This is a genomic window from Pseudomonas thivervalensis (assembly GCF_001269655.1).
Lineage (GTDB): Bacteria > Pseudomonadota > Gammaproteobacteria > Pseudomonadales > Pseudomonadaceae > Aquipseudomonas > Aquipseudomonas thivervalensis.
Genome location: NZ_LHVE01000019.1, coordinates 1 through 114057 on the forward strand (window position 1 = coordinate 1; position 114057 = coordinate 114057).

112 protein-coding genes, 4 tRNA genes and 1 rRNA gene are annotated in these 114057 nt (G+C 60.6%); 28 read left to right on the forward strand and 89 right to left on the reverse strand.

What is annotated here, in order from left to right:
* The coding region (locus tag AD659_RS24435; RefSeq protein WP_169788904.1) for a DUF6531 domain-containing protein at positions 1-2924 on the reverse strand (2924 nt) is incomplete at its 3' end.
* 576 nt (positions 2925-3500) lie between these two features.
* Between AD659_RS24435 and AD659_RS24440 the strand changes: the two genes are divergently transcribed.
* The 6 genes from AD659_RS24440 (at position 3501) to AD659_RS24465 (ending at position 9416) form a co-directional block, all read left to right on the forward strand.
* Positions 3501-4124 (forward strand): CDP-alcohol phosphatidyltransferase family protein, encoded by a 624-nt coding sequence (locus AD659_RS24440; RefSeq protein ID WP_053125751.1) that lies wholly within the window; start codon positions 3501-3503, stop codon positions 4122-4124.
* Positions 4125-4134: 10 nt separating this feature from the next.
* A complete protein-coding gene (locus tag AD659_RS24445; RefSeq protein ID WP_053125754.1) occupies positions 4135-5892 on the forward strand; it encodes a bifunctional alpha/beta hydrolase/class I SAM-dependent methyltransferase in 1758 nt (585 codons plus the stop codon).
* Complete coding sequence (locus AD659_RS24450) at positions 5892-7235, forward strand: phosphatase PAP2/dual specificity phosphatase family protein (protein WP_053125756.1); 1344 nt, start codon at positions 5892-5894, stop codon at positions 7233-7235. Before AD659_RS24445 ends, AD659_RS24450 begins: the two co-directional genes overlap by 1 nt.
* Positions 7225-7680, forward strand: a complete 456-nt coding sequence (locus AD659_RS24455) for a hypothetical protein (protein WP_053125758.1) — start codon at positions 7225-7227, stop codon at positions 7678-7680. The genes AD659_RS24450 and AD659_RS24455 overlap by 11 nt, the downstream gene beginning before the upstream one ends.
* Positions 7681-7861: 181 nt before the next feature.
* Positions 7862-8482, forward strand: a complete 621-nt coding sequence (locus AD659_RS24460; protein ID WP_053125760.1) for a lysophospholipid acyltransferase family protein — start codon at positions 7862-7864, stop codon at positions 8480-8482.
* 1 nt (position 8483) lies between these two features.
* Positions 8484-9416, forward strand: a complete 933-nt coding sequence (locus tag AD659_RS24465) for a phosphatidate cytidylyltransferase (protein ID WP_053125762.1) — start codon at positions 8484-8486, stop codon at positions 9414-9416.
* Positions 9417-9518: 102 nt separating this feature from the next.
* On the opposite strand, the gene AD659_RS24470 is transcribed toward AD659_RS24465, so the two are convergent.
* The 14 genes from AD659_RS24470 to AD659_RS24535 all read right to left on the reverse strand — a co-directional run bounded on the left by AD659_RS24470 (position 9519) and on the right by AD659_RS24535 (position 26870).
* Positions 9519-10394: an MBL fold metallo-hydrolase gene (locus AD659_RS24470; protein ID WP_053125763.1), complete on the reverse strand. Its 876-nt coding sequence runs from the start codon at positions 10392-10394 to the stop codon at positions 9519-9521.
* 282 nt (positions 10395-10676) lie between these two features.
* Positions 10677-11834, reverse strand: a complete 1158-nt coding sequence (locus AD659_RS24475) for a glutathionylspermidine synthase family protein (protein ID WP_053125765.1) — start codon at positions 11832-11834, stop codon at positions 10677-10679.
* A 12-nt stretch (positions 11835-11846) separates the two neighbouring features.
* Positions 11847-12548: a DUF1190 domain-containing protein gene (locus AD659_RS24480; protein WP_053125766.1), complete on the reverse strand. Its 702-nt coding sequence runs from the start codon at positions 12546-12548 to the stop codon at positions 11847-11849.
* A gap of 19 nt (positions 12549-12567) precedes the next feature.
* On the reverse strand, positions 12568-12996 hold the full coding sequence (locus tag AD659_RS24485; protein WP_014340424.1) for a DUF350 domain-containing protein: 429 nt from the start codon (positions 12994-12996) through the stop codon (positions 12568-12570).
* 15 nt (positions 12997-13011) lie between these two features.
* Positions 13012-13674 (reverse strand): DUF2491 family protein, encoded by a 663-nt coding sequence (locus tag AD659_RS24490; protein WP_053125768.1) that lies wholly within the window; start codon positions 13672-13674, stop codon positions 13012-13014.
* Entirely contained in the window at positions 13661-14695 is a 1035-nt protein-coding gene (locus AD659_RS24495) for an ion channel (protein ID WP_053125770.1), read from the reverse strand. The genes AD659_RS24490 and AD659_RS24495 overlap by 14 nt, the downstream gene beginning before the upstream one ends.
* Before the next feature lie 309 nt (positions 14696-15004).
* Positions 15005-15703 (reverse strand): PspA/IM30 family protein, encoded by a 699-nt coding sequence (locus AD659_RS24500; protein ID WP_053125773.1) that lies wholly within the window; start codon positions 15701-15703, stop codon positions 15005-15007.
* Between the two features lie 22 nt (positions 15704-15725).
* A complete protein-coding gene (locus tag AD659_RS24505; RefSeq protein WP_003205989.1) occupies positions 15726-16307 on the reverse strand; it encodes a YjfI family protein in 582 nt (193 codons plus the stop codon).
* A 362-nt stretch (positions 16308-16669) separates the two neighbouring features.
* Positions 16670-17503, reverse strand: coding sequence for a YfaP family protein (locus AD659_RS24510; RefSeq protein WP_053125777.1), 834 nt, complete (start codon positions 17501-17503; stop codon positions 16670-16672).
* A 3-nt stretch (positions 17504-17506) separates the two neighbouring features.
* Positions 17507-19126, reverse strand: coding sequence for a DUF2300 domain-containing protein (locus AD659_RS24515; protein ID WP_053125780.1), 1620 nt, complete (start codon positions 19124-19126; stop codon positions 17507-17509).
* A gap of 1 nt (position 19127) precedes the next feature.
* A complete protein-coding gene (locus tag AD659_RS24520; protein ID WP_082343610.1) occupies positions 19128-23696 on the reverse strand; it encodes an alpha-2-macroglobulin family protein in 4569 nt (1522 codons plus the stop codon).
* The gene (locus tag AD659_RS24525) at positions 23693-24352 is read right to left on the reverse strand and encodes a DUF1175 domain-containing protein (RefSeq protein ID WP_053125784.1); all 660 of its coding nucleotides are present in this window, start codon (positions 24350-24352) and stop codon (positions 23693-23695) included. Before AD659_RS24525 ends, AD659_RS24520 begins: the two co-directional genes overlap by 4 nt.
* Entirely contained in the window at positions 24337-26046 is a 1710-nt protein-coding gene (locus tag AD659_RS24530; RefSeq protein ID WP_053125786.1) for a DUF2138 domain-containing protein, read from the reverse strand. The genes AD659_RS24525 and AD659_RS24530 overlap by 16 nt, the downstream gene beginning before the upstream one ends.
* A gap of 35 nt (positions 26047-26081) precedes the next feature.
* Complete coding sequence (locus AD659_RS24535; RefSeq protein ID WP_053125788.1) at positions 26082-26870, reverse strand: YfaP family protein; 789 nt, start codon at positions 26868-26870, stop codon at positions 26082-26084.
* Between the two features lie 269 nt (positions 26871-27139).
* Here AD659_RS24535 and AD659_RS24540 point away from each other — a divergent pair, with 269 nt between their 5' ends.
* From AD659_RS24540 to AD659_RS24560, 5 genes are all read left to right on the forward strand, one after another.
* Positions 27140-28276 carry a Fic family protein gene (locus AD659_RS24540; protein ID WP_053125790.1) on the forward strand — a complete coding sequence of 379 codons (1137 nt, stop codon included), beginning with the start codon at positions 27140-27142 and terminating at the stop codon, positions 28274-28276.
* Between the two features lie 238 nt (positions 28277-28514).
* The gene (locus tag AD659_RS24545; RefSeq protein ID WP_003185917.1) at positions 28515-28757 is read left to right on the forward strand and encodes an exodeoxyribonuclease VII small subunit; all 243 of its coding nucleotides are present in this window, start codon (positions 28515-28517) and stop codon (positions 28755-28757) included.
* Positions 28754-29641 carry a (2E,6E)-farnesyl diphosphate synthase gene (gene ispA, locus AD659_RS24550; RefSeq protein ID WP_053125792.1) on the forward strand — a complete coding sequence of 296 codons (888 nt, stop codon included), beginning with the start codon at positions 28754-28756 and terminating at the stop codon, positions 29639-29641. The genes AD659_RS24545 and ispA overlap by 4 nt, the downstream gene beginning before the upstream one ends.
* Positions 29642-29754: 113 nt before the next feature.
* Positions 29755-31653 carry a 1-deoxy-D-xylulose-5-phosphate synthase gene (gene dxs, locus AD659_RS24555; RefSeq protein ID WP_053125794.1) on the forward strand — a complete coding sequence of 633 codons (1899 nt, stop codon included), beginning with the start codon at positions 29755-29757 and terminating at the stop codon, positions 31651-31653.
* Between the two features lie 149 nt (positions 31654-31802).
* Positions 31803-33683 carry a TonB-dependent receptor domain-containing protein gene (locus AD659_RS24560; RefSeq protein WP_053125796.1) on the forward strand — a complete coding sequence of 627 codons (1881 nt, stop codon included), beginning with the start codon at positions 31803-31805 and terminating at the stop codon, positions 33681-33683.
* Positions 33684-33819: 136 nt separating this feature from the next.
* Here the strand turns inward: AD659_RS24560 and AD659_RS24565 are convergent, their stop codons facing one another.
* The 12 genes from AD659_RS24565 to nrdR all read right to left on the reverse strand — a co-directional run bounded on the left by AD659_RS24565 (position 33820) and on the right by nrdR (position 42711).
* Positions 33820-34605 (reverse strand): cobalamin-binding protein, encoded by a 786-nt coding sequence (locus AD659_RS24565; protein WP_053125798.1) that lies wholly within the window; start codon positions 34603-34605, stop codon positions 33820-33822.
* Positions 34605-35024: a hypothetical protein gene (locus tag AD659_RS24570; RefSeq protein WP_053125801.1), complete on the reverse strand. Its 420-nt coding sequence runs from the start codon at positions 35022-35024 to the stop codon at positions 34605-34607. Before AD659_RS24570 ends, AD659_RS24565 begins: the two co-directional genes overlap by 1 nt.
* Complete coding sequence (ribA, locus tag AD659_RS24575) at positions 35021-35638, reverse strand: GTP cyclohydrolase II (protein ID WP_014340439.1); 618 nt, start codon at positions 35636-35638, stop codon at positions 35021-35023. The genes AD659_RS24570 and ribA overlap by 4 nt, the downstream gene beginning before the upstream one ends.
* A gap of 109 nt (positions 35639-35747) precedes the next feature.
* A complete protein-coding gene (locus tag AD659_RS24580; RefSeq protein ID WP_053125803.1) occupies positions 35748-36506 on the reverse strand; it encodes a substrate-binding periplasmic protein in 759 nt (252 codons plus the stop codon).
* A gap of 11 nt (positions 36507-36517) precedes the next feature.
* Entirely contained in the window at positions 36518-37021 is a 504-nt protein-coding gene (locus AD659_RS24585) for a phosphatidylglycerophosphatase A family protein (protein ID WP_053125805.1), read from the reverse strand.
* Entirely contained in the window at positions 37018-37983 is a 966-nt protein-coding gene (thiL, locus tag AD659_RS24590; RefSeq protein ID WP_053125807.1) for a thiamine-phosphate kinase, read from the reverse strand. Before thiL ends, AD659_RS24585 begins: the two co-directional genes overlap by 4 nt.
* 22 nt (positions 37984-38005) lie before the next feature.
* Positions 38006-38506, reverse strand: coding sequence for a transcription antitermination factor NusB (gene nusB, locus AD659_RS24595; RefSeq protein ID WP_053125809.1), 501 nt, complete (start codon positions 38504-38506; stop codon positions 38006-38008).
* Positions 38503-38979 carry a 6,7-dimethyl-8-ribityllumazine synthase gene (gene ribH, locus AD659_RS24600; RefSeq protein ID WP_003206025.1) on the reverse strand — a complete coding sequence of 159 codons (477 nt, stop codon included), beginning with the start codon at positions 38977-38979 and terminating at the stop codon, positions 38503-38505. The genes nusB and ribH overlap by 4 nt, the downstream gene beginning before the upstream one ends.
* Positions 38980-39299: 320 nt before the next feature.
* On the reverse strand, positions 39300-40391 hold the full coding sequence (ribBA, locus tag AD659_RS24605) for a bifunctional 3,4-dihydroxy-2-butanone-4-phosphate synthase/GTP cyclohydrolase II (protein ID WP_053125811.1): 1092 nt from the start codon (positions 40389-40391) through the stop codon (positions 39300-39302).
* 16 nt (positions 40392-40407) lie between these two features.
* Positions 40408-41070, reverse strand: a complete 663-nt coding sequence (locus tag AD659_RS24610; RefSeq protein ID WP_053125813.1) for a riboflavin synthase — start codon at positions 41068-41070, stop codon at positions 40408-40410.
* Between the two features lie 46 nt (positions 41071-41116).
* The gene (ribD, locus tag AD659_RS24615) at positions 41117-42250 is read right to left on the reverse strand and encodes a bifunctional diaminohydroxyphosphoribosylaminopyrimidine deaminase/5-amino-6-(5-phosphoribosylamino)uracil reductase RibD (RefSeq protein WP_053125815.1); all 1134 of its coding nucleotides are present in this window, start codon (positions 42248-42250) and stop codon (positions 41117-41119) included.
* A complete protein-coding gene (nrdR, locus tag AD659_RS24620) occupies positions 42247-42711 on the reverse strand; it encodes a transcriptional regulator NrdR (protein WP_025129365.1) in 465 nt (154 codons plus the stop codon). Before nrdR ends, ribD begins: the two co-directional genes overlap by 4 nt.
* 127 nt (positions 42712-42838) lie before the next feature.
* On the opposite strand from nrdR, the gene AD659_RS24625 reads away from it, so the two are divergent.
* The 3 genes from AD659_RS24625 (at position 42839) to trxA (ending at position 45017) form a co-directional block, all read left to right on the forward strand.
* The gene (locus AD659_RS24625) at positions 42839-43303 is read left to right on the forward strand and encodes a YbaY family lipoprotein (RefSeq protein WP_053125817.1); all 465 of its coding nucleotides are present in this window, start codon (positions 42839-42841) and stop codon (positions 43301-43303) included.
* On the forward strand, positions 43300-43956 hold the full coding sequence (locus AD659_RS24630) for a class I SAM-dependent methyltransferase (protein WP_053125819.1): 657 nt from the start codon (positions 43300-43302) through the stop codon (positions 43954-43956). The genes AD659_RS24625 and AD659_RS24630 overlap by 4 nt, the downstream gene beginning before the upstream one ends.
* A gap of 188 nt (positions 43957-44144) precedes the next feature.
* A complete protein-coding gene (trxA, locus tag AD659_RS24635) occupies positions 44145-45017 on the forward strand; it encodes a thioredoxin (protein ID WP_053125821.1) in 873 nt (290 codons plus the stop codon).
* Positions 45018-45125: 108 nt separating this feature from the next.
* On the opposite strand, the gene AD659_RS24640 is transcribed toward trxA, so the two are convergent.
* Positions 45126-45476, reverse strand: coding sequence for a hypothetical protein (locus tag AD659_RS24640; protein WP_053125823.1), 351 nt, complete (start codon positions 45474-45476; stop codon positions 45126-45128).
* A 120-nt stretch (positions 45477-45596) separates the two neighbouring features.
* Here AD659_RS24640 and AD659_RS24645 point away from each other — a divergent pair, with 120 nt between their 5' ends.
* The 5 genes from AD659_RS24645 (at position 45597) to AD659_RS24665 (ending at position 49775) form a co-directional block, all read left to right on the forward strand.
* A complete protein-coding gene (locus tag AD659_RS24645; RefSeq protein ID WP_053125824.1) occupies positions 45597-46187 on the forward strand; it encodes a DUF2796 domain-containing protein in 591 nt (196 codons plus the stop codon).
* A gap of 124 nt (positions 46188-46311) precedes the next feature.
* Positions 46312-47022, forward strand: a complete 711-nt coding sequence (locus AD659_RS24650) for an ABC transporter ATP-binding protein (protein WP_053125826.1) — start codon at positions 46312-46314, stop codon at positions 47020-47022.
* Position 47023: 1 nt separating this feature from the next.
* Positions 47024-48289, forward strand: coding sequence for an ABC transporter permease (locus tag AD659_RS24655; protein ID WP_053125828.1), 1266 nt, complete (start codon positions 47024-47026; stop codon positions 48287-48289).
* 11 nt (positions 48290-48300) lie between these two features.
* Positions 48301-48819: a DUF3299 domain-containing protein gene (locus tag AD659_RS24660; RefSeq protein WP_013694320.1), complete on the forward strand. Its 519-nt coding sequence runs from the start codon at positions 48301-48303 to the stop codon at positions 48817-48819.
* 257 nt (positions 48820-49076) lie between these two features.
* The gene (locus AD659_RS24665; protein WP_053125830.1) at positions 49077-49775 is read left to right on the forward strand and encodes an OmpW/AlkL family protein; all 699 of its coding nucleotides are present in this window, start codon (positions 49077-49079) and stop codon (positions 49773-49775) included.
* 139 nt (positions 49776-49914) lie between these two features.
* Here the strand turns inward: AD659_RS24665 and AD659_RS24670 are convergent, their stop codons facing one another.
* Both AD659_RS24670 and AD659_RS24675 read right to left on the reverse strand, forming a co-directional pair.
* Positions 49915-50844 carry an NAD-dependent epimerase/dehydratase family protein gene (locus AD659_RS24670; protein ID WP_053125833.1) on the reverse strand — a complete coding sequence of 310 codons (930 nt, stop codon included), beginning with the start codon at positions 50842-50844 and terminating at the stop codon, positions 49915-49917.
* Positions 50837-51721: a sugar nucleotide-binding protein gene (locus tag AD659_RS24675; protein ID WP_053125835.1), complete on the reverse strand. Its 885-nt coding sequence runs from the start codon at positions 51719-51721 to the stop codon at positions 50837-50839. Before AD659_RS24675 ends, AD659_RS24670 begins: the two co-directional genes overlap by 8 nt.
* 295 nt (positions 51722-52016) lie before the next feature.
* Between AD659_RS24675 and AD659_RS24680 the strand changes: the two genes are divergently transcribed.
* The gene (locus AD659_RS24680) at positions 52017-56330 is read left to right on the forward strand and encodes a DEAD/DEAH box helicase (protein ID WP_053125837.1); all 4314 of its coding nucleotides are present in this window, start codon (positions 52017-52019) and stop codon (positions 56328-56330) included.
* Between the two features lie 187 nt (positions 56331-56517).
* Here AD659_RS24680 and AD659_RS24685 read toward each other — a convergent pair whose 3' ends face one another.
* The gene (locus tag AD659_RS24685) at positions 56518-58629 is read right to left on the reverse strand and encodes a mechanosensitive ion channel family protein (RefSeq protein WP_082343611.1); all 2112 of its coding nucleotides are present in this window, start codon (positions 58627-58629) and stop codon (positions 56518-56520) included.
* A gap of 287 nt (positions 58630-58916) precedes the next feature.
* Here AD659_RS24685 and AD659_RS24690 point away from each other — a divergent pair, with 287 nt between their 5' ends.
* The 4 genes from AD659_RS24690 to AD659_RS24705 are packed head-to-tail and all read left to right on the forward strand — an operon-like array spanning position 58917 to position 62935.
* Positions 58917-59843, forward strand: a complete 927-nt coding sequence (locus AD659_RS24690) for a DUF72 domain-containing protein (protein WP_053125841.1) — start codon at positions 58917-58919, stop codon at positions 59841-59843.
* The gene (locus AD659_RS24695) at positions 59840-60652 is read left to right on the forward strand and encodes an endonuclease/exonuclease/phosphatase family protein (RefSeq protein WP_053125843.1); all 813 of its coding nucleotides are present in this window, start codon (positions 59840-59842) and stop codon (positions 60650-60652) included. The genes AD659_RS24690 and AD659_RS24695 overlap by 4 nt, the downstream gene beginning before the upstream one ends.
* Positions 60649-61947, forward strand: a complete 1299-nt coding sequence (clsB, locus tag AD659_RS24700) for a cardiolipin synthase ClsB (protein WP_053125845.1) — start codon at positions 60649-60651, stop codon at positions 61945-61947. The genes AD659_RS24695 and clsB overlap by 4 nt, the downstream gene beginning before the upstream one ends.
* On the forward strand, positions 61934-62935 hold the full coding sequence (locus tag AD659_RS24705; protein ID WP_053125847.1) for a lysylphosphatidylglycerol synthase domain-containing protein: 1002 nt from the start codon (positions 61934-61936) through the stop codon (positions 62933-62935). The genes clsB and AD659_RS24705 overlap by 14 nt, the downstream gene beginning before the upstream one ends.
* 138 nt (positions 62936-63073) lie before the next feature.
* On the opposite strand, the gene AD659_RS24710 is transcribed toward AD659_RS24705, so the two are convergent.
* From AD659_RS24710 to AD659_RS24720, 4 genes are all read right to left on the reverse strand, one after another.
* Positions 63074-63832 carry an alpha/beta hydrolase family protein gene (locus AD659_RS24710; RefSeq protein ID WP_053125849.1) on the reverse strand — a complete coding sequence of 253 codons (759 nt, stop codon included), beginning with the start codon at positions 63830-63832 and terminating at the stop codon, positions 63074-63076.
* Entirely contained in the window at positions 63822-64925 is a 1104-nt protein-coding gene (locus AD659_RS24715; RefSeq protein ID WP_053125850.1) for a DUF3182 family protein, read from the reverse strand. Before AD659_RS24715 ends, AD659_RS24710 begins: the two co-directional genes overlap by 11 nt.
* Positions 64922-65095 (reverse strand): hypothetical protein, encoded by a 174-nt coding sequence (locus tag AD659_RS29890; RefSeq protein ID WP_156330599.1) that lies wholly within the window; start codon positions 65093-65095, stop codon positions 64922-64924. Before AD659_RS29890 ends, AD659_RS24715 begins: the two co-directional genes overlap by 4 nt.
* 209 nt (positions 65096-65304) lie before the next feature.
* Positions 65305-66300 (reverse strand): GlxA family transcriptional regulator, encoded by a 996-nt coding sequence (locus AD659_RS24720; protein WP_053125851.1) that lies wholly within the window; start codon positions 66298-66300, stop codon positions 65305-65307.
* 98 nt (positions 66301-66398) lie between these two features.
* Here AD659_RS24720 and AD659_RS24725 point away from each other — a divergent pair, with 98 nt between their 5' ends.
* Positions 66399-66953, forward strand: coding sequence for a cysteine hydrolase family protein (locus tag AD659_RS24725; protein WP_053125852.1), 555 nt, complete (start codon positions 66399-66401; stop codon positions 66951-66953).
* Between the two features lie 82 nt (positions 66954-67035).
* Here the strand turns inward: AD659_RS24725 and AD659_RS24730 are convergent, their stop codons facing one another.
* The gene (locus tag AD659_RS24730; protein WP_053125854.1) at positions 67036-70335 is read right to left on the reverse strand and encodes an ATP-binding protein; all 3300 of its coding nucleotides are present in this window, start codon (positions 70333-70335) and stop codon (positions 67036-67038) included.
* Positions 70336-70824: 489 nt separating this feature from the next.
* Between AD659_RS24730 and AD659_RS24735 the strand changes: the two genes are divergently transcribed.
* Together AD659_RS24735 and AD659_RS24740 are read left to right on the forward strand one after the other, a co-directional pair.
* Positions 70825-71679, forward strand: a complete 855-nt coding sequence (locus tag AD659_RS24735; protein ID WP_053125855.1) for a hypothetical protein — start codon at positions 70825-70827, stop codon at positions 71677-71679.
* Entirely contained in the window at positions 71651-71956 is a 306-nt protein-coding gene (locus AD659_RS24740) for a hypothetical protein (RefSeq protein ID WP_153043953.1), read from the forward strand. The genes AD659_RS24735 and AD659_RS24740 overlap by 29 nt, the downstream gene beginning before the upstream one ends.
* A 121-nt stretch (positions 71957-72077) precedes the next feature.
* On the opposite strand, the gene AD659_RS24745 is transcribed toward AD659_RS24740, so the two are convergent.
* A complete protein-coding gene (locus AD659_RS24745; RefSeq protein ID WP_003206078.1) occupies positions 72078-72599 on the reverse strand; it encodes a single-stranded DNA-binding protein in 522 nt (173 codons plus the stop codon).
* A 9-nt stretch (positions 72600-72608) separates the two neighbouring features.
* Positions 72609-74006, reverse strand: coding sequence for an MFS transporter (locus tag AD659_RS24750; protein ID WP_053125859.1), 1398 nt, complete (start codon positions 74004-74006; stop codon positions 72609-72611).
* 179 nt (positions 74007-74185) lie between these two features.
* On the opposite strand from AD659_RS24750, the gene uvrA reads away from it, so the two are divergent.
* Positions 74186-77020, forward strand: coding sequence for an excinuclease ABC subunit UvrA (gene uvrA / locus AD659_RS24755; protein ID WP_053125860.1), 2835 nt, complete (start codon positions 74186-74188; stop codon positions 77018-77020).
* Between the two features lie 96 nt (positions 77021-77116).
* Here uvrA and bfr read toward each other — a convergent pair whose 3' ends face one another.
* From bfr to rrf, 51 genes are all read right to left on the reverse strand, one after another.
* A complete protein-coding gene (bfr, locus tag AD659_RS24760) occupies positions 77117-77581 on the reverse strand; it encodes a bacterioferritin (protein WP_014340470.1) in 465 nt (154 codons plus the stop codon).
* A 158-nt stretch (positions 77582-77739) separates the two neighbouring features.
* Positions 77740-79188, reverse strand: coding sequence for a catalase (locus tag AD659_RS24765; RefSeq protein ID WP_053125861.1), 1449 nt, complete (start codon positions 79186-79188; stop codon positions 77740-77742).
* Positions 79189-79410: 222 nt separating this feature from the next.
* A complete protein-coding gene (rplQ, locus tag AD659_RS24770; protein WP_003186009.1) occupies positions 79411-79797 on the reverse strand; it encodes a 50S ribosomal protein L17 in 387 nt (128 codons plus the stop codon).
* A 42-nt stretch (positions 79798-79839) separates the two neighbouring features.
* On the reverse strand, positions 79840-80841 hold the full coding sequence (locus AD659_RS24775; RefSeq protein WP_003186012.1) for a DNA-directed RNA polymerase subunit alpha: 1002 nt from the start codon (positions 80839-80841) through the stop codon (positions 79840-79842).
* 22 nt (positions 80842-80863) lie between these two features.
* Positions 80864-81484, reverse strand: coding sequence for a 30S ribosomal protein S4 (gene rpsD, locus AD659_RS24780; protein ID WP_003176404.1), 621 nt, complete (start codon positions 81482-81484; stop codon positions 80864-80866).
* An 18-nt stretch (positions 81485-81502) separates the two neighbouring features.
* A complete protein-coding gene (gene rpsK, locus AD659_RS24785; protein ID WP_002555466.1) occupies positions 81503-81892 on the reverse strand; it encodes a 30S ribosomal protein S11 in 390 nt (129 codons plus the stop codon).
* Between the two features lie 30 nt (positions 81893-81922).
* Positions 81923-82279, reverse strand: coding sequence for a 30S ribosomal protein S13 (gene rpsM / locus AD659_RS24790; protein WP_003186020.1), 357 nt, complete (start codon positions 82277-82279; stop codon positions 81923-81925).
* 130 nt (positions 82280-82409) lie between these two features.
* On the reverse strand, positions 82410-82526 hold the full coding sequence (rpmJ, locus tag AD659_RS29555; RefSeq protein ID WP_002555468.1) for a 50S ribosomal protein L36: 117 nt from the start codon (positions 82524-82526) through the stop codon (positions 82410-82412).
* 30 nt (positions 82527-82556) lie between these two features.
* On the reverse strand, positions 82557-83885 hold the full coding sequence (gene secY / locus AD659_RS24795; RefSeq protein WP_053125863.1) for a preprotein translocase subunit SecY: 1329 nt from the start codon (positions 83883-83885) through the stop codon (positions 82557-82559).
* On the reverse strand, positions 83886-84323 hold the full coding sequence (rplO, locus tag AD659_RS24800) for a 50S ribosomal protein L15 (RefSeq protein WP_003186032.1): 438 nt from the start codon (positions 84321-84323) through the stop codon (positions 83886-83888).
* A 3-nt stretch (positions 84324-84326) separates the two neighbouring features.
* Entirely contained in the window at positions 84327-84503 is a 177-nt protein-coding gene (rpmD, locus tag AD659_RS24805) for a 50S ribosomal protein L30 (RefSeq protein ID WP_003186033.1), read from the reverse strand.
* Positions 84504-84505: 2 nt separating this feature from the next.
* A complete protein-coding gene (gene rpsE / locus AD659_RS24810; RefSeq protein ID WP_003186035.1) occupies positions 84506-85006 on the reverse strand; it encodes a 30S ribosomal protein S5 in 501 nt (166 codons plus the stop codon).
* A 3-nt stretch (positions 85007-85009) separates the two neighbouring features.
* Positions 85010-85360 carry a 50S ribosomal protein L18 gene (gene rplR, locus AD659_RS24815; protein ID WP_003186037.1) on the reverse strand — a complete coding sequence of 117 codons (351 nt, stop codon included), beginning with the start codon at positions 85358-85360 and terminating at the stop codon, positions 85010-85012.
* A 10-nt stretch (positions 85361-85370) separates the two neighbouring features.
* Positions 85371-85904, reverse strand: a complete 534-nt coding sequence (gene rplF / locus AD659_RS24820) for a 50S ribosomal protein L6 (protein ID WP_053125864.1) — start codon at positions 85902-85904, stop codon at positions 85371-85373.
* Positions 85905-85916: 12 nt separating this feature from the next.
* Positions 85917-86309 (reverse strand): 30S ribosomal protein S8, encoded by a 393-nt coding sequence (gene rpsH / locus AD659_RS24825; protein ID WP_003186040.1) that lies wholly within the window; start codon positions 86307-86309, stop codon positions 85917-85919.
* Between the two features lie 210 nt (positions 86310-86519).
* A complete protein-coding gene (gene rpsN / locus AD659_RS24830) occupies positions 86520-86825 on the reverse strand; it encodes a 30S ribosomal protein S14 (RefSeq protein WP_003186042.1) in 306 nt (101 codons plus the stop codon).
* A 13-nt stretch (positions 86826-86838) separates the two neighbouring features.
* A complete protein-coding gene (gene rplE / locus AD659_RS24835; RefSeq protein WP_003186044.1) occupies positions 86839-87378 on the reverse strand; it encodes a 50S ribosomal protein L5 in 540 nt (179 codons plus the stop codon).
* Positions 87379-87398: 20 nt separating this feature from the next.
* Positions 87399-87713 carry a 50S ribosomal protein L24 gene (gene rplX, locus AD659_RS24840; RefSeq protein WP_003186046.1) on the reverse strand — a complete coding sequence of 105 codons (315 nt, stop codon included), beginning with the start codon at positions 87711-87713 and terminating at the stop codon, positions 87399-87401.
* An 11-nt stretch (positions 87714-87724) separates the two neighbouring features.
* Positions 87725-88093 (reverse strand): 50S ribosomal protein L14, encoded by a 369-nt coding sequence (gene rplN / locus AD659_RS24845; RefSeq protein WP_002555479.1) that lies wholly within the window; start codon positions 88091-88093, stop codon positions 87725-87727.
* A 23-nt stretch (positions 88094-88116) separates the two neighbouring features.
* Positions 88117-88383, reverse strand: coding sequence for a 30S ribosomal protein S17 (rpsQ, locus tag AD659_RS24850; RefSeq protein ID WP_003194644.1), 267 nt, complete (start codon positions 88381-88383; stop codon positions 88117-88119).
* A 2-nt stretch (positions 88384-88385) separates the two neighbouring features.
* Positions 88386-88577, reverse strand: a complete 192-nt coding sequence (gene rpmC, locus AD659_RS24855; RefSeq protein WP_002555481.1) for a 50S ribosomal protein L29 — start codon at positions 88575-88577, stop codon at positions 88386-88388.
* A complete protein-coding gene (gene rplP, locus AD659_RS24860; protein ID WP_003186052.1) occupies positions 88577-88990 on the reverse strand; it encodes a 50S ribosomal protein L16 in 414 nt (137 codons plus the stop codon). Before rplP ends, rpmC begins: the two co-directional genes overlap by 1 nt.
* Before the next feature lie 12 nt (positions 88991-89002).
* Positions 89003-89689, reverse strand: a complete 687-nt coding sequence (gene rpsC / locus AD659_RS24865; protein ID WP_003176422.1) for a 30S ribosomal protein S3 — start codon at positions 89687-89689, stop codon at positions 89003-89005.
* Positions 89690-89702: 13 nt separating this feature from the next.
* A complete protein-coding gene (gene rplV, locus AD659_RS24870) occupies positions 89703-90035 on the reverse strand; it encodes a 50S ribosomal protein L22 (RefSeq protein WP_003103908.1) in 333 nt (110 codons plus the stop codon).
* Positions 90036-90046: 11 nt separating this feature from the next.
* The gene (rpsS, locus tag AD659_RS24875; protein ID WP_002555486.1) at positions 90047-90322 is read right to left on the reverse strand and encodes a 30S ribosomal protein S19; all 276 of its coding nucleotides are present in this window, start codon (positions 90320-90322) and stop codon (positions 90047-90049) included.
* Positions 90323-90338: 16 nt separating this feature from the next.
* A complete protein-coding gene (gene rplB / locus AD659_RS24880; protein ID WP_003186055.1) occupies positions 90339-91163 on the reverse strand; it encodes a 50S ribosomal protein L2 in 825 nt (274 codons plus the stop codon).
* A gap of 14 nt (positions 91164-91177) precedes the next feature.
* Positions 91178-91477, reverse strand: coding sequence for a 50S ribosomal protein L23 (gene rplW / locus AD659_RS24885; protein WP_002555488.1), 300 nt, complete (start codon positions 91475-91477; stop codon positions 91178-91180).
* Positions 91474-92076, reverse strand: coding sequence for a 50S ribosomal protein L4 (gene rplD, locus AD659_RS24890; RefSeq protein ID WP_003186057.1), 603 nt, complete (start codon positions 92074-92076; stop codon positions 91474-91476). Before rplD ends, rplW begins: the two co-directional genes overlap by 4 nt.
* A gap of 12 nt (positions 92077-92088) precedes the next feature.
* Positions 92089-92724 (reverse strand): 50S ribosomal protein L3, encoded by a 636-nt coding sequence (gene rplC, locus AD659_RS24895; RefSeq protein WP_003186059.1) that lies wholly within the window; start codon positions 92722-92724, stop codon positions 92089-92091.
* Positions 92725-92804: 80 nt separating this feature from the next.
* The gene (gene rpsJ / locus AD659_RS24900; RefSeq protein ID WP_003186070.1) at positions 92805-93116 is read right to left on the reverse strand and encodes a 30S ribosomal protein S10; all 312 of its coding nucleotides are present in this window, start codon (positions 93114-93116) and stop codon (positions 92805-92807) included.
* A gap of 157 nt (positions 93117-93273) precedes the next feature.
* Entirely contained in the window at positions 93274-94467 is a 1194-nt protein-coding gene (tuf, locus tag AD659_RS24905; RefSeq protein ID WP_003186071.1) for an elongation factor Tu, read from the reverse strand.
* Positions 94468-94497: 30 nt separating this feature from the next.
* The gene (fusA, locus tag AD659_RS24910) at positions 94498-96603 is read right to left on the reverse strand and encodes an elongation factor G (RefSeq protein WP_053125865.1); all 2106 of its coding nucleotides are present in this window, start codon (positions 96601-96603) and stop codon (positions 94498-94500) included.
* 30 nt (positions 96604-96633) lie between these two features.
* Positions 96634-97104, reverse strand: a complete 471-nt coding sequence (gene rpsG / locus AD659_RS24915; RefSeq protein WP_003186074.1) for a 30S ribosomal protein S7 — start codon at positions 97102-97104, stop codon at positions 96634-96636.
* Positions 97105-97206: 102 nt separating this feature from the next.
* Positions 97207-97578, reverse strand: coding sequence for a 30S ribosomal protein S12 (gene rpsL, locus AD659_RS24920; RefSeq protein WP_003186084.1), 372 nt, complete (start codon positions 97576-97578; stop codon positions 97207-97209).
* Positions 97579-97794: 216 nt separating this feature from the next.
* Positions 97795-101994, reverse strand: a complete 4200-nt coding sequence (rpoC, locus tag AD659_RS24925; RefSeq protein ID WP_047230482.1) for a DNA-directed RNA polymerase subunit beta' — start codon at positions 101992-101994, stop codon at positions 97795-97797.
* A gap of 64 nt (positions 101995-102058) precedes the next feature.
* Positions 102059-106132, reverse strand: a complete 4074-nt coding sequence (gene rpoB, locus AD659_RS24930; protein WP_053125867.1) for a DNA-directed RNA polymerase subunit beta — start codon at positions 106130-106132, stop codon at positions 102059-102061.
* Between the two features lie 220 nt (positions 106133-106352).
* Complete coding sequence (gene rplL, locus AD659_RS24935) at positions 106353-106718, reverse strand: 50S ribosomal protein L7/L12 (RefSeq protein ID WP_053125869.1); 366 nt, start codon at positions 106716-106718, stop codon at positions 106353-106355.
* A 78-nt stretch (positions 106719-106796) separates the two neighbouring features.
* Complete coding sequence (rplJ, locus tag AD659_RS24940; RefSeq protein ID WP_047230484.1) at positions 106797-107297, reverse strand: 50S ribosomal protein L10; 501 nt, start codon at positions 107295-107297, stop codon at positions 106797-106799.
* Positions 107298-107495: 198 nt separating this feature from the next.
* The gene (rplA, locus tag AD659_RS24945; protein WP_003186095.1) at positions 107496-108191 is read right to left on the reverse strand and encodes a 50S ribosomal protein L1; all 696 of its coding nucleotides are present in this window, start codon (positions 108189-108191) and stop codon (positions 107496-107498) included.
* Positions 108191-108622 (reverse strand): 50S ribosomal protein L11, encoded by a 432-nt coding sequence (gene rplK / locus AD659_RS24950; protein ID WP_003176435.1) that lies wholly within the window; start codon positions 108620-108622, stop codon positions 108191-108193. The genes rplA and rplK overlap by 1 nt, the downstream gene beginning before the upstream one ends.
* Before the next feature lie 117 nt (positions 108623-108739).
* Positions 108740-109273 (reverse strand): transcription termination/antitermination protein NusG, encoded by a 534-nt coding sequence (gene nusG, locus AD659_RS24955; RefSeq protein ID WP_003186097.1) that lies wholly within the window; start codon positions 109271-109273, stop codon positions 108740-108742.
* 9 nt (positions 109274-109282) lie between these two features.
* On the reverse strand, positions 109283-109651 hold the full coding sequence (secE, locus tag AD659_RS24960) for a preprotein translocase subunit SecE (protein WP_003206102.1): 369 nt from the start codon (positions 109649-109651) through the stop codon (positions 109283-109285).
* Positions 109652-109696: 45 nt separating this feature from the next.
* Positions 109697-109772 (reverse strand) — tRNA-Trp (locus AD659_RS24965).
* A gap of 53 nt (positions 109773-109825) precedes the next feature.
* Positions 109826-111019, reverse strand: a complete 1194-nt coding sequence (gene tuf, locus AD659_RS24970; RefSeq protein ID WP_003186103.1) for an elongation factor Tu — start codon at positions 111017-111019, stop codon at positions 109826-109828.
* A gap of 84 nt (positions 111020-111103) precedes the next feature.
* A tRNA-Thr gene (locus AD659_RS24975) sits at positions 111104-111179 on the reverse strand.
* A gap of 26 nt (positions 111180-111205) precedes the next feature.
* Positions 111206-111279, reverse strand: a tRNA-Gly gene (locus AD659_RS24980).
* Between the two features lie 24 nt (positions 111280-111303).
* Positions 111304-111388, reverse strand: a tRNA-Tyr gene (locus tag AD659_RS24985).
* 142 nt (positions 111389-111530) lie between these two features.
* Positions 111531-111986, reverse strand: a complete 456-nt coding sequence (locus tag AD659_RS24990) for a hypothetical protein (protein ID WP_053125870.1) — start codon at positions 111984-111986, stop codon at positions 111531-111533.
* Positions 111987-111993: 7 nt separating this feature from the next.
* Positions 111994-112743: a pantothenate kinase gene (locus AD659_RS24995; protein ID WP_053125872.1), complete on the reverse strand. Its 750-nt coding sequence runs from the start codon at positions 112741-112743 to the stop codon at positions 111994-111996.
* Positions 112733-113689, reverse strand: coding sequence for a bifunctional biotin--[acetyl-CoA-carboxylase] ligase/biotin operon repressor BirA (birA, locus tag AD659_RS25000; RefSeq protein WP_053125874.1), 957 nt, complete (start codon positions 113687-113689; stop codon positions 112733-112735). The genes AD659_RS24995 and birA overlap by 11 nt, the downstream gene beginning before the upstream one ends.
* A gap of 133 nt (positions 113690-113822) precedes the next feature.
* Positions 113823-113938 (reverse strand): 5S ribosomal RNA (rrf, locus tag AD659_RS25005).
* Between the last annotated feature and the right edge of the window lie 119 nt (positions 113939-114057).

The following is a 114057-nucleotide window of genomic DNA, read 5'->3' on the forward strand; positions in this document are numbered from 1 at the left end:
GGCGTGTAGTCCAGCTGATAGTGTTCGCCGGATTCGTTTTCGATCTCGGTCAGCAACAGCCGCGCCGAATCGTAGCGATACTTCAGCTCGCTGCCGTCGGGGTTCAGGCGACGGCTGACCAGGTGCAGGTCGTCGGCGTATTCGTAGCGGGTGGTCCGGCCTTGCTCGTCGCGCTCGGCGATGACCTTGCCGTAGGCGTTGTAGCTCCAGGCCCGGGTGGCACCGGTGGGCAGGGTCACTTGCAGCAGGCGGCCAACGGCGTCCCATTGATAATGCGTGAGGCCGCCGTGTTCGTCCCGGCGGCTGAGCAAACGTCCCAGGGCGTCGTAGGAAAAAGACCGGCGACCGCCGTCGGGCAAGACCTCTTCGGTCAGTTGGCCCAGGCGACTCCAGGTGAAGCGATGTTCACCGCCGTCCGGGTCGTACCTTGCCAGCAGTTGCCCATGGGCGTCGTAGGCATATTCCGTACGCTGGCCGTCGGGATCGATGCTGGCGATCACATCGCCCCGGGCGTTGCGGCGGTAGGTCCACACGGCCTTGCCGCGCTGACGGGTGTGTAGGAAACCGTTGCGGTATTCGTAGGACGTCGGCGCCTCGTCTGGAGGAATCAGCGCCAGCAGCCGTCCGACATCGTCGTAGCGGTATTCGCGGACCGCCCCCAGCGGGTCCTGTTCGGCGATCAACCGGCCTTGTTCGTCATAGGCCTTGAGGTGCTCGCCGCCGTCGGGCTCGACCTTGCGCACCAGCCGCGCCCGGTCGTCGTGGACATACACTTCCTGGCTGCCATCCAGGTGCTGCACCGTGACGCTGCCGTCCTCGCCCCAGGTGTAGCGGCTGTCCATCTGCGCAAACGAGGCCCAATGCCGTACGCAACGGGACGCCGGCCCGACGCCTTGCCACTCCCAGTAGAAACTCGCGCCGCCGGCCAGTTGCCGCTGGAGAATGACGTGCCGGTCGTCGTAGTCGTAGCGTTCGCTTTCACCGGCGGCATTGGTCGCTTCGATCAGTCGGAAACGTCCGTCGTAGCGGTAGGACACCAGCGTTTGTTCGGTCCGCCAGGCGTCGTCGAGGGTGATGGCCGGGTGGAAGCTCTGGTAGTCGACGGCGATCAGGTGACGCTGTTGATAGCGCAGGCGCAAGGAACGCCCGGCGCCGTTGTCCAGGCGGCTGATGTCGCCGTGGATGTTGCGTTGAACGCTCAGGCGGTTGTCGTAGCGGTCGCTGAGGGCGATCAGGTGGCCGTCGCGAAAATGCAGGAACGGCGCGTTTTCGCCGGGTTGGGCGACGATCAGTTCGTCCGGCTCGGTGCCCAGGTAGATCGCCGCCCGGGCCAGGCTGTTGTGGATCGCCGGGCGCTGGGTGGTGGGCAGTGGAAAGAGCGTGCGACGATTTTCCTGGTCGACCCAGGTGACCTGCTCGCCGTCGAGTTCCAGGCGATGGGCCAGGGCATGGCTCCAGCCGCGCCCGAGGCCGATGTCCAGGTCCGCGGCACTGGTGCGGTACAAACGGGTGAAGACGAACGGCAAGCGGCCGTCGAGGGTGCCGTCGTCCAGGGTCAGCAGTTCTTCGCCAGTGACCATCGACACCGGGCAGCCGCTGGTCTGGGTCTGGGCCGCAGTGTCGGCGCTGTCGCCGTTGGGGTTTTTCGATTGGGCGGGGGCGTCGTCGTGGGGTTCGTATTTGCTCAGCCTCGTAGCAGCCTGGGATTTTTCCCGCACGATCGGGGCCGGGTTGCTGACCGACAGCGGCGCGGAGTCTCCAGTGCTGATCTGCAACGGTCTGACGGGCGTCGGTCCCACCGACGGTCCTTGACCGGCGATTACTACCGGCTTCAGTACATCGGCATGTTTGTTGGAGCTGTCGCCACCGAGTTGTCCGAGGCGTTGACTCGATGCCTGTAGCCACTTCCGGGCGCGTTCCGAACGGACATGGCGCAGCACTTTACCGCTCATGCGCAGTCCCACGCCCAGGCCACCGGTCACGCGCGCCAAGAGGAAATTGATCAGAATCGAGGCGCGCATTTCCCCCAGGACTTCGGCCATGTACTGGGGCGGCAGCATCCGCAGCCAACTGGTGAACGCCGCGGTGTAAACGAAGAGCAAGGGCTCATCGCTCAGGATCATCAGTCCTTTGGCAATCGCCTCGGATGACGCCTTCAGCAGTTGCTCAAGCTCGACCTCGGTGAGGTATTCCAACAATTTTTCACTGTTGGCCTGTAGGTCCGCCAACAGATCGAAGACCTGTGTTACGTCGTCCCATAGCCCAAACAGGGCATTTTCAAAGCCGCGTAGCTGGGCTTCCTGCAATGCGTTGAAACGCTTTACAAAACCGCTCTCGGAAGACGCCTTCCACAAGGGTTGAAACTCGTCCCACTCCGCTTTCAGCCAACCTTCGAGTTCGACGATCTCGTGCTGGTAGGACGCGTACAGCGCCCGGACATGATCGGTCGTGATATTTGGAAAAAAACTGATCCGGTAACGCTGGCCGCGGTCGCATTCGGACACTTCCAAAATGCCGCTGGGACCAATGACATGAGGGATCGGATCGCCAAACGTTTCCTTCCCCAGCTCGCCCTTGATGATCGGCTTCAACACCACTGGCGTGTCGCCGATCGGCACGAAACGCGAGGCCTGGAACATGTGCACCAGTGTCAGCGGGCCTTGTGCCGGACACGTCGCCACCACGGCGCTGACCTGTTTGCCACCGTCTTTCACGGGTGCGAGCGACACCTCCTTGCCGACTTTAAATACCTGCTGAATGTCCAGTGTCCGACCGGCCCAGAATCTTTCCGCCCAACTGTCGTAGTCGCCCAGGCAGTGGCGAAAGTCCTGCAGTACTTCCTCGACGTCGGGCGAGTTCATGGCGGCCAGGACCAGCGAACCAATGGCACCGGTTAATGACGGGATCTTGTCAGGGAAACGCATGCAGGCAGCTCGCGGCGCAGGAGTGGGCGCGAGACTGTGCCGGGGATGACAGGAGAAATAAGTCAGTGAAAGAAGCGGGGCGTGTAGGGCAATTCTCTAATTAGGCCAACGTTGCCAGGATTCCGAAAAATCCTTTGGGATGCGGGCTTGCTCGCGAATGCGGTGGGTCAGCTGCTATTGATGTTGACTGACACTCCGCTATCGCGAGCAAGCTCGCTCCCACAGGCTCCCCTTAACTTAAGGCGGCGTGAATCATCGTGGCGAGGGCGCTTGCTCCCGCTCGGCGGTGTAGGAGCTGGCGAAGCCTGCGATCTTTTGATCTTGTCGACTCAATGGGCTGCGGAAAGATCGCAGCCTCGCTTCGCTCGACAGCTCCTACAGGGCCCAGCGGGAGCAAGCTCCCTCGCCACAGGGTCAGCGTTTTTTTCAGTTTCCTAGGTGTCTGGCGCAGATAAATGCACAAATAGATGCCTACCCGCCCTCATTCTCAAGAAATACCCGCCAGCAACCCTTCAACCTATCGTAATCTCCCACCTGTATACGCCCAGCCCCGCCACCGGCCGAGATCTCACCCCGATGCCCTCCATCTACCAACTCAAGCCCGCCTTTCAAAACCTGCTGCGCCCCATGGTTCAACGCCTCTACAACAACGGTGTCACCGCCAACCAGGTCACCCTGCTCGCGGGTATCGTCTCGGTGTTGGTGGGGGCGCTCATTGCCTGGTTCGCCAACCATCCGTGGGTGTTCATCCTGGTGCCGGTGTGGATGTTCCTGCGCATGGCGCTGAATGCCGTGGACGGGATGCTGGCGCGGGAGTTTGGCCAGCAATCGCATCTGGGCGCCTACCTCAACGAGCTATGCGATATCATCGCCGACGCTGCCTTGATCCTGCCCTTTGCCCTGTTTGCCGATACCAGTCTTCTGCTCGTGTTGTTGGTCACGCTGTTGGCGTTGTTCAGCGAATACGCCGGCGTGCTGGGGGCGATGGTGGGGGCTTCGCGGCGGTATGACGGGCCGATGGGCAAGAGTGATCGCGCCTTTGTGTTTGGCGTGTTGGCGACCGGTATTGCCCTGGGTTGGCTCGGGGCACTCTGGGTAAATGGTGTGATGGCGGTGGTTGCCGCCCTGCTGGTTTATACCTTGGTCAATCGGGTCCGTCATGGCCTGGGCCAGGTGACGGAAAACGCTCCCTCAGCATAAGGAAGTTGCAATGCGCGAAGCCCAACACCGGACATTCACCACCCACGATGGCGTGGAACTGTTCTACCAACACTGGCCGGCTGTCGACGTGGCAGCGGGTGAACCTCGCCAGGCTGTGTTGTTGTTCCATCGCGGTCATGAACACTCCGGGCGCATTGCGCACCTGGTGGATGAACTGGGCCTGCCCGGGTTCGACTTCTTTGCCTGGGACGCCCGTGGCCATGGCCAGTCGCCGGGCGAACGGGGCGACAGCCCGAGTTTCGCCACCAGCGCACGGGACGTGCAGACCTTCTGCGACCACATCGGCGCCGCGCATCAGATCGACGAGTCGAACATTGCCGTGGTCGCCCAAAGCGTCGGCGCGGTGATCGTGTCCACCTGGGTTCACGACTACGCACCGCGCATTCGCTCGCTGGTGCTGGCATCGCCGGCCTTCAAGGTCAAGCTCTATGTGCCGTTCGCCCGGCCGGGCCTGGCGCTGATGCGCAAGTTTCGCGGCAATTTCTTCGTCAACAGCTACGTCAAGGCGAAATTCCTCAGCCATGACCCGGAGCGGGTGGCGTCCTACGACAGCGATCCGTTGATCACCAAGGCTATTTCGGTGAACGTGCTGCTGGGCCTGTATGAAGCCGCCGACCGCGTGGTGGCCGATGCCCAGGCGATCCAGGTGCCGACGCAGTTGCTGATCTCCGGCTCGGACTTCGTCGTGCACCGCAAACCCCAGGAGCAGTTCTTCGAACGCCTGGGCAGCCTGCACAAGGAGAAGCACATCCTGCCGGGGTTCTTCCACGACACCCTCGGCGAGAAGAACCGTGCGCCAGCCATCGCCAGTGCCCGCCGCTTCATCCTGCAGAACTTCGCCCGTCCGTTGGAGCGCCCTTCCCTGCTGGACGCCGACCGCCTGGGCGCGACCTGCGCCGAAGCCGAGACCCTGGCCACGCCGCTGCCGCACAACTCGCTGCGTGACCTTTACTGGCGCATGACCCGCGCCAGCATGCGCTTTGGCAGCAAATTGTCCGCCGGGGTGAAACTGGGCTTCGACACCGGGTTCGATTCCGGCAGTACCCTGGATTACGTCTACCGCAACCGCCCCACCGGCACCTCGGCGCTGGGCAAGATGATCGACCAGAACTACCTCAACTCCATCGGCTGGCGCGGCATTCGCCAGCGCAAGTTGCACGTCGAGGAATTGCTGCGCCTGGCGATGGCCGAGTTGCGCGCCCAGGACCGCGAGGTGCGCATCGTCGACATCGCCGCTGGTCATGGCCGCTACATTCTCGAAGCGCTGCAAGGCGTCAGCCCGTTGCCCGAATCGATCCTGCTGCGCGACTACAGCGACATCAACGTGCGCGACGGCAGTGCGCTGATCGTCGAAAAAGGCTTGGGCGACATCGCTCGATTCGTCAAAGGCGATGCCTTCGACCGCCAGGACCTGGCGGCGCTGGAACCGAAACCGACCCTCGCCGTGGTGTCCGGCCTGTACGAGCTGTTTGCCGATAACCAGATGGTCGGCGGCTCCCTCGCCGGCTTGGCCGAAGCCGTGGAGCCTGGCGGTTTCCTGGTCTACACCGGCCAGCCGTGGCACCCGCAACTGGAACTGATCGCCCGCGCCCTCACCAGCCATCGCGCAGGGCAAGCCTGGGTGATGCGTCGACGTACCCAGGCGGAAATGGACCAATTGGTTGAAGCGGCGGGCTTCCGCAAGATCACCCTGCGTGTCGATGAATGGGGCATTTTCAGCGTTTCGCTGGCGCAGCGAGTGCAGTAATGAGCGCCGTCATCGCTCCGGCCCGCGAACCCGCACTGTTGAAACCGGCAGTGCTGTGGCTGCTGTTGTTGGCGCCGCTGTTCTTCACCACCTACGGCTTCGCCACCTGGGTCACCGCCCAGCGTGACGACGTCGGCACGCTGGTGTTCGCCTGGGAAAGCCACATGCCGTTCATGGCCTGGACCATCGTGCCGTACTGGTCGATCGATCTGCTGTACGGCCTGTCCTTGCTGTTGCCCACCAGCCGCGACGAACTCAAGCGCCACGCCTTGCGCCTGCTCACGGCCCAGGTGATTGCGGTCAGTTGTTTCCTGCTCTGGCCGTTGCGCTTCACCTTCCCCCGGCCAGAAATGGATGGGCTGTTCGGGTGGTTGTTCGAGGTGCTGGCGGGCTTCGACAAGCCGTTCAACCAGGCGCCGTCGCTGCACATCGCGTTGCTGGTGGTGCTCTGGGTCTGTTACCAGCGGCATCTGCAGGGTTTCTGGCGCTGGGTGATGCACGGTTGGTTCGCGTTGATCGGCGTGTCGGTGCTGACCACGTATCAGCATCACTTCATTGACCTGCCAACGGGTGCGTTGGCCGGTTGGTTGTGTGTCTGGTTGTGGCCGCTGGATCGACCGAGTCCGCTGTTTAGTGCACGTCTGGCAGCGGATCCTGCGCGCCGACGCCTGGCCTTGCGTTATGGCCTGGGCGCGGCGGCGCTGTTCGTCCCGGCGTTTGCCTGGGGCGGCGCGTGGCTCTGGCTGATCTGGCCGGCGGTGGCGGTGCTCATGGTGGCGCTGAATTACCTGGTGTTCGGTGCCGATGGCTTCCAGAAACGTGCCGATGGCCGCTTGAGCCCGGCGGTGCGTTGGTTGCTGGCGCCTTACCTGGCGGCGGCGTGGATCAATTCCCGCTGCTGGACGCGCAAGCATCCGCAGCCGGACCAGGTGGCGGATAATGTCTGGCTGGGGCGAATTCCTACGCCGATGGAACTCAAGGACAGTACGTTTACCGGGGTGCTCGACCTCTGCGCGGAACTGTCCATGGACAGCACGAATGTCGCCTATCGTTCATTGCCGGTGCTCGACCTGACGGCGCCGACCGCCGAGCAATGCCTGAAAGCGGCAGAGGCCATCGAAAGCCTGCGCCAGCACGGGCCGGTGCTGGTCTGCTGCGCCCTGGGCTATTCGCGCAGCGCCACGGCGGTAGTCGCCTGGTTGCTGCACAGCGGCCGGGCGGCGAGTGTCGATGCGGCTATCGTGCAGATCCAGCGCGTTCGACCGCGTATCGTCTTGCATGCGGCGCACCGTCGGGCACTGGAACAATTATCCACAACGCTGGGGAATGCTCATGATCAGTGATATGGAGCTCCACACCGTGGCGAGCCTGTTGCGCCGGGGTCATTCGCTGGACCAACTGTCCACGGGGCTGACGCTCCTGGCGGCGCTGCTGGGGTTGGGGCAGTGGTTGGCGGGCGTGATCGATCCGTGGTTGCTGCTGTTGAGTGCGGCGCTACTGGTGCTCGGTGTGCTGGAAAAATACTGGGCGCTGCGCGTGGCATTTGACGCCGATCTGTTCCAGCGCATGGCGGACAGCACCCACTCCCTGGCCGAACGCACCTATGAACTGGATCAAGCCCTCACCGCGTTAGGGCTGCAACCCGCCGAACGCGCCGGGCGCCTGTGGACCGAACGGCGGCACGGCGCGTTGTTGCTGCTGCGCCGGCAATCGCGGTTGCTGGCCGTACAAATTGTCCTGGTGCTGGGCTTCATCCTGGCCAGTCCCTGGTTAGCGTCAGGTCTCTAGATAGTTTTTGTGTGTAGGAGCTGGCGAAGCCTGCGATCTTTTGATCTTGATCTTTTGCTCTCGACTCAATGGGCAGTGGAAAGATCGCAGCCTCGCTTCGCTCGTCAGCTCCTACAGGGCCCAGCGGGAGCAAGCTCCCTCGCCACAGTTATGCTTATGTTTCTCAGGACAAGGAATCCTCATGTTCGAACCCGTGGTCGCCAACCTCATCACCTCCGCCGCCCGCATGGTCACGGGCGCTCGCAGCCTGTGGCTCGGCTGTGCGCCGACGCCGGTGCAGCGGATCTACTTCGCCAACCACAGCAGCCACGGTGACTTCGTGTTGCTCTGGGCCTCGCTACCGCCGGCGCTGCGCAAGCTCACCCGCCCGGTGGCGGGGGCCGACTATTGGCAAACCAGCCCGGTGCGTCGCTACATCATCAACCGGGTGTTCAACGGCGTGCTGGTGGACCGCGAGCGCAAGGACCCCGCGTACAACCCATTGCAGCCGATGCTCGATGCGCTGGAAAACGGCGACTCGCTGATCATCTTCCCGGAAGGCACGCGCAATCCGGAGGAAGGCCTGTTGCCCTTCAAGAGCGGGATCTATCACTTGATGAAAAACCACCCCGAGGTCGAGGTGATCCCGGTGTGGATCGCCAACCTCAACCGCGTCATGCCCAAGGGCCGTGTCCTGCCGCTGCCGCTGTTGTGCACCACCAGTTTCGGTGCGCCGCTGTGCATCGAAGACGGTGAAAGCAAAGAGCAATTCCTTGAACGCAGCCGCGCCGCGCTGCTGGCACTGGCCCCGGAGCACGTCTGACATGGATCGATATACCCTGATGTTGTTTGGCGGGATCGGCGCGATTCTGGTGCTGGCTTCGCTGATTGGTTTCATTCTCAGGCTGCGGACCAAAGGCGCACCGAACTCGGTGATCGACAACCTCAACGCTCGGATCAATGCCTGGTGGATCATGGTGTTGGTGATCGGCGTGGCGTTCTGGCTCGGCAACGCGGCGGTCATCCTGTTGTTCTACGCGGTGTCGTTCTATGCCCTGCGGGAATTCCTGACCCTGACACCGACCCGGCGCAGTGACTACCCGGCCCTGGTCGCGGCGTTCTACCTGGCGCTGCCGCTGCAATACCTGTTGATCTATTACGACTGGTACGGGCTGTTTTCGATCTTTATCCCGGTGTACGTGTTCCTGCTGCTGCCGATCCTGGCGTCCCTGGGCGGCGACAGCACGCACTTCCTCGAACGTGCTTCGAAGGTCCAGTGGGGCTTGATGATCGCGGTGTTCTGCATCTCTTTCGTCCCCGCGCTCCTGACCTTGGACATCGCCGGTTTCGAAGGTCGCAACCTGTTGCTGATCGCCTACCTGGTGATCGTGGTGCAGCTGTCGGATGTGTTGCAGTACGTCTGCGGCAAGCTGTTCGGCAAACACAAGATCGCACCGAACCTGTCGCCCTCGAAAACCGTGGAAGGCTTTGTCGGCGGCATTTTCCTGGCCTCGTTGATCGGTGGCGCGCTGTGGTGGATCACGCCGTTCAATCCCTGGCAGTCGTTCCTCATCGCCTTGCTGATCAACCTGCTGGGCTTTGCCGGCGGCATTGTCATGTCGGCGATCAAGCGCGACCGCGGCGTCAAGGACTGGGGCCACATGATCGAAGGCCACGGCGGCATGCTCGACCGGCTGGACTCGGTCTGCTTCGCCGCGCCGATCTTCTTCCACCTGGTGCGGTACTGGTGGACCTGAAAAAGCCTGCGGCGAACCCCTGAACCTGTGGGAGTCTGTGGTGAATATCTAACCTGTGGGAGCAAGCTCGCTCCCACAGGTGTGTGTGCCCAGACGGGTGGCTTAGCGGTGGGTCGACGGCATGGCCGTGGAATCAACACGGACGGCACGAGCCTGACGGGTAGCGTGCTCCCACTCCCTGGCATCGTGACTGCAAAAAATCTCGAGATGCCCGTTCTGGCCCAAGGCCAGTTCCCGCAGGCGGTCCTGGTTGCGCATTCGTGCCGGGCGGTCGGTGTCCATCATGTACTGATAGAACGTCAACCCCGGCGGGCAATGCCGCTCGGGCTGATGAACTTCATCATGGAAGAAATACGCATCACCGGCATGGAGCATCCAGCCGTCCGGCGTTCGCAGGGCGATCCCGGCGTGGCCAGCGGTGTGTCCCCGGAGCGGCACCAGGAAAATGTCCTCTTCTTCGGCCCCGACCAACGCGCGCACCGAGTCAAAACCGAACCAGGTGTCGCCTTCGGTGGTGTAGAACTCCCAGTTGTCGACGCCCTGCCACTGGCGCGCCTGGAATCGTCGGCGACTTATCCAGTTATCGGCGCTGCGCGCCATCGCCATCTCGTCGCGCATCACATGCACCCGGGCCTGGGGGAAATCCTGAAGTCCACCGGCGTGATCGAAATCCAGGTGCGTCAGCAGGATATGGCGCACATCGCTGGTATCGAAGCCCAACCGGCGCACCTGCTCCAGCGCGGTGAGGCGATGTTCGAACTTGATGTTGTTGAACGCCCGGAAGAATCGGCTGAGCCGTTCGGGCGTCTGAACATCCCGCTGGCCAAAACCGGTGTCCACCAGGACCAGGCCATTGCTGTCGGTTTCGATCAACAGGCAATGGCACACCAGGCACGCCGTCAATCCCCGGCTATACCCATCGAACAAGGCCCCGCCCACTGGACACATGCAACCGCAGTTCAGGTGGTGGATATGCATGGGGCCTCCTGTTACGAATGGCGTGCCAGTCTGTGGATTTTCATGGACTCTTTGAAAATCGACAGGGAGGTGGCCGGCGCAATTCCGCAAAGGCGACAGGCGGTGGCCATGCCTGGCCAAGCACATTCACCTTGGGAGCTTGAGCAGACCGTAGGAGCTGTCGAGTGAAACGAGGCTGCGATCTTTCCCCAGACACTTGAATCTCAAGCGAAAGATCAAAAGATCGCAGCCTTCGGCAGCTCCTACACAAGCGCAGCGGGAGCAAGCTCGCTCGCCAGTGTATTAATCAAGAATCAAGTGCGGCAAAAACCGGCTCGAATCCTTGGTGATCAGGCTGTTGTCTTCCCGCACGCCGATGCCGGCCGCCTGGTCGCCGATGACCCAGGAGCCGATCAGCGTGTAGCTGTCGTCAAACTTCGGCAGTGGCGCGAATTCCTGGAGGATGAACGGCGCGTCGGTGTAGGGGCCGTCTTCCTTGACGATCAGGCCATCAGCGGTCTGCAGCTCGATGTTGGCGCCTTCCCGGGAAAAGAACGGCTTGCGCACCCAGCCCTTGGGCACCGCTTTGCTGGTGTCGGTGTCCAGGTGGGCGGCGAGCAGGTTCGGGTGGCCTTTGTTGAATTCCCACAGCAGCGGCAGGATGCCTTTGTTGGAGATGATCGACTTCCAGGCCGGCTCGAAAAACTGCGTATCGCACCGGGCAATCGCCTCACCAAATGGCTCGTGGAAGATGAATTCCCAGGCGTGCAGCTTGAACAGGTGCGGGATCCAACGTTCTTCCAAGTCGACGAAACGCCCATCGCTGTTGAGGCCGATGTCTTCGATATCGATGTGCCGCGATTCAATGCCGACTTTTTCCGCGATCAGGCGCAAGTAATCCGTGGTGCCCTTGTCTTCCACCGAGCCTTTCATCGAGGCGAAATAGAACGGCTCCTTGAGCTGCAACTGGGCAAAGGCCTGGTGCAGCTTGGTGTCGATGCTGTTGAACTGGTCGGCATGGGCCGGCAGCACGCCGCGCGCGATGCATTGCTCCAGCCAGCCCCACTGGAACGCCGCCGCTTCGTAGAGGCTGGTCGGCGTGTCGTAGTTGAGTTCCAGCAGCTTGGCGGGGCCCGTGCCGTTGTAGGAGAAATCCATGCGCCCATACAGGTGCGGGTGGCCTTCCAGCCATGAAGTGCGCACCAGATCGAAGAACGGCGCGGGAATGCTCAGGCGCTCCAGCAATTCTTCGCTCTGGACCACGCGCGCCACAAGGTCCATGCACATCTCATGGAGCTCGGTGGTCGGGTCTTCCAGATCGTCCTCGATCTGCCTGAGGGTGAACTGGTAGTACGCGCTTTCGTCCCAATAGGGTTCATCGTCGATGGTGTGGAACAGAAAGCCGAGTTGCTCGGCGGTCTGTTTCCAGTCAGGACGTTCTGCGCAATGGATCTTCTTCATGGCCCTGGTTCCTTAGCCGCCGGAGCTGCTCGAACCGCCCCAACCGCTGCGGGCACTGGACTTGCTGCCGAAGCCACCGCGAGAGGTGGACGACGCGACGGACATCGCCTTGCTGGTTTTGATGGAGTCGGTGTAGCTGCCGTACCGCGCCTGGTTGGACCGGGTAAAGGTCGAGCCGCTGGAAACCCGCTGGCTGAGCGTCGAGGACCCGAAGTTGCCGCGATCATCGCGGTAACGGTAGACCGGCTCGGAGTAATAGCTGCTGCGGTTGCCGCTCAGCATGTTGCCGATCAGCATGCCGGTCAGCAGGTTGCCGAAGCCTGAACCACCGACGTTCGCTTCCGAAGCCGGCAACTGGGCCCGGGCGGCATCGACCTCGGACTGCGTGACTTCACCATCGGCGTTCAGCTCGAAACCACCCAGCTTGGGAAGGAACTTGCCGGCCGAGTCCTGCTGGCACCAATCGGGCACGAAGTCGGCATCGCAATCGGCCTGGCTATCGTACGTCGGCGCGATGCGACGATGCTCACCCATGGCGGTCATGTAGGCGTTGGCGCAAATGTCCACCGGCAGCTTTTCATCGACACATTGCTGGACGGACTCGAAGTTGTACTTCTTCTGCAACTTGTAGGTTTTTTCCGTTGGCCCGCAGCCAGATATCGCCAGGGCGACCGACGCGGCCAGCGAGAGCTGGACGTACTTGCTTCGTTTCATCGGGATCTCCGTGGCGCAATCAGTTTGTGGAAGGCGTCATGCACGCGGCGTTCAACATGCCGACGCTGATGGCCACGGCGGCGATGTAGATACCCGCGGCGATTTCACCGTTCTTGATGCGCGCGGAAGCACCCTTGAGCACCAGGCTGGTCACCAGGAACGCCAGCAACTGGACGACCGCGGCGATCACCGCCCAGACGACGAAGTCGAGCATGCTGATCGAGTAGGCAATCACATTGCTGGCCGGAATGGCGAAACCGATGACGGCGCCGCCCAGGGCGATGGCGGCGGCCACGTTGCCCGAGCGGATCAGTTCGAATTCCTTGTGCGGCGTGACGCGGGTGTAGATGAACTGGAACAGCGCGAACAACACGGCGGCACCGAGGATGTACATGACAAAGCCAAGCACGGCGGCTTTGTTCAGGGAAATGGAGAGTGCTTCAAGCATGGACTTCTTCCTTATTCAAAGAGTGTTCAGGTCAGTGGTGTACAGCGAAATACCCAGCGAAGTGCTCAGGCTGACGGTGCCTTCGGCGTCCTCTTCGACGGAGAACAGCAGGAACTCCCGGCGATCCGTCAGGCCGGTGTCGCGGGCGTACAACATCGAACGGTGCTCGACACTGTAGGACTCTTCCGGATTGCTCACGCGCTCGCTCATTCCCACCAGTTCGGTCTGGCCCGCCTCGGTGCCCCATTCGCGGGTGTACTCGACACCGTCGTGGGTGTAGGTCGGCAGGCCGATCAGGCTTTCCGGGCCGGCGAGGCGACGCAATTCCGCTTCGCTGTTGATCGTGACGTAGCTGAGGTAGTTGAACAGGATCACCGACTCGACCTGCCCGGCGATGTCGCCGCTGGTGTGCACTTGCAGCCAGTAGTCTTCGTCGTTCATGTAACAGCGCGACAGCCAGTTCGACTGCCCGAGGTCGACGATGCCCAAGCTCCAGATCTGTTGGTTACCCGGGATGACCACGCTGCTGTTGCCGTCGAGCAACAACTTGAGCGTGGTATCGAACATGACCTGCTTGCCGGAGGCCAGACCCAGCGGCCCAACGATGGGCGCGCTATTGCTGGCTGTCGTGTTCGCATTCGGGGCCTCAAGCCCCATCAACTGTTTAAACCACCCCATGGGAAATTTCCTTGAGACGCGCCGAGGCGATATAGAAGAGTTCGCCGCCCACCACACGAGTGGCGCCGGGCGGGTTGATCGATGGGTGTCGGGCACCTTTGGCCCGATAGCCGATCAGCGTAGCGTTGTGCTGCTCTTTCATCCGGGTGTAAAGATCGCCAAACGTCGCTTCAAACGCCTCGGGCAGCTTCATCAGGTACTGGGTGGCGCCTTCGCCGACACAGAGCAATTCATTGATGACCACCGACGAGCCCGGGTCCTGGGAAGCACGCACCAGCATTTCGATCGCCATGCTGGAGGTGCATTCCAGGCTCGGCGCATAGGCGCTGGCGAGGGCGGCAATTTCGCTGTCATTGAAATGGGCGACCACATGTCCGACAGGTCCCAGTCGATTGACCGCCAGCACGGTGGCCAGGGTCAGGTCGTCGGAATGGGTGCGCACCAGCACGCGTTCGGCACCCGGCACGCCGGCGCGCTGCAACAGGGCGACGGAGGACAGGCTGTCGCCCTTGATGTAGGTGGCCTTGCCGGGCATGGGATTTTCTTCGAGATCGCAATCGCAGATGACGATCAGGTTGTCATTGGACGTTTCGTCCTGCAGCAGCAGTTCAATGACCCGCTCGCTGGAGGCACCCTCCCAACCGATGAGCACCGTGTGGCCGGCCTTGCCAGTGAAATCGCCTTTGCCCTTCATGCCTTTTCTCCATACATCGATGACGCTGCTGGTGGTTTTGCCGATGACCGTCGTCAACAGGGCAATGCCCCCGAGCATGATCCAGGTCGCCACGAAAATTCGTCCGGCGGAGGTCTGTGGCAACAGGTCGCCATAGCCGACGGTGAGGGTGGTGGTGAGATAGAAGTAGATAAACGTGGCGGCGGCGATGAGGTGTTGCTCGCCCAAAAGCACCAGGCCGATCCAGGCCGTGGACAGGTGCACGCCCAACGCAATGGCCAGGCCCGCCCAGCCGAACCGATGGAAGAAGGACGAAGCGTACGTGCGCAACAGAAGGAAAATCGACATTTCGTCCCTGACTCCGTGGGGCTTGGTTCCTGGCGGGATCATCGCTCGGGCGCCAGGGGGCGCGAGCGTAGTGGCCGGACAGCATTAAACCTGTTGCGCGGCTTGGATAAAAGTACCTGCCTCACAATTAAATCCATGACGTGCCGAACACTATTGTGGCGAGGGAGCTATGTAGGAGCTGTCGAGTGCAACGAGGCTGCGATCTTTCCCCAGACACTTGAATCTCAAGCGAAAGATCAAAAGATCGCAGGCTTCGCCAGCTCCTACAAAGTCCAGCACGAGCAAGTCCCTCGCTACGAGCTTGACCGATTACTCAGCCGATTTTTTCTTCAAGCGCTCCAGGATCGCATTGGCGCTGCCTTCGTTCGGCGTGATGCCGGCATCGCGCAGCTTGCGCTCCAGGTCGGAGCCGGTCGAAGCCTCGGCCAGTTCGTCCTGGGCTTGCAGCTCAGCGGCGCGTTGCTGTTGCTTGGCTTGCAGGCGATTGAGCGTACCGACGGCGGTTTCCAACTTGCCATTGGCGCCGCCACTGGCGATCGAAGCGCTGACCTGGGCCTTCTGCACGCTTTCGCGGGCCTTGGCCATGTCCACTTGCTGACGCAGGCTCTTGATGCGGCTTTCGGCCTTGGTGATGTCTTTGCGCATGTTGTCCGCGTAGCCGCCGAATTCGGTCGCGTGCTTTTGCTCGGCGTCCAGTTCGGTGGTCAGGGTCGAAATGGCTTCGGCCACTTCCAGTGCCAGGTCTTCGAGGTTGGCCTGGATCGCGGCCAGGGCCTTGGCTTCCAGGTCCTTGATCTTGGCGTTGTATTCGCCAACACGATCGGTTGCCAGCTTGTGCTTGGCCATGATGGTGACCAGCTCACGCTTGGCATTGGCCAGCGCGCTGTCGGCATCGCGGATTTCCTGGTCGAGGATGCGCAGGGCCTGTTGATCGACGATCGATTCGCCGACTTCGCTGGCACCGCCACGCAGTGCGGTGAACAACTTGCTCCAGATGGACTGAGTCATTGGATGGTTCCTATTCGGCGAATTAGATGAAGAAGCGTTCGAACGCTTCGCTGGCGCGCTGGACGTTGTCGACGAGGGTTTTGACCTCGGTGACGACGTTGGTCAGGCTGGAGTCGGAGCTCAGCGCGCCGAACATGTTGTAGACGACCTGTCCGTTGGGCATGGTCTCGATGCCGATGGACGACAGCGGGAACATTTCCCGGCTGCGCAGCACGGCGTCGTTGAATGCCGCCACGTCGCTGATCGACTCGACGTCCACCAGGACGGTATCGACGATGATCTGGTCGCCGACCACGGCGATGTAGATCGGCAAGCCACCGAAGTCATTCATTTCCAGCTTGATGCTGGACTCGGAGCCTTGGACGAGGGAGAGGGTGATGTCGTTCGCGACCACTTCGTCCAGGGCCTGAAGGGCGCTGTAGAGGCGATCGATGTTCCAGTTATTACCTGCGCTCATGTAATCCTCCGACATGAATGAGCCAGCCAGAATCGGTTGGCGTAGCTGTTTCTCCATTTGCTTGAGCAGGCTTCGGTTTTCAGGAAGCACCCAAGTCTCGTGTTTCACATACCCGGCGGCACTCAGGCCCGCGCGCATCTGCTTCATGTAGAAGCTCGACGGTTTTTTCGCCGAGGGTTTGGCGCGCTCTCCCGTGCGGCTCGCTGAATCGGTTACAGACCCGTCTGGCGGATCTGATGGAGAGCTGGTTGACATGCTACTGACCCCACTGTGAAAAACTCACGCGTGAGAAACACTACAGGTACTTTCCAAACCTCACAATAGCTCACGCGTGAGATTTTTTGTCACAAATGCTCCCACAGAAAACACGCCGTAGGAGCTGTCGAGTGCAACGAGGCTGCGATCTTTCTCCAGACACTTGAGTCTCAAGCGAAAGATCAAAAGATCGCAGCCTGCGGCAGCTCCTACACAAGCCCAGCGGGAGCAAGCTCCCTCTCCACAAGGGTTGCTTACGGATAGCTAAAGCTTTTGACCAACGTCAGCTCGCCCACCGCCCGCATCGGCACGACGAAGGTTTCCATCTTCTCGTTCGGTGTGCCTTCTTCGGTGATCACGGTGACTTGTGCGGTGGTCAGGGCTTGTTGCGCTTGTTCTCCACCGCCCTCACCTTCCTCGCCGTCGTCCTGATAGCGATAACCGCCGCCGTAGTAGTTCACATACACCAGGTATTGGCCTTTGATCGGCGCGGGCATGGCGAAGATTTCCGGGCCGTAGCCGGTGGTGACGTCGACGTCGAGGGCGGCGCCGTTGGCGGCGGCGCGGTCGCCGTACCAGATGTGGGCACCGTCAGGGGTGACCAGGTGCAGGTCCAGGTCGGTGCCGTCGCTGTCCCAGGTCAGCAATACACGCAGCTTGGCCGGTGTGGCGCCGCCGCTGGTGTTGAGGAATTGCGTGCGGTGGCGCTGCTGGCCATCGGCGCTGCGCACTTCAACGCTGTTGCTGCCGTTGGGGAACGAGAACGGCCGGTCGAATCGGCCTTCTTCATCCAGTTTCAGCGGCAGGCTCACACCGTTGACGATCAACTGACCCGGCGCGTTGCTGTCCTTGGACGCGCCCTTGATCTGGCCGGTGATGCGCGCGGTGTTGGCCTGGCCCGGGGGCGTGTTGACCGACGAGGCCGGGTAGTTGACGGTCTGGCTGAAGCTTTCGCCTTCACCGCCCGGCGCACCGCTGCGCCAGCCGCCAATAGGGGTGTCGAGCTTGATGGAGTCGGCGGCGGTGGCCAGAGGCAACGCGGTCAGGGCGCAGAGCAACAGCAAGACCTGTGGATAACGGAGTGTCATGGTCTATTCCAGCAAGAGGTGACGGGCAAGCCCTTCGATATAGGTTTCGTCCTGGCCGTTGGGGTGAGCTTCGAAGGCCAGGTGCAAATATTCATGCGTCAGGTCGAGACGATCCTGCAGCGACAGCACGCCGCGCACATAGATGCGCTGGCGTTCACGGTCGACATAAGGCCGGCCGAAAGCGACGCGGCAGACGGCGAAAGCGCTGATTTCGTTGTAGCCCACTTCACGTTCCAGCCGCTCACGCCAGCCCCGGCGCTGCTTCAGCAGCCAGTCCTGGGCGGCGGGCAGCGCTTCGCAGGACGCCACCGGGTTGTCCCAACGGCTGAGGCTGGCGCGCGGGTAGGCGTGCAGCAGGATGGCGTCGTAGCGTTGGCCGGCGTTGGCTTGCTCCACGGCTTGCGCCCAGGACAATTTGTCCGGACCTGGCTGGTCGGAGTGGTAGGTGACATCCGTGCCGGCCAGGACCAGGTCGCTGGTCCAGGCGGCAATGGCGCGAGTTTCAGGCGCCGCCGGACGGGGCGCGACGCGCTGGCGGTGACTGCTGTCGTCGATGCTCAGGCAATCGCCGTTGCGCTGGGCGTTTTGCAGCAGGTAGGTGCGGATCGCCACCGCCAGGGCCTTGGCCGCTTCAGCGGGCTCGGCCTTGGCTTCGCGTTGCAGGACCCGGGCGACGTACTCCTCGCGGTCCAGGCGCGCCACCAACTTGCCGGGCATCAGGAACAATTCGCCGTCGCTGTGGATATCCAGTTGGTTGCCATTGGTGAATTCGACGCGGTAGTCACCGCGCAGTTGACCCGGCGTGGCCGGGCGCTCGCCGGCCATCACCCGTTGCAAGGGATAGCGGGCAAACAGGCCGACTTCCACGCAACGCCCGGTTTCCGCCGGCCAGCGCGACGGCAATGCCGCCGCCAGACCTTCGCCGTAGACCTTGAGGACCTGCTGGCTGGTGCCGCGACCACCGGCCCACACCGGCGTGCCATCGGCCAGCCACCCGGCAAAACCGCCCTGTCGCGAGGAAGGCCCCTGGTCACCCAGCCAGCTCCAGGTCTTGACCCGCAAGCGACTGCCTAATTCGCCAACCAGTCGCCCGTCCGCCGCATTAAGCACCACATCCAACAGCACTCGTCGGGCCTGGTCCTGGGCCGGCAGCATGGCCAGGGCCTTGAGCAGTTCCGCGACCGGCACCTGCGTCTGGGGTTGCAAGGTCGGCAGGTCCAACAACCAGGCCGGCGCCTGGCGGGCCTGCCAGTAATCGCGCCAGTTCGAGGCCGACAGCCCGAGCCGCTGCGGCTCGAAATACAAGCCACAGGATTTCACCAGCGCCTGGTCACGACCGATGCTCTGCCCGGCAGTGCAGCAATAGACTTCTTCCTTCGACTCGCCGCGGCACTCATAGACCGGCTCGCGAGCGTCGGTGTCCACCAGCCAGGCGTAGACAAACAGCTTCCACAGGCTGCCCAACGGTGCCTGCAACGTGTCGGGCAACGGCTGGCGATCCAGCACCTGGGTTTGATTGACGCGCAGCAACTGACCGTCGAAGGCCAGGCGCAACGGCTCGTCCTGCGCTATCGCCAGCGCAGGAATCAAGCACAACAACCACCAGCTCCAAGGCCTGCGCATGTCAGTTGACCGTGATCTGACCGAGCGCCGGTTTCTGTTCGCGAGCCTGATTCTGTGGCGCGTAGACCTGGGTGAAGCGCACCGGCGGCAAGTTGAACTGGCCTTTTTGGGAGAAGCGCACCAGGTGCCGCAGGCGCAGCTCGCCACTGAGGGCGTCCAGCGGTACCGCGTAGGCCATCTGGCCGGGCTCGAAACGGGCCTTTTCCAGGGACGTTGGTTCGCTGTCGGCTTTGCCCAGCAACTGGATGCCCCACGTGGTGCGTTCCACATCGGCGCCCGGCGGCAGCGGCACTTCAAGCATGCCGTAGCGCAGTGGCGTCGGGGCCTTGCTGTTGATGATCACCTCATCCAGGTAGAGGCTGTCGCTGGACAACGGTTTGTTGCCCACGGCTTCGAGCTTGAAGGTGAAGGCCTCGTCGCCCGGCACCAGGCGCGACAGGCGCCGGGTGATCGACACGGCCATCGGAGCCACCGGCGCTTGCTGGCTCTGGAAGCTCAGTGCCGCTTGCAGTGGACGCTCCTCGGCACCGGTCAGGGTCAGCATCGTTGGAAGCTGCGTGCCCTGCCACTGCCAGTAGGTCTCACCAGTCGCACCCTGCTTGGCCGCCCAACCTTCGCCCGGCGCCAGCGCCACGGCCGGCGCCGCCTGTTCGATGCTGCGCTGCAACCAGGTCAGGGCCAGGGCCCGTTCCAAGGTGGACTGTTGCGGCAGTACACGCTCCAGCAATGCAGTGGCGCGAGCCTGATCGAAGCTCTGCAACGACAACACCAGAGCCTCTACGAACGGTTGCGAGCTGAGCTCCAGTTGCTGCTGCGCCGCCTCGGCTTGACGGCTGAAGGCCGCCGGCAACGGCACTTTGGCCTGTTTCGCCAGGGACGCGGTCAGGACACGGGCGCTGGCCAGGCCAAGGGCCGAATCCGGCGCGTACATGACCAGGCTGTCCTCGCCGCTGTCCAGTACGCTCTCGGTGCTGTCTTCACTGGCTTTCGCCAGATCATCCATCAAGCCACTGAGCAAGGTGTTCACCGGCAATTGCATCTGCTTGGCGAACGACAGGATCAGCGCACGTTGCAGCAGCGGCGTATCACCGGCCTGCTTGGCATAGACCTCCAGCACCCGCTGCCAGTGTTCCGGCGGCAGGCTCAGGTCCAAGGCCTTGCTGGCGTGCCAGTCGGCGTAATAGGCATAGGCGGTAAGGAAGGCATCCGGCTCACCGTCCTGGCCCCACCAGGTGAAGCTCGCCGACGGTCCGGCCATCTGCACCAGGCGCAAGCGGCTGTTTTGCATGATCAACCGCAAGCGGTCGCGGATCTGCGGGTTCGACGCCAGGGTCGGATAGGCAATGCTCAACGGCAACAGACGACTGGCGGTCTGCTCGACGCCACCGTAGGGGTAACTCAGCAGGTCGTCCAGGGCCGACCGGAACAACGCTTGCGGGCTGTCATCCAGGCGCAGGCGAATATCGCTGGCGTCGGCCGGCAGGGTCAGCGGGGTGTCGCCGCTGGCTACGTCAAGGCGCTGGCTCTGGGTGACTTGCCAACCGTTGCCGCTGGCGTTCAAGTGCATGGCCAGGGCGTCCTGGGTTTCGCCGTTCAATTGCAACTGTACGGTCAAGTCGCCGTTGCTCAATTCCAGGGCCGGCAGCGCCACGTAGTTGATGCCGTTCTTCAGGTCCGCCACCACGCGCTGTTCGGTGCCGGCGTAACGGATCAGCAGCTCGGCCTTCAATGGTTTTTCCGATTGGCTGAAGGCGAACAGGCCCAGTTGCGGCTTGTCGCCCGTGCGGAAGCGGGTCGGGCCGCTCCACTTCAGGTACAACGGTTTTTCCGAGGCGATGAATTGTTTCTTCTGGCCCACTTGGCCGTCGTCGGCAATGGCCTTGGCGGTGATGCGCCAGCGCGTCAGCGAGTCCGGCATCTTGAAGGTGAAGCGGACCTTGCCGTTGGCGTCGGTGACCAACTCTGGCTGCCAGGCAGCGGTGTCGACGTCTTCACGCCGCGGCCGCTCCAGCACCTTCACGCCACGCTCGCTACGGTTGGCCTTGCCCGGCGCGCCGGGGCTGCCTGGCAACGCCACGTCGTAGCTGATGAACGACAGGCTGGCGCTGGTGCGCACGTTGTTGCGACGCGGGTGATAGAAGAACTGGTCGATGGTCGGCGCCACTTCCGGTTGCAGCGCATAGACCATCTCATCGACCACGCTGACGGTCAGGTGCGCCGGAATCGCCTTGCCAGCGAACTGGGTGCTCAGGTCCACGGTCACCGTATCGCCAGGGCGGTAGGTGGCTTTGTCGGTGACGACGGCCACGTCGATCTGCGGCGTGATCACCTTGATGCCGGCGTTCTGGAAGCTGTACTGGCCGCCCTTGGTGTACAGCACCGAGAAGGTCAGGTTGGGCGCAAAGTTATCCTTCACGGCAATGCGCGCGCGGTACTGGGTGTCGCTGAGCTTTTCCATCTTCAGCCAGTCGCCACCCTTGGACAGCAGCGCCGTGGCCTCGACCTTGTCCCGCTCAAGCGACAGCAGCGCATCGCTGACCGGTTCGGGGAAGGTGATCAGCGCCAGCGCTTCGTCACCGGTCTTGTATTCAGGCTTGTCGAAGACGATCTCGACCGTGCCCGGCACAGCCTTGATGCCTTCACCGGTCACCGCATGGGCGGCGGCGCCAATGACCCGGCCGTGGTCGTCCTTGAGCGTCAGGTTGTAGGTGCCGGGGCGGTCGAAGGTCAGGCTGAAGCCCTTGTCCTTGGCCGCCAGCTTGCCTTCGCCGGTGCTCTGGTCTTCCAGGCGCACCCAGGCATAGCTGCCTGGCGTCACGGCTTTGGCTTGTTCGTTGCCGCCTTCGTTGGCGTAGCTGAACGACACTTTCTGGCCGGCGGCGCTGAACCGCTGGGGGGCGCTCAGGCGGAAATTCGCCGCGCCACGGTCGATGAGGATTTCCTTGGTGGTCTTGACCCGATACGCCGCGCCATCGCTGGCGAACACGGTGAGCGTATAGCGACTCGGCTTGTCGGCGGCCGGCAGGTCGAGTGTCGCGTTGCCCTTGGCATCGGTGGTCACTTCGCTGCTGGTCAGCTCCACCGGGAATTGCCCCAGGTATTGCAGCTCGTTATCGACCATCGACAATTGCTGGGCGCGCAGGCTCAGGCTGACCTTGGCATTCACCACCGGCTTGCCGTCGGGGTAGAGCAGCACGAGATTGCCCTTGACCGGCTCGCCGGTGCGGTAATCCTGCTTGGCCAGGTTCAGGGCGATCTCGAAATGCGGCTTGATGTATTCGGCTACGCGAAAGGCGCTGCTGTAGAGCTGGTCCTTGTAGCTGAAGCGCAGTTCATAACCACCGGCCACGGCGTTTTCCGGCAGTTGGAAACGACCTTGTGTACCGGCCTTGGAATCGAGCTTCAGGGCCAGGGTTTGCAGCGCGGTGCCGGTGGCGTCGAGCACGCTGACATTGACGTCGGCGGCGGTCGGCTGCACCGAGTCACGGGCGTTCTTGAACTCGCGACCGACGATTTTCAGCGACACCCAATCCCCCGGCCGGTACAGCGGCCGGTCGGTGAAGGCATAGAGCTTGGTGTCGTAGATTTCGCTGTCGTAATAGAAGTTTTCCGAGACGAATACGCCGCCCTCCTCGTCTTCACCGATGACGAACGAACGCTCCGGGCTGACGTGCTTGAGGCGCAGCAAGCCATCTTCATCGGTGGCACCGCTGCTCATCACGCCCAGGCCGTCAGTCCACAGTACATTGACCTTGGGCACCGAGCGCCCTTCATGCTTGCGTGCGGCCCAGACCAGCAATTCGTCGCCGGCAATCTTGCTCACGGCCACGGTGTTGGAGACGAAGACCATGGTCGTCGCGCGATATTTGCCAATCAGCGCTTCCACCAGATACAGGCCTGGCTTCAACTGGCCCAGCGGCACATAGACGTTGCCCGGGGCGACGCTGACAAACTCACTGGACGAACCGGCCAGATTGACCCCGGCCGGCGGCTGGATCGGTTTGGCCTGCCACAGTGGATAACGGAACTGGCTGACCACTGGCAAACCCGGGATCAAGGCGAATTGGGCCGGTGCCTCGTACGGCGTCGGCGCGACCAGGGCGTCGCCGATCCTCAGTTCCGGCACTTCCTCGGTGACTTGCTGGCGCGATTCGTAGGAGAACGCCCGCTGCATCACTCGACGCGACTTGCGGTACCAGTTGTCCCACAGGTACGCGAGGGTATTGGACAGGCCTTCGCCCTTGAACTGGCCGTCACTGACCACGCGGTGCAGGTTCTTCTGGCGCTTGAGGAAGTCCAGCGGCTTGTCGATGCGATAAACACGGATATCGGCACCACCGTAGGGTTCCATGCGGTACCGACGGTAGTCGCGGCCCGGCGCTTCGAGGCGGACCATGGCCTGCTCGTCGCTGGCGAAGCTGCTGTCGGCCAGCAGGAAGAAGCTTTCACCGGACACCGGCGTGTAGCCGCTGGGCTCCACCGTGTCTTCGGCATTCACGACAGGTGCCAGCAACAGGGCAAACAGCAGGGGCAATTTTGAACACAAGCGCAGCATGCGGGCACCGGTCATTGGGAGAGAAAGTTGAGTCGATAGACGCCGATGAAGTTGGGGTTGGCTGCGTCGGGTATCCATCGGGTGTCCTTCCAGTTCATGAGTTGTTGCAGGCTTGCGGAGCGCATGCCGTTGTCGGTAGGGGTTGTGGTGCCGGTGTGATAGGCGATGTAGCGGCCCATCCAGATCATCAGGTGCTGGTCATCGCCCTGATCGAAGAACATCAGGTCGCCAGGACGGGCCTGGGCGACATCGCGGCCCACCAGGCGACTGTTGAACTGGATCAGCTTGATCGCGTTGACGTAGGGCCCGACCTTGCCGCCGCCCTGCTGCCATTGCTGGGCGAGGCGCCGTTGCGCATCGCTGAGGGGCAGTTCCGGCGGCAGGTAGCGATTGGACAGGCCATTGCTGCGCAGCCATTTTTCATCGTGGACCTTGAGCGCCTCGTTGGCGGCGAAACGCACCAGCCCGGCGCAGTCCTGCTGGTACCAGCGCGGGCTCGGGCCTTTGGTCAACTGCTCCTGGGCGATGCGCACGAACCAGGCGCGAAAGACCTGGGATTGCTGCACATCCAGCGCCGGCGCCTCGATGGCATGCGCAGGTCCGCCGAGCAGCAGCGCCAGCAGCAGCGTCAACGCCGGGTTGCGGATCCGTGCGGTCACAGCGCTTTCCATTCCAGCGGCAGCCATTGCCAATGGCCATCCGGCTCGCTGCCTTCCGGCAAGGTCAGGGCATATTTGCCGTAGCCACCGAGGGTGCGCAGTTTCGGAATCAGGTAGGTTTGCGCGGCGTTGTAGAACACCGGTTCCATGTCCTGAGGCAAGCTGTCGAGGGTTTCACGCTGCATCAGTTGCGCCATGGAATCGGGGCCGAAGTAGACCGGCATCAGCAGGTCCTTGGGTACCACGTCGGCCATGGGCGGGAAGCGTTTGTCGAGGGTGCCGAGGGCCTTGTCCACCAACTTGTCATCGAGGGAAAACAGCAAGGTCGAACCATGGCGCGCCAGGCTGACCCGTAGGAACGCCTTGCCGGTGATCGCTTCGGGCTGCTCGGCTTCCTTGGCCGGGTAAGGCCCGAAGTTGGAGCTGACCTGACGCAGCCACTGGTGCGTCGAACCTTGTTGCTTCTCGACCACCGGAAAGGCATGTTCGGCGACGTTGTTTTCATAGGCGCCCACCATCGAACCGAACAGGTTGCCCAGGTCGGCGTCGAGCTTGCCATCGTCTTCATTCAGGCTCGCCACCAACAGCGGCGTATACAGGCGCGAATCGGCGTACCAGCACAGGCCGGCGGCACCGGCCACATGGTCGACCATAGCCTGGGCGGCTTTTTCGTCGGCGCCGAGTTTTACCAGCAACGGTTTCTGTTGCTCGGCGGCCAGCGGCAAGGCCACGCAGGCACTGGCGCCCATGGGCATGGCTTGCCAGATCGGCTTGAAGTCAAAGTCCGGCTGGTTTTCCAGCTCGTCCATCGCCAGGAAGCTGTGCCAGCCCTTGTCGTCCATGTCGAAACGCAAGCCGGCGAAGTTCGGAATGAACCGCTGGTAGCCCATGGCGAGCACGCTGGCGTTGACCGAGATGCGTTGCTTGACCTCAGGCGCCTTGGGCGGCAGGCCGAAAGCTTCGGGGAACAGTTTGTCGCCGTTGAGCAAGGCGGCCAGGGCGGTCGTCGAAACGCTGCCCGGCTCAACCGCCGACCCGCTGGCCGGGTCGTACAGTTTGGTCGGGTTGGACAGCACGACCAGTTTGTCGCCATGGGAGGCAAAGGCCAGGGATTTGCTGGCGTTGTAGCTGAGCTGGTAGAGCGCGACGTCGTCACCGCCGACCTTCAGGTCGCTGAGCTTGCTCAGTTGCGTATCATCCAGTGCGACTTTCGCCAACGGTTCCAGGACCTTGGCCAGGCCGCCGCGATCCATCACCAACAGAAAATCCTTGAGCCGACCGTCCGCCCCGCGCCACAGCGCGACATCGGCCGGCTGGTCGAAGAGTTCTTCGATCAGGCTGTCCTGCAGCTTGAGGTCATGCTCGTAGACGATCCGGCGCAGGCTGCCGATCAACCCGAGGCGGTCGGCATGAGCCTCGTAATAGAAGACGAAGTCCTCGGTGAGCGTGGCCTTGAGGAACGGCACCGCCAACAGGTCCTTGGGCAACTGGCTCAGGGAATGGGCCTCGAGCAAGCCGTCGGGACGGCTCACGCCAAGCTTTTCCAACGCCAACTCCATGGGCGGCGCCTTGGGCTTGTTGATGAACCAGCCCAGCCCGGCGGCCACACCGGCGACCAGGCACAGCCCGATCAGTATCGCCGGCCAGCGGCGCACAGGTTTGGCGACAGGTGTCGGCGTGGTCGGGGAAGCAGTGTTGTCGCTCATATTCACAAGGGCCTGTTCATCCGTGGAGCGGATACTTAGTAGTTGAAAGTCTTGACCAGCAACAGATCGCCAATGGCGCGCAGCGGCACGACAAAGGTCTCGCGTTTTTCATCGACGGTGTTTTCGTTGAGCACCAGGTTGATCTGCGAGGTGATCACCTCGTTCTGGTTGCTGGCCTCATCGAAGTTGTAGCCGCCGCTGCCGTAGTTGCCCCAATAGTTCACGTAGACCAGGTAGGTGCCGTGCATCGGCGCAGTCATGGTGAACATTTCAGGGCCGGGGCCGTCGACGCCATCCGGGTCGAGGCCGCCACCGTTGCTCAGCGCCGGCTGGCCGAAGTACGCATGTTGGCCGTCGGGTGTGACGATATGCAGGTCGAGTTCGGCCTTGGGGTCGTCCCAGCCCAGCACCACGCGGATCTGCGCCGGGGTCCGCAGGTTGTTGGCTTCATAGAATTGCACGCGCTTGAGGGACTGGCCTTCGGAGCTGCGCACCTCGACGCTGTTGGAACCGGCGCCAAACGCATACGGCCGGGCGAAACGCCCCTCGTCGTCGGTGTAGAGATTCAGTGGATTGCCGTTGACCGCCAGGCTATGGGGTTGGCGAGCCGTGCCCATGTCTTTGATCCGGCCCTCGATCATCGTGCGGTTGCGCTGCACGCCCCGGTCGATCGGCGGTGTGGGGTAGGCGACTTGCGGGTTTTCCGTGCGATCGAGCAAGCCGCTGTAGCGCCAGCCCCCGACCGGCTCCGACATTTCAGCCGAAGGCGCAGCCCACGCCAACGGCGCGCCGAGCAACACGATCAATAAAGAAAGAAAACGCACGTATGCCTCCTGCCATGCACGACGCAACCCGGCACCCTTCCCGGGCGCTGCTTGTGATTATTCGGGTTTCGTCTGAAGGCCCCGTCGCAAGGGGGCCGTAGATGGCGCGAAGAGTAGCCATTTGACGGATTTTTCACAATCGGGGAACACGCGATTCTGTGTGGGAAATCACGTACTGAGAGGGGCGTGAGCCGAATAGAGGATTTATTCGGCTCACGAAATGAGCCGAATAGCGCTATTATTCGGCTCATTCATCTCTGGACAGGCTCATGGCACCTCATTGGATGTGGCAACGGCCCGACTGGCCCGACTTCCACTGGCAAGCTGAAGCATTGGCACCACTGCTGCGAGAATGCGTGCAGGCCCAAGGTCAATTGCTCGGAATGACGGGCGCGGTCACGGCTTCGCTCAGCGCCCAGAACGAACTGGATGCCTTGCTGCAAAATATCGTGACCTCCTCGGCCATCGAAGGAGAGCAATTGAATGTCGGCTCGGTGCGCTCGTCCTTGGCTCGCCGACTGGGCCTGGAGCCCGTCGACGATAATCCCGCCAGCCCACGCAGCGAGGGCTTGGCGAACCTGTTGCTGGACGCAACCCGGCATTTCAACCAGCCGCTGACTGTCGAGCGCTTGCTGGATTGGCACGAGTGGCTTTTTCCTGATCAAACCAGCGATCTGGCTCATCGGCAGACCCGCGTCGGCACGCTACGCGGCGATGAACCGATGCAAGTGGTCTCGGGCAGGCTGGACCGACCTACCGTTCACTTCGAGGCCCCCCCGCGCCAGGGTCTTGAAGAGCAGTTGCAGCGGTTTGTCGACTGGTTCGAGGCCAGCCGTCATCAGGTCGATCTCGACCCGTTGCTGCGAGCCGGCATCGCTCATTTCTGGTTTGTCACCCTGCACCCATTCGACGATGGCAATGGTCGCCTGACCCGCACCCTGACCGACCTGGCATTGGCCCAGGGCGAGGCCCAGGCGATCCGCTTCTACGCCATGTCCGTAAGCATCCTGGATGACCGCGCCGGTTATTACCGAATCCTTGAAAACAGCCAGAAGGCCACGCTTGATATCACCGCCTGGCTGACCTGGTTTCTGCAAACGCTGTTGCGCAGCCTGCACACAGCGATGACGCAGATTGAAAGCGTCCTGGGCAAGACGCGGTTCTGGCAGCTTCATCGTGCTTCGGCTCTCACAGTTGAACAGACCAAGGTGCTGAACCGGTTGCTTGATGGCGGTGAAAAGGGTTTCGAACAGGGGATCAGCGCCGCTCAATATCAAGCCGTGGCCAAGGTCTCCAAGGCGACAGCCACGCGACACTTGGCGGAGCTGCTTGAAAAAGGCTGCCTGGAGCGGATGCCCGGTGGCGGGCGCAGCACCCGGTACCGAATCAACTATCCAGCCGACTGAACACCCGATAAGCCGACGGGACATCTTGTGGCGAGGGAGCTTGCTCCCGTTGGACCGGTCCGACGCTTCGGGCGAAGCAGGCCCCAAGCATTTGCGACCGCTGCGCGCTCGAGCGGGAGCAAGCTCCCTCGCCACAAAAGCAAAGGATTACGGCAGGCGTTTACCCCACCCTGATTTGCCCGAACACCCCATGTCTGCTAGTGTCGCGCCGGTTTAACAGTCAACCGGAATAGCCGCCATGGCCCGCAAAAAAGCTGCACTGGATTTCGAACAATCTCTGGCCGACCTGCAAACGCTGGTCGAACGGCTGGAGAACGGCGAATTGTCGCTGGAAGACTCGCTGACCGCCTTCGAGCAGGGTATCGGCTTGACTCGCGACTGCCAGGCGGCGCTGGCCCAGGCCGAGCAGAAGGTGCAATTGCTGCTCGAGCGCGACGGTGAGCTGACCGAAGAGCCTTTCGACGCGGAACAACCTGAATGATCGGCGCCTATCAGGCCAGCAGCCAGGCCCGGGTCAATGCTGCACTGGATACCTTGTTCAGCGCCCCGAGCCCGGAACTGGCGCGCCTGTACGAAGCCATGCGCTACAGCGTGATGAACGGCGGCAAACGTGTACGGCCGCTGCTGGCCTACGCCGCGTGCGAAGCCTTGGGCGGCCAGGCCGAACAGGCCAACGGCGCGGCCTGCGCGGTGGAATTGATCCACGCGTATTCGCTGGTGCACGACGATTTGCCGGCCATGGACGATGACGACTTGCGTCGCGGCCAGCCGACCACCCACAAGCAATTCGACGAAGCCTGCGCGATCCTGGCCGGCGACGGCTTGCAGAGCCTGGCCTTCAGCGCGCTGCTGGACCCGGCCTTGAGCGATTGCCCGGCGCAGGTTCGCCTGGACATGGTCAGCGCCCTGGCCTTGGCGGCAGGCCCTGCCGGAATGGTCGGCGGCCAGGCCATCGACTTGGGTTCGGTGGGTCTGAAGCTCGATCAGGACGCCCTGGAATACATGCACCGGCACAAGACCGGCGCCTTGATCGAGGCCAGCGTCAAACTTGGCGCCCTGGCCAGCGGTCGGGCCACGCTCGCCCAGTTGCAAGCCTTGCAGGTCTATGCCCGGGCCATCGGCCTGGCATTTCAAGTGCAGGACGATATTCTCGACGTCGAAAGCGATACCCAGACCTTGGGCAAGCGCCAAGGCGCCGACATCGCGCGGGACAAGCCGACCTACCCGGCCCTGCTCGGCCTCGACGCGGCCAAGGCCTATGCCTTGGAATTGCGTGACCAGGCCCTGGCCGCGCTGCGACCCTTTGACGCGGCGGCCGAGCCGTTGCGCGACTTGGCGCGTTATATCGTCGAACGACGCAGCTGATACAGGGTCAACCCTTAAGATTGCGTATCGGCCAAGTTCCGGCCTACGCGTGGGCAGCTTGCGATGCATAAGGTAAACTGCCGCCTCTTTCTATACCTATAACGATTCGCCTGATGCCCACGACGTTTCAAGAGATTCCCCGCAAGCGCCCGACCACGCCCCTGCTGGACCGCGCCAACACGCCGGACGGCCTGCGTCGCCTGGGTGAAGCCGAGCTGGAAACCCTGGCCGATGAGTTGCGCCTGGAATTGCTCTACACGGTCGGCCAGACCGGTGGGCACTTCGGCGCAGGCCTGGGCGTCATCGAGCTGACGATCGCGCTGCATTACGTGTTCGACACCCCGGACGACCGGCTGGTGTGGGACGTCGGGCACCAGGCCTACCCGCATAAAATCCTCACCGGTCGTCGTGATCGCATGGGCACGCTGCGCCAGAAGGACGGCATCGCCGCCTTCCCACGCCGCTCCGAGAGCGAATACGACACCTTTGGCGTCGGCCACTCCAGTACGTCCATCAGCGCCGCCTTGGGCATGGCGATTGCCGCCCGCCTGCAAAACAGCGAGCGCAAGGCCATTGCCGTGATTGGCGACGGTGCACTGACCGCGGGCATGGCCTTCGAGGCGCTGAACCACGCGCCGGAAGTCGACGCCAACATGCTGGTGATCCTCAACGACAACGACATGTCGATCTCGCGCAATGTCGGTGGCTTGTCCAACTACCTGGCGAAGATCCTTTCCAGCCGCACCTACGCCAGCATGCGCGAAGGCAGCAAGAAGGTCCTCTCGCGCCTGCCCGGCGCCTGGGAAATCGCCCGCCGTACCGAAGAATATGCCAAGGGCATGCTGGTCCCCGGCACGCTGTTCGAAGAACTGGGCTGGAACTACATCGGCCCCATCGACGGCCATGACCTGCCCACGCTGATCGCCACCCTGCGCAACATGCGCGATCTCAAGGGCCCGCAGTTCCTGCACGTGGTCACCAAGAAAGGCAAAGGCTTCGCGCCGGCGGAAGTCGACCCGATCGGCTACCACGCCATCACCAAGCTCGAACCCCTGGACGCCCCGGCCGCCGCGCCGAAAAAGGCCGGCGGACCGAAGTATTCCGGTGTGTTCGGCCAATGGCTGTGCGACATGGCCGCCGCCGACCCGCGCCTGGTGGGCATCACCCCGGCGATGAAGGAAGGCTCGGACCTGGTGGCGTTCAGCGAACGTTACCCACAACGCTATTTCGACGTGGCGATTGCCGAGCAGCACGCCGTGACCCTCGCCGCCGGCATGGCCTGCGAAGGCGCCAAGCCGGTGGTGGCGATCTATTCGACCTTTCTGCAACGTGGCTACGACCAGTTGATTCATGATGTTGCGGTGCAGAACCTCGACGTGCTGTTCGCCATCGACCGTGCCGGCCTGGTGGGCGAAGACGGCCCGACGCATGCTGGCAGCTTCGACCTGTCGTTCCTGCGCTGCATTCCCGGCATGCTGGTGATGACCCCGAGCGATGAAAACGAACTGCGCAAGATGCTCACCACCGGCCACCTGTTCAACGGCCCGGCGGCGGTGCGCTACCCGCGTGGCACTGGCCCGAACGCGACGATCGAGGCCGACCTCGAGCCCATCGAGATCGGCAAGGGCGTGATCCGACGCTGGGGCAAGCAGACCGCCTTGCTGGTGTTCGGCGTGCAACTGGCCGAAGCCCTGAAAGTCGCCGAAAAACTCGATGCCACCGTGGTGGACATGCGTTTCGTCAAACCCCTGGACGAAGCCTTGGTGCGCGAAATGGCCGACAGCCATGACCTGCTGGTAACCGTCGAGGAAAACGCCATCATGGGCGGCGCCGGCGCGGCGATCAGCGAATTCCTGGCGCGGGAAAACATCCTCAAGTCCGTGCTGCACCTGGGTCTGCCGGATACCTACGTCGAACATGCCAAGCCGGCGCAGATGCTGGCCGAATGCGGGCTGGACGAGGTGGGGATCGAAGCGGCGGTGCGGCTGCGGTTGCAACTGCTGGGCCTGTAGTTCTCAGACCGCATAGAACCCTTGTGGGAGCGAGCCTGCTCGCGATAGCAATGCAACAGTCGACGATGATGTTGACTGACCCACCGCTATCGCGAGCAGGCTCGCTCCCACATTGGTTTTTGTGTGGACCACAAAATCACGGAACACCCATGAAACTCCGCCTCACCCTAGCCCTCACCCTGTTACCCACCCCGCACCTGCTGGCCGACACCTTCGAACGCGACCAGGCCCTGAAGCTGCCCGATATCGTCATCAGCGCCAATCGCCAGGTCGAGGCCCGCAACGACAGCAGTGCCGCCAATACCGTGTTCACCCGCGACGACATCGACCGCTTGCAACCGGCCAGTGTCACCGACCTGCTCAGCCGCGTGCCGGGCGTGCAAGTGGCGCCGCTGGGTGGGCGCGGCAGCCTGCCAGGGATTTACATCCGCGGCACCAAATCGGCCCAAAGCCTGGTGCTGGTGGACGGCCAGCGCATCGGCAACGCCACCTCCGGCGACAGCAACCTGCAGCGCCTGAACATCAACCAGATCGAGCGCGTGGAAGTGCTGCGCGGTTCGCGTTCGGTGATCTACGGTGCCGACGCGGTGGGCGGGGTGATCCAGATTTTCACCCGGCGCGGCAGCGAGCGAGGCCTGCAACCGCGCCTGCATGTGGGTGTCGGCAACCACCAGACCTGGGAGCGCAGCCTGGGCCTGTCCGGCGGCGACGACCAGACCCGTTTCAACCTCGGCGCCAGCCTCGACGACAGTGCCGGGAGCAATCGAACCCACGAGTCCTACGCCAGCGACCGCGACGACGATGCCAACCGCAACCAGTCCTTCAGCCTGAGCCTGAGTCATGCCCCCAGCGATGACCTGGAAGTCGGCCTGAACCTGCTGGATAACCGTGGCAAGAGCGAATACGACAACCCGTTCGGCCGCTTCGACCCGACCACCTTCGAATCCCTGCCCCAGCAACCCTACAGCGAGTTCGCGGTGAGCAGCTTCAGCACCTACGTGGACGGACGAATCAACGACGCCTGGACATCACGCCTGGAACTGGGCCACAGCGAGAACCGCGAAAAAACCTTCGACAAGCTCAGCGACGTCCGCGAAGTCTTCAACACCTACCGCGATTCCGTGACCTGGCAGAACGACGTGACCCTGGACGAACGCAACAGCCTGATCGTGGGTGGCGACTGGTATCAGGACCGGGTCAACAGCAGCACGCCGTTCGACGAAGACAGCCGCTGGAACCGTGCCGCGTTCATCCAGCACCGCTTCCAGGCCGAAACGTTCTCCACCGAACTGGGCCTGCGTCGCGACCAGAACCAGCAATTTGGCGGCCAGAACAGTTGGAGCGGCACCCTCACCTTACCGATCAACCCGGACAACGACCTGTTGCTGACCTACAGCGAGAGCTTCCGCGCACCGACGTTCAACGATCTGTATTACCCGGACTACAGCAACCCGGACCTGACACCCGAGAAAGCCAAGGGCTACGAGCTGCAATGGCGCAGCCAACTGAGCGACAGCGCCCGCCTGGAGACCTCGCTGTACCGCACCGACCTGGAAGACGCGATCATCTTTGGCCGTGACTCTCGCCCACAGAACGTCGCCTCGGCGCGGATCAACGGCTTTGAAATGGCCTACCTGCAGGATGTGTTCGGCTGGCAGGGCAATCTGGGCCTGGCCATCATCGACCCACGGGACCGTGACAGCGGCCACACTCTGGCCCGCCGCGCCCGGCGAACTTTGAGCCTGGACCTGGACCGGCAATTCGACCGCCTCGGCCTGGGCGCCACCTGGCAAGCGGTGAGCGGCAGCTACGACGACGAAGACAACCGCAATGCCCTGGGTGGCTATGCCCTGCTCGGGTTGCGCGGCAGTTGGGCGTTGACCCCGGAGGTGAAGCTGGAGATGAAGGTGGATAACCTGCTGGACAAGGGGTACAGCCGGGCGCTGTATAGCCATGAGGGTGGACAGTATGGGTATCGGGAGGAAGGTCGGAGCTGGTTGTTTGGGGTGACTTGGACTCCGGAATTCTGATCCAAAATCTTTGGTGTTTGGGCTGGCCTCATCGCGAGCAGGCTCGCTCCTACAGTTAACCTGTGGTGGATACAAAATCGGCGTTCACCACACACCCTGTGGGAGCGAGCTTGCTCGCGATTGCAGGCGCCGCGGTCTACCTGTCTGGCGCAATCAACTCACACAACCGCGCCGTCGCCTCGATCATCTGCCCACTGGGCCGCTCCAGCCCCTTGTCGTTGACCAACAACAACCGCCCCTGCGCCACCGGCCAGGTTTTCCAGGCATCGAGCTGTGCCTGTTCCGTAGCCAGGATGACCTGCGGATTGCGTTGCAGCACCGCCTCCACACTCACTTGCGGCGCCGGCACATTCAGGTCGGCAAAGACATTGCGCGCCCCGCATACCGCCAGCGCATCACTGATAATCTGACCACCTCCCACGGTGTACAGCGGCCGGTCCCAGACCTGATAAAACACCGACAACAGCGGGTCCCGCCGGTAACGCTGGCGTAACGCCTCAAGACGCATGCGCAACTGCGCCGCTCGCTGCACGCCGCGCTCCGGGCGGCCGAGCTGGTTGGCGATGGTTTCGATTTGCGCGATGAGTTGGTCGAGGCTACGGGGCTCGGCGACATGGATGGGGATGCCCAGCCCCTTGAGCTGCTCACGCTGGGCCGGGCCGACGCTGCCAGGCCAGAGCAGGAGCAGGTCGGGCTTGAGGCTGAGCAAACGCTCCATGTCCAATTGCCCGTAACGGCCGACCGAGGGCACGTCCTTGAGCGCCGGCGGACGATCACCGCCATCCAGGACGCCCACCAACAGGTCGGCGGATCCCAGTTCAACGACGATTTCCGACAGCGACGGCGCGAGACTGACGACCCGCGTAGCCGCCATCGTCGAGGCGCTGGCGGCCAGCAACAAGACCGCCAGCCAGCGGTTCATCAGCCGAGTTGACGCGGGATGCGGTACAGGTAGAACAACACGGCGGTCGACAAGGCCAGCAGCATCAACGGCACCGCTTCCAGGCCCACGAACACGGCAAGGGCGCCTACCCAGGCCGGTAGCCCGGCCACCAGGAAAGCGGCGCGGCGACGGGCCGCCAGGTCAATCCAGGCCTGGGGCTCTTCGGGCGTGTCGAGGGCTTTCTGGGTGGCGATCAGGGCTTGTTTATACGGCCCGAAGAATCGCAGGCTGACAAACATCGACGCCACGCCAGCAATGAACAGCGGCATCGCCAGCACTGGAAGAATCGCTTCGCCCTGGCCGAACACCGCGTTGATCACGAACAGTGGCAGCAAGGCCAGGGCCAGGTATTGCCACCAACTGACCGACAGACGCCGCCGAACCTGACCGCGCGTCACGCCCGGTCAACCTCACCTTGGTGCTCGTTGCCCATCATGTGGTCGAGCTTGCTGGCCTTGGTCGCCAGGTAGAGTTTGTTGTGGGGGTTGTGGCCGGTGTGCAGAGGCACGCGCTCAGCCACCACGATGCCCATGTCGGTCAATGCCTTGACCTTGCGCGGGTTGTTGGTCATCAAGCGCAACGACTTCACGCCCAGGTGCTCCAGCATCGGCAGGCAGATGCTGTAGTCACGCAGGTCGGCGGCAAAGCCCAGGCGTTCGTTGGCTTCCACGGTATCGGCGCCGCCATCTTGCAGCTCATAGGCGCGGATCTTGTTCAACAGGCCAATGCCACGGCCTTCCTGGCGCAGGTACAGCAACACGCCACGACCTTCCCGGGCGATGGCCTGCAGCGCGGCCTCGAGTTGCGAGCCACAATCGCAGCGCTGGCTGAACAAGGCGTCGCCGGTCAGGCATTCGGAATGCAGGCGGCCCAGCACCGGAGAACCGTCAGCGAAATCACCCAGGCTCAGCACGACGTGCTCGCGGCCGGTGGCTTCATCGAGAAAACCATGCATGGTGAATTGCGCAAAGGGCGTTGGCAGCTTGGAAGCGGCAACAAAAACGACAGGCACCGGTGTGCTCCTGATCTAGTACTGGAGATTCGCAGAGGCGGGCATTGTAACAGCAGGATCCGGCAGACGCTTAGGCTGAATTATCCACCATCATTATCGAAAAGTTCGATCAAGGCTTCGGTGGCTTGCCGTGCTCGTCGAAGGGATAGGGTTGCTTCCAACGTTCGAAAATCGGCTTGAGCTGGCCGGTTTTCACCAGCACTTCCATCCGCTTGTCGAACAGTCCCATCAATGCCTTTCCGTTGGCGTTGTTGGCAAAGCCCAGGTAGAGCGGCAAGTTGATCAGCGGAGAGAGTTTGAACTGCTTCGGATTATCGGCCTTGGCCAGCACTTCTTCGATTTCCATCGACGCATCGATGTAGAAATCCGCTCGCTCATGAATCAGCATCGGCAAGATACCCACCGCCCGGTGGATCTCATTGAAACGCCGGATGTTGGGCAGGTAGTTGTTGTATTCGTACCCGCGCATCCATACCAGCCGGTAGTTGCCAATCGTCGCCAGGGTGGGCGTCGGCTTGGAGGCCAACCCCAGGGCATAGATATGATCGACGTCGTAGTGCCACTCCGGGTAAAGCACGCCTTCGGACTCATCCCGATAGGCGCCGACCTGCACGTCGACCTCGCCGCGCTGCACCAACCCGATCGAGCGGGTGTAGGGCACGCTGCGGATTTCCAGCCTGATGCCTTCAGGCTCGAACACCGCGCGCAAAATGTCCCAGCCCATGCCCTGGCCATCGGCCTGGGTGTAGTCGGCCCACTCCTCGCTGGCCGCGCGGACCCTGTCGGGCAGTGGCGCCGGCTCGGCCGCCCCCGCCCCCACACAGGCTCCCAAACACAGCAACAGCAGTAGTGCGCGGCTTACGCCCATGCCTGGCTCCTTCAGGTGAAACACCACACCAATCCTTGCATTGCCAGCCAGGCGAAAACCCCGGCCAATACATCGTCGAGCATAATCCCGACACCTCCGTGCACATGCCGGTCGATCCAGCGGATCGGCCACGGCTTGAGGATATCGAAGAAGCGAAACACCAGAAATCCCGTCAGCAACCAATACCAGCCTTCCGGAACCAGCCACAAGGTGATCCACATGCCGACCATTTCGTCCCAGACGATGCCTTCATGATCGTGCACCCGCAGGTCGTCCGCCACTTTGCCACACAGCCAGAAGCCAAACAGCATGGTGATGCCCAGCATCAACCAATACCCCCAGTCCGGCAACATCTGCCATAACGGTATGAAGGGTAGCGCAACCAGCGAGCCCCAGGTGCCCGGTGCTTTAGGTAAAGTGCCCGAACCGAAGCCAAATGCCAGGAAATGCCAGGGATTGCGCCAGACCGAAGGCGGAACGAACTCTGCCGGGACCTGGTTGGGATGATCTGTCACGGTGTCTCCCGAAAATGTTGATAGCCCCGTATTTGCGGGGTGATGTCGTGCCCGACGTCGTCGACCAGCGTGACGCCCTGCCCGGCCAGTACGCTGCCGATCACGTGGATCGGCCAGCCTTCGGCCTGCAACGCCGGCAGTCGGCTCGGTGGCACCGCGAACAACAGCACATAGTCGTCACCGCCGCTCAGGGCAACCTGCGTGGCATCCGCCCCGCCAAGAAACGCTACCAGAGCGTTGGACAGCGGCAGCCGGTCCCGTTCAACCTGCAAGGCCACCCCGGACGCCAGGGCGATATGCCCGCAATCGGCCAGCAGGCCGTCGGAAATATCCATCGCCGCGCTGGCCTTGCCCCGCAACGCGAGTCCCAGGGCGACTTGCGGTCGTGGCGACCAATAATGAGCCAGCAGTGGCTCGGCGATGGCGGGTTCGGCGTGACGCTGGCCGAGCACCAACGCCAACGCGCCGGCAGCATTGCCCAACTCGCCGCCGACACACAGCAGGTCACCGGGCTGCGCGCCGCCACGGGTCAAGGCCTGACTGCCAGGCACATGGCCGAACACTGTCATGGTCAAGCTCAGCGGCCCACGTGTAGTGTCGCCCCCCACCAGTGCCACGCCACAGGCCTGGGCCATCTGGTTCAAACCACGGGCATAGGCTTGCAGCCAATCGGCGGTCACCGTCGGCAAGGTCAGGGCAAGGGTAAAGGCAAAAGGCTTGGCGCCCATGGCGGCCAGGTCGCTGACCGCCGCGGCCAGCGAACGCTGGCCGAGCAGGAACGGGTCGCAAGGGTCTGGAAAATGCACACCGGCCACAAGCGTGTCGGTGGACACCGCCAGTTGTTCCCCGGGAGGAACGGCCAGCAAGGCGCAGTCGTCGCCGATCCCCAGCGCAACGCCCTCGCCGCCCTGCGCGCAAGGCGCGGCGGCGAAGTAATTACGGATCAGCTCGAACTCACCCATAGTCAGTCGTTACAAGCGCCAATCAGCGCTTGAACGCCTTCACTTCAGCTTCACGCAGGCGTGGGGCGAGCTTGTCGAGTACACCGTTGACGAATTTGTGACCATCGGTGGAACCGAAGACTTTCGCCAGTTCGATCCCTTCGTTGATCACCACGCGGTACGGTACGTCGACGCGCTTGAGCAGTTCCCAGGTAGACAGGCGCAGAACCGCCAGTTCAACCGGGTCCAGCTCGTCGATGGTCAGGTCCAGGCAAGGCGTGAGCGCGGTGTCGATTTCGGTCTTGAACTGCGGGACCCCGTGCAGGATCTCGCGGAAGTAAGCACCGTCGACATCGCTGAAATCGTTATCGACCCGAAACTGCGCTTCGATCTCGTTCAGCGATTGCTTGGCCATGTGCCATTGGTACAGCGCTTGGGTCGCGAGCTGACGGGCTTCGCGACGCTTGGCGCTTTTCGACGGCTTGCCGGCATCCGCAGGCTTTGGATCGCGCGGGTTGAAACGATCGCTTTCGTCGCTAATCACTTGGCCTCCAACTGCGCCAGCAGGCTGACCATTTCCAGGGCGGACAGGGCAGCTTCGGCACCTTTGTTACCGGCCTTGGTGCCGGAACGTTCGATGGCTTGCTCGATGGAATCAACGGTCAGTACGCCGAAAGCGACCGGTACGCCGAATTCCATGGACACCTGGGCCAGGCCCTTGGTGCATTCGCCGGCCACGTATTCGAAGTGCGGAGTACCGCCACGAATGACCGCGCCCAGGGCGATGATCGCCGCATATTCGCCCTTTTGAGCGACTTTCTGCGCAACCAGCGGAATTTCGAAGGCGCCAGGGGCGCGGATGATGGTGATGTCGCTTTCGCTCACGCCGTGGCGAACCAGGGCATCGACCGCACCGCCAACCAGGCTCTCGACCACGAAACTGTTGAAACGGCCCACTACCAGAGCGTAGCGGCCTTTGGGGGCGATGAAGGTACCTTCGATGGTCTTCAGGGTCATTCGTCAGATCTCTTAAAGAGCCAGAGCGCGTTCTATACGCGCTCCTTCAGTGATATTAGCCACGAATACAGGGCCGTGGATCCCGCCATCTCGTTCACTTGCATACCTTCTGTGGCGAGGACACTTACTCCCGCCGAACCACGTCGTAGGAGCTGTCGAGTGCAACGAGGCTGCGATCTTTCCCCAGACACTTGAGTCCCAAGCGAAAGATCAAAATCAAAAGATCGCAGCCTTCGGCAGCTCCTACACCCGTTGGGAGCAAACTCCCTCACCACATAAAATCAGCAAGCCTTAACGATAATGCCGGAATTCGCGGGTCATTATTCGGAGGGCACGTATTCTACAACTTCCAGATCGAAACCGGATATCGCATTAAATTTCATCGGCGCGCTCATCAGGCGCATTTTACGCACGCCCAGGTCCCGAAGGATCTGCGAACCGGCGCCGACGATGCTGTAGGTGGTCGGTTTTTTCGGCGCCGCCTGGTCGGCGGTTTCGCGGATGTGCGCCAGCAGCACGTCGCCATCGAGCGGGTGCCCGAGCAGCAACACCACACCGCTGCCGGCCTCGGCCACCGCGGCCATGGCGGCCCGCAGGCTCCAGCGGCCGGGTTGCTTGACCATCAGCAGGTCGCGCAGCGGGTCCATGTTGTGCACGCGCACCAGGGTCGGCTCTTCGGCGCATACGGTGCCGAGGGTCAGCGCCATGTGCACGTCGCCTTCCACCGAGTCGCGGTAGGTCACCAGGTTGAACTGGCCCAGTTCGCTGTCCAGCGGCTGCTCGGCAATCCGCTGAACGGTACGTTCGTGGATCATCCGGTAGTGGATCAGGTCGGCGATGGTGCCGATCTTGATGTTGTGTTCGGCGGCGAAGGTTTCCAGTTCCGCGCGACGGGACATGGTGCCGTCGTCGTTCATCACTTCGCAGATCACGCCGCTGGGTTCGAAACCGGCCATGCGCGCCAGGTCGCAAGCCGCTTCGGTGTGGCCGGCGCGGGCCAGGGTGCCACCGGCCTGGGCCATCAGCGGGAAGATGTGGCCGGGGCTGACGATGTCTTCGGCCTTGGCGTCCCGGGCGGCAGCCGCCTGCACGGTGCGCGCGCGGTCAGCGGCGGAGATCCCGGTGGTCACGCCTTCGGCGGCCTCGATGGACACGGTGAACTTGGTGCCGAAGCCCGAGCCGTTGCGCGGCGCCATCAACGGCAGCTTCAACAGCTCGCAGCGCTCGCGGGTCATCGGCATGCAGATCAACCCACGGGCATGCTTGGCCATGAAATTGATGTGTTCGGCCTTGCAGCATTCGGCGGCCATGATCAGGTCGCCTTCGTTCTCGCGGTCTTCGTCATCCATGAGGATGACCATCTTGCCTTGGCGGATGTCTTCAACCAGTTCTTCGATGCTATTGAGCGCCACGCGGCACCCCCTTGGGTCAGGATTTGAGGTAGCCGTTGGCGGCCAGAAAACTTTCAGTGATGTTACCTGCAGCAGGCTCTGCGGCCTTGTCGCCCAACAGCAGGCGCTCCAGGTAACGGGCCAGCAAGTCGACTTCCAGGTTGACCCGGCGACCTGGCCGGTACGAAGCCATGATGGTTTCGCTCAACGTGTGGGGAATGATCGTCAGCAGGAATTCGGCGCCATCCACCGCGTTGACCGTCAGGCTGGTGCCGTCGACGGTGATCGAGCCTTTATGGGCGATGTACTTGGCCAATTCCTTCGGCGCGCGAATGCGAAACTCCACGGCGCGGGCGTTATCCGTGCGCGAGACCACCTCGCCGACGCCGTCCACGTGGCCGCTGACCAGGTGCCCGCCCAGGCGAGTGGTGGGGGTCAGGGCTTTTTCCAGGTTCACCGGGCTGCCGCTCTTGAGGTCGTTCATGGCCGTGCAGTCGAGGGTTTCGCGGCTGACGTCCGCCAGGAAACCGTTGCCGGGCAGTTCAACGGCGGTCAGGCAGACGCCGTTTACCGCGATGCTGTCGCCCAACTTGACGTCGCTCAGGTCGAGCTTGCCGGTTTCGACGTAGACCCGCACATCGCCGCCCTTGGGGGTGAGTGCACGGATGCTGCCGATGGATTCGATGATGCCGGTAAACATGGAGTCCTCCTCGAGAACAGGCCGCCGCTTGAGCGAAAGCCGGGAATTATACGCTGGCCGGTGGAACGGGAACGGCGATGACTCGCCAGTCATCGCCCACGGCGCGGATTTCGGTGATTTTCAGCTGTGGGGCGTCCTTCATCTGCGCCAGCGGCCAGTCCAGCAGTGGCCGCGCCGAAGAACCGAGGAACTTGCCGGCGATGAAGATCTGGAATTCGTCCACCAGTCCCTGCCGGGCGAAAGCCCCCGCCAGGCGCGGACCGGCCTCCACCAGCACCTCGTTGACGCCACGGTTCGCCAGTTCCACCAGCAGGCGATGCAGGTCGACCTGACCGTCATCGCCCGCCACGATCATGCATTCGGGACCGTTGGCGTATTGTTCTTCCACCGCCATGCAGGTAGCGACCAGCGCCGGACCGGCCTTGAAAAACGCCGCATCCAGCGGCACCCGCAGGCGCCCGTCCACCAGCACCCGCAGCGGCGGACGGCTCATGACCAACGCGGTCTGCTCGGCATCGAGCCCCAGCTCATCGGCGCGCACGGTCAGCCGGGCGTTGTCCGCCAGCACCGTGTCGGCGCCGGTCAGCACCACGCTGGCCTGGGCGCGCAGGCGTTGCACCGCCGAGCGTGCGGCGGGGCCGGTGATCCATTGGCTTTCGCCGCTTTCCATGGCGGTACGGCCATCGAGGCTCATGGCGAGCTTGACCCGCACGAACGGCAGGCCGTGCTCCATGCGTTTGAGGAAACCTTCATTGAGCGTGCGCGCTTCGCCTTCCAGCACGCCGCTTTCGGTGGCGATGCCGGCCTGGGCCAGGCGTTGCAGGCCGCGTCCGGCGACTTCCGGGTTGGGGTCCTGCATCGCTGCCACCACCCGCGCCACACCGGCATTGACCAGCGCATCGGCACACGGCGGCGTACGCCCGTGGTGGCTGCACGGTTCGAGGGTCACGTAAGCCGTGGCGCCCCGGGCGTTGTCGCCGGCGGCACGCAGCGCATGGACTTCGGCATGAGGCTCGCCAGCGCGGATGTGCCAGCCTTCGCCGACAATCTGTCCGTCCCGCACGATCACGCAACCGACCCGGGGGTTGGGGTGGGTGGTGTAGTGACCGCGCCGCGCCAACTCCAGGGCACGAGCCATATAGTGCGCGTCGAGAACGGCCTGCTGCGCCGAGGCGGTCATTGTTTCACCGGTTCGCGGGCCAGGCGGTCGATTTCTTCGCGAAACTCGTTCAGGTCCTGGAAACGCCGGTACACCGAGGCGAAACGGATGTAGGCGACTTCGTCGAGCTTCTGCAGCTCGGTCATCACCAGCTCTCCGACCACCAGGGACTTGACCTCGCGCTCGCCGGTCGCCCGCAGCTTGTGCTTGATGTGCACCAGCGCCGCTTCCAGGCGCTCGACGCTCACCGGGCGTTTTTCCAGGGCGCGCTGCATGCCGGCACGCAGTTTTTCTTCGTCGAACGGCTGGCGACTGCCGTCGGTTTTGATCAGGCGCGGCAACACCAGTTCAGCGGTCTCGAACGTCGTGAAACGTTCGCCGCAAGCCAGGCATTCGCGACGGCGGCGGACTTGTTCGCCCTCGGCGACCAGTCGCGAGTCGATGACCTTGGTGTCGTTGGCACCGCAGAAGGGACAGTGCATGGTGGCAGGCAACAAAAAAAGGGAGGGCCATGGTAGCGCATCCCACTGGCAAGACAAGCCATAGGGTTTACGGTATACAGACGGGCTTACCGTCAGATCCATGGAATTCACCTTGCTGGAGCCACACATGCCGCTACGATCGCTCGTTTTGCTCAGTCTTTTCAGCCTGCTGATGGCGTGCAGCAGCGACGCCCCCAAGCCCACCCCGCCCGCCCCGGCCCCCGCGCCGAAACAGGCCCAGGAAAAGGCCCGGCAGGCGGCCGATTTGGGGCCGCTGCCGGCGTATCAGCGCGAATTGAGCGGCACCTTGCAAGGCGTACCGGCCGGGGCCGAGGTCGAATTGGCGCTGCTGGTGATCGACGAAAAAGACCGGCCGCAGCAATTGCTGGCCAGTTCCAGCCTGATCGGCACCAACCAGGCCCTGCCCTTCCGCCTGCGTTTCAATCCCGATGCGTTCCCGGCCGGTGCCCGCGTGGAACTGCGTGGCCGCGCCAGCCAGTCCGGCCAGTTGATCCTGCATCTGCCGGAGCAACGCATCAACCAACCGACCACCCAGGCATTGGGCGCCCTGCAATTCGTCAAAGCGCCATGAGTGCACCGCAGGACCTGCAACGGGCGTTGAGCGAGTTGCTGGGCGACGCGCGTCTGGTGGCTTGTCCGCTACCCGACGCCGACTTGACGTTGTGGCTGATCGACGGCGACAACATGGACCGCGCCTTCAGCCCGGAGGAAACCCGCCGCATCCTCCACGAACCACCCTACTGGAGCTTTTGCTGGGCCAGTGGCCTGGCGATGGCCCGCTACCTGGCCGAACAACCGCAGTGGGTCGCGGGCAAGCGGGTGCTGGATTTTGGCGCCGGCTCCGGCGTGGCGGGGATCGCGGCGGTCAAGGCCGGGGCATTGGAAGTGGTCGCCTGCGACCTGGACCCGCTGGCGATTGCCGCGTGCCAGGCCAATGCCGCGCTCAATGGCGTGGCGCTGGGTTATTCGACGGATTTTTTCGCCGAGACCGATCGCTTCGAGCTGATCCTGGTCGCCGACGTGCTCTACGACCGGGCCAACCTACCGCTGCTCGACCAGTTTCTCAGCCGTGGTCGCGAGGCGCTGGTGGCCGACTCCCGGGTGCGGGACTTCCAGCATCCGCAGTATCGACGCATCGAAATGCTCCAGGCCATGACCTTGCCCGATCTGGCCGAGCCGGAAGAGTTTCGGCACGTGAGCCTGTACCACGCGCGGCGCGGCTAAAAGCTTCGCGAGCAGGCTCGCTCCCACAAGGGACTTTGTTCAGTTCACAGAAAGTGCAGGCACCACAAAACACTGTGGGAGCGAGCCTGCTCGCGAAAGCGGCTTATCAGGCGCCGCAAGGCCCCGCTTTCAGCCACCCCCCACCAAGCCGTATAGTTGCCCCATTCAAGCGCTCTACGAGATTGCCCATGACTCAGGAAACGCCCTACATCTTCGACGCCACCACGGTCGATTTCGACCAATCGGTGATCGCCAACTCTTTTCATAAACCGGTGCTGGTGGATTTCTGGGCCGAGTGGTGTGCACCGTGCAAGGCGCTGATGCCAATGCTGCAAACCATTGCCGAGAGCTATCAGGGTGAACTGCTGCTGGCCAAGGTCAACTGCGACATCGAGCAGGACATTGTCGCCCGCTTCGGCATTCGCAGCCTGCCGACGGTGGTGCTGTTCAAGGACGGCCAGCCCGTCGACGGCTTTGCCGGCGCCCAGCCGGAGTCGGCGGTGCGGGCGATGCTCGAACCTCATGTGCAGATGCCGCCGCCGGCTGCGGCCGATCCGTTCGAACAGGCTCAGGCGCTGTTCGACGACGGTCGTTTCGCCGACGCCGAAGCCGTGCTCACCGTGTTGCTGGGTGAAGACAACACCAACGCCAAGGCGCTGATCCTGTATGCCCGCTGCCTGACCGAGCGCGGCGAACTGGACGAAGCGCAGACCGTGCTCGACGCAGTAAAAAGCGACGAGCACAAGGCCGCCCTCGCTGGCGCCAAGGCGCAGATCCAGTTCCTCGGCCTGGCCAAGCACCTGCCGGACGCCGCCGACCTCAAGGCCCGCCTGGCAAAAGACCCGCAAGACGATGAAGCGGTGTACCAACTGGCGATCCAGCAACTGGCGCGCCAGCAATACGAAGCGGCCCTCGATGCGTTGCTCAAGCTGTTCGTGCGTAACCGCAGCTACAGCGAAGGCCTGCCCCACAAGACCTTGCTGCAAGTGTTCGAACTGCTGGGCAACGACCATCCGCTGGTGACGACCTATCGCCGCAAGCTGTTCGCGGCGTTGTATTGATTCCCCTGTAGGAGCTGTCGAGCGAAGCGAGGCTGCGATCTTTTGATATTTCGCTCGAGACTCAAGCGTTAGGGGTAAAGATCGCAGCCTCGCTTCGCTCCTCAGCTCCTACGCGGTTTCGTGCCAGCTGTAGAGCGGTGTATCGCCACCGCTAATGACTTTTACATCCGGGCTATGACGCAAGCGCACCAACAAGCGCTTGCCCGCCGAGGCGCTACCGGTCAGGCCTTCGAGCTGTTCCAGCAGGTCCGGGCCGCTCAGTTGCCCGGCCTTGCGCAGCAGTTCCTTGGCGATCTGCCACTGGGCATCATCTTGATTCGCCGGTTTGGCCGCAGGCGCCACTACGCTCTCGGACTTGGCCACTTGCAACTGCGCGCCGAGCTGCGCCCAATCGCCCTCATCCATTTCAATCGTCAAGTCCACCGGCCACTCGCCGACGGTTCCGCGTATCCGCAACATCACTGTGCTCCTGAATATTTCATGTACGCATGCTCCCATGGCCCTTGCGCGACGCCAAGCAGACGGTCAAACTCTCCGCACTTTCGTTATAAGATTACATAACCTTTTCGGAGACTCGCCATGCGTCGTCTGCTTCTCGCTTTGCCGTTCGCCCTGCTGCCATTGGCTGTCGCTCATGCGGCGGTGGAGCATGACCACGATCATGATCACGAACATGGCAGCCTCGGCGCCCATGAACACGGCGTCGCTCGACTGAACGCTGCCCTGGATGGCCAGACCCTGGAACTGGAGCTGGAAAGCCCGGCGATGAACCTGGTGGGTTTCGAACACGCCGCCACCAGCGATGCCGACAAGGCCAAGGTCGCCGCCGTACGCGCGCAGTTGGACAAGCCACTGGCGCTGTTCAACCTGCCCGCCGCCGCCCAATGCACCGTGGCCCAGCAAGAACTGGAAAGTCCATTGTTCGGCGATGAACCGGACCACGAAGACCATGACGAAGACGCCGATGGTGACGAGCACCACGGCGAGCACAGTGAGATCCATGCTCACTACCAATTCACCTGCGCCATCCCAGGTGCGTTGAAGAACCTGGACCTGGCGACACTGTTCAAAACCTTCCCGGCCACCCAGAAAATTCAGGTACAACTGATCAGCCCGAGCGGCCAGCAAGGCGTGGAAGTGACGGCCAAGGCGCCAGCCCTGAAATTCTGAATACACAATGTGGGAGCGAGCCTGCTCGCGATGGGGTCGGCACATTCAGCCCAGTGTCGCCTGACACACCGCTTCGCGAGCAGGCTCGCTCCCACAGGTGTTCCCTTACCTTGAAATCACAACCATGACCCAAGCACTCATCGAACTGTCCGACCTGGGCTTCAGTTGGCCCGGGCACCCGCCCTTGCTGGATATCCCGGCGTTTCGCCTGGAAGCCGGCGAAACCTTGTTCCTCAAGGGCCCGAGCGGCAGCGGCAAGACCACACTGCTGGGGCTTCTGGGCGGCGTGCAAACGCCGGATCGCGGCAGCATCCGCCTGCTCGGCCAAGAACTCAGCGAGCTGGGCGCCGGCCGCCGCGACCGCTTTCGTGTGGACCACACCGGCTACATCTTCCAGCAGTTCAACCTGCTGCCGTTTCTCTCGGTGCGCGAGAATGTCGAACTGCCCTGCCACTTCTCCAAGCTGCGTGCGCAACGGGCCATCCAGCGCCACGGCAGTGTCGATCAAGCCGCCGCCACGCTGCTGGCCCATCTGGGTTTGACCGATGCGAACCTGCTGGAGCGCCGCGCCGACTCGCTGTCCATCGGCCAGCAACAACGGGTCGCCGCCGCACGGGCGTTGATCGGCCAACCGGAACTGGTGATCGCCGACGAACCGACTTCAGCCCTGGACTACGACGCCCGGGAAAACTTCCTGCGGCTGTTGTTCGCTGAATGCCGCGAGGCCGGGTCGAGCCTGTTGTTCGTCAGTCATGACCAGAGCCTGGCGCCGCTGTTCGACCGCCACCTCTCGCTGGCCGATCTCAATCGCGCCGCCACGCCACTCGAGGTCTGAGATGTATTTGTTCCGTCTAGCCATGGCCAGCCTGGCGAACCGCCGCTTCACTGCGATCCTTACCGCGTTTGCCATTGCGCTGTCGGTGTGCCTGCTGCTGGCGGTGGAGCGCGTGCGCACCGAGGCCAGGGCCAGTTTCGCCAGCACCATCAGCGGCACCGACCTGATCGTCGGTGCCCGCTCCGGTTCCGTGAACCTGCTGTTGTACTCGGTGTTTCGCATCGGCAACGCCACCAACAACATCCGTTGGGACAGCTTTGAGCAATTCGCCAATAACCCGAAGGTGAAGTGGGCGATTCCCATGTCCCTCGGCGATTCCCATCGCGGTTATCGGGTGATGGGCACCACCGAAGCCTACTTCGAGCATTATCAGTACGGTCGCCAGCAACACCTGGAACTGGCCGATGGTCGGGCGTTCGCCACCGATCCGTTCGAAGTGGTGCTCGGCGCCGAAGTGGCCGAGGCGCTGCATTACAAACTCGGCGACAAACTGGTGCTGGCCCACGGCGTGGCAGCGATCAGCCTGGTCAAGCATGACGACAAGCCCTTCACCGTGGTCGGGATTCTCAAGCGCACCGGCACCCCGGTGGACCGCACGCTGCACATCAGCCTCGGCGGCATGGAGGCGATCCACATTGACTGGAAGAACGGCGTACCGGCCCAGGGCAATGGGCGTATCAGCGCCGACCAGGCCCGCAACATGGACCTCACGCCCCAGGCGATTACCGCGTTCATGCTTGGCCTCAACAGCAAGATTTCGACCTTTGCCTTGCAGCGCGAGATCAATGAGTTCCGCGGTGAGCCGCTGCTGGCGATCCTGCCCGGCGTGGCGCTGCAGGAGTTATGGAGCCTGATGGGCACAGCGGAGAAAGCCCTGTTCGTGATTTCGCTGTTCGTGGTCCTGACCGGGTTGATCGGCATGCTCACGGCGATCCTCACCAGCCTCAACGAACGCCGCCGGGAAATGGCGATCCTGCGGTCGGTGGGGGCGCGGCCGTGGCACATCGCGACCCTGCTGGTGCTCGAAGCCTTTGCCCTGGCGCTGGCCGGGGTCACCGCCGGACTGGCGTTGCTGTACATCGGCATCGCCGCCGCCCAGGGTTACGTGCAGTCGGCCTACGGCTTGTACTTGCCGCTGGGCTGGCCGAGCGAATATGAATGGACGCTGCTGGCTGGCATCCTGGTCGCCGCCCTGTTGATGGGCAGCGTGCCGGCCTGGCGCGCCTATCGCCAATCGTTGGCCGACGGCCTGTCGATCCGTCTATGAGGACCTTGAAGATGCCCCGCGCCCTGCTAGCGCTGTTGATGATGGTCGCCCTGCCGCTGTGGGCGGCCGAGCCGAGGGACCTGGCCTGGTCGGAAATGATCCCGCCGGACGCGCCGCCGGAAGTGCCGAACATGACACCGCTGCATGACCTGTCGAAAATGAGCGACGCCCTCGCGGCCGAGTCCGCGCCAGCGGCCAAGCAGGACCTGCCCAACGCCCCGGTGGTCAAGGCCCTCGACGGCCAGCAGATTCGCTTGCCGGGCTACATCGTGCCCTTGGAAGTCAGCGAGGAAGGTCGCACCACGGACTTCCTGCTGGTGCCGTATTTCGGCGCTTGCATCCATGTGCCGCCACCGCCGTCGAACCAGATCGTGCATGTGAAAAGCGAAGTCGGGGTCAAGCTCGACGAGCTGTACCAACCGTACTGGGTCGAAGGGCCGATGCAGGTCAAGCCGTCCACCAGTGAACTGGCCGATGCCGGGTATCAGATGGAGGCTGAGAAGATTTATGTGTATGAGCTGCCGGAGTGAACCTGGTGGTGAAGTGTTGTTGATGAGATAGCTATCGCGAGCAGGCTCGCTCCCACAGTTGATCGGGTTTCTTCAGAGGGAATGCGGTCTAATGTGGGAGCGAGCCTGCTCGCGATGGGGCCCTCAAGGTTTGCTCATCATCATTTCATTGAGCTGAGTCAATTAAACACCCGCTGACTCATTGAGCTGTGTCAAAAGACCGGTCCAGACGGCTTCGTACCATGGGACATCAATTTTAGATGCCTTCTGGAGCCCCCATGAACAAGTCCTTGCTCAGCGCTTCCCTCGTTGCCCTCGCCCTCGCTGCCCCGCTCGCCCAGGCCCATACCGCCGGCGACATCATCGTTCGCGCCGGTGCCATCACCGTCAACCCGGACGCCGACAGCTCCAGCGTCAAGGTCGATCGTGGCCCGCTGGCCGGCGCCGACCTGGGTGGCAAGGCGACCATGAGCAGCGACACGCAACTGGGCCTGAACTTCGCCTACATGCTGACCAACAATTGGGGTATCGAACTGCTGGCGGCCTCGCCGTTCGAGCACGACGTGAAACTCAAGGGCACCGCCCTCGGCGCGGCCAATGGCAAGCTCGGCACCCTCAAGCACCTGCCGCCGACCCTGAGCCTGGTCTACTACCCGCTCGACGCCAAATCGGCCTTCCAACCTTATGTCGGCGCGGGCATCAACTACACCTGGATCTACGACGAACACGTCGGCAGCGAAGCCAGCGCCAATGGCTTCAGCAACTTCCGGGCGAAAAACAGCTGGGGCATGGCCTGGCAAGTCGGTGCCGACTACATGTTGACCGACAACATCATGATCAACGGTCAGATCCGCTACATCGACATCGACACCACCGCCTATGTCGACAACAACGCCGTGGCCGGTGGCACCCGGGCCAAGGTGGATGTCGATGTGGATCCGTTCGTCTACATGGTGGGGTTGGGTTACAAGTTCTGACCCAAACTTGAAGGTACAAACATCCCTGTGGGAGCGAGCCTGCTCGCGATAACGGTGGATCAGTCAGCAACACTGTTGACTGACACTCCGCTATCGCGAGCAGGCTCGCTCCCACATTAGGTTAATGGTTGCTGAGAACTCAGCGCCCCAACAACCTCGCCAGCCCCACGCTCATTGGTGTTTGCGGTGGAAAGCTGAAGCGCTGCAACAACCGCTGGTTGTCCGCCCGGGAGTGGCGGATGTCGCCGGAGCGCGCCGGGCCGTAGCTGATTGGCGGCAGGTCGCCCACCACGGCGGCCAGGGCCTGGAGCATCTGCTTGAGGGTCGTGGCCTGGTTCCAGCCGACGTTCACCGCGCCCACTTCCACCTCGGGCTTTTCGATGGCCTGCACCAGCACGTCCACCAAGTCTTCGACATAGACAAAATCCCGGGTCTGCTCGCCGTCGCCGAACACGGTGATCGGCAGGCCTTTCTGCGCCCGTTCGCTGAAGATGCTGATGACCCCGGAATACGGCGAGGACGGGTCCTGGCGCGGGCCGTAGATGTTGAAGAAGCGGAACACCACCGGCTCCAGGTCGTGCTGACGGCGATAGAAGTCGAAGTAGAACTCGCTGGCCAGTTTGTCGGAGGCATAGGGTGTGAGCGGCGCCTTGGGGGTGTCTTCGTCGATGGATTGACCTTCGCCGTTGTTGCCGTAGACCGCTGCGCTGGAGGCAAACAGCACCCGCTTCACACCGCTCTGGCGCATGGCTTCGCAGACATTCAAGGTGCCGATGAAGTTGCTCTGGTGGGTGCGCACGGGGTCGTCCACCGAAGCCTGCACCGAGGCCACCGCCGCCAGGTGCGCCACGGCGCTGCAGCCGGTCATGGCCCGGGCCACCAAGGCCGCATCGGCGACGTCGCCTTCGATCAGTTCGACCGCTGGGTTGTCCAGTGGCAGGTTGCTGCGCTTGCCGGTGGACAAGTCATCGAGGATGCGCACCGCATGCCCCTTGGCGAGCAGGGCGTCAGTCAGGTGTGAACCAATGAAACCCGCGCCGCCGGTGATTAAAACAGGGCCTTTAGCCATGGCGATAAAACCTATCCAGTAAACCCGGGAGTGCTGCGCGCCAGGCGCGGGGCTTGATCCCGAAAGTGTGCAAAATTTTCTTGCAGGCCAATACCGCATGCTGCGGTTCTTCCGCGGCGTCCGGTCGTGCGGCATGGGCCTGGGCGGTAGGCGACTCGATGGCCAGCGGATGCAGGGCACGGGCTTCGGTGAGGATCGCCTGGCCCAGCGCCAGCGGCGTGGTCGCCTCGTGCCCGGCGTAATGATAAGTGCCCCACAACGGCGCCGCGCAATCGAGTTGCTTGAGCACCGAAATGATCACCCGCGCGGCATCGTCCACAGGCGTCGGATTGCCCCGCCGGTCGTCGGCCAGCAACAACTCTTCGGGCTGCTCGGCCCGAGTCAGGAAACGACCGAGGATGCCATCGGCGCTGTCGTCCAGCAGCCAGCCGAACCGTAGCAGCACATGTTGCGGGCAGGTGGCACGCACGCTTTGTTCGATCCGCCACAGCGCCTGGCCCCGCACGCCCAGGGGCACCGGTTCATCCTTTTCGCTGTAGGCCGTGGCGCGGGAACCGTCGAACACCCGATAGCTCGACGGTTGCAACAAGACGATGTTGTGATGCTGGCACAGCTCGGCCAGCCGCTCGACAGCGCGCTCCTGGCTGGCCAGGCGCTGTTCGCTGACGGCCTCGGCCTGGAACCAGTCGAAGTAGTACGCCAGGTTGATCAAGGCGTCCGGACGGGTGTCGTCGAGCAGTTGCGTCAGGCTCGCGGCATCCCAGCCGTCTTCGGGCGGGCGGGGGGCAAGAAAACCGATGTCTTCTTCTGCACCGAGGCGAATCAGCGCCTGCCCAAGGGCATTTCCGCCGCCCAGTAACATAAGGCGCATTCGCATAAAGTCAGCAGGCCCAGTCTATTGGCACAAGAATTTGGTCGATAACGCCCGCAGGCGTTGTCGGAATCGTTGCATTTTGCGGGTTTAGTGCGCAACCGTCATCCGCAATGTGCAGATCGCCGGGTTTGGGTAGGCCTTGAGGCCGCTATCGCGAGCAAGCTCGCTCCCACAGGGATCGCATGTACACTGGAGATCCCCTGTGGGAGCGAGCTCGCTCGCGATGGGGCCGGAACAGGCAATAGAGGTCCCGGACGGTACTTGCATCCTCCCCACCCCACCCGCCTAAACTGCCCCCATGAATCTGCCCCTTGCAGCCGACCACGCCATGGCAGGCTTTCACCCCGCCGTTCGCGCCTGGTTCAGCCAGACCTTCCCGGCGGTCACGGCCGCCCAGGCCCGGGCGTGGCCGTTGATCGGCCAGCGTCGTTCGACCCTGGTGGCGGCGCCTACCGGCTCGGGCAAGACCCTGACGGCTTTTCTCGCGGTACTCGATAACCTGGTGCACCGCGGCCTGGAACAAGGCGGCCTGCCGGACCAGACCCTGGTGGTCTACGTCTCGCCGCTCAAGGCCCTGAGCAACGATATCCAGATCAACCTGCAGAATCCCCTGGCCGGCATCACTGAACAGCTGCAACAAATGGGCTTGCCACCCTTGTCGATCACCACCGCCGTGCGCACCGGCGACACGCCGCAGAAAGACCGCTCGGCGATGCGCAAGATCGCGCCGCACATCCTCGTGACCACGCCCGAATCACTCTACGTGTTGCTCGGCTCCGATTCCGGCCGGCAGATGCTCGCCAGCACGCGCACGGTGATCGTCGACGAAATCCATGCCATCGCCGCCAGCAAGCGCGGCAGCCACCTGGCCTTGAGCCTGGAACGCCTGCAAGCCCTGTGCGCCGAACCGCTGATGCGCATCGGCCTGTCCGCCACGCAAAAGCCCATCGAAGCGGTCTCGCGCTTTCTCGTCGGCGAAGGACGCACCTGTGACATCGTCGACATCGGCCACGCCCGTCCCCGCGATCTGGACATCGAGGTGCCGCCGGTGCCCCTGTCGTCGGTGATGGCCAATGACGTCTGGGAATTGGTCTACAACCGCCTCGCCGACCTGGCCCGGGAACATCGCACCACCTTGGTGTTCGTCAACACCCGGCGCCTGGCCGAACGCCTCAGCCGCCATCTGAGCGAACGCCTGGGCAAGGACGCCGTGGCCGCCCACCACGGCAGCCTGGCGAAGGAATTTCGCCTCGACGCCGAACAACGCCTCAAACGCGGCGAGTTGAAGGTGCTGATCGCCACCGCGTCCCTGGAGCTGGGCATCGATATCGGCGATGTCGACCTGGTCTGCCAGATCGCCTCGCCCCGCTCGATCTCGGCGTTTCTGCAAAGAGTCGGTCGCTCCGGCCACCAGGTCGGCGGCACGCCCAAGGGGCGTCTGTTCGCCACCACCCGCGACGACTTGATCGAATGCGCAGCCCTGCTCGACTGCGTGCGCCGAGGCGAACTGGACGTCCTGCACATTCCCAAGGCACCGCTGGACGTGCTGGCCCAGCAGATCGTCGCCGAAGTCAGTTGCCAGGAATGGTCGGAACAGGCGCTGCTGGAGACCTTCCGCCGCGCCTCGCCCTACGCCGAGCTGGACGAAGAGCATTACCAGGCGCTGTTGCAGATGCTTGCCGAAGGCCTCAATGGCCGCCAGGGCGTGCGCAGCGCCTACCTGCACCGCGATGCCGTGACCCGGACCTTGCGCGGGCGCCGGGGCAGCAAGCTGACGGCGGTGACCAGCGGCGGCACGATTCCGGACAACGCCGACTACAGCGTGCTGCTCGAACCCCAGGGCTTGAACATCGGCAGCGTCAACGAAGACTTCGCGGTGGAGAGCATTGCCGGCGATGTATTCCAACTGGGTAATACGTCCTACCGCATCATCCGCGTCGAGACCGGCCGCGTGCGGGTCGAAGACGCCCAGGGCCAACCGCCGACCATTCCGTTCTGGCTCGGCGAAGCCCCAGGGCGCAGCGCCGAGCTGTCTTTCGCCGTGGCGCGCCTGCAAACCCAACTCGACCGACTGCTCGGTGCCACGCCGGGCGACCTGCAACCGGCCCTCGACTGGCTGACCGGCACCTTGCACCTGAACCTTGCCAGCGCCGAACAACTGATCGATTACCTGGCCCCGGCGCGCCTGGCCTTCGGCGCCCTGCCGTCCCAGGACACGCTGTTGATGGAGCGTTTTTTCGACGAGTCCGGCGGCACGCAACTGATCATCCACACGCCCTTCGGCAGCCGCATCAACCGCGCCTGGGGCCTGGCCTTGCGCAAGCGCTTCTGCCGCACCTTCAACTTCGAATTGCAGGCCGCCGCCAGCGAAGACGCTATCGTGCTCTCGCTGTCCACCAGCCACAGCTTCGAATTGGACGAGGTCTGGCGCTACCTCAACAGCCACAGCGCCGAACAGATCCTGGTCCAGGCAGTGCTGGATGCACCTCTGTTCGGCGTGCGCTGGCGCTGGAACGCTGGCGTGGCCCTCGCGTTGCCGCGCTACACCGGCGGGCGCAAGGTCGCCCCGCAGATCCAACGCATGAAGAGCGAAGACTTGATCGCCAGCGTGTTCCCGGACCAGATCGCCTGCCTGGAAAACCTCGCCGGTGAGCGGGAGATCCCCGACCACCCGCTCGTGGAGCAGACCCTCGACGATTGCCTGCACGAAGCCATGGACAGCGAAGGCTGGCTGGCGTTGTTGCGGCGCATGGAGGCGGGTGAGGTTCGCCTGATCAGCCGCGACCTGCCGGCACCTTCGCCATTGGCGGCAGAAATCCTCAGTGCCCGCCCCTACACCTTTCTCGACGACGCACCGCTGGAAGAACGGCGGACCCAGGCGGTGATCAACCGGCGCTGGAGCGATCCACAGGCCACCGACGACCTTGGCGCGCTGGACGCCGAGGCCATCCAATCGGTTCGGGATGAGGCCTGGCCGACGCCGGCCAATCTCGATGAGATGCACGAAGCCTTGATGAGCCTGGCCGGCATCGCCGACAGCGAAGCCGAGGCCCACGCGCCGTGGCTGGATTGGTTGCAGGCACTGGCCGCGAGTGGGCGCGCCAGCCATCTGCAGATCAGCGCCGAGCGTGGTATCTGGGTGCCCCTGGAACGCCTGACTTGCTGGCAAGCCGTTTATCCACAGGCCCATTGGCAACCGGCACTGGCCCCGCTGGCCGGCTTCGATGAAACCTGGGACAGCGACGAAGCCCTGGTGGAAGTGCTCCGCGCCCGGCTCAGTGCCTTTGGCCCGCTGCCGTTGAAGGCCATTGCCTACCCGCTGGGATTGTCGACACCGCAGGTCACCCAGGCCCTGGCGCATCTTGAGCAGCAAGGCTACGTACTGCGGGGGCGGTTCACGCCGGGCACCGGGCAGGAGGAATGGTGCGAACGGCATTTATTGGCGCGGATCCATCGCTACACGGTCAAGCGCCTGCGCCGGGAAATCGAGCCGGTGATGCTGCAGGACTTCATGCGGTTCCTGTTCGACTGGCAGCACCTGTCGACATCCAGCCAAGGCCGGGGCAATGCCGTGCTGCCGTCGATCCTCGGCCAGTTCGAGGGCTACCCGGCCGCCGCGTCAGCCTGGGACAGCGACCTGTTGCCCGGGCGGATCAAGGATTATTCGCCCGCTTGGCTCGATGAGTTGTGCCGCAGCGGCAAGTGGATCTGGACACGCCTGAGTGCACGCCAGAAACCTTCCGCCAGCGCATTGCGCAGTACGCCGGTGGTGTTGCTACCGCGCAGTCAGGTGGCGTTGTGGAGCAGCCTGGCCGGACCGACAGCCCTCGAGGAACTGTCACCCAAGGCGCAAAAGGTCCATCAGGCCCTCTGCGAACACGGCGCGCTGTTTTTCGATGAGCTGGTCCACGAAGCCCACCTGTTGCGCAGCGAACTGGAGATCGCCTTGCAGGAGCTGGTGGGTGCCGGCTTGGTCAATGCCGACAGCTTCGCCGGTTTGCGCGCCCTGATCACTCCGGCCAGCAAACGTCAGGCCCGCAGCAGCCGGCGCGGGCGCGGCGCGTTTATCGGCGGCATGGACGACGCCGGTCGCTGGGCCTTGTTGCGCCGCAGCCAACCCGCTCCCGTGGAAGGCAACCGCCCCGCGCCCACCGCCCCGGAAACCCTGGAACACATCGCCATGACCCTGCTGCGCCGTTACGGCGTGGTGTTCTGGCGCTTGTTGGAACGGGAGGCCGACTGGCTGCCGAGTTGGCGCGAGCTGCTGCGCACTTTTCATCGCCTGGAGGCGCGGGGCGAGATTCGCGGCGGGCGTTTTGTCAGCGGCCTGGCGGGCGAACAATTCGCCCTGCCCGAGGCCATCGCGCTGCTGCGCGAAACCCGCCGCCGCCCTGCTGACGGCAGTCTGGTGGCGGTGTGCGGCGTCGATCCGCTGAACCTGGCCGGCACCTTGCTGCCGGGGGCAAAAGTGCCGGCGTTGGCGAGTAATCGGCTGGTGTATCGGGATGGGTTGCCGGTAGCGGCGCAGATTGCCGGCAAGCAGCAGCTTTGGGTGGAGTTGGATGCTCAAGGCATGGCTGAAATTCGCACTAAGCTGAGTCAATACCTTTAGCCAGACACCCGAGAAACTGTGGCGAGGGAGCTTGCTCCCGCTGGGCCTGTAGGAGCTGTCGAGTGCAACGAGGCTGCGATCTTTCCGCTGCAAATTGAGTCGAGAGTGAAATATCAAGATCAAAAGATCGCAGCCTTCGGCAGCTCCTACAGCGCAGCCGAGCGGGAGCAAGCTCCCTCGCCACGGGTTATCGGGCAAGCTGGTCGGACGGCTTCGATGGTGCCTCCGTCGAATGCGCTGAATTTTCGACTTGCGTATCCAACCGCTGGGGCATCACCACCTGCTGTGGATAAGTCTGCGCAAAGTGCACCGCCGGGTGGTTATCCACAAGCTTCTTCAGCCGCTGGTTGAACGCCCGGCTCACCGCATACTGCCCGCCCGACACGGTGCGGAACTGCGCGGTGAGCACCACGCCGTTGAGGTCCATCTTGTCCACGCCGAACACATCCAGCGGCCCTTGCAGGTTGAACTTGAGGAATGGGTCTTCGCTAATCGAACGACCGGCTTCGCGAATCAATTCGATGGCCTCGTCCACGTCGCTGTCATAAGTGAACTGCACGGAGAAGAACGCAAAGGCAAATTGCCGGGACTGGTTGGTCACGGCCTTGATCTGGCCGAACGGCACCGAATGCACGAACCCCTTGCCGTCGCGCAAGCGCAGGGTGCGGATGGTCAGGCCTTCGACGGTGCCGGCGTGGCCGGAGCTGAGCACCACCCAGTCGCCGATGGACAGCGTGTCTTCGATGATGATGAACAGCCCGGTGATGACGTCCTGCACCAGTTGCTGCGAACCGAAACCGATCGCCAGCCCCACCACGCCGGCACCGGCCAGCAACGGCGCAACGTTGATACCCAGGTTGGCCATGGTGGTGATTGCGCAGATCACCACCAGGATGATTTTCGCGGCGTTGCGCAACAGCGGCAGGATGGTCTTGATCCGGGTGCTGGGCTGACGGGCCCCGCGCTTGTTCAGTGGCGGCTTCAAGGCTTCCTGGATCGCCGTGTCGAGTACCACCCAGGTGAGCCAGGTCATCAGGAAAATCAGGCCGATGCGGCTCAGCGAGTCGCTGATCGCCCGGCCGACGGCATTGCGCGAGGCGAATTCGAACAGGGAAATCCCCCAGATCCGCCCGAGGATTTCAATGAATGCCACCGCCATGACGATCCGCAGCAACGCATGCAACAAGCTCAACAATCGCCCCTTGTAGGCGCTGTTGCGCTGGATGGCTTCGGCCTTGGGCGACTTGAAGACATGTTGGAACACGGTGCTGAGAAACACCGTCGCGATCAGCAGGATCGTGGTGAACAAGGCGCAACGCAGGGCTTTCTGGTTGTCCTCGCCGACGCCGATCAGGCTCACCGCCGACACCAGCACCATCAGCAGGATCGGCCAATACCAGAGCCCGGAGAAAATCCGCAGCGACTCCTGCAAGGCCGGTTGTTTCAAGCGTTGGGCCAGCGGGCGGTTGCGGATCAGGTGCGCCACCGGCCGGCGCATGTGAATCACCAGCCAGCCAAAGATCATCGACGCCGACAACCCGGTGAACACCGCGACGCTGCTGGTAATGTTACTGCCCAGTTGCCGAGCGATCTGCGGGCTGGTCAGGGCGTCGCTGAGGGCGGCGAGAAAGCCGATCAGGAACAACGGCCGCGGGCTGAAATGCCGAATGATCGCCACTGCCCGGCGTTTGTGCCCGGCGTTGAACATCACGATCACGCAGAGCAACACCGAAGTGGAGAAAATGCCGCTGCTGGTGGCGTAGGCGAAGCACAGCGCCAGGGCGCGACCGACCGAGACTTGCAGAAAGTGGCTGACATAAAGGGTCAACGGCAGGCAGGCCACCGCCGGCAGGGTATAGGGCAACAGATAACCGAGCAGGTCGTGCACGCGCTGGCGAGTACGCAACCAACGGCGCCGACCGAGACGTCGCACCAGCAGTCGCGCGCCGGCCCACAGCAGCGCAAACGTCCCCAGCCACACGCCAGAGAGCAACAGGAAATCCCCCGCCACGCGCCAGGAAGACCGGGCGGTCTGGTCCACCAGCCGGTCCACCTCATCCGCCGCCCGATCCGCCCGCAGGCGCCAGGCGTCCACCAGGCTCTGGTTGAGGTCGAGCTTGTCCTGGACGTCGTCGATGCTCGAACTGATGGCCCCCAACAAACCGCCCTGCACCAGAGGCGCGGGTTCGGCGGGCGGTTCATCGGGCTTGGCGGTGCCGGGGACCGCGGCGGTCCCGTAGGCGCTGGTGCCGGTCAGCGCCAGCAGGAACAGCAGCAATACAGTGCTCAATCGAGACAAAACGCGAGGCTCCTTTGCACGGGGTCGGTAAGGAACTGATCAATATCGGGCCGGCAAGTTCGCCCGGAAGATCAATGCAACCCCTGTGGCGAGGGAGCTTGCTCCCGCTGGGGCGCGTAGCGGCCCTGTTTTTTGGGGGCTGCTGCGCAGCCCAACGGGAGCAAGCTCCCTCGCCACAGAATCCGCGTCCCCCTCTTCCGTCGGTAAGACCATCGAAACTTTCCGGGCCGCGCGACAGTCATCAAAAGACACAGGCGGTACGAGGTCATTGGCACGGGGAGGGATACATGACGGCGATCCACATTGGTATTTCCGGCTGGCGCTACACGCCATGGCGGGGGGATTTCTACCCCAAGGGGCTGACCCAGAAACGGGAATTGCAATTCGCCTCGCGAGCGGTCAACAGTATCGAAATCAATGGATCGTTCTACGCCCTGCAACGCCCCGAACGGTATGCCCAGTGGTATGCCGAGACCCCGCCCGGCTTCGTGTTCAGCGTCAAGGCTCCGCGCTTCATCACCCATATCAAACGCCTGCGGGACATCCACAAGCCTTTGGCCAACTTCTTCGCCTCCGGCGTGCTGGAACTCAAGGAGAAACTGGGGGCGATCCTCTGGCAGTTCCCGCCCAGTTTCAAATTCGACCCCGATCTGTTCGAAGACTTCCTCAAGCAACTGCCCCACGACACTGAAGGCGCCGCTGCCCTGGCCCGGGAGCACGAGCCGCGCCTGGACGGCCACGCCAGCACCGAGACCGATAAGAAACGCCCGCTGCGCCACGCCGTGGAAATCCGCCATGAGAGCTTCATCGACCCGCACTTCGTCACGCTGCTCAAGCGCTACGACGTGGCGCTGGTGATCGCCGACACCGCCGGCAAATGGCCCTATCGCGAAGACGTCACCAGCGATTTCGTCTACCTGCGCCTGCACGGCGCCGAAGAGCTGTACGCCAGCGGCTACACCGACGCGGCGTTGAAGCGCTGGGGCGACCGGATCGAGGCCTGGAGCCACGGCAAGCAGCCGAGCGACGCGCACCTGATCGACCCGGACAAGAAACCCCGGGCACGCAAGAGCCGGGAAGTGTTCTGCTATTTCGACAACGACATCAAAGTCCGCGCGCCCTACGACGCACGTCATTTGCTGGAACGCTTCCATCTGGACAAGGAGCTCGCCACCGCACCCGGCGAGCGCCCGGCCGAAGGGGTGTTGCCATGAACCGTCCAGAACACAGCGAAGCGACCCACGAGCCGACCCAACAACGCCCCCAGGATCTCGACCGGGTCAGCCGTTTCACCGTACTGACGGTCAACACCCACAAGGGCTTCACCGCCCTGAACCGGCGCTTCATCCTGCCGGAGCTGCGCGAAGCGGTGCGCAGTGTGTCCGCCGACGTGGTGTTCCTGCAGGAGGTGCATGGCACCCACGAACACCATCCCCAGCGCTACAGCAATTGGCCAAGCATGCCGCAATACGAATTCCTCGCCGACACCCTCTGGCCACAGTTCGCCTACGGGCGCAATGCGGTGTACCCGGCGGGCGACCATGGCAATGCGCTGCTGTCGAAATTCCAGATCATCCGCCACGAGAACCTCGACGTGTCCATCAGCGGCCATGAAAGCCGCGGCATGCTCCACAGCGTGCTGCGCCTGCCGGGCGGCGAAGGCCAGGACGTCCATGCCATTTGTGTGCACCTGGGGTTGCGCGAAGGCCATCGCGTCGAGCAACTGAAGCTGCTTTGCCAGCGCCTGAGCGAGTTGCCGCCGGACGCGCCGGTGATTGTCGCCGGCGACTTCAACGATTGGCTCGGCAAGGCCAACGACCTGCTCGAACCCTGCGGCCTGCGAGAAGTGTTCGCCGAACAGTGGGGCAAACCGGCCCGCAGCTTTCCGGCACGCCTGCCGATCCTGCGCCTGGACCGCATCTACGTGCGCAACCTCAAGGCCCATCACGCCAAGGTATTGAATGTACGCCCCTGGTCGCACCTTTCCGACCATGCACCGCTGTCGGTGGAGATCGAATTATGAGTGCGACGATGGACAAGGCAACGGTGGAAAAAGTCGAGGTGCCGCCGACCGAACGCGACCCGGCGCTGGCCGATATCGAATACGGCTGGCACGGGAACAACCGCGTCACTCTGCTGGAAAATGGCGAGGAATATTTCCCACGGGTATTTGAGGCGATTCGTCGCGCCCAGGAAGAAATCCTGCTTGAGACCTTCATTCTCTTCGAAGACAAGGTCGGCGTTGAACTGCGGGATCTGCTGGTGGATGCGGCCCGACGCGGCGTGCGGATCACCGTCAACCTCGACGGCTTCGGCTGTGGCGAGCTGACCACCGAGTTCCTGGCATCGTTGAGCGACGCCGGGGTGCGCTTGCAGATGTTCGACCCGGCGCCCCGGCACCTGGGGATCCGCACCAACTGGTTCCGCCGCCTGCACCGCAAGATCGTGGTGGTGGACGGGGTGATCGCGTTCATCGGCGGGATCAATTTTTCCGCCGACCACCTGGGCGATTTCGGCCCCGAGGCCAAGCAGGATTATTCCGTGGAGGTCAAAGGCCCGGCGGTGGTGGATATCCATCACTTCGCGCTGTTGCAGAGCGGCCGGCCTGCCCGGGCCAAATACTGGTGGCAACGCCGCCGCAGCCGGCGCAACGAGCTGGCGTTCAGCGACCATGACGGCCAGGTGCGCCTGGTCTACCGGGATAACCACGAGCATCAGACCGACATCGAAGAGGTCTACCAGCAAGTGCTGCGCAGCGCCAAACGGCGGGTGGTGATCGCCAATGCCTATTTCTTCCCCGGCTACCGGTTACTGCGCGAGATCCGCAACGCCGCCCGGCGTGGGGTGGAAGTGCGGCTGATCCTGCAAGGGCAACCGGACATGATGATCGCCAAACTCGCGGCGCGGATGCTCTACGACTATCTGCTCAAGGCTGGCGTGACGATCTACGAATATTGCGAGCGACCACTGCACGGCAAGGTCGCCCTGGTGGACGAGGACTGGAGCACCGTCGGTTCGAGCAATCTTGACCCGTTGAGCCTGTCGCTGAACCTGGAAGCCAACGTGCTGATCCGCGACCGAGCGTTCAACCGCGAGCTGTTCGAGCGCCTCGACCATCTGAGCCGCGAACACTGCACCGCCATGCCCGAAAACCACGCGCCGCGGGGCCTGCTATGGCGCATGACCATCGGCTTCATGGTGTTCCACTTCTTGCGTCATTTCCCGGCCTGGGCCGGCTGGTTGCCGGCTCATAAACCGCGTCTGAAACCTTTTTCGCCGCCAACGGCGGTCCGGAGCGAACCCCATGAACCACTCTGAAGCGCACACCGCGCCGAGAGATGCCCATGCGCCGGAACAGGCCAAGCCAAAATCGCGCTGGAGTCGCTGGAAACGCCCGCTGACCCTGGCTTTTTTCCTGCTGCTGATCGTGCTGTTCACGGCCCTGGCCCGGCGCATCGACTGGTCCGAAGTGTTCGCCACCCTGGCCGACTTCAAGGTGCGCACCTTGATCATCGCCGCCGCGCTGACCATCACCAGTTTCATCACCTATGCCTGCTTCGACCTGATCGGCCGCACCTACATCCGCCAGAAACTCGGTTGGCGGCAGATCTTGCCGGTGGGGGTGATCAGCTACGCCTTCAACCTCAACCTCAGCGCCTGGGTCGGCGGTATCGCCATGCGTTATCGGCTGTATTCGCGGCTGGGGGTCAGCACCGGGAACATCGCCAAGATCCTCGGCCTGAGCCTGGCCACCAACTGGTTCGGCTACATGACCCTGGCCGGGGTGGTGTTCAGCAGCGGCCTGGTGACGATGCCGCCGGGCTGGAAACTCAGCAGCGATGCACTGCAAGGCGTGGGCGTGCTGTTGTTGCTGGCGAGTGCCGGGTACCTGGCGGCCTGCCGGTTTTCCAAGCGTCGGGCCTGGACCGTTCGCGGCATGGAAATCAACCTGCCGTCGCCACGCATGGCGGTGCTGCAACTGGCGTTGGGCGCGCTGAACTGGTCATTGATGGCGGCGGTGATCTTCACGTTGCTGCCCAGCAAGCTGGATTACCCGGTGGTGCTCGGGGTGTTGCTGATCAGCAGCATTGCCGGGGTCATCACCCACATTCCGGCGGGGCTGGGGGTGTTGGAGGCGGTGTTCATTGCCCTGCTGCAACATGAGGTGTCGCGGGGCAGCCTGCTGGCGGGGTTGATTGCTTACCGGGCGATCTACTTCATCTTGCCGTTGCTGATTACCGTGGTGATGTACCTGGTGATCGAAGCGAAGGCCAAGGCGTTGCGGGTCAGGCCTGGGCTCAAGTGATGGGTTTCCCGTGGCGGCCTCATCGCGAGCAGGCTCGCTCCCACAGAGGATGTGTAGCGGTCGAGATATGTGTGTTCACAACAGATCCAATGTGGGAGCGAGCCTGCTCGCGATAGGGACCGCCTGGACACTACACTTCTACCGCTCCTGGATAATGCTCAACCGCTCTCCCACCACCATTTCCGTGATCCAGTCCACCAGGATCGAGGTGTAAGCCTGTTGTGACACGGGGTCGCTCAGGGCATGGTCGGCGCCGTCGATGATCCGGTGCGTCAACGAATGGGTCTGCTGGCAGGCCGCGCGGTAGCTCATGATCGTGGCATGGGGCACATAGGTATCGGTCTCGGACTCCACCAGCAACACATCGCCGGTGAACTGCGAACACGCGTGCAAGGCGCGATTGGTGCTGGCGTGCACCAGGGTGCTGCGGTAATCCAGCAGGTCGGTCTTGTCCAGGTCGCGCTTGGGCGTGTGCCATTGCTCGTCGCGGTACAACGCCGGCACCCGCAGGGCCAGCCAGCGCACCGGGCGCAGCGAGGTCAGGATCGACGCCAGGTAACCGCCATAACTGGTGCCCACCACGGCAATCGCCGAGGTATCCAAGGCGGGGTGGGCGAGCAAGCGGTCGTATGCCGCCAACAGATCCCGCAGGTTGTCCTCGCGGGTAACCCGGGACAACGGAATCCCCGCCCCGCCGGTGTGCCCGCGCAGGTCGAAGGTCAGGCACACGCAGCCGAGGCCGGCGATGCCTTTGGCCCGTTCCAGGTCCCGCTCCTGGCTGCCGCCCCAGCCGTGCACAAATAAAACACCAGGGACCTTCGATTTGGGGCTGAGGAAGGTCCCGTTCATATGCTCGTCATCAATTGCTATCTGGATCGTTTCGCTTCTAGCCGTCATAGGATTGAACCGTTACGTATTTGAGTAGGAAATCACCATTTTCCGCCGCGCCGCGATACACCTCCCTGGCGCCGGCTGGCAGCGGTTGGTCGAGGTAGGTTTCCACCGAGGACACTCGCACCGCGCTGGTTTCAGGCGTTTCGACGAACACCTGCAATGCCGCCATTTCGGCGCTGCTGGCCCCGCCCATGCGCCACGACTGTTCCAACACGCCGCCACGGGGCTGGCCGGCGGCATCCAGGCCCTGGGCAATGTCGTAGTTGCGCCGCGACGCAAAAAAACTCGGATAGGCCTGGTTGGCGGCGTCATCGAACACTTGCGCCAACCGCACCGCCTCGCGCACATCGTCGGGCAGTTCGAGCCTGAGCAACTCGATATAGCCGCCCTGCACCACCAGCAGGTCCGACCCGCCGTACACTTCCAGCCCCTGGCTGTCGTGGGTCAGGTGTTGCACGCCGCAATAGCTCATGACCTTGCCGTTGATGAAGCTCTGGCCGACGCTCTGGGTCTTGACCTCGTTGAGGTGCTGTTCCAGCACTACCCCTTCGCGAAACAGCGCCTGGGCGTCAGGCGCGGCGACAATTTCATCGAATTGCGCCAGGCTCTTGATCAGCCGTTGGCCACGCCCGGCACAGGCATGGATCGGCTTGAGGCGGATCGGCCCGGTGTACAGCAAGTGCTCAGCGGCCGGGCGGGCATCCTTGAGTGCAAACACCGTCACGCCATCGAGCACCGCGCCTCGGGTGAGCTTGGCAAACAGCGGCGACCAGCCTTTGGGCGCCACCGCGTCCTTATTCAACAGACCGTGAGTAATCGCCTTGGTGCAAATAAAGTCATGCTCGACGTACCCACCCCACACATCCTCCGGCCCCTTGACGCCCAGGCGCATCGCCGCTTCGGCGCCAATCAGGGTCTGCGTGGGCAACAGGTAAAGGTCATGACCGGCCTGGGGCTCATGACTGTCGCCGTATTCCCATCCCAGGATCTGTGCCAGCCATTGGGCCAGTGCACGGTTGGTCTCGACCTCATGGCGCGGCGCTTGTGGATTGACCGAATAGGCCACGACCCGTTTGTTGCGATTGACTGATGTCATGCGGTGCCCTTTTTCCTGCGCTCGATGGCTTTGGAAAGGGAAGGTGCAGAGATCAGGCCAACGGTGACCTGGGCGATGAGGGTCAGCCAAGCGGGCGCATAGTGCGCAGTTGATAGCACCTGGCCTGTTTCATTCTGCACGACAGATGGCATGCGTCCGGCAAATTGCACGATACCAGCCTGCAGTCACAGCCCCAACCTGTGGCGAGGGAGCTTGCTCCCGCTGGGTGTAGGAGCTGGCGAAGCCTGCGATCTTTTGATCTTGATCTTTCGCTTGGGACTCAACTGTCTGGGACAAGATCGCAGCCTCGTTGCACTCGTCAGCTCCTACAGGCGCACCCCAGCGGGAGCAAGCTCCCTCGCCACAAAAAGGTTCAGCGTCAGGCTTTGGGAGTGCTCGGCGGGCTCACCCCAAACCTCGCCCGATAATCACTCGGCGCCAACCCGGTGATTTTCCTGAACGTCGCGCGAAAGGCACTCGGATCCTGGTAACCAACGGTCCAGGCAATGTGGTCGATGGTGCCGTTAGTAAACTCCAGCATTTCCCGGGCCTTGCCGACCCGCAGGTGCTGGCAGTACTCAGTGGGCTTGAGTCCGGTGGCGGCACGGAAGCGGCGCAGGAAGGTGCGCTCTTCCAACCCGGCGCGTTCGGCCATCGTACCGAGGGACACTTCCACCGCGCCGACGCTTTGCAGCCAATGCTGGACCTTGAGAATCGCCCCGTCGCCATGGCTGAGGATGGGCGCAAAGTTACTGCCGCACTGGCTCGCGCTGTCGCTGTGCTCGATCACCAGAAATTGCGCGGTGCGGGTGGCGATGCTGGGCCCGAGCAAGCGGTCCACCAGGCGCAGCCCCAACTCCGACCAGGCCATCAGCCCGGCAGTGGTGATCAGGTCACCGTCGTCGATGATGGGTTTGTCGGCATTGAGCTTGATCTTCGGGTAACGGACCGCAAAACTCTTGGCCGAGGTCCAATGAGTGGTGGCGCTGCGCCCGTCGAGCAAGCCGCTTTCGGCCAACAGGATCGAGCCCACACACACACCACCCAGCACAGTGCCGCCCGCATGCTGCGCACGCAGCCAATCCATCAGCGTTGGCGTTGCCAGGTTTTCATCGAAACCGGCGATGGACGGCGGGATCAGCAAAGCCACCAACGAGCCCGCCGGGCCGGTTTCACTGTCGAACACCCGCCGTGGTGCTGCAGGGTTATCGGTCTGCCAGTGGCTGACCCGCAGGCGCGGCAATTGCGTGCTGGCCTGCTCGGCCGCGATCCGCTGTGCCACGGCGAACAGATCGGTCAAGCCATGCACCGCCGCCATTTGCGCTCCGGGGTAGATGAGCACCCCAAGTTCGGCGACTGCCCTTTGCTGCGCCATTGTCAGTTTTCCCTCGCTTATTGTCGTTGCGGCCAATCCTCGTGCCGGCGGTAAACGCCAATACTGGCGCCCTACCCAACCTGATCAAGGAAGCCCTCATGTCCAAGCAAGCGCTCATCGTAGTCGATATCCAGAACGACTACTTCCCCCAGGGAAAATGGCCACTGGTCGATGTCCATGCCGCCGCCGATAACGCCGCACGGTTGATCGACGCCTTTCGCCAGGCTGGCGACAACGTGGTGCACATCCGCCATGAATTCACCTCCGAAGACGCGCCCTTCTTCACCCCAGGCTCCGAAGGCGCACAGTTGCACCCCAAGGTGCTCAACCGCGCCGACGAACCGGTGGTGCTCAAGCACTTCGTCAATTCGTTTCGCGAAACCGAACTGCAAGCCCTCCTTGAACAGCACGGCATCGAGCAACTGGTGGTGGTCGGCAGCATGAGCCACATGTGCGTCGATGGCGTCGTGCGGGCGGCGGCGGACCTGGGCTACGGCGTCACGGTCATCCACGACGCCTGCGCCACCCTCGACCTGGAATTCAATGGGGTCGTCGTGCCTGCTGCCCAGGTGCATGCGGCGTTCATGGCCGCGCTGGGGTTTGCTTACGCGAGTGTGGTGAGCACCGAGCAATTCCTGGCGGCCAATCGCTAAGCCCACGACACATCTGAAAAAACCGCACTTCATCGCCGAAGTGCGGTTTTGTCTCAGGCATCAACGCTGTGCGCGGAAGCGATCACGTCTCCAGCACGTGCAATAACCTCGGCATCGTCGCCACGAACCCCATCTGCTGTGCTTCGCGTGCCATCCCTTTCAACTTCTCGCCGCTGGCCTGATCGGCGCTACGCAGCCACTGCCCCGCCACACCGATCAACCGCACATGGTGGTTGATCCAGGCGCACGACGCTGATTCGGGCAACGCCGCCATCTGCTGCCCATGCCAGATCGCCTGTTCAATATTGCCCGTCAACAAGCATGTTTCAGCGGCGGCCACGCGAAAGCGCAAGGCATTGTGGGCCAGGCAGGCTTGGGTGAGCTGGTTTTCGCCCTTCGCCAAGGCCTGCTGGCTGAGCTGCGCATCCTCACTGATCATCGCCAAGCTGCCATAGACCCAAGGCCCGATGTAGCGTTGAAGTTCAAAACGCTCAACCAGGCCCGCCGCCTCCATGATCAAGGTTTGCGCCAGACCGCGCTCGCCCTGGCGCAACGCCACCCGCGCCAACCCTTCCAGCAGAATCGCTTCGAAACGGCTGGCGCCCAGGTTGCGCGCCAGGGCCAGGGCGCAGGTCAGTTCTTGTTCAGCCAAGGCATCCTGGCCGCCCGCCACCAACACCCACGCCGCGGTCAATCGGGAGAAAACCTGCGCTCGATGATTGCCTAGTCGGGCACTGCATTCGATGGCCTCCGTGGCGTCACGCAAGGCGAGCTCCGGCTGGCCCAGGTACAGCTGCGCCGAACCACGGGCGCTGCGATTACCCGCTTCCACATGTGCCAATCCATTGCGCTCGCACAGGCGTACGCATTGATCGAAGACTTCGGAGGCGGTCTGCATGCACCCTTGTGCGTAGTAGGAGTCGCCAATGCCGCTCAAGGCCTTGGCCTCGGTCTCCAGGTCCCGACCGACGCGGGCAAAGGACAAGGCCTCTTCGTGAAGCCGGCGACACTCGGCGTAATCGCCCCGTGGAAAATAAATGTTCCCTCGCAAGTGGCTCAACCGGGCCAGCGCTGTGTGGGCCTGCATGGCTCGGGCGATGGGCAGCATGCCCTCGATCAGGCGCTCCTCCTCGTCCAGGCAATCGAGTGTATTGAGGACCGCTGCCAGCCCCAACGCGGCCTCGATCCGATCCTGCGGCTGCTCGGCCACAGCCAGGGCCCGCTGGAAATGCGCCCGCGCTTCCATGGTCTGGCCCAAGCCCAAGCACGCCTGGCCGCACAGCAACGCGAAGGAAAAACTACCCTGCGTGCGCTCGACAAACACCGAGCATTGCCCCGCCAGCGCAAGGACACTGTCGTACTGACAGGCCAGCCGTTTTTCGCCCATCGCAACCAACAGCGCGTCGAACGCCGCCGGATCGTTGGCCCGCAGCAAATGTCGGGCATAAAGCACCCGGTCGCGCATGCGGTAGAGATTCGCCACCTCACCGTGCAACTGCTCGCGCAGCAGGGTGGGCATCGCATCGTAGAGGCAGTGCATGACCAGGTCGTGGACAAACAGATAGCTGCCTGGCTCGACTTCCCGCAGCAGCCCCTGGCGCATCTCCGCCGTCGGCAGATAACCGGGCTGCCCCAGCGCTTCGCGCCACAACGCCAGTTCGAAGCGATTGCCCAGCACGGCGGCGTAATGCAGGGCGCGACGTTGCTCGGGGCCCAGCTTGTCAAAACGGGTCTGGACCAAATGCCGCAGGCTGTCAGGGAAAACACCTTGCGGGCTCGACAGCAGTTGCGTCAGGTACAGCGGATTGCCTTGGGCACGGGCGACGCATTCAGCCCGGTAGCGCGGATCGACCTCGGTGAATTGCTCCGCCAGGACCGTGGCCTCCCGCGCCCGGATCGGCGCAATGTCGAGCACACTCATGGGGCTGGCAGAATGCGCACGGATTTCACCGTCCAGCGGGTCACCTTCGGGGCGGGACGTCAGCAGCCAGACGATCGGCGCTTCGTCCGTGGCATCGAGCAGCCTGCCCAGCAGCGTAAACAGCGTGGCATCGCCCCAGTGCAAGTCTTCGAGGCAAATCAGCAGGGGCCGTTGCACCGCGACGCGCAGCAACACCTCGAGCAACGCCTGGAACAGTCCCTGGGTACGGGCATGGTTGCTCATCGCGCCGTACAGGATGGGCGGCTCGGCAGACGACACGCCCGTCAGCACTTGCAGGAATATTCGATGTTCGGCGGCCACCTTCAGGCGGGACAGGGCCGCGTCCAACAGCGGCGCGCTGACGGGCGGCGCACCCATCAGGTTGAGCAGGCCAGTCACCAGTTGGCCCAAAGGCCACAAACTGTTGTCCATACCGAAATCCAACACATCGCCCCGATGGCAGGCGAAGCCCCGCTGCCGGGCCATTTCGAAGAACTCGCTGACCAATCGGGTCTTGCCAATGCCTGCCATGCCGCGCACATAGACGATGTGCCCATCCTGACATTCTTGGGTGGCCTCGATCACCGCCTTGAACTGCAATAACTCGATGGCCCGTCCCACCAAGGGGCGCGATGCGTTTTCGTCGAGGCTGCGCGGACGCAGGCATTTGCGATAGGCCTTGAACTCATCGTCGCTGGACGAAAACTCAAACCGTGCGGCGAGTTGCTCCAGCAGGTTTTGCGCAACATAAACCGGCGCGTGCCCATGGCGATCCGACAGGTTTCTTTGCGCCGGCAAGTCCGGCTCGGCCTCAGGCGTTGTGGTGTCGACACTCAGGCGCACCAGGCGCAGCAACAAGGCATACCCAGGCGTGACGAACTGTTCCCGACTCAGCGCCAAAGCGCAGAGCAAGCCCCGCTCGCTATCGCTGCGATAGGCCTGTGGCGAACCGAACTGGGCGATCATCACATCCCGCGTCATTCCCAGTGGAACACCACCGAACTGACGCACCAAACGCTCGATTTCGTCCATGAACGCGGTCGTTGGCAAGCCATCGATCCGAAAGGACAGTTCAAGCACATAACGGATAACGCTGTCGTCGATTTGTTTCAGCGCCTGTTGCCCAACGGCCGTCTGATGCAGCTCGCGCATCGTCTGTTGGATTTGCGCTAAAGCCGCCGAGGCAGGATCGCCCAACAGTGCTCTCACATCGACCCCGAAGGCCGTAGCCAGGTGTCGAGCGGTGCGGTAGAGCACTGGTTTGCCGGTTTCGGCACGCTTGATGGAGGCGATCGAGACGCACAAATGCCGGTTCAGGCAGGCTTCGGCCAGGGTCTCCTGGCTCAGGCCATGCTGCTTGCGCAGCCCTTTCAACGATATGGCGTCCAACAGGATACGACCGTCGGAGATCGAGGCATCGTGCTTGGGCAGGGCAGCAAAGGTGTTATATCGCGAATCCATGTTGATAGCCCTTCTACCCAGGGTCAAACGGCAGCCGGTCGAGTGTACTCCAGCGTCTCCCCCGGGGTTAACGAAAAGATGGCATTTGGCCTGACACCAAACTGATACCAGACTGACACCGCTCTGGACTGTCCGGGGATCACCGCGCCCCCGATACTCACTCCCATCAATTGACACCTGCTGATGGTCTACTACTGGATGGACGCCTTGCGCCTGACCCAGGTTGAAAAGCGCGCGCCGTCCAGCCTTGGCGCCAACCCCACGGTATGGATTGGTTGCGCGAGCAGCATCGTCCGTATAGTTGATACCGGGCAGTCAAGGCCCAAGGAACACTTTTGTGGGAGCGAGCTTGCTCGCGATTGGCGGCGGCATATTCAACATTGATGCAAGCTGATCCAGCGCTATCGCGAGCAAGTTCGCTCCCACAGGTTCGGTGACTTGATTGACTGCCATTCCCTCTAGCCCCTTTGCGCGCGTGGTCCCTATACGATGCAAGTCTTCAACTGTGTTCCCTTTATCGGCGACGGCGTGGAAACAGCGCTCGATACCCGCCGGTTTCCCTATCTGTTCAATGACCATGGCCTGGCGCAACCGAGCGCCCAGGCGCGCGGCCACCTGATCCAGCTCAGCCCCGAGAACCCGACCCTGTCCCTGGGTACTCGCTACGCCGGCATCAGTTGGCGGGACCGCGAAGTTCCAACGAACACCGGCTCCTACTGGATCAAGACGTTCGACTTCCACGCCAGCGAAGTGCACTACGCACCGATCTGGGCAACCAGGGAAACGGCCCAAGCATTCGGCATGACCCTGCTCGGCAATGGCGAATGCCTGCGTTTCGAGTATGACCAACTGATCCTGGGCCAATACACCTACGGCAAATGGGCAGGCCACCAATCGCCCTACCTGGGCCCGGCGCGCCAGCGCGAACTGCTGACCTACAACCCGACCGACCTCGAATACCACAACTTCCCCCACGCGTTCTTTTCCCGCTATGGGCGCTTGCCGCTGGTGATCAGCGTCGCCCGTTGGCGGCCGGCGTCGAGGGAAATTCATTTGGCCGACCTGTGGCTGCGGCCCGGCGATGCACTGGTCTTGCCGCCCAAGCATTACCCTGACATTGCCCCCAGTGACGCCCACGGCGCCGAGAACTGGCCGGCCGTCGTGGACATGCATGGCAATCGAAACTCGGCGCTGGCCTGCTGGTTCGGCGAGGGTGAGGACTGTTTGCTGACAGAGACAATCCTGGCCAACTCGACCTTGATGAGCTCCCCCCAGGGCAAACCGCACTATCACGAAGAAAAAACGCCGACGCGGCATGAATTACCGGCGAACTATCGGCCGTGAAGGTGGCGGCACGGCAGGTCAGACAGAAAAAACCTGGGTTGGCGGGGCCCCGGAAAAACACAACTTGTTTTTACTAGGCGATTACATCAAGCCCTACACCTTGACCCCGTTCGCCAACGTGAATCATTTTGTAGTGGGCTACGCCGGGGCCGATGGCAAGCCGATTGCGCTTCGGTTCCGGGTGGATATCACGGTGAAGGAAATGGCGTTCCATGCCACGTGGTTGACGCAGTCGGTTGGCGAGCGGATGCAGGAGCTATTGGATCTGGATTTATGACCGGGATCACTTTGTTTCTTCAAGCCACGAACCTGGCCTGGACCAAACAAATAAAAAGCCCCAAGGGCAAATTGCACTTGGGGCTTTTTTGAAACGACTGGTGCAATAGGCTCAGCCAGGATCAGAACGGGATATCGTCATCGAAGCTGTCGAAATCCGGAGCCGGTTGCGGCGCGGCCTGTTGTGGGGCCGGGCGTTCACGTTGTGGCTGTGGAGCCGATTGTGGACGAGGCGCCTGCTGACGCGGGGCCGGGGCCGACTGCTGGTAGTTGTTGCCACCTTGCTGCTGGTCGCCCTGCGGACGGCCACCGAGCAATTGCATGGTGCCTTGCATGTCGACCACGATTTCGGTGGTGTAGCGCTTGATGCCGTCTTTTTCCCACTCGCGGGTCTGCAGCTTGCCTTCGATGTAAACCTGCGAACCCTTGCGCAGGTATTCGCCGGCGATCTCGGCCACCTTGCCGAACATCGACACGCGGTGCCATTCGGTCTTCTCGACCTTCTGGCCGGTCTGCTTGTCGGTCCACTGTTCGCTGGTCGCCAGACTCAGGTTGGTCACGGCGTTGCCGTTCGGCAGGTAGCGAACTTCGGGATCCTGGCCGCAAGTACCGACCAATATGACTTTGTTAACCCCACGGGCCATAACGTTCTCCTAGGCTTCGCACGTGGTCGGGGCCGGGTTGTTCACCAGGCGCTCGAGCGTCGCGCGATCCAATAATTCGGTGTCCAGTTTGATGTATACAGCCGCCTCGTCGGCGACCACCACTGCATCGGTTACTCCAACGACGGCCTTCAGACGCTCGGTCAGGCCAGCCTCACGAATCGCCTCGGGCGATAAGGGCAAGCGCAGGCTCGTCACATAGGGAGGTTCGCGCATGGTAACAGCAAAGGCTAACCAAAGTGCAGCCAGCGCGGCGCATCCCAGGAACACAACCGACAAACCGCCATGCTGGAACAGCCAGCCGCCGAGGATCCCGCCCAACGCCGACCCCAGGAACTGGCTGGTGGAGTAGACCCCCATCGCCGTGCCCTTGCCGCCCGCCGGTGAAACCTTGCTGATCAACGACGGCAGCGATGCTTCCAGCAGATTGAACGCGGTGAAGAACACCACCGTACCGATCACCAGGGCCCGCAAGCTATCGCCGAACTGCCAGAAGAATAGCTCAGTGAGCATCAGCGTCACGACGGCGCCGAGCAAAACTCGTTTCATTTTGCGTCGTTTCTCGCCATAGATGATGAAGGGGATCATGGCGAAGAATGAAATCAGCAGCGCGGTCAGGTAGACCCACCAGTGCTGCTCCTTGGGCAGGCCGGCCTTCTCGACCAAGGCCAGCGGCAAGGCGACGAAGCTGGACATCAGCATGGCGTGGAGCACGAAAATGCCCAGGTCCAGGCGCAACAGGTCCGGGTGCTTGAGCGTCGGGATCAATGCCTGGCGCGCCACCCCGGATTCGCGGTGCTGCAGCGGCCCGGTGGCGCGCGGCACCATGAACGCCACGATCAGGATCCCCACCAGGGCCATGGCACCGGTCGCCAGGAACAGGCCCGACAAGCCAAAGGCCCGGGTCAGCAAGGGACCGACCACCATCGCCACGGCGAACGACAGACCAATGGTCATGCCGATCATGGCCATGGCCTTGGTCCGGTGCTGTTCGCGGGTCAAATCTGATAGCAACGCCATGACGGCGGCGGAAATAGCCCCGGCACCTTGTAGGATACGTCCGGCAATCACGCCCCAGATCGAGTCGGCATTGGCCGCCAGCACGCTGCCGAGGGCAAAGACGATCAGCCCCAGGTAGATGACCGGACGCCGGCCGATGCGGTCGGAAATGATCCCGAATGGAATCTGGAAGATCGCCTGGGTCAGGCCATAGGCGCCAATCGCCAAGCCGATGAGGGCCGGGGTCGCACCCGCCAGGTCCATGCCATAGGTCGCCAGCACCGGCAACACCATGAACATGCCCAGCATACGAAAGGCGAACACGAGGGCCAGACCGCTTGCTGCGCGTGTCTCGCCACGACTCATGCGTTCGCTGTGGGGATCTTGCATGGAAAAACCTCATGTGAACCGGCGGCGATTCTACCAGTCCCATCGATTGAGAGGGTATATGGCGACCGTTTGCCGCGCAGTCTTCATGTATGGCTGCAATCGCGCCTTCAATAGTGTGCATCCATCCAGTATTTGCCCGTATACTCCTACGTTTTCGACGCCCGCCGAGCGAGGCCACTTTGGACAAGATCCTGATTCGTGGGGCCCGTACCCACAACCTGAAGAACATCGACCTGACCCTGCCACGGGACAAGCTGATCGTCATCACCGGCCTGTCCGGATCCGGCAAGTCATCCCTGGCTTTCGACACGTTGTACGCCGAAGGCCAGCGCCGCTATGTCGAATCGCTGTCGGCCTACGCCCGGCAGTTCCTGTCGATGATGGAAAAACCCGACGTCGACACCATCGAAGGCCTGTCGCCGGCGATTTCCATCGAACAGAAGTCGACCTCCCATAACCCACGGTCGACGGTCGGCACCATCACCGAGATCTACGACTACCTGCGCCTGCTGTATGCGCGGGTCGGTATTCCCCGCTGCCCCGACCACGACATTCCCCTGGAAGCCCAGACCGTCAGCCAGATGGTCGACCTGGTGCTGGCCCAGCCGGAAGGCAGCAAGCTGATGCTGCTGGCACCGGTGATTCGCGAGCGCAAGGGCGAACACCTGATGGTCTTCGAAGAACTGCGCGCCCAGGGCTTCGTGCGGGCCCGGGTCAACGGCAAGCTGTGCGAGCTGGACGAACTGCCGAAGCTGGATAAACAGAAGAAGCACTCGATCGATGTGGTAGTCGACCGTTTCAAGGTCCGCGCCGACCTGCAACAGCGCCTGGCCGAGTCCTTCGAGACCGCACTGAAACTGGCCGACGGCATCGCCCTGGTCGCCCCGATGGACGACGAGCTCGGCGAAGAGATCATTTTCTCCGCGCGTTTCGCCTGCCCGATCTGCGGCCACGCCATCAGCGAGCTGGAACCCAAGCTGTTCTCCTTCAACAACCCGGCCGGCGCCTGCCCGACCTGCGACGGCCTGGGGGTCAAGCAGTTCTTCGACACCAAACGGCTGGTCAATGGCGAGCTGACCCTGGCCGAAGGGGCGATTCGCGGCTGGGACAGGCGCAACGTCTATTACTTCCAGATGCTCGGTTCACTGGCGGCCCATTACAAGTTCAGCCTGGACAAGCCGTTCAACGAGTTGCCCGCCGACCAGCAGAAATTCATCCTGCACGGCAGCGGCTCGCAGAATGTCGACTTCAAATACCTCAACGACCGCGGCGATATCGTCAAGCGCTCCCACCCGTTCGAAGGCATCGTGCCGAACCTGGAGCGACGCTACCGCGAGACCGAATCGGCGAGCGTGCGCGAAGAATTGGCCAAGTTCCTCAGCACCCAGCCCTGCCCCGATTGCCGCGGTACACGTTTGCGTCGCGAAGCGCGGCATGTGTGGGTTGGCGAGAAAACGCTGCCGGCGGTGACCAACCTGCCGATTGGCGACGCCACCGATTACTTTGGCGGCTTGAAGCTTACCGGTCGTCGGGGCGAAATCGCCGACAAGATCCTCAAGGAAATCCGCGAGCGCCTGCAGTTCCTGGTGAACGTCGGCCTGGACTACCTGACCCTCGATCGCAGCGCAGATACCTTGTCCGGCGGCGAAGCCCAGCGTATCCGCCTCGCCAGCCAGATCGGCGCCGGCCTGGTGGGGGTGATGTACATCCTCGACGAACCGTCCATCGGCTTGCACCAAAGGGATAACGACCGGTTGCTCGGAACCCTGAAGCACTTGCGGGACATCGGTAACACGGTGATCGTGGTCGAGCACGACGAGGATGCCATCCGCCTGGCCGACTATGTGGTAGACATCGGCCCGGGTGCCGGGGTGCATGGTGGACACATCGTCGCCCAGGGTACTGCCGCCGAAGTCATGGCCCACCCTGACTCACTGACGGGCAAATACCTGTCGGGCCGGGTCAAGATCAAGGTCCCGGCCAAGCGTACGCCGCGCAACAAGAAGCTGTCGCTGACCCTCAAGGGTGCTCGCGGCAACAACCTGCGCAACGTCGACCTGGAAATCCCGATCGGCCTGCTGACCTGCGTCACCGGCGTGTCCGGCTCCGGCAAGTCGACGCTGATCAACAACACCCTGTTCCCCCTCAGCGCCACGGCCCTGAACGGTGCCACCACCCTGGAAGCGGCGGCCCATGACAGCATCAAGGGCCTGGAACACCTGGACAAGGTGGTCGACATCGACCAAAGCCCGATTGGCCGCACACCGCGTTCCAACCCGGCGACCTATACCGGGCTGTTCACCCCGATCCGCGAGCTGTTCGCCGGCGTGCCGGAGTCCCGTTCACGGGGTTATGGCCCGGGGCGTTTCTCGTTCAACGTCAAGGGCGGGCGCTGCGAGGCCTGCCAGGGCGACGGCCTGATCAAAGTGGAAATGCACTTCCTGCCCGACATCTACGTGCCGTGCGATGTATGCAAGAGCAAGCGCTACAACCGCGAAACCCTGGAGATCAAATACAAGGGCAAGAACATCCACGAAACCCTCGAGATGACCATCGAAGAGGCCCGGGCGTTCTTCGACGCGGTGCCGGCCCTGGCGCGCAAGCTCCAGACGCTGATGGATGTCGGCCTGTCGTACATCAAGCTGGGGCAGTCGGCGACGACGCTGTCCGGCGGTGAGGCCCAGCGGGTCAAGTTGTCCCGCGAGCTGTCCAAGCGCGACACCGGCAAGACCCTGTATATCCTCGACGAGCCGACCACCGGCCTGCACTTCGCCGATATCCAGCAATTGCTCGACGTGCTGCACCGCCTTCGCGATCACGGCAACACCGTGGTGGTGATCGAACATAACCTGGACGTGATCAAGACCGCCGACTGGCTGGTGGATCTGGGGCCGGAAGGCGGTTCCAAGGGCGGCCAGATCATCGCCGTGGGGACGCCGGAACAAGTGGCCGAGATGAAGCAGTCCCACACCGGTTACTACCTCAAGCCACTGCTGGAGCGTGATCGGGACTGATTTCACCCGGCACGAAAAAGCCCCTGTCATCTCATCGATGGCAGGGGCTTTTTGTTGTTTCCCTGTGGGAGCAAGCTCGCTCCCACAATAAGTACATCAGAACTGCGATTGCAGGTAGTTCTCCAAGCCGATCAATTTGATCAGCCCCAACTGCTTCTCCAGCCAGTAGGTATGATCTTCTTCGGTGTCGTTGAGCTGGATCCGCAGAATCTCGCGGGTCACGTAGTCGTTGTGCTGTTCGCAAAGCTCGATGCCTTTGCACAGCGCGGCGCGGACTTTGTATTCCAGGCGCAGGTCGGCGGCGAGCATGTCGGGTACGGTGGTGCCGACATCCAGGTCATCGGCACGCATGCGTGGCGTACCTTCGAGCATCAGGATCCGGCGCATCAGCGCATCGGCGTGCTGGGTCTCTTCTTCCATCTCGTGGTTGATACGTTCGTAGAGCTCGGTAAACCCCCAATCCTCGTACATCCGCGAATGGATGAAATATTGATCACGGGCTGCCAGCTCGCCGGTCAGCAACGTGTTGAGGTAATCGATTACGTCTGGGTGACCTTGCATCGCCCTACATCTCCACAAGCTTTTAAAGGTTGTAGTTTGAACCAAGCTGACCGCAAGGTCACTGCCTCAACGCAATAAAAGCGAAGAAAATCCGAGAAAAACAGGCTAAATAACGCAAAAACCGCCCTAATGCGGGCGGTTCTGCTTCTCGTTTAGACTTAGTTAAGCGCTACGCCCAACGCTTTTGCAATGCCTTCTCCGTAGGCGGTATCCGCTTTGTAAAAATGCTGCAATTGACGGTCAATCACATCTGCCGACACGCCACCCATCGCACCCGCGATGTTGCGGATCAACAGGGCTTTCTGCTCATCGTTCATCAAGCGGAACAACGCACCGGCGTGGCTGTAGTAGTCCGTGTCTTCGCGATGATCGTAACGATCCGCCGCACCACTGAGGGCCAGTGCCGGCTCCGCATAACGCGGCGCCTGCTTCGGCGTCTCCACATAGCTGTTAGGCTCGTAGTTCGGTGCCGCGCCGCCATTGCTGCCGAACGCCATGGCGCCGTCGCGCTGGTAGGTGTTGACCGGACTGCGTGGCGCATTCACCGGCAATTGCTGGTGATTGGTGCCCACACGGTAGCGGTGCGCATCGGCGTAGGCGAAGACACGGCCCTGCAGCATGCGATCCGGCGAGAGGCCAACCCCTGGCACCATGTTGCTCGGGCCAAATGCCGCTTGCTCGACTTCAGCAAAGTAGTTCAGCGGGTTGCGGTTGAGTTCGAGCACACCCACTTCGATCAACGGGAATTCTTTCTGCGACCAGGTCTTGGTCACGTCGAACGGATTCTCGTAATGAGCCGCCGCCTGGGCCTCGCTCATGATCTGGATGCAAACGCGCCATTTTGGGAAGTCGCCGCGCTCGATGGCCTCGAACAGGTCCCGCTGGGCATAATCCGGATCGGTACCGGCCAGGCGTGCCGCTTCCGCTGGTGCGAGGTTCTTGATGCCTTGCAAGGTCTTGTAGTGCCACTTCACCCAGTGCCGCTCACCCTGTGCGCTGATCAGGCTGTAGGTGTGACTGCCGAAGCCGTGCATGTGACGGTAGCCATCCGGAATGCCACGGTCGGAAAACAGGATGGTGACCTGGTGCAGCGCCTCAGGCGAATGCGACCAGAAATCCCACATCGCCTGGGCGCTTTTCAGGTTGCTTTGCGGCAGACGTTTCTGGGTGTGGATGAAATCTGGAAATTTCAGCGGATCGCGGATGAAGAACACCGGCGTGTTGTTGCCAACGATGTCCCAGTTGCCTTCTTCGGTGTAGAACTTCAAGGCGAAACCGCGCGGATCGCGTTCAGTGTCGGCCGAACCACGCTCGCCACCCACAGTGGAAAACCGCAGGAAAGTGGGGGTCTGCTTGCCGATCGACTCGAACAGCTTGGCGCTGGTGTACTGGGTGATGTCCTGGGTGACGGTAAAGGTGCCGTAGGCGCCCGAGCCCTTGGCGTGCACACGACGCTCTGGAATGTTCTCGCGATTGAAGTGAGCAAGCTTCTCGATCAGGTGAAAATCGTCGAGCAGCAGCGGGCCACGCGGGCCGGCGGAACGAGAGTTCTGGTTATCGGCGACTGGAGCGCCGCTGGCGGTCGTAAGCGTTTTGATCTGGCTCATGCTCAATCTTCCTAGGTCGGTCTTCGAACTGCCGGCTAATCGGCTGGAAAGGAGTATCGATCATGTTAGTGACAGTATCCAAATTCATTAAATCATGGACATCGATAGTCATTATCTAATGTTGAAGGTTTGCCGATAGCCAGGCCAGGCGAAACGGCTTGCCGGTTTTTTTCAGGCAACAAAAAACCGGGCACAAGGCCCGGTTTTTTGTATGTTGCCGACTTACTCAGCGGATACAGCTTCACCGCTGGTAGCACGATCAACCAACTCGACGTACGCCATAGGCGCGTTGTCGCCAGCGCGGAAACCGCACTTGAGGATGCGCAGGTAGCCACCCTCACGGGTAGCGTAACGCTTGCCCAGGTCGTTGAAGAGCTTACCAACGATAGCCTTCGAACGAGTACGGTCGAAAGCCAGACGGCGGTTAGCCAGGCTATCTGTCTTGGCCAGAGTGATCAGCGGCTCAGCAACGCGACGCAGTTCTTTGGCTTTCGGCAGTGTAGTTTTGATCAGCTCGTGCTCGAACAGCGACACCGCCATGTTTTGGAACATGGCCTTGCGGTGCGAGCTGGTGCGGCTCAGGTGACGACCACTTTTACGATGACGCATGGTTCATTCCTTACCAAACACAACGTTCGGTGATTACGACGATCAGGCAGTCGCCTTGTCGTCCTTCTTAAGACTTGCAGGCGGCCAGTTGTCGAGGCGCATGCCGAGGGACAGACCGCGGGAGGCCAGAACGTCCTTGATTTCAGTCAAGGATTTCTTGCCAAGGTTCGGAGTCTTCAACAGCTCTACTTCGGTACGCTGAATCAGGTCGCCGATGTAGTAGATGTTTTCCGCCTTAAGGCAGTTAGCCGAACGTACAGTCAGTTCCAGATCGTCAACCGGGCGAAGCAGGATCGGATCGATCTCGTCTTCCTGCTCGACAACCACTGGCTCACTGTCACCCTTGAGGTCGACGAACGCAGCCAACTGCTGTTGCAGGATGGTTGCAGCACGGCGGATAGCCTCTTCAGGATCCAGGGTACCGTTGGTTTCCAGATCAATAACCAGCTTGTCCAGGTTGGTACGCTGTTCGACACGGGCGTTTTCCACCACGTATGCGATACGGCGAACCGGGCTGAACGAAGAGTCAAGCTGCAAGCGACCGATGCTGCGGCTTTCGTCTTCATCGCTCTGACGCGAGTCTGCCGGTTCATAACCACGACCACGAGCTACGGTGAGCTTCATGTTCAGGGCGCCGTTAGACGCCAGGTTAGCGATTACGTGATCGGGGTTAACGATCTCGACATCATGATCCAGCTGAATATCGGCAGCGGTAACCACCCCCGAACCCTTCTTCGACAAGGTCAGCGTAACTTCGTCACGACCGTGCAGCTTGATAGCCAGACCTTTAAGGTTCAACAGGATTTCAATTACGTCTTCCTGTACACCTTCGATGGCGCTGTACTCGTGGAGCACACCGTCAATCTCGGCCTCGACTACTGCACAGCCGGGCATTGAGGACAACAGGATGCGGCGCAGCGCGTTGCCCAGGGTGTGGCCGAAACCACGCTCGAGAGGCTCGAGTGTGATCTTGGCGCGGGTTGGACTGACAACCTGCACATCAATATGGCGGGGTGTCAGGAACTCATTTACCGAAATCTGCATGGATGCACCTATTTTCTAGCCCTTACTTGGAGTAGAGCTCGACAATCAGGCTTTCGTTGATGTCGGCGGACAGATCACTGCGAGCAGGAACGTTCTTGAAAACGCCCGACTTCTTCTCAGTGTCTACTTCTACCCATTCTACGCGGCCACGTTGGGCACACAGATCGAGAGCTTGGACAATGCGAAGTTGGTTCTTTGCTTTCTCGCGAACAGCAACCACGTCACCAGCACGAACCTGGTAGGACGGAACGTTTACGGTCTGACCGTTAACGCTGATCGACTTGTGCGATACCAGCTGACGGGATTCGGCACGAGTAGAACCGAAACCCATACGGTATACAACGTTGTCCAGACGGCATTCGAGCAGTTGCAACAGGTTTTCGCCGGTTGCGCCTTTCTTGCCAGCTGCTTCTTTGTAGTAGCCGCTGAATTGACGCTCGAGAACGCCGTAGATACGACGGACCTTCTGCTTTTCACGCAGTTGGGTGCCGTAGTCGGACTGGCGACCGCGGCGTTGGCCGTGGATACCAGGTGCTGCTTCAATGTTGCACTTCGATTCGATCGCGCGCACGCCGCTCTTCAGAAAAAGATCGGTGCCTTCGCGACGAGCGAGTTTGCATTTTGGACCAATGTAACGAGCCATTCTTTACAATCTCCTGGATTACACGCGGCGCTTCTTCGGCGGACGGCACCCGTTGTGCGGGATTGGCGTCACGTCGGTGATGCTGGCGATCTTGTAGCCACAGCCGTTCAAAGCGCGGACTGCGGATTCACGACCTGGACCTGGACCTTTGACGTTGACGTCGAGGTTTTTCAGGCCGTATTCCAGCGCAGCTTGACCAGCACGCTCGGCAGCTACTTGAGCAGCGAACGGGGTGGACTTGCGGGAACCGCGGAAACCCGAACCACCGGAGGTAGCCCAGGAAAGAGCGTTACCTTGACGGTCGGTAATGGTCACGATGGTGTTGTTAAAAGAAGCATGGATGTGGGCGATGCCATCAACCACTGTCTTTTTAACTTTTTTACGAGGACGAGCAGCAGGTTTTGCCATGATTAAATTCCTGTCGATTCGCTGGGGCGATTACTTGCGGATCGGCTTACGCGGACCTTTACGGGTACGCGCGTTGGTCTTGGTACGCTGACCGCGTACTGGCAGACCACGACGATGACGCAGACCGCGATAGCAACCGAGGTCCATCAAGCGCTTGATTTTCATGTTGATTTCGCGACGCAGGTCACCTTCAGTGGTGAACTTCGCCACTTCGCCACGCAGCTGTTCAATTTGCTCGTCGCTCAGATCTTTGATCTTTGCCGCTGGGTTGACCCCAGTCACTGCACAAATTTTCTGTGCAGTAGTGCGACCAACACCATAGATGTAGGTCAGCGAGATAACAGTATGCTTGTTATCTGGAATGTTGACGCCTGCAATACGGGCCATTCAGTGGGACTCCAATTGACAGCTACCTACGCCCCGGAAGCCAAGAAATAGGGCGCGAGATAATATCGCTGTAATAACAAATAATCAACCCGGCAGCGCACTAGCTGCCGGGCTTAAAGCACAATCACACTCAGCCTTGGCGCTGTTTGTGACGCGGTTCCGCGCTGCAAATTACCCGAACAACACCTTCGCGGCGAATAATCTTGCAGTTACGGCACAGCTTTTTCACCGATGCACGAACTTTCATCACCAACTCCTCGAACCTTATGGACGCTACTCAGCGCAACATGCCGCTGCCGTAGCCCTTCAGGTTGGCTTTCTTCATCAGGGATTCGTACTGGTGCGAAACGAGGTGCGATTGTACTTGGGACATGAAGTCCATCACAACCACGACCACGATCAGCAACGAGGTCCCGCCAAGGTAGAACGGTACGTTTGCCGCAACCACCAGGAACTGGGGAAGCAAGCAGACGGCCGTCATGTAAAGAGCACCGAACAAGGTCAAACGAGTCAGAACGCCATCAATGTAGCGCGCCGACTGCTCACCTGGACGGATGCCCGGAATAAAGGCACCGGACTTCTTCAGGTTTTCCGCTACGTCTTTCGGATTGAACATCAACGCCGTATAGAAGAAGCAGAAGAAAATAATCCCTGCACTAAACAGCAGAATATTCAACGGCTGACCAGGAGCGATCGACTGCGAGATGTCCTGCAACCAGCCCATACCTTCAGACTGGCCGAACCAGGCACCCAACGAAGCCGGGAACAGCAAGATGCTGCTCGCGAAAATAGCCGGGATAACGCCGGCCATGTTCACCTTCAACGGCAAGTGGCTGGTCTGCGCAGCAAATACCTTGCGGCCCTGCTGACGCTTGGCGTAGTGAACAGCAATACGACGCTGGCCACGCTCAATGAACACCACGAAACCGATGATCGCTACTGCCAGCAAACCGATGGCAACCAGGGCAAAAATGTTGATATCACCCTGACGCGCAGACTCGAAAGACTGCCCGATCGCTCTCGGAAGACCGGCGACGATACCTGCGAAGATCAACATCGAGATACCGTTGCCAACACCACGCTCAGTAATCTGCTCACCCAGCCACATCATGAACATCGCACCCGCCACAAAAGTGGTTACCGCGACGAAATGGAAGCCAAAGTCACCAGTGAACGCTACGCCCTGCCCCGCCAAGCCGATGGACATGCCAATAGCCTGAACGAGAGCGAGGACGACAGTGAGGTAGCGGGTGTACTGGCTGATCTTGCGACGGCCAGCTTCACCTTCCTTCTTCAACTGCTCCAGCTGCGGGCTGACAGCGGACATCAGTTGCATGATGATCGATGCCGAAATGTACGGCATGATCCCCAGTGCAAAAATGCTCATCCGCTCCAGCGCGCCGCCGGAAAACATGTTGAACAAGCTAAGAATGGTCCCCTCATTCTGTCGAAACAGGTCCGCGAGTCGGTCCGGGTTGATACCTGGAACCGGGATGTGTGCGCCTATTCGGTAGACGATAATCGCCAGGAACAGAAAACGCAGACGAGCCCAGAGTTCAGACATACCGCCTTTGCCGAGCGCAGAGAGAGCACCTTGCTTAGCCATTTATTCCTCGAACTTGCCGCCAGCTGCTTCGATAGCCGCACGCGCACCTTTGGTGGCGCCGATTCCCTTTCCGATGGTGACAGCACGAGCAACTTCGCCCGACAGCATGATTTTCACACGCTGAACGTTCTGGTTGATCACGTTGGCATCCTTCAGGGACTGCACGGTGACGATGTCGCCGTCCACTTTGGCCAGCTCGGACAGACGCACTTCTGCGCGGTCCATGGCTTTCAGGGAAACGAAACCGAACTTCGGCAGGCGACGATGCAGCGGCTGTTGACCGCCTTCAAAGCCTGGAGCGATGGTGCCACCGGAGCGGGAGGTCTGACCTTTGTGGCCACGGCCACCGGTCTTGCCCAAACCACTACCGATACCACGGCCCGGACGATGCTTTTCGCGACGGGAACCCGGCGCTGGACTCAGATCATTGAGTTTCATCGATTAACCCTCGACACGCAGCATGTAGTAGGCCTTGTTGATCATCCCGCGATTCTCGGGAGTATCCAGGACTTCTACAGTGTGACCGATGCGACGCAGACCCAGACCCTTAACGCACAGTTTGTGGTTAGGGATGCGGCCGGTCATGCTTTTGATCAGCGTTACTTTTACGGTAGCCATGATCAGAAGATCTCCTTGACGCTTTTGCCACGCTTGGCGGCAATGGATTCAGGAGACTGCATTGCTTTCAAACCCTTGAAAGTGGCGTGAACCACGTTTACCGGGTTAGTCGAGCCGTAGCACTTGGCCAGAACGTTCTGAACGCCAGCAACTTCGAGGACAGCACGCATAGCGCCGCCAGCGATGATACCGGTACCTTCAGAAGCAGGCTGCATGTACACCTTCGAAGCGCCATGGGCGGACTTCATTGCGTACTGCAGAGTGGTGCCGTTCAGATCAACCTGGATCATGTTGCGGCGAGCAGCTTCCATTGCCTTCTGGATCGCAGCAGGCACTTCACGCGACTTGCCACGGCCGAAGCCAACACGGCCTTTACCATCACCCACCACGGTCAACGCGGTGAAAGTGAAGATACGGCCGCCTTTAACGGTTTTGGCTACGCGGTTAACTTGAACCAGCTTCTCGATGTAGCCTTCGTCGCGCTTTTGGTCGTTATTTGACATAACTTAGAACTCCAGCCCAGCTTCACGAGCAGCATCAGCCAGCGCCTTGACGCGGCCGTGGTACTTGAAGCCAGAGCGGTCGAAAGCCACCTGCGAGACGCCAGCGGCTTTAGCACGCGTAGCGACCAGCTGGCCAACCTTAGTGGCCGCGTCGATGTTGCCAGTGGCGCCATCACGCAGTTCTTTATCCAAAGTCGAGGCACTTGCCAGGACTTTGTTGCCGTCGGCCGAAATGACCTGGGCGTAGATGTGCTGCGACGAGCGGAACACGCAGAGACGCACGACTTCGAGTTCGTGCATTTTCAGGCGTGCTTTGCGAGCGCGACGCAGTCGAGTAACTTTTTTGTCGGTCATTTGCTATGCCCTACTTCTTCTTGGCTTCTTTACGACGGACGACTTCGTCCGCGTAGCGCACACCTTTGCCTTTGTACGGCTCTGGTGGACGGAAGTCGCGGATCTCGGCGGCCACTTGACCTACCAGCTGCTTGTCGATACCCCGGATCAGGATATCGGTCTGGCTAGGAGTCTCAGCGGTGATGCCTTCCGGCAGTTCATAATCCACTGGGTGCGAGAAGCCAAGAGCCAGGTTCAGCACTGTGCCTTTTGCTTGCGCTTTGTAACCAACACCGACCAGCTGGAGCTTGCGCTCGAAGCCTTGGCTTACGCCTTGGACCATGTTGTTTACCAACGCACGAGTGGTACCAGCCATTGCGCGAGTCTGTTGATCGCCATTGCGAGCAGCGAAACGCAGCTCACCAGCTTCTTCAACGATCTCAACGGACGAATGGATGTTCAGTTGCAGAGTGCCCTTGGCACCCTTCACCGAAAGCTGTTGGCCTGCGAATTTGACTTCGACACCGGCTGGCAGCTTAACGGGGTTCTTAGCGACGCGTGACATGCTTATCCCCCCTTAGAACACAGTGCAAAGAACTTCGCCGCCGACACCGGCAGCGCGCGCAGCACGATCCGTCATCACACCCTTGTTGGTGGAGACGATAGACACACCGAGACCGCCACGAACTTTTGGCAGATCATCGACGGACTTGTACTGACGCAGGCCTGGACGGCTAACGCGCTTCACTTCCTCGATGACCGGACGGCCTTCGAAGTACTTCAGCTCGATGGACAGCAGAGGCTTGATTTCGCTGCTGATCTGATAACCCGCAATGTAACCTTCGTCCTTCAGGACTTTGGCAACAGCTACCTTCAAAGTAGAAGATGGCATGCTTACGACGGACTTTTCAGCCATCTGGGCATTACGGATACGAGTTAGCATGTCCGCTAACGGGTCCTGCATACTCATGGGCTAGACGCTCCTAATACACAAAAAATTAGCCTTTCGGCTAGTACGTGTCGCCGAGCGCATCCGTGCAATAAAAACACGGGCTCAGGCGAGCCGGGTATTCTAGACACACCCCACAAATGAATCAAGCCCCAATAGGGGCTTGATTCAAGTTCAAGGTCACCGGCGGTCAGGATCTTGCGATCCCGAACGCCGTGACTTTGACAGTGCTTACCAGCTGGCTTTAACCAGACCTGGAACGTCACCACGCATTGCAGCTTGACGCAGCATGTTACGGCCAAGGCCGAACTTGCGGTACACGCCGTGCGGACGACCAGTCAGGCGGCAGCGGTTACGCATGCGCGAGGCGCTTGCGTCACGTGGCTGCTTCTGCAGGGCTACGGTAGCTTCCCAACGCGCTTCTGGACTTGCGTTCAGATCAACGATGATAGCTTTCAGCGCTGCACGCTTGGTGGCGTACTTGGCAACGGTGAGCTGACGCTTCAGCTCACGGTTCTTCATGCTCTTCTTGGCCATTTTCCTACTCCAATCAGTTGCGGAACGGGAATTTGAAAGCGCGCAGCAGTGCGCGACCTTCATCATCCGTCCGAGCAGTGGTGGTCAGGGTAATGTCCAGACCGCGGAGAGCGTCGATCTTGTCGTAATCGATTTCCGGGAAAATGATCTGCTCTTTAACGCCCATGCTGTAGTTGCCACGACCATCGAAGGACTTGGCATTCAGGCCGCGGAAGTCGCGAACCCGAGGCAGGGAGATCGACAGCAGACGATCCAGGAACTCGTACATACGCTCACGGCGCAGGGTCACTTTGACGCCGATCGGCCAACCTTCACGGACTTTAAAGCCAGCGATGGATTTCCGAGCGTAAGTCACGACGACTTTCTGACCGGTGATCTTTTCCAGGTCAGCAACAGCGTGCTCGATGACTTTTTTGTCGCCGATCGCTTCGCCCAGACCCATGTTCAGGGTGATTTTGGTAACGCGCGGAACTTCCATCACGTTCGAAAGCTTAAGTTCTTCCTTAAGTTTCGGTGCGATTTCCTTCCGGTAAATCTCTTTTAGTCGTGCCATGGTCTTCTACCTAGCAGTGTTCAAGCATCAACCGCTTTTTGGGTCGACTTGAAGACACGAATTTTCTTACCGTCTTCTACTTTGAAACCAACGCGGTCAGCCTTGTTGGTTTCGCCGTTGAAGATGGCGACGTTGGAAGCGTGCAGTGGCGCTTCTTTCTCGACGATACCGCCCTGTACGCCCGACATCGGGTTAGGCTTGGTATGACGCTTGACCAGGTTCAGACCACCCACAACCAGACGGTTGTCAGCAAGAACCTTCAGCACCTTACCGCGCTTACCTTTGTCTTTGCCGGCGATCACGATGATCTCGTCGTCACGACGAATCTTTTGCATGTCGGATCTCCTTACAGCACTTCTGGGGCGAGCGAGACGATCTTCATGAACTTCTCAGTACGAAGTTCACGGGTCACTGGCCCAAAGATACGGGTGCCGATCGGCTCTTGCTTGTTGTTCAACAGAACAGCAGCGTTGCCATCAAAGCGGATGATGGAGCCGTCAGCACGACGAACGCCATGGCGAGTGCGGACTACGACAGCAGTCATCACTTGGCCTTTTTTCACCTTACCGCGAGGAATTGCTTCCTTGACGGTAACCTTGATGATGTCACCGATACCAGCGTAACGACGATGGGAGCCACCCAGCACCTTGATGCACATAACACGGCGAGCGCCGCTGTTATCGGCCACATCGAGCATGGATTGAGTCTGAATCATATAATTTCTCCGACCCCTAGCCCTTAGACTTCCACAGCGCGTTCGAGAACATCAACCAGCGCCCAAGACTTGGTCTTGGCCATCGGACGAGTTTCACGAATAGTGACTTTGTCGCCGATGTGGCACTGATTGGTTTCGTCGTGCGCGTGCAGCTTAGTCGAACGCTTAACGTATTTACCGTAGATCGGGTGCTTAACGCGACGCTCGATCAGAACGGTGATGGTTTTGTCCATCTTGTCGCTGACAACACGGCCAGTCAGCGTACGGACAGTTTTTTCGGCTTCAGCCATGATTACTTACCTGCCTGCTGGTTGAGCACAGTTTTCACGCGAGCGATGTCACGCTTAACTTGCGAGAGCAGATGAGACTGCCCCAACTGGCCAGTTGCTTTCTGCATACGCAGATTGAACTGGTCGCGCAGCAGGCCGAGCAGTTGCTCGTTCAGCTGCTGTGCTGATTTTTCACGAAGTTCATTCGCTTTCATCACATCACCGTCCGTTTAACAAAGGAGGTGGCGAGCGGCAGCTTTGCAGCAGCCAGGGCGAAAGCCTCACGCGCCAGCTCTTCAGAAACACCCTCGATTTCATACAGGACTTTGCCTGGCTGAATCTGGGCAACCCAGTACTCCACGTTACCCTTACCTTTACCCATCCGAACTTCGAGTGGCTTCTTGGTGACAGGCTTGTCCGGGAATACACGGATCCAGATCTTGCCGCCACGTTTTACGTGACGGGTCAGAGCACGACGCGCTGACTCGATCTGACGAGCGGTGAGACGACCACGAGCAACAGACTTCAGCGCGAACTCGCCGAAGCTGACTTTGCTACCGCGCAATGCCAGGCCACGGTTGTGACCGGTCATTTGCTTGCGGAACTTCGTACGCTTTGGTTGCAACATTTGGCGTACCCCTTACTTAGCAGCTTTTTTACGAGGCGCTGGTGCTTGTGGCTTCAGTTCTTCTTGGCGACCACCAATTACTTCGCCTTTGAAGATCCAAACCTTTACACCGATCACACCGTAGGTGGTGTGAGCTTCGTAGTTGGCATAGTCGATGTCGGCACGCAGGGTGTGCAGTGGCACACGACCTTCGCGATACCATTCAGTACGTGCGATTTCAGCACCGCCGAGACGACCGCTCACTTGGATTTTGATGCCTTTGGCACCAATGCGCATGGCGTTCTGTACAGCGCGCTTCATAGCGCGACGGAACATGACGCGACGCTCCAGCTGCTGAGCTACGCTCTGCGCAACCAGCATACCGTCGAGCTCCGGCTTGCGGATCTCTTCGATATTGATGTGCACAGGCACACCCATTTGCTTGGTCAGGTCCTGACGCAGTTTCTCAACATCTTCACCTTTCTTCCCGATAACGATACCTGGACGAGCGGTGTGGATGGTGATACGTGCAGTCTGAGCCGGACGATGGATATCGATACGGCTTACGGACGCGCTTTTTAGTTTGTCTTGGAGATACTCACGCACCTTCAGATCAGCGAACAAGTAGTCCGCATAAGTCCGACCGTCTGCGTACCAGACGGAGGTGTGCTCCTTGACGATTCCCAGGCGAATGCCAATGGGATGTACTTTCTGACCCATCTCTTCGACTCCGTTACTTGTCAGCAACCTTGACAGTGATATGGCAAGACCGCTTGACGATGCGATCAGCACGGCCTTTGGCACGTGGCATGATGCGCTTCAGCGAACGCCCTTCGTTGACGAAAACGGTGCTGACCTTCAGGTCATCAACGTCTGCGCCTTCGTTATGCTCGGCGTTGGCTACGGCCGACTCCAGCACTTTCTTCATGATCTCGGCGGCTTTCTTACTGCTGAAAGCCAACAGGTTGAGCGCTTCGCCCACCTTCTTCCCGCGGATCTGGTCGGCGACCAAGCGGGCTTTCTGGGCGGAGATTCGAGCGCCCGACAACTTAGCGGCTACTTCCATTTCCTAACCCCTTAACGCTTGGCTTTCTTGTCTGCCACGTGCCCGCGATAAGTGCGGGTACCGGCGAACTCGCCCAGTTTGTGGCCGACCATGTCTTCGTTCACGAGAACTGGGACGTGTTGACGACCGTTGTGTACTGCGATGGTCAGACCGACCATTTGTGGCAGGATCATCGAACGACGCGACCAGGTCTTAACTGGTTTGCGATCGTTCTTTTCCGCCGCCACTTCGATCTTCTTCAGTAGGTGAAGATCAATAAAAGGACCTTTTTTCAGAGAACGTGGCACTGTCGTATCCCTCTATTTACTTGCGACGACGGACGATCATTTTGTCGGTACGCTTATTACCACGAGTCTTCGCGCCCTTAGTCGGGAAGCCCCATGGCGATACCGGATGACGACCACCAGAGGTACGACCTTCACCACCACCATGTGGGTGGTCAACCGGGTTCATGGCAACACCACGAACGGTTGGGCGAACGCCACGCCAGCGCTTGGCACCAGCTTTACCCAACGAACGCAGGCTGTGCTCGGAGTTCGAGACTTCGCCCAGGGTCGCACGGCATTCAGCCAGTACTTTACGCATCTCACCAGAACGCAGACGCAGGGTCACGTAGACACCTTCACGAGCGATCAGCTGAGCCGAAGCACCAGCGGAACGAGCGATCTGTGCGCCTTTACCTGGCTTCAATTCGATGCCGTGTACGGTGCTACCAACTGGAATGTTACGCAGTTGCAGAGCGTTGCCCGGCTTGATCGGTGCCAGGGCACCTGCGATCAGCTGGTCGCCAGCACTCACGCCTTTAGGGGCGATGATGTAGCGACGCTCGCCATCTGCGTACAGCAGCAGAGCGATGTGAGCAGTACGGTTTGGATCGTATTCGATACGCTCGACGGTGGCAGCGATGCCATCCTTGTCGTTGCGACGGAAGTCGACCAGACGATAATGCTGCTTATGACCACCACCGATGTGACGAGTGGTAATACGGCCATTGTTGTTACGACCACCAGACTTCGATTTTTTCTCGAGCAGCGGTGCGTGAGGAGCGCCTTTATGCAGCTCCTGGTTGACCACCTTGACCACAAAACGGCGGCCAGGGGAAGTCGGTTTGCATTTAACGATTGCCATGATGCACCCCTTCCTTACTCAGCACTGCTGCTGAAATCGAGATCTTGGCCTGGCTGAAGGGAGATAACTGCCTTCTTCCAGTCATTACGCTTGCCCAGACCGCGAGCAGTGCGCTTGCTTTTACCCAGAACGTTCAGGGTAGTCACGCGCTCTACTTTCACGCTGAACAGGCTTTCGACGGCCTTCTTGATTTCCAGCTTGGTTGCGTCGGTCGCAACCTTGAAAACGAACTGGCCTTTCTTGTCTGCCAGAACCGTAGCCTTCTCGGAAACGTGCGGGCCAAGCAGAACTTTAAATACGCGTTCCTGGTTCATCCCAGCAGCTCCTCGAATTTCTTCACGGCCGACACGGTGATCAACACCTTGTCGTATGCGATCAGACTGACCGGATCGGAACCTTGAACGTCACGAACATCGACGTGCGGCAGGTTGCGAGCAGCCAGGTACAGGTTCTGATCAACAGCGTCAGACACGATCAGGACGTCAGTCAGGCCCATGCCGTTCAGCTTGTTCAGCAGATCTTTGGTTTTCGGTGCTTCAACAGCGAAGTCCTGAACCACGACCAGACGATCAGTACGCACCAGCTCAGCAAGGATGGAACGCATTGCTGCGCGGTACATCTTCTTGTTCAGCTTCTGGGAGTGATCCTGAGGACGAGCTGCGAAAGTGGTACCGCCGCCACGCCAGATTGGGCTACGGATAGTACCGGCACGAGCACGGCCAGTACCTTTCTGACGCCATGGGCGCTTACCGCCACCAGAAACGTCGGAACGGGTCTTTTGCTGCTTGCTACCTTGACGGCCGCCGGCCATGTAGGCCACGACTGCTTGGTGAACCAGCGTCTCGTTGAATTCGCCGCCAAATGTCAGTTCGGAAACTTCGATCGCTTGAGCGTCATTTACATTTAATTGCATGTCAGCTTCCCCTTAACCGCGAGCCTTGGCTGCTGGACGTACAACCAAGTTGCCGCCAGTAGCGCCAGGAACAGCGCCCTTGACCAACAACAGATTGCGTTCAGCGTCCACGCGCACTACTTCGAGGGACTGCACGGTCACGCGCTCAGCGCCCATATGACCGGACATTTTTTTGCCCTTGAATACACGACCAGGAGTCTGGCACTGGCCGATAGAGCCTGGAACGCGGTGGGATACGGAGTTACCGTGGGTGTTATCTTGCCCGCGGAAGTTCCAACGCTTGATCGTACCCTGGAAGCCTTTACCCTTGGACTGACCGGTTACATCAACCAGTTGGCCAGCGGCGAAGATTTCAGCGTTGATCAGATCGCCGGCCTGGTACTCGCCTTCTTCAAGGCGGAATTCCATTACGGTACGACCAGCGGCTACGTTCGCCTTGGCGAAGTGGCCAGCTTGAGCTGCTGTTACACGCGAAGCACGACGCTCGCCGACAGTGACTTGCACTGCACGATAGCCATCGGTCTCTTCAGTTTTGAACTGGGTGACGCGATTCGGCTCGATCTCAATGACCGTGACCGGAATGGAGACACCTTCTTCGGTGAAAATACGGGTCATACCGCATTTACGACCGACTACACCAATAGTCATGTTGTAAACCTCATGAGTGTACGGGGCTTTCACCCGCTATGGCCGCCCATTTCAGAGCGTTACACGACTAAGACCGAGTCTTAGCCGAGGCTGATCTGCACTTCCACACCGGCCGCAAGATCAAGCTTCATAAGTGCATCAACGGTTTTATCCGTTGGCTGGACGATGTCCAGAACGCGCTTATGAGTACGGATCTCGTACTGGTCACGCGCGTCTTTGTTGACGTGCGGGGAGACCAGAACGGTGAACCGCTCTTTACGGGTAGGCAGTGGAATTGGACCACGCACTTGAGCACCAGTACGTTTCGCGGTTTCCACGATTTCCTGGGTGGATTGGTCGATCAGGCGATGGTCAAAAGCCTTCAACCTGATACGGATTTGCTGATTTTGCATTGGATTTCAGACTCCGGCTGCTATTCCCACCGGGCGCAATACGCCCGTTAAAAGGAGGCGCAATTCTATAGACGCCCCCGATAGGTGTCAACTCAATAAAAAAGCCCCCGCTGGGCGGGGGCTTTTTCAACTCATCGAAGCAGACTCAAAAAAGAGCTTACTCGATGATTTTGGCTACGACGCCGGCGCCGACGGTACGACCGCCTTCACGGATAGCGAAACGCAGACCGTCTTCCATTGCGATGGTCTTGATCAGGGTGACAACCATTTTGATGTTGTCGCCTGGCATTACCATTTCAACGCCTTCCGGCAGTTCGCAGTTACCGGTCACGTCAGTGGTCCGGAAGTAGAACTGTGGACGGTAGCCTTTGAAGAACGGAGTGTGACGACCGCCTTCTTCCTTGCTCAGAACGTACACTTCGGCTTCGAACTTGGTGTGCGGCTTGACCGAACCTGGCTTAACCAGAACCTGGCCACGCTCAACGTCGTCACGCTTGGTACCGCGCAGCAGAACGCCGCAGTTCTCGCCAGCACGACCTTCGTCGAGCAGCTTACGGAACATTTCAACACCGGTGCAGGTGGTGACGGTGGTGTCACGCAGACCTACGATTTCCAGTGGATCCTGAACCTTGACGATACCGCGCTCGATACGACCAGTCACAACAGTACCGCGACCGGAGATCGAGAATACGTCTTCGATTGGCATCAGGAACGGCTTGTCGATAACACGAACTGGCTCTGGGATGTAGCTGTCCAGAGTTTCTACCAGACGCTTGACAGCGGTGGTACCCATTTCGTTGTCGTCTTGGCCGTTCAGAGCCATCAGAGCCGAACCGATGATGATCGGAGTGTCATCGCCTGGGAAGTCGTAAGTGCTCAGCAGATCGCGCACTTCCATCTCAACCAGTTCCAGCAGCTCAGCGTCGTCAACCATGTCAGCCTTGTTCAGAAAGACAACGATGTACGGAACGCCTACCTGACGGGACAGCAGGATGTGCTCACGGGTTTGTGGCATCGGACCATCAGCGGCCGAGCAAACCAGGATAGCGCCGTCCATCTGGGCAGCACCAGTGATCATGTTCTTCACATAGTCAGCGTGACCTGGGCAGTCAACGTGAGCGTAGTGACGAATCGAAGAGTTGTACTCAACGTGCGCGGTGTTGATGGTGATACCACGAGCCTTTTCTTCCGGAGCGCTGTCGATTTTGTCGAAAGCAACAACGGCCGAACCGAAAACTTCGGAGCAGACGCGAGTCAGAGCAGCAGTCAGAGTGGTTTTACCGTGGTCAACGTGACCAATGGTGCCAACGTTGACGTGCGGTAGGGAACGATCAAATTTTTCTTTAGCCACGACAATTAACTCCTTGCCTAAAGGGCTGAATCAGCCTTGCTTTTTGGTAACAGTCTCGACGATATGCGACGGAGCTGTATTGTATTTTTTGAATTCCATAGAGTAGCTTGCGCGACCCTGAGACATGGAGCGAACGTCGGTCGCGTAACCGAACATTTCACCCAACGGAACCTCGGCACGAATTACCTTGCCGGAAACCGTATCTTCCATACCCAGAATCATGCCACGACGACGGTTAAGGTCGCCCATGACATCACCCATGTAGTCTTCAGGCGTAACGACTTCTACTGCCATGATCGGCTCGAGCAACTCACCACCGCCCTTCTGGGCCAGTTGCTTGGTTGCCATGGAAGCAGCCACCTTGAACGCCATCTCGTTGGAGTCGACGTCGTGGTAAGAACCATCAAACACAGTCGCCTTCAGGCCGATCAGCGGATAGCCGGCAACAACGCCGTTCTTCATCTGCTCTTCGATACCCTTCTGGATCGCCGGGATGTATTCCTTAGGAACCACACCACCTACGACTTCGTTCACGAATTGCAGACCTTCCTGACCTTCGTCAGCCGGCGCAAAACGGATCCAGCAGTGACCGAACTGGCCACGACCGCCGGATTGGCGAACGAACTTGCCTTCGATTTCACAGTTCTTCGTGATGCGCTCACGATAGGAAACCTGAGGCTTACCGATGTTGGCTTCGACGTTGAACTCACGGCGCATCCGGTCAACCAGGATGTCCAGGTGCAACTCGCCCATGCCGGAGATGATCGTTTGACCAGTCTCTTCATCAGTCTTGACGCGGAAAGACGGGTCTTCCTGAGCAAGCTTGCCCAGAGCGATACCCATTTTTTCCTGGTCGTCCTTGGTCTTAGGCTCAACGGCAACCGAAATAACCGGCTCCGGGAAGTCCATGCGAACCAGGATGATTGGCTTGTCAGCGTTGCACAAGGTTTCACCCGTGGTGACGTCCTTCATGCCGATCAAGGCCGCGATGTCGCCAGCGCGTACTTCCTTGATTTCTTCACGGGCGTTTGCGTGCATTTGCACCATACGACCCACGCGCTCTTTCTTGCCTTTTACCGAGTTGATCACGCCGTCGCCGGAGGCCAACACGCCCGAGTAAACTCGAACAAAGGTCAAGGTACCCACGAATGGGTCGGTAGCGATCTTGAACGCCAAAGCCGCGAAAGGCTCGTCATCACTTGCGTGACGCTCCATTTCCTCTTCCTCGTTATCCGGGTTGGAACCCTTGATAGCAGGAATGTCGGTTGGAGCAGGCAGGAAGTCGATAACGGCGTCGAGAACCAGGGGAACCCCCTTGTTCTTGAAGGAAGAACCGCAAACAGCCAAGACGATCTCACCAGCGATGGTACGCTGACGCAGAGCGGCCTTGATTTCCTCGTTGGTGAGCTCTTCACCCTCGAGGTACTTGTTCATCAGCTCTTCGTTGGCTTCGGCCGCAGCCTCAACCATGTTGCCACGCCACTTCTCGGCTTCTTCCAGCAATTCAGCAGGAATGTCCTTGCGAACAGGAACCATGCCTTTGTCGGAATCGTTCCAGTAGACAGCTTGCATGTTGATCAGATCGATCTGACCCTGGAAGTTGTCTTCGGAACCGATAGCCAACTGGATCGGCACCGGGGTGTGACCCAGACGCTGCTTGATCTGAGCGATCACGCGCAGGAAGTTGGCACCAGCACGGTCCATCTTGTTTACGTAAACAAGACGTGGAACGCCGTATTTGTTGGCCTGACGCCATACGGTTTCCGACTGAGGCTCAACACCTGAAGTACCGCAGAACACAACGACAGCGCCGTCGAGCACACGCAGGGAACGCTCAACTTCAATGGTGAAGTCTACGTGGCCTGGGGTATCGATAACGTTGAAGCGGTGCTCGTGCGGGTACTGCTTCTCGGAACCTTTCCAGAAGGCGGTGATAGCAGCAGAAGTAATGGTAATACCACGCTCCTGCTCCTGCACCATCCAGTCTGTGGTCGCGGCGCCGTCATGCACCTCGCCCATTTTGTGACTTTTGCCGGTGTAAAAAAGGACGCGCTCGGTGGTGGTGGTTTTACCAGCATCCACGTGAGCAACGATACCGATGTTACGGTAGCGGTTAATCGGTGTAGTACGAGCCATAAAGCCCTCGCAAATTGAGTGACGCTAAAATTAGAAGCGGTAGTGCGAGAAAGCCTTGTTGGCTTCAGCCATACGGTGCACGTCTTCACGCTTCTTAACTGCAGCACCTTTACCTTCAGCAGCGTCCAACAGTTCACCAGCCAAACGCAGAGCCATGGACTTCTCACCGCGCTTGCGGGCGAAGTCTACCAGCCAGCGCATTGCCAGGGCGTTACGACGGGACGGACGAACTTCGACCGGAACCTGGTAAGTAGCACCGCCTACACGGCGCGACTTCACTTCGACCAGCGGAGCGATGGCGTCGAGAGCTTTCTCGAAGATTTCCAGGGGATCGCTGTTCTTGCGTTCCTTAACTTTGTCCAGTGCGCCATAAACGATACGCTCGGCAACGGCTTTCTTGCCGCTTTCCATTACGTGGTTCATGAACTTGGCGAGAATCTGGCTTCCGTATTTCGGATCGTCCAGAATCTCACGTTTGGCTGCTACGCGACGTCTTGGCATTGATAAGCCCTCAAACGGTCTTCAGGTTAGCCCGGGACAGCAGATGCGTGCCCGACCTTACTCTTATCGACTCAATAAAATTAAAAACTGCTAAACGGCCGATTATTTCGGACGCTTGGTACCGTACTTCGAACGACCTTGGTTACGACCTTTAACGCCGGAAGTATCCAAAGAGCCGCGAACGGTGTGGTAACGAACACCTGGCAAGTCTTTTACACGACCGCCGCGGATCAGTACCACGCTGTGTTCTTGCAGGTTGTGGCCTTCACCGCCGATGTACGAGGAAACCTCGAAACCGTTGGTCAGACGCACACGGCATACTTTACGCAGTGCCGAGTTAGGTTTTTTCGGCGTGGTGGTATACACACGGGTGCATACGCCACGACGTTGCGGGCAGTTCTGCAGCGCAGGCACGTCGGATTTCTCGACGATACGCTTACGCGGCTGACGTACCAGCTGGTTGATAGTTGCCATCTACTAGCTCCACTGTTGTCTTGCGACGCTATTGTCTTACAAGAAAAGCAAAATGGCAGGAACGAATTCCCGCCAAATTTAGGGGATCAAGAGTCTAAAGAGGATCTTGTCCCCAGTCAAGGCAAGGCCCCGACCTCCCCGCCCGCCGGATCTCGACAATTTGTCTCGATCCGCCGAACGGGGTGACCAGGGCCAGGCACTCAATTACCGCAGAACTCAGTTACCACTCGAGTTCAGTGCTTCGGTCAGTGCAGCTTCCACTTCACTGGCGCTTACGCGCAACGGCTTGTCTGCATCACGACGACGCTTGCGCTCGCTGTGATAGGCCAAACCGGTACCGGCCGGGATCAGACGACCCACGACCACGTTTTCTTTCAGGCCGCGCAGGTAGTCGCGCTTGCCGGTTACCGCCGCTTCGGTCAGTACGCGGGTGGTTTCCTGGAAGGAAGCCGCCGAGATGAACGATTCGGTGGACAACGACGCCTTGGTGATACCCAGCAGCACGCGAGTGAACTTGGAGACAAACTTGTCTTCGGTCGCCAGGCGCTCGTTTTCCACCAGTACGTGAGTCAGTTCCATCTGGTCGCCCTTGATGAAACTCGAGTCGCCGGATTCAGCGATCTCGACCTTACGCAGCATCTGACGCAGGATGGTCTCGATGTGCTTGTCGTTGATCTTCACGCCTTGCAGACGGTAAACGTCCTGGATCTCGTTCACGATGTACTTGGCCAGCGCACTCACACCCAGCAGACGCAGGATGTCGTGTGGATCGCTCGGGCCGTCCGAGATAACTTCGCCGCGGTTTACCTGTTCGCCTTCGAAGACGTTCAGGTGACGCCACTTCGGAATCAGCTCTTCGTACGGATCGCTACCGTCGTTCGGGGTAATGACCAGGCGACGCTTGCCCTTGGTCTCTTTACCGAACGCGATGGTGCCGCTGACTTCAGCCAGAATCGAGGCTTCTTTCGGACGACGGGCTTCGAACAAGTCGGCAACACGCGGCAGACCACCGGTGATGTCGCGGGTTTTCGAAGTTTCCTGCGGGATACGGGCGATAACATCACCGATCGCGATCCGCGCACCGTCCGCAACACCGACCAGGGCGTTGGCTGGCAGGAAGTACTGAGCGATTACGTCAGTGCCTGGCAGCAACAGATCCTTGCCGTTGTCGTCGACCATCTTCACAGCAGGACGGATGTCCTTGCCAGCAGCTGGACGATCTTTCGCATCGAGTACTTCAATGTTGGTCATACCGGTCAATTCGTCGGTCTGACGCTTGATCGTGATGCCTTCTTCCATGCCCACGTAGGTCACGGTACCTTTCATTTCGGTAACGATCGGGTGGGTGTGCGGGTCCCACTTGGCCACGATGGCGCCAGCGTCGACCTTGTCACCTTCCTTGACCGAAATCACAGCACCGTAAGGCAGCTTGTAGCGCTCGCGCTCGCGACCGAAGTCGTCAGCGATGGCCAGCTCACCGGAACGCGATACAGCCACCAGGTGACCGTCCACGCGCTCTACGTGCTTGAGGTTGTGCAGACGGACAGTACCGCCATTCTTCACCTGGACGCTGTCGGCAGCGGAGGTCCGGCTTGCCGCACCACCGATGTGGAACGTACGCATCGTCAGCTGGGTACCCGGCTCACCGATGGACTGGGCAGCGATAACGCCGACCGCTTCACCGATGTTCACCTGGTGACCACGAGCCAGGTCGCGACCGTAGCACTTGGCGCAGATGCCGTAGCGGGTTTCGCAGCTGATCGGCGAACGTACGATCACTTCGTCGATGCTGTTGAGTTCGATGAACTCGACCCACTTCTCGTCAACCAGGGTGCCAGCAGGAACGATGACGTCCTCGGTACCCGGCTTGAATACGTCACGGGCGATGACACGACCCAATACGCGCTCACCCAACGGCTCTACAACGTCACCGCCTTCAATGTGCGGCGTCATGACCAGGCCATGTTCGGTGCCGCAATCGATCTCGGTCACGACCAGATCCTGGGCAACGTCCACCAGACGACGAGTCAGGTAACCGGAGTTCGCCGTTTTCAACGCGGTATCCGCAAGACCCTTACGAGCACCGTGAGTGGAGATGAAGTACTGGAGTACGCTCAAGCCTTCACGGAAGTTCGCGGTAATCGGGGTCTCGATGATGGAACCGTCCGGCTTGGCCATCAGGCCACGCATACCGGCGAGCTGACGGATCTGCGCAGCAGAACCCCGTGCGCCCGAGTCGGCCATCATGTACATCGAGTTGAAGGATTCCTGGTCGACTTCGTTGCCATGGCGGTCGATGACTTTCTCTTTCGAGAGGTTGGCCATCATCGCCTTGGAAACTTCGTCGTTCGCCTTGGACCAGAGGTCGATCACCTTGTTGTACTTCTCGCCCTGGGTTACCAGGCCGGAGGCGTACTGGCTTTCGATCTCTTTCACTTCTTCGGTGGCAGCACCGATGATGCGGGCTTTTTCATCCGGGATAACGAAGTCGTTAACACCGATGGAAACGCCGGAAATGGTCGAATAGGCAAAACCGGTGTACATCAACTGGTCAGCGAAGATCACGGTCTCTTTCAGACCCACCACGCGGTAGCACTGGTTGATCAGCTTGGAGATCGCCTTTTTCTTCATCGGCAGGTTGACGACGTCGAAGGACAGGCCTTTTGGCACAACCTGGAACAACAGCGCACGGCCGACGGTGGTGTCGACGATACGAGTGTTGGTCACGCTGCCGCCATCACGATCGTTCACGGTTTCGTTGATCCGCACCTTGACCTTGGCATGCAGTGCGGCTTCGCCGGCACGGAACACACGGTCAACTTCTTGCAGATCCGCGAATACACGACCTTCGCCCTTGGCGTTGATCGCTTCACGGGTCATGTAGTACAGACCCAATACAACGTCCTGCGACGGAACGATGATTGGCTCACCGTTGGCTGGCGACAGGATGTTGTTGGTCGACATCATCAACGCACGCGCTTCCAGCTGGGCTTCCAGCGTCAGCGGTACGTGCACGGCCATTTGGTCGCCGTCGAAGTCGGCGTTGTACGCAGCACAGACCAGCGGGTGCAGCTGGATAGCCTTACCTTCGATCAGTACCGGTTCAAACGCCTGGATACCCAGACGGTGAAGGGTCGGTGCACGGTTGAGCAGAACCGGGTGTTCGCGAATCACTTCAGCGAGAACGTCCCAGACCTCTGGCAGCTCGCGCTCGACCATCTTCTTGGCGGCCTTGATGGTGGTCGCGAGACCACGCATTTCCAGCTTGCCGAAAATGAACGGCTTGAACAGTTCCAGGGCCATTTTCTTAGGCAGACCGCACTGGTGCAGACGCAGGGTCGGGCCTACGGTAATTACCGAACGACCGGAGTAGTCAACGCGCTTACCGAGCAAGTTCTGACGGAAACGACCTTGCTTACCCTTGATCATGTCAGCCAGGGATTTCAGAGGACGCTTGTTCGAACCGGTGATAGCGCGGCCACGACGACCGTTGTCGAGCAGTGCATCGACCGCTTCCTGCAACATACGCTTTTCGTTGCGCACGATGATGTCCGGAGCGGACAGATCGAGCAGGCGCTTCAAGCGGTTGTTACGGTTGATCACTCGACGATACAGATCGTTGAGGTCGGACGTCGCGAAGCGACCGCCATCGAGCGGAACCAGTGGACGCAGGTCTGGCGGCAGAACCGGCAGAACGGTCAGCACCATCCACTCTGGCAGGTTGCCGGAACCCTGGAAGGCTTCCATCAACTTCAGACGCTTGGACAGCTTCTTGATCTTGGTTTCGGAGTTGGTTTGCGGAATTTCTTCGCGCAGGCGGCCAATCTCGTGTTCCAGGTCGATAGCGTGCAGCAGTTCGCGGACAGCTTCGGCACCCATGCGGGCATCGAAATCGTCGCCGAACTCTTCCAGCGCTTCGAAGTACTGCTCGTCGTTGAGCAGCTGACCTTTTTCAAGGGTGGTCATGCCTGGATCGATAACGACGTAGCTCTCGAAGTAGAGAACGCGTTCGATATCACGCAGGGTCATGTCCATCAGCAAGCCGATACGGGACGGCAGCGATTTCAGGAACCAGATGTGGGCAACTGGCGAGGCCAGTTCGATGTGCGCCATGCGCTCACGACGAACTTTTGCCAGCGCAACTTCAACGCCGCACTTCTCGCAGATCACGCCACGGTGCTTCAAGCGCTTGTACTTACCGCACAGGCACTCGTAATCCTTGACCGGGCCAAAGATCTTGGCGCAGAACAGGCCGTCACGCTCAGGTTTGAACGTACGGTAGTTGATGGTTTCCGGCTTTTTAACTTCACCGAACGACCACGAACGGATCATCTCAGGCGAGGCCAATCCAATACGGATGGCGTCGAACTCTTCGACTTGACCCTGGTTTTTCAGCAAATTCAGTAGGTCTTTCAAGGCCTTTCCTCCTGGCGGAGCAGAGAGCGGGCAAAACAGCCCCGCTCTCGATTCGCGTCACGTGTTATTCGGTTTCCAGATCGATATCGATGCCGAGGGAACGAATTTCCTTGATCAACACGTTGAAAGACTCGGGCATGCCCGGCTCCATACGGTGATCGCCGTCCACGATGTTTTTGTACATCTTGGTCCGGCCGTTCACATCGTCCGACTTCACTGTGAGCATTTCTTGCAGAGTGTATGCAGCACCGTACGCTTCCAGTGCCCAGACCTCCATCTCCCCGAAACGCTGACCACCGAACTGCGCCTTACCACCCAGCGGCTGCTGGGTAACCAGGCTGTAAGAACCGGTAGAACGAGCGTGCATCTTGTCGTCTACCAAGTGGTTCAGCTTCAGCATGTACATGTAGCCAACGGTCACCGGGCGCTCGAACTTGTTGCCGGTACGGCCGTCGAACAGCTGCATCTGGCCGCTTTCCGGCAGGTCTGCCAGTTTCAGCATGGCCTTGATTTCGCTTTCCTTGGCACCGTCGAACACCGGAGTCGCCATTGGAACGCCGCCGCGCAGGTTCTTCGCCAGATCCAGGATTTCCTGGTCGGAGAAGGTGTCCAGCTCTTCGTTGCGGCCGCCGATCTCGTTGTAGATCTCGTGCAGGAACTTACGCAGGTCAGCGACCTTGCGCTGCTCTTCGATCATACGATTGATCTTCTCGCCCAAGCCCTTGGCTGCGAGGCCCAGGTGGGTTTCAAGGATCTGACCAACGTTCATACGCGAAGGTACGCCCAACGGGTTGAGGACCACATCGACCGGGGTGCCATTGGCATCGTGCGGCATGTCTTCAACCGGCATGATCACAGAGACCACACCCTTGTTACCGTGACGACCGGCCATCTTGTCGCCCGGCTGGATGCGGCGACGGATTGCCAGGTAGACCTTGACGATTTTCAGCACGCCTGGAGCCAGGTCATCGCCCTGCTGCAGCTTGCGCTTCTTGTCTTCGAACTTGTCGTCCAGCAGACGGCGGCGATCGACGATGTAGGCCTGGGCCTTCTCGAGCTGCTCGTTCAGAGCATCTTCAGCCATGCGCAGTTTGAACCACTGGCCGTGCTCAAGACCGTCGAGAACTTCGTCGGTGATTTCCTGACCTTTCTTCAGGCCGGCGCCGCCTTCGGCTTTGTGGCCGACCAAGGCAGAACGCAGACGTTCGAAAGTTGCGCCTTCGACGATACGGAACTCTTCGTTCAGGTCCTTGCGGATCTCGTCGAGCTGAGTCTTCTCGATGGACAGTGCACGAGCATCACGCTCAACGCCGTCACGGGTGAAGACCTGTACGTCGATGACGGTACCCTTGGTGCCGGTAGGCACGCGCAGGGAAGTGTCTTTAACGTCGCTGGCTTTTTCACCGAAGATCGCACGCAGCAGTTTTTCTTCCGGAGTCAGCTGGGTCTCGCCTTTCGGAGTGACCTTGCCCACCAGGATGTCGCCTGCGCCTACTTCGGCACCTACATAAACGATACCGGCTTCGTCCAGCTTGTTCAGTGCAGCTTCACCCACGTTCGGGATGTCCGCAGTGATTTCCTCTGGGCCAAGCTTGGTGTCACGAGCCACACAGGTCAGTTCCTGGATGTGGATCGTGGTGAAGCGGTCTTCCTGAACCACACGCTCGGACAGGCAGATGGAGTCTTCGAAGTTGAAGCCGTTCCATGCCATGAACGCGATGCGCATGTTCTGGCCCAGCGCCAGTTCACCCATATCGGTGGACGGACCGTCGGCCATGATGTCGCTGCGCTGAACCCGATCACCCTTGCTCACCAGCGGACGCTGGTTGATGCAGGTGTTCTGGTTGGAGCGGGTGTATTTGGTCAGGTTGTAGATGTCGACACCGGCTTCGCCAGTTTCAACTTCGTCATCGGCAACACGAACCACGATACGGCTGGCGTCGACGGAATCGATCACGCCGCCACGACGAGCCACGACGCAAACGCCGGAGTCACGGGCTACGTTACGCTCCATGCCGGTACCAACCAGCGGCTTGTCGGCACGCAGGGTGGGTACAGCCTGACGCTGCATGTTCGAACCCATCAACGCACGGTTGGCGTCGTCGTGCTCGAGGAACGGGATCAGCGACGCTGCAACCGACACTACCTGCTTCGGCGATACGTCCATCAAGGTGACGTCTTCCGGCGCCTTGACGGTGAACTCGTTCAGGTGACGAACAGCGACCAGCTCGTCGATCAGGACTTTCTTGTCGTTCATCGTGGCCGAAGCCTGGGCGATCACGTGATCAGCTTCTTCGATGGCGGACAGGAACACGATCTCGTCGGTGACCAGGGCGTCTTTCACCACACGGTACGGGCTTTCGAGGAAGCCGTACTGGTTGGTGCGCGCATAGGCAGCCAGGGAGTTGATCAGACCGATGTTCGGACCTTCCGGCGTTTCGATCGGGCAAACACGACCGTAGTGAGTCGGGTGTACGTCACGAACTTCGAAGCCTGCGCGCTCACGGGTCAGGCCGCCCGGGCCGAGTGCGGAGACACGACGCTTGTGGGTGATCTCGGACAGCGGGTTGTTCTGGTCCATGAACTGGGACAGCTGGCTCGAACCGAAGAACTCCTTCACCGCCGCAGCCACAGGCTTGGCGTTGATTAGGTCTTGCGGCATCAGGCCTTCGCTTTCAGCCATCGACAGGCGTTCCTTGACCGCACGCTCTACGCGCACCAGGCCAACACGGAACTGGTTCTCGGCCATTTCGCCTACGCAGCGAACACGACGGTTACCCAGGTGGTCGATGTCATCGACGATGCCTTTGCCGTTACGGATGTCGACCAGGGTCTTGAGGACCGCGACGATGTCATCCTTGTTCAGTACGCCCGAACCTTCGATCTCGGTACGACCGATACGACGGTTGAACTTCATCCGGCCGACCGCAGACAGGTCATAGCGCTCAGGGCTGAAGAACAGGTTGTTGAACAGGGTCTCGGCGGCATCCTTGGTTGGCGGCTCGCCAGGACGCATCATGCGATAGATCTCGACCAGGGCTTCCAGCTGGTTGCCGGTGGAGTCGATCTTCAGCGTGTCGGAGATGAACGGACCGCAGTCGATGTCGTTGGTGTACAGCGTCTCGATGCGAACAACCTGCGCCTTGGCGATTTTCGCCAGGATCTCGGTGTTCAGCTCGGTGTTGCACTCTGCCAGGATTTCGCCGGTGGCCGGATGCACGATGACCTTGGCCGTGGTGCGACCCAGGACGTAGTCCAGAGGCACCTGCAGCTCTTTGATCCCGGCTTTTTCCAGCTGGTTGATGTGGCGAGCGGTGATACGACGACCCTGCTCGACAATCACCTTGCCTTTGTCATCCTGGATATCGAGGACAGCGATTTCACCGCGCAGGCGCTGAGGCACCAGTTCCAGGCTGAGGTTTTCACCTTGCACGTGGAAGACGTTGGTGGTGTAGAAAGCGTCCAGCACTTCTTCGGTGGTATAGCCGAGCGCACGCAGCAGTACCGATGCAGGCAGCTTGCGACGACGGTCGATACGCACGAATACGCAGTCTTTCGGGTCGAACTCGAAATCCAACCACGAACCGCGGTAAGGAATGATGCGCGCGGAGTAAAGCAGTTTGCCGGAGCTGTGCGTCTTGCCACGGTCGTGGTCGAAGAACACGCCCGGAGAACGGTGCAGCTGGGAAACGATTACACGTTCGGTACCGTTGATAACGAAGGTACCGTTTTCAGTCATCAGGGGGATTTCACCCATGTAGACTTCTTGCTCTTTGATGTCCTTGATCGCTTTGTTCGACGATTCTTTGTCGAAAATGATCAGGCGCACTTTTACCCGCAAAGGTACGGCGTAAGTAACACCGCGCAATACGCATTCTTTGACATCAAATGCCGGTTCGCCCAGGCGATAACCGACGTACTCCAGCGCAGCATTGCCGGAGTAGCTGATGATCGGGAAAACGGATTTGAAGGCCGCATGCAGGCCCACGTCGCGGAACTGATCTTTAGTCGCTCCCGCTTGCAAGAATTCACGATACGAATCCAGCTGGATGGCCAGGAGGTACGGCACATCCATGACGTCCGGCAACTTGCTAAAGTCCTTGCGGATACGTTTTTTCTCAGTATATGAGTAAGCCATCAGCGTTCCCCAGCTTGGTCACCTGCTTGTTTGGCCCCTCCCGACGGGAGCAGCCAGAAAATCGTGCAAACCCCATGGTTTGCGCCACCACATCGGGTGGTTACAGCTCGCGATCAGCACCGACCCAGTCGGCTGCCAATAACGGAAAAAGGCCGGTGGCAAGAGCCACCAGCCATCAGCCTGTCGCTTAACGCTCGGGCTGGAGACGCAAAGTCGATGCTTACTTCAGCTCGACTTTAGCGCCTGCTTCTTCCAGTACTGCTTTGGCTTTGTCAGCTGCGTCTTTGGCAACAGCTTCCAGAACCATGGCAGGAGCGCCGTCAACTACAGCCTTGGCTTCTTTCAGGCCCAGACCGGTCAGTTCACGTACTGCCTTGATCACGTTTACTTTCTTCTCGCCAGCTTCGGTCAGCATGACGTTGAATTCGGTTTGCTCTTCAACAACAGCGGCAGCAGCAGCTGGGCCAGCGGAAGCAGCAGCAGCGGAAACGCCGAATTTTTCTTCGAAAGCCTTGATCAGCTCAACAACCTGCAGAACCGACATTTCAGCTACGGCGTTGAGGATATCGTCTTGGGAGATAGACATTACTGTATTTCCTGAATTGGGGGACGGCCTACGCGGCCATCGAAATAAACAAAAAAGCGCGAGAGAAAGTACTCAGCCTTAGGCTGCGGCAGCTTCTTTTTGCTCGCGAACTGCAGCCAGAGTACGAGCCAGCTTGCTGGTAGCGCCTTGAATCACGCTCATCAACTGCGAAATGGCTTCGTCGCGGGTCGGCAGTGTTGCCAGTACATCGATCTGATTAGCTGCGAGGAACTTGCCCTCGAACGCAGCTGCCTTGATCTCGAACTTGTCCTGACCCTTGGCGAATTCCTTGAACAAACGGGCAGCAGCGCCTGGATGATCTTTGGAGAACGCGATCAGGGTCGGGCCGGTGAACACGTCGTTGAGAACACTGTATTCAGTGTCAGCAACAGCGCGCTTGAGCAGGGTGTTACGTACGACACGTACGTAAACGCCAGCTTCACGGGCCTCTTTACGGAGTCCGGTCATTGCGCCTACTGTTACGCCACGGGCATCAGCCACGACAGCGGACAGAGCGACTTTGGCAGCCTCGTTGACTTCAGCGACGATGGCCTTCTTGTCTTCGAGATTAATTGCCACGGGTTTAACTCCTGCTTGTTACCGTTTCATTCGATCGAAACCGAATGTCGTTTTGGTGTCTGATTCGGTAAGGAACCGGGAGCACCATCTGCGTAGGCTTGTGGTTTAAGACTTGCGTCGCCTACGGTCTTGGACAGCCCCCGCCAGGCAGGGACCCCAATTTTGTGGTTGGCGCGATTACTCACGCCAACCTGAGTCTTACGCGTCGAGCGAGCTCTGATCGATGACCAGACCTGGGCCCATAGTGGTGCTCAGGGTAACGCGCTTGACGTAGATACCTTTCGAAGAAGCTGGCTTGATACGCTTCAGATCAGCGATCAGGGCTTCAACGTTTTCCTTCAGCTTGACGGCGTCGAAGCCGATCTTGCCAACGGAAGTGTGGATGATGCCGTTTTTGTCGGTGCGATAACGAACCTGACCAGCCTTGGCGTTTTTAACCGCGGTGGCTACGTCTGGGGTTACGGTGCCGACTTTAGGGTTAGGCATCAGGCCACGTGGACCGAGGATCTGACCCAACTGACCTACAACGCGCATGGCATCCGGAGATGCAATCACTACGTCATAGTTCAGGTCGCCGCCCTTCATTTCAGCAGCCAGGTCGTCCATGCCTACGCGATCAGCACCAGCAGCCAGAGCAGCTTCAGCTGCTGGGCCCTGGGTGAAGACAGCTACACGAACGGTCTTGCCAGTGCCGTGTGGCAGCACGGTAGCGCTACGAACGACCTGGTCGGATTTACGTGGGTCAACGCCCAGGTTTACAGCAACGTCGAACGACTCGCTGAACTTGACAGTCGACAGCTCAGCCAGCAGAGCGGCGGCATCTACAAAGTTGTAGGCCTTGCCTGCTTCGATTTTGCCGGCGATAGCCTTTTGACGCTTGGTCAGCTTAGCCATTACACACCCTCCACGTTAAGGCCCATGCTACGAGCAGAACCGGCGATAGTACGCACGGCTGCATCCATATCAGCTGCAGTCAGATCCGCGTTTTTGGTTTTCGCGATTTCTTCCAGCTGAGCACGGGTAACGGTGCCAACCTTAACGGTGTTTGGACGAGCGGAGCCGCTGGTCAAACCTGCAGCCTTCTTCAGCAGAACCGAAGCTGGGGTGCTTTTTGTTTCGAAAGTGAAGCTACGGTCGCTGTAGACAGTGATGATCACTGGAGTCGGCAGACCTGGCTCAAGACCCTGAGTACGGGCGTTGAAGGCCTTGCAGAATTCCATGATGTTCACGCCGTGCTGACCCAGTGCAGGACCAACAGGTGGGCTTGGGTTAGCCTGAGCGGCCTTCACTTGCAGCTTGATGTAAGCGGTAATTTTCTTGGCCATGAGGCACTCCAATTACGGGTTCGAACGCCTCGAAAGGCTCCCCGGTTACTTGCGCGTTTATCCCAGTGACGACAAAACCCCACAGCCTTGGGCTGCGGGGTTGGGATGCCTGTTCAATCAGACCTTTTCGACCTGACTGAACTCTAACTCTACCGGAGTAGAGCGACCGAAAATGAGCACAGCCACTTGGATCCGGCTCTTTTCGTAGTTAACCTCTTCAACCGTACCGTTGAAATCAGCGAATGGACCGTCGGTGACACGTACAACCTCACCCGGTTCAAACAATGTCTTCGGCTTCGGCTTGTCGCTACCATCAGCGACACGACGCAGAATCGCTTCTGCCTCTTTATCCGTGATCGGTGCAGGCTTGTCGGCGGTACCGCCAATAAAGCCCATCACCCGAGGGGTATCCTTGACCAAGTGCCAAGTCCCTTCGTTCATGTCCATCTGTACCAGCACGTAGCCTGGAAAGAACTTGCGTTCACTTTTGCGCTTCTGGCCATTACGCATCTCAACCACTTCTTCAGTGGGGACCAGAATCTCGCCAAAGCCATCTTCCATGCCAGCCAGCTTTACGCGCTCTACCAGCGAGCGCATGACATGCTTCTCGTAACCCGAGTAAGCATGCACAACGTACCAACGCTTAGCCACGGGACACCCTTAGCCAACAATCAAGGAAACAAGCCAGCCGAGCAGGGAGTCGAGCCCCCACAACAGCAACGCCATTACCAGAACAACAGCCACAACGATCAACGTGGTCTGCGTGGTTTCTTGGCGAGTCGGCCATACGACTTTACGAATCTCGGTGCGAGCTTCCTTAGCGAGTACAAAGAAAGACTTGCCCTTGGCTGTTTGCAGGCCTACAAAGGCAGCAACAGCAGCAATGGCGAGCAATGCAAGTACGCGGTACAGGATCGGCGAAGCAGAATAATACTGATTGCCAACAACGCCAATAACCACCAAAGCGACTACCACTAGCCACTTGAGCAGATCGAAGCGAGAGCCTTGAGCTTCAGCTTTAGGAGTCATCTATGAAGATCCTGTGAAAAGAAAGCCAGACACACTGAGTGAATCTGGCAGGTCAGGAGGGAATCGAACCCCCAACCTACGGTTTTGGAGACCGTCGCTCTGCCAATTGAGCTACTGACCTAAAACAAAATCAGGCCGACCATTATGCCGGCCCGAAAAAGACATTACAACTGTTTACTCGATGACTTTGGCTACGACGCCAGCGCCGACGGTACGACCGCCTTCACGGATAGCGAAACGCAGACCGTCTTCCATCGCGATGGTCTTGATCAGGGTAACAGTCATCTGAATGTTGTCACCCGGCATTACCATTTCAACGCCTTCTGGCAGCTCGCAGTTACCAGTCACGTCAGTTGTACGGAAGTAGAACTGTGGACGGTAGCCCTTGAAGAACGGAGTATGACGACCGCCTTCTTCCTTGCTCAGAACGTAAACTTCTGCAGTGAACTTGGTGTGCGGCTTGACGGTGCCCGGTTTGACCAGAACCTGGCCACGCTCAACGTCGTCACGCTTGGTGCCACGCAGCAGTACGCCGCAGTTCTCGCCCGCACGACCTTCGTCGAGCAGCTTGCGGAACATTTCAACACCGGTGCAGGTAGTTTTCTGAGTATCGCGCAGACCGACGATCTCAACTTCTTCCTGGATACGGACGATGCCACGCTCAACACGACCAGTCACAACGGTACCGCGACCAGAGATCGAGAATACGTCTTCGATTGGCATCAGGAACGGCTTGTCGATAGCCCGCTCCGGCTCTGGGATGTAGCTGTCCAGAGTTTCCACCAGCTTTTTGACGGCAGTGGTGCCCATTTCGTTGTCGTCTTGGCCGTTCAGAGCCATCAGAGCCGAACCGATGATGATTGGAGTGTCATCACCTGGGAAGTCGTAAGTGCTCAGCAGATCGCGCACTTCCATCTCAACCAGCTCCAGCAGCTCAGCGTCGTCAACCATGTCAGCCTTGTTCAGGAAGACAACAATGTACGGAACACCTACCTGACGGGACAGCAGGATGTGCTCACGGGTTTGTGGCATCGGACCATCAGCGGCCGAGCAAACCAGGATAGCGCCGTCCATCTGAGCAGCACCAGTGATCATGTTTTTTACGTAGTCGGCGTGACCCGGGCAGTCAACGTGCGCGTAGTGACGCACGGCCGAATCGTATTCAACGTGAGCGGTGTTGATGGTGATACCGCGAGCCTTCTCTTCCGGGGCGCTGTCGATCTTGTCGAAGTCAACCTTGGCCGAACCGAAAACTTCGGAGCAGACACGGGTCAGAGCAGCAGTCAGAGTGGTTTTACCGTGGTCAACGTGACCAATGGTACCGACGTTGACGTGCGGCTTATTACGTTCGAACTTTTCCTTAGCCATCGAAATCACCCCTAGGAGAAGAATTTAGCAAGTCACACAAGCCATTAAAACAAAGGCAGATATTTTCATATCTGCCTTGTTATATGGAGCTCTTGAGCGGATTTGAACCGCTGACCTCACCCTTACCAAGGGTGTGCTCTACCAACTGAGCTACAAGAGCGAAACACTTTGCACAACCTGCAAACTTGGAGCGGGTAGCGGGAATCGAACCCGCATCATCAGCTTGGAAGGCTGAGGTTCTACCACTAAACTATACCCGCGGAGCTTGCAGCTCACGCTAAAAATGGTGGAGGGGGAAGGATTCGAACCTTCGAAGTCGTAGACGTCAGATTTACAGTCTGATCCCTTTGGCCGCTCGGGAACCCCTCCTAAGCGAGCCGGCATTCTATATCATGCCAGCCTTCTGTCAAGCATTTTCTCATTAAAAACCTGAGGTTAGCTGCGTTGACGTCGCTTCGTATCGCTTACCTTTAAAGGTCTTCGCTGCGAAGCGGGCGCCATTCTATGCAAACTACCCTGCGGGTGCAACCCCCTCGCATGGCATTATTTTATGTTTTAACTCATTGAATTCTTTAGAAAGGTTTTGAAGCAGCGTTTCATTCACCTTTCCCGCGCTTTCCTGGGAAACCTGAACCCAGAACCCTCCCCCCTCAGGAACATTCTGCGAGCCCGACGCTACGAAACGCCCCAGGACACTCGAAGCTGCCAAACGCTGCTCCAACTGCCTGGCCAGCTCCGGCCGGGCAAAACCACCTAGGTAGACGCAGCTTTGGGGCGCCTCACCAGACTTGACTGGATCGCGCCTGACAAGGGCGTCCGCTGTTTCGCTCAAGAGGTGAATATCCTGCTGCGAACCGCGATACAAACTCAGCGGCGTGACATCCTTGGCACGAAGCGGGGCCTCCTGCTGATGCCAGATGTAGTAGAAAACATTCAAAACCAGCAACAACAGAAACAGCCACCGCATAAAAACCTCAAGACAAAGGACAAGCCATCGCCAAGCCGACAAAAACCAAGTCAGGCACCACCCTGGCATCGGGAACGACCCCGGAAACCAGATTGGCATCTCCCCCCGTAAGAAACACTACGAAATCCTTTCCCCAATATTGCCGCGCCAATTCGAGCTGAGTCAGAACAAACCCTCTTAGCATCAGCATGCAACCGCGCTCCACCGCCTCGACAGTGGCACGACCTGGAGCGAGACTCTCATGGGCCCGCTCGGCCGCTATATCGTCATAACGGATTTTTCGCGTGTGAGTGCGCAATTGATTGCGCATCAAAGGCATACCCGGACAAATGAATCCTCCGAGATGCTCACCATCCGCTGCCACGAAATCAGCTGTCACGGCAGTACCAAAATCAAGTACCAGGCACGCTCCCGAAGCGAGATGAAACCCGCCAAGCAAAGCCAGCCACCGATCGAGCCCTAACCGTTCGTAATCTTCGTATCCGTTCCGCACACCCGCCATCTCCCGGGCGGGTACCGCACGAATCACCGAAACCCCGAAGACATCAATCAGCGAAGCGACCAATGAATCCGTCTCCACCTGGGTCCTCACGCTAACAAGACGACACTTCTCGAGCTGGAACTTCTTGGTATCACTCAGGCTCGCCAGTAAGTCGCCGTCAGAGCTGACCACGCCACCTTCGACCGGCGTTACCCCGTCAGGACGAAGAACTCGCCACTTGATAAAGCTATTGCCGCAGTCGAGCTCAAGAATCATCTCGCAACCTCAAACTGAGCTCACCACCGCTAAAGTTCTTTTCCACACCATCTACCTTCAAACGCAGCGCACCCTGGTGATCAACGCCCAGCACAATGCCGTCAATTTTATTAACACCAGCAATCAGAGATACAGCCCGCCCCTGCCAAAGATGGTATTGCTCCCATTCTGGCTGGATTGCGGCAAATCCTGATGCATGATGAAGTTCCAGATACTGCTGCAGTCTCGCACCCAGTCGCGCCACAAGCTCATTTCGATCGAAATTCCTGCCCGCTTCAAGGCACATGGACGTCCATTGCTGGTCGACCTCATCGGTCGATTGCATGTTCACGTTGATCCCTACCCCCAGGACTACATGGCAAACATCTGCAGGATCTCCCACCAACTCAAGCAAAATGCCGGCGATTTTTTTCTTCCCCACCAGGACATCATTGGGCCATTTCAACCCCGCCCCCGCGACCCCCATGTCACGCAAGACATGCATGACCGCCAGTCCGACCACCAAGCTCAGCCCTTCGAGTTGCCGCATGCCGCCGTCAATGCGCAACACGAGGCTGTGGTAAAGGTTCTCGGCAAACGGACTGACCCACTTACGCCCACGACGACCGCGGCCCGCAACCTGTCGCTCGGCCAAGACCAAGAACGGTGCAGCCCCACCACGCTCGATGAAACGCAGCGCCTCGGCGTTGGTGGAATCGATAGAGTCAAATATATGGACAGGCCATTCATGGAGGCCTTTTGCGCAGATTTCTGTCGAATCCAAAAGCAACAGGGGCTTAGCCAACTGATACCCCCTACCTCGAACTTTATGCACAGATAAACCTAAATCCGCTTCCAAGTGCTGCAACTGCTTCCATACAGCGCTACGACTGATACCCAGCGCAGCGCCCAATGCTTGCCCTGAATGAAAGCGGCCATCCTTCAGAAGTTTTAGCAACGTGAGCATGCGGACTGCGCCCTGATAATGAGGCCCGCATGATAGCCATGCGCAAGAGCGTTGCATAGAAACACGAACTGACTTTCCTGCGGGCAAAACAAAACCCCTACCTGCATCAGCAGATAGGGGTTTCGGAATTTAATCTTGACGATGACCTACTCTCACATGGGGAAACCCCACACTACCATCGGCGATGCATCGTTTCACTGCTGAGTTCGGGATGGGATCAGGTGGTTCCAATGCTCTATGGTCGTCAAGAAATTCGGTAGCCGGTGCGTGCCTTGCGGTCACGTGCCAGCGAATGGGTATGCGATAGTTTGGTGCTTGTGAGTATCTCGAACTTTCGGTTCGTTTCGTCTTCACACACCGCAATCTGG

Coding starts and splice junctions, on each gene's coding strand:
- AD659_RS24440 (WP_053125751.1), top strand. CDS start 3,501: ATGCCCTCCATCTACCAACTCAAGCCCGCCTTTCAAAACCTGCTGCGC.
- AD659_RS24445 (WP_053125754.1), top strand. CDS start 4,135: ATGCGCGAAGCCCAACACCGGACATTCACCACCCACGATGGCGTGGAA.
- AD659_RS24450 (WP_053125756.1), top strand. CDS start 5,892: ATGAGCGCCGTCATCGCTCCGGCCCGCGAACCCGCACTGTTGAAACCG.
- AD659_RS24455 (WP_053125758.1), top strand. CDS start 7,225: ATGATCAGTGATATGGAGCTCCACACCGTGGCGAGCCTGTTGCGCCGG.
- AD659_RS24460 (WP_053125760.1), top strand. CDS start 7,862: ATGTTCGAACCCGTGGTCGCCAACCTCATCACCTCCGCCGCCCGCATG.
- AD659_RS24465 (WP_053125762.1), top strand. CDS start 8,484: ATGGATCGATATACCCTGATGTTGTTTGGCGGGATCGGCGCGATTCTG.
- AD659_RS24470 (WP_053125763.1), bottom strand. CDS start 10,394: ATGCATATCCACCACCTGAACTGCGGTTGCATGTGTCCAGTGGGCGGG.
- AD659_RS24475 (WP_053125765.1), bottom strand. CDS start 11,834: ATGAAGAAGATCCATTGCGCAGAACGTCCTGACTGGAAACAGACCGCC.
- AD659_RS24480 (WP_053125766.1), bottom strand. CDS start 12,548: ATGAAACGAAGCAAGTACGTCCAGCTCTCGCTGGCCGCGTCGGTCGCC.
- AD659_RS24485 (WP_014340424.1), bottom strand. CDS start 12,996: ATGCTTGAAGCACTCTCCATTTCCCTGAACAAAGCCGCCGTGCTTGGC.
- AD659_RS24490 (WP_053125768.1), bottom strand. CDS start 13,674: ATGGGGTGGTTTAAACAGTTGATGGGGCTTGAGGCCCCGAATGCGAAC.
- AD659_RS24495 (WP_053125770.1), bottom strand. CDS start 14,695: ATGTCGATTTTCCTTCTGTTGCGCACGTACGCTTCGTCCTTCTTCCAT.
- AD659_RS24500 (WP_053125773.1), bottom strand. CDS start 15,703: ATGACTCAGTCCATCTGGAGCAAGTTGTTCACCGCACTGCGTGGCGGT.
- AD659_RS24505 (WP_003205989.1), bottom strand. CDS start 16,307: ATGAAGCAGATGCGCGCGGGCCTGAGTGCCGCCGGGTATGTGAAACAC.
- AD659_RS24510 (WP_053125777.1), bottom strand. CDS start 17,503: ATGACACTCCGTTATCCACAGGTCTTGCTGTTGCTCTGCGCCCTGACC.
- AD659_RS24515 (WP_053125780.1), bottom strand. CDS start 19,126: ATGCGCAGGCCTTGGAGCTGGTGGTTGTTGTGCTTGATTCCTGCGCTG.
- AD659_RS24520 (WP_082343610.1), bottom strand. CDS start 23,696: ATGACCGGTGCCCGCATGCTGCGCTTGTGTTCAAAATTGCCCCTGCTG.
- AD659_RS24525 (WP_053125784.1), bottom strand. CDS start 24,352: ATGGAAAGCGCTGTGACCGCACGGATCCGCAACCCGGCGTTGACGCTG.
- AD659_RS24530 (WP_053125786.1), bottom strand. CDS start 26,046: ATGAGCGACAACACTGCTTCCCCGACCACGCCGACACCTGTCGCCAAA.
- AD659_RS24540 (WP_053125790.1), top strand. CDS start 27,140: ATGGCACCTCATTGGATGTGGCAACGGCCCGACTGGCCCGACTTCCAC.
- AD659_RS24545 (WP_003185917.1), top strand. CDS start 28,515: ATGGCCCGCAAAAAAGCTGCACTGGATTTCGAACAATCTCTGGCCGAC.
- ispA (WP_053125792.1), top strand. CDS start 28,754: ATGATCGGCGCCTATCAGGCCAGCAGCCAGGCCCGGGTCAATGCTGCA.
- dxs (WP_053125794.1), top strand. CDS start 29,755: ATGCCCACGACGTTTCAAGAGATTCCCCGCAAGCGCCCGACCACGCCC.
- AD659_RS24560 (WP_053125796.1), top strand. CDS start 31,803: ATGAAACTCCGCCTCACCCTAGCCCTCACCCTGTTACCCACCCCGCAC.
- AD659_RS24565 (WP_053125798.1), bottom strand. CDS start 34,605: ATGAACCGCTGGCTGGCGGTCTTGTTGCTGGCCGCCAGCGCCTCGACG.
- AD659_RS24580 (WP_053125803.1), bottom strand. CDS start 36,506: ATGGGCGTAAGCCGCGCACTACTGCTGTTGCTGTGTTTGGGAGCCTGT.
- thiL (WP_053125807.1), bottom strand. CDS start 37,983: ATGGGTGAGTTCGAGCTGATCCGTAATTACTTCGCCGCCGCGCCTTGC.
- ribH (WP_003206025.1), bottom strand. CDS start 38,979: ATGACCCTGAAGACCATCGAAGGTACCTTCATCGCCCCCAAAGGCCGC.
- AD659_RS24610 (WP_053125813.1), bottom strand. CDS start 41,070: ATGTTTACCGGCATCATCGAATCCATCGGCAGCATCCGTGCACTCACC.
- ribD (WP_053125815.1), bottom strand. CDS start 42,250: ATGACCGCCTCGGCGCAGCAGGCCGTTCTCGACGCGCACTATATGGCT.
- nrdR (WP_025129365.1), bottom strand. CDS start 42,711: ATGCACTGTCCCTTCTGCGGTGCCAACGACACCAAGGTCATCGACTCG.
- AD659_RS24625 (WP_053125817.1), top strand. CDS start 42,839: ATGCCGCTACGATCGCTCGTTTTGCTCAGTCTTTTCAGCCTGCTGATG.
- AD659_RS24630 (WP_053125819.1), top strand. CDS start 43,300: ATGAGTGCACCGCAGGACCTGCAACGGGCGTTGAGCGAGTTGCTGGGC.
- trxA (WP_053125821.1), top strand. CDS start 44,145: ATGACTCAGGAAACGCCCTACATCTTCGACGCCACCACGGTCGATTTC.
- AD659_RS24640 (WP_053125823.1), bottom strand. CDS start 45,476: ATGTTGCGGATACGCGGAACCGTCGGCGAGTGGCCGGTGGACTTGACG.
- AD659_RS24645 (WP_053125824.1), top strand. CDS start 45,597: ATGCGTCGTCTGCTTCTCGCTTTGCCGTTCGCCCTGCTGCCATTGGCT.
- AD659_RS24650 (WP_053125826.1), top strand. CDS start 46,312: ATGACCCAAGCACTCATCGAACTGTCCGACCTGGGCTTCAGTTGGCCC.
- AD659_RS24655 (WP_053125828.1), top strand. CDS start 47,024: ATGTATTTGTTCCGTCTAGCCATGGCCAGCCTGGCGAACCGCCGCTTC.
- AD659_RS24660 (WP_013694320.1), top strand. CDS start 48,301: ATGCCCCGCGCCCTGCTAGCGCTGTTGATGATGGTCGCCCTGCCGCTG.
- AD659_RS24665 (WP_053125830.1), top strand. CDS start 49,077: ATGAACAAGTCCTTGCTCAGCGCTTCCCTCGTTGCCCTCGCCCTCGCT.
- AD659_RS24670 (WP_053125833.1), bottom strand. CDS start 50,844: ATGGCTAAAGGCCCTGTTTTAATCACCGGCGGCGCGGGTTTCATTGGT.
- AD659_RS24675 (WP_053125835.1), bottom strand. CDS start 51,721: ATGCGAATGCGCCTTATGTTACTGGGCGGCGGAAATGCCCTTGGGCAG.
- AD659_RS24680 (WP_053125837.1), top strand. CDS start 52,017: ATGAATCTGCCCCTTGCAGCCGACCACGCCATGGCAGGCTTTCACCCC.
- AD659_RS24690 (WP_053125841.1), top strand. CDS start 58,917: ATGACGGCGATCCACATTGGTATTTCCGGCTGGCGCTACACGCCATGG.
- AD659_RS24695 (WP_053125843.1), top strand. CDS start 59,840: ATGAACCGTCCAGAACACAGCGAAGCGACCCACGAGCCGACCCAACAA.
- clsB (WP_053125845.1), top strand. CDS start 60,649: ATGAGTGCGACGATGGACAAGGCAACGGTGGAAAAAGTCGAGGTGCCG.
- AD659_RS24705 (WP_053125847.1), top strand. CDS start 61,934: ATGAACCACTCTGAAGCGCACACCGCGCCGAGAGATGCCCATGCGCCG.
- AD659_RS24710 (WP_053125849.1), bottom strand. CDS start 63,832: ATGACGGCTAGAAGCGAAACGATCCAGATAGCAATTGATGACGAGCAT.
- AD659_RS24715 (WP_053125850.1), bottom strand. CDS start 64,925: ATGACATCAGTCAATCGCAACAAACGGGTCGTGGCCTATTCGGTCAAT.
- AD659_RS24720 (WP_053125851.1), bottom strand. CDS start 66,300: ATGGCGCAGCAAAGGGCAGTCGCCGAACTTGGGGTGCTCATCTACCCC.
- AD659_RS24725 (WP_053125852.1), top strand. CDS start 66,399: ATGTCCAAGCAAGCGCTCATCGTAGTCGATATCCAGAACGACTACTTC.
- AD659_RS24730 (WP_053125854.1), bottom strand. CDS start 70,335: ATGGATTCGCGATATAACACCTTTGCTGCCCTGCCCAAGCACGATGCC.
- AD659_RS24735 (WP_053125855.1), top strand. CDS start 70,825: ATGCAAGTCTTCAACTGTGTTCCCTTTATCGGCGACGGCGTGGAAACA.
- AD659_RS24740 (WP_153043953.1), top strand. CDS start 71,651: ATGAATTACCGGCGAACTATCGGCCGTGAAGGTGGCGGCACGGCAGGT.
- AD659_RS24745 (WP_003206078.1), bottom strand. CDS start 72,599: ATGGCCCGTGGGGTTAACAAAGTCATATTGGTCGGTACTTGCGGCCAG.
- AD659_RS24750 (WP_053125859.1), bottom strand. CDS start 74,006: ATGCAAGATCCCCACAGCGAACGCATGAGTCGTGGCGAGACACGCGCA.
- bfr (WP_014340470.1), bottom strand. CDS start 77,581: ATGCAAGGTCACCCAGACGTAATCGATTACCTCAACACGTTGCTGACC.
- AD659_RS24765 (WP_053125861.1), bottom strand. CDS start 79,188: ATGAGCCAGATCAAAACGCTTACGACCGCCAGCGGCGCTCCAGTCGCC.
- rplQ (WP_003186009.1), bottom strand. CDS start 79,797: ATGCGTCATCGTAAAAGTGGTCGTCACCTGAGCCGCACCAGCTCGCAC.
- AD659_RS24775 (WP_003186012.1), bottom strand. CDS start 80,841: ATGCAGATTTCGGTAAATGAGTTCCTGACACCCCGCCATATTGATGTG.
- rpsD (WP_003176404.1), bottom strand. CDS start 81,484: ATGGCTCGTTACATTGGTCCAAAATGCAAACTCGCTCGTCGCGAAGGC.
- rpsK (WP_002555466.1), bottom strand. CDS start 81,892: ATGGCAAAACCTGCTGCTCGTCCTCGTAAAAAAGTTAAAAAGACAGTG.
- rpsM (WP_003186020.1), bottom strand. CDS start 82,279: ATGGCCCGTATTGCAGGCGTCAACATTCCAGATAACAAGCATACTGTT.
- rpmJ (WP_002555468.1), bottom strand. CDS start 82,526: ATGAAAGTTCGTGCATCGGTGAAAAAGCTGTGCCGTAACTGCAAGATT.
- secY (WP_053125863.1), bottom strand. CDS start 83,885: ATGGCTAAGCAAGGTGCTCTCTCTGCGCTCGGCAAAGGCGGTATGTCT.
- rplO (WP_003186032.1), bottom strand. CDS start 84,323: ATGAAACTCAATGATCTGAGTCCAGCGCCGGGTTCCCGTCGCGAAAAG.
- rpmD (WP_003186033.1), bottom strand. CDS start 84,503: ATGGCTACCGTAAAAGTAACGCTGATCAAAAGCATGACCGGCCGCATC.
- rpsE (WP_003186035.1), bottom strand. CDS start 85,006: ATGTCAAATAACGACCAAAAGCGCGACGAAGGCTACATCGAGAAGCTG.
- rplR (WP_003186037.1), bottom strand. CDS start 85,360: ATGACCGACAAAAAAGTTACTCGACTGCGTCGCGCTCGCAAAGCACGC.
- rplF (WP_053125864.1), bottom strand. CDS start 85,904: ATGTCACGCGTCGCTAAGAACCCCGTTAAGCTGCCAGCCGGTGTCGAA.
- rpsH (WP_003186040.1), bottom strand. CDS start 86,309: ATGAGTATGCAGGACCCGTTAGCGGACATGCTAACTCGTATCCGTAAT.
- rpsN (WP_003186042.1), bottom strand. CDS start 86,825: ATGGCCAAGAAGAGCATGAAGAACCGTGAGCTGAAGCGTCAGCTCACC.
- rplE (WP_003186044.1), bottom strand. CDS start 87,378: ATGGCACGACTAAAAGAGATTTACCGGAAGGAAATCGCACCGAAACTT.
- rplX (WP_003186046.1), bottom strand. CDS start 87,713: ATGCAAAAGATTCGTCGTGACGACGAGATCATCGTGATCGCCGGCAAA.
- rplN (WP_002555479.1), bottom strand. CDS start 88,093: ATGATTCAGACTCAATCCATGCTCGATGTGGCCGATAACAGCGGCGCT.
- rpsQ (WP_003194644.1), bottom strand. CDS start 88,383: ATGGCTGAAGCCGAAAAAACTGTCCGTACGCTGACTGGCCGTGTTGTC.
- rpmC (WP_002555481.1), bottom strand. CDS start 88,577: ATGAAAGCGAATGAACTTCGTGAAAAATCAGCACAGCAGCTGAACGAG.
- rplP (WP_003186052.1), bottom strand. CDS start 88,990: ATGTTGCAACCAAAGCGTACGAAGTTCCGCAAGCAAATGACCGGTCAC.
- rpsC (WP_003176422.1), bottom strand. CDS start 89,689: ATGGGTCAGAAAGTACATCCCATTGGCATTCGCCTGGGAATCGTCAAG.
- rplV (WP_003103908.1), bottom strand. CDS start 90,035: ATGGAAGTAGCCGCTAAGTTGTCGGGCGCTCGAATCTCCGCCCAGAAA.
- rplB (WP_003186055.1), bottom strand. CDS start 91,163: ATGGCAATCGTTAAATGCAAACCGACTTCCCCTGGCCGCCGTTTTGTG.
- rplW (WP_002555488.1), bottom strand. CDS start 91,477: ATGAACCAGGAACGCGTATTTAAAGTTCTGCTTGGCCCGCACGTTTCC.
- rplD (WP_003186057.1), bottom strand. CDS start 92,076: ATGCAATTAAATGTAAATGACGCTCAAGCGATCGAAGTTTCCGAACTG.
- rplC (WP_003186059.1), bottom strand. CDS start 92,724: ATGACTATTGGTGTAGTCGGTCGTAAATGCGGTATGACCCGTATTTTC.
- rpsJ (WP_003186070.1), bottom strand. CDS start 93,116: ATGCAAAATCAGCAAATCCGTATCAGGTTGAAGGCTTTTGACCATCGC.
- fusA (WP_053125865.1), bottom strand. CDS start 96,603: ATGGCTCGTACTACACCGATTAACCGCTACCGTAACATCGGTATCGTT.
- rpsG (WP_003186074.1), bottom strand. CDS start 97,104: ATGCCAAGACGTCGCGTAGCAGCCAAACGTGAGATTCTGGACGATCCG.
- rpsL (WP_003186084.1), bottom strand. CDS start 97,578: ATGGCAACTATCAACCAGCTGGTACGTCAGCCGCGTAAGCGTATCGTC.
- rpoB (WP_053125867.1), bottom strand. CDS start 106,132: ATGGCTTACTCATATACTGAGAAAAAACGTATCCGCAAGGACTTTAGC.
- rplL (WP_053125869.1), bottom strand. CDS start 106,718: ATGTCTATCTCCCAAGACGATATCCTCAACGCCGTAGCTGAAATGTCG.
- rplA (WP_003186095.1), bottom strand. CDS start 108,191: ATGGCTAAGCTGACCAAGCGTCAAAAGGCTATCGCCGGCAAAATCGAA.
- rplK (WP_003176435.1), bottom strand. CDS start 108,622: ATGGCCAAGAAAATTACCGCTTACATCAAGCTGCAAGTGAAGGCCGCT.
- secE (WP_003206102.1), bottom strand. CDS start 109,651: ATGACTCCTAAAGCTGAAGCTCAAGGCTCTCGCTTCGATCTGCTCAAG.
- tuf (WP_003186103.1), bottom strand. CDS start 111,019: ATGGCTAAGGAAAAGTTCGAACGTAATAAGCCGCACGTCAACGTCGGT.
- AD659_RS24990 (WP_053125870.1), bottom strand. CDS start 111,986: ATGCGGTGGCTGTTTCTGTTGTTGCTGGTTTTGAATGTTTTCTACTAC.
- AD659_RS24995 (WP_053125872.1), bottom strand. CDS start 112,743: ATGATTCTTGAGCTCGACTGCGGCAATAGCTTTATCAAGTGGCGAGTT.
- birA (WP_053125874.1), bottom strand. CDS start 113,689: ATGCTCACGTTGCTAAAACTTCTGAAGGATGGCCGCTTTCATTCAGGG.